Here is a 115,343-nt window from a genome sequence, read left to right as displayed (position 1 = left end):
TGTCCATGGTGGAGATCGTGCTCTCGGAGTCGTTGCAACTCCCCGATGGGCTCAGCGACTTCATGGACGAGGTCGAGGACGGACATCTGGAGGCGCTGGAGGCGGATTTCACCCGGCTGCCGTTTCCGCTCATCGAGGACAGCCGCTGGTACGTCGGCGAGGATGTGCTGGTGCGTGAGGACGGTCGGGCCGTCCTGCACGCCCGTGCTCGTTCGAGTCAGGCCCTTGATCGGCTGCGCGATCGACTTCCCGGGTACTGGATCGAAGACGACCGGGAGGAGTTGGACGACTGAGGGCGTGGGCTAGAGGAGCCGGGAGGCGCCCGAGACCACCGGCAGCATCCCGCGCGCCAGTCTGCCCACCGGGCTGTGCGGGCGCTCCAGCACCATCAGGCCCCCGATCGCCCCGGCGACGTCCTCGTCGGTTGCCGCCGACACCGCCAGCAGCGCGATCAGATGGTCCACCAGCCAGGCCCGCAGCTCATGGGCCGGGGGCTGCTTCCCCTCATCCAGCCAGATCAGCGATGAGGCCTCCACCACCGCGATCCAGGTGCGTACCAGCATCCGCAGTCGGGGCCCGGGGCGATCCGCGCCCAGATGCGACAGGATCTGCTCGGCCGCCGCCCTGCGCACACCATCCACGATGGTGTCCGTACGGGAGGTCTCCACCACACTGCCACCCCGCAGGAGCGCACTGAATCCCGCGTCATTCTGATCGACGAAGACCAGATAGCTGTCAAGGACCCGAGCCAGTCGTTCCGTGGGAGGCCCGGACTGCGGTTCGGTGAAGCACCGCTGCAGCACCTCCGCCGCCGAACGGAGGGCGGTCTCGTACAACTGCGGCTTGCCACCCGGGAAGTAGCGGTAGACCAGGGGCCGGGAGACACCGGCCGCCGCCGCCACATCGTCGAGTGATACCTCGTCCGGCGCCCGATGGGCGAAGAGCCGCAGTGAGGCCGACAGCAGTTGACCGCGTCGTTCCTCAACGCTCAGCCGCCGGTATCCACGGGTCGCCGGCACGGGAGTGGTCATGTCTCGCAGCGTAACCGCACCGGTTGGTGTGTGGGCCTTAGCGGAGAAGGCTCTCATGCAAGCAGGCCCGGAGCGTTGCCGGATCCCGCGGCCGGGGCCTTGAAGCACTCCGCCGGGGGTCGGGCCGTCGTCCCCGGCCGTGGCCGCGGTCGCAGAGCGGCTGGCACGAGATCGCTCGCTGGAACGGTGGAGTGGGCTCTGTCCGGAGTCGATAACGGATGTACGCCCGGGGCTCGTTACGGGACGATGGTGGGCATGTCGGTGACTGAGAACCAAGCCCATGGTGAAGATCGTGAAGCCTCCCGCCGCAGCTTGGAGGGGCTTGCCCTCGGCGACGCATTCGGGGAGCGCTGGTTTCCCCTCTTCCGCGACCGCGAGCAGGCGTTCGCCGATATCCGGGCCCGCCGCGCCCCGCAGGAGCCCGAGTGGCACTGGACCGATGACACCGCGATGGCGTTGGCGATCCACCAGGTCCTGGAGCGGTTCGGCACCATCGACCAGGAGCGGCTCGCCGCCTGCTTCGCGCTGACCTTCGACGCCGACCCGGGCCGTGGCTACGGCAGCGGGATGCACGATCTGCTGCCGCTGCTCCTGGAGACCCCCGAGGAGTGGCGCGTCCAGGCACCGCTGCTCTTCGACGGTGGCAGCCTGGGCAATGGCGCCGCCATGCGGGTGGCACCGCTGGGCGCGTGGTTCGCCGCCGATCTGGCGGAGGCCGCCCGACAGGCCGAGCTCTCGGCGCGGGTGACCCACGCCCATCCGGAGGGCGTCGCCGGAGCGGTGGCGGTGGCGATCGCCTCGGCCCTGTCGGTCCGTGGAGAGCTCACGGTGCGGGCGGTGGCCGACCAGACCCCCCAGAGCACCGTCCGCGACGGTCTGCTTCGGGCGGCCGAGCTCCCCGCGGAGACCGAGCCCTGGAAGGCCGCGGACATTCTCGGCAGCGGCCAGCGCATCCGGGCCGATGACACGGTCCCGTTCGCGGTATGGACCGCCGCCCGGCATCCGGACGACCTGGAGGGCGCCCTCTGGTCGACGGCCGAGGGGTTCGGCGATGTGGATACGACCTGTGCGATCACGGGCGGGATCGTCGCCGCGCACACGGGGACCGGGGGAGTGCCGGCCTCCTGGCTGGCGCGACGGGAGGCCCTTCCCGGAAGGTGAGTCCGAGTCCCCACTGAGGTCCCCCGCGGTCAAGGACGGAGCGTCGCTCACTCGTACGCGAGGGCAGGCATCCCCCACTTCTGGCGGGTGGAGAGGAACGACGGCCTGCCCGTCGTCCATGTCTATGAGCTCGACCGTGCCACCCGCGCCTGCGGGATCACCGGCATTCACCACAAGCAACTGCGGATCGACCGCCCGTTCCCCCTCGATGTGGATCTCACCTCGGTGGGGCAGCGGCGCGGTCGGCCCTCCGCGGACTAGCCACTGATCCGGCGGCCACGCCCCGGATCAGTGGCGTAGTGCCGCCTCCATCACCGCCCGGGCGATGGGGGCCGCGTTGCCGCCGCCGCTGATCTGGCCGCGGTTGGCCGCCGCGTCCTCGACCACCACGGCCACCGCCACCGCGGGCTGGAAGGCGTCGTCCGCCTGGGCCCAGGAGATGAACCAGGCGTACGGGGTGCCGGAGTTGTCCAAGCCGTGCTGGGCCGTCCCCGTCTTGCCGCCCACCCTCGCACCGTCGATGGCCGCGTTGGAGCCGGTGCCGTCCTCGACGACCTGCACCATCAACTGTTGCAGTCGCCGTGCTGTGGACGGCTTCATCGCCCGTTGGTAGAGGCTGGGATGGGTACGGGAGATGGACCGGGTGCCGCGGGCGATGACCCGGTCCACCAGATAGGGGCGCATCAACTCCCCGTTGTGGGCGATCGCCGCGGACACCATCGCCATCTGGAGTGGGGTGGCGGTGGTGTTGAACTGCCCGATCGACGACAGCGCCAACTGGTCCACACTCATCCGGGTGTCGAAGTTCGACGGGGTCACCAGGGAGGGAATCCGTAGATCACGGTCGTTGAAGCCGAAGGCACCCACCGTGCTCAGCATGCCGGGCAGTCCCACCTTCGCCGCGATGTTCGCCATCACGGTGTTGCACGACCACTGGATGGCGTACGCGAGTGAGGCGTTGCCGCAGCCCGGAGCCGCGTTGGGGAGAAGGGTGCGGGTGCCGGGTAGGAGGTAGGGGTCGGGGGTGTCCGTCGGCGCGTCCACATCGGTGACCACCCCCGCGTCCAGCGCCGCTGCCGCCGTCACCATCTTGAAGGCGCTCCCGGGGGGATAGGTCTGGTGGATGGCCCGGTTCACCATCGGCTGGGTGCTGGCGCCGTGGAGCCGGGCCCAGGCGGAGGTGACGGCGGGCCCGGTGCCGGAGAGGACGCCTGGGTCATAGGAGGGGCTGCTCACCAGGGCCAGCACCCTGCCGGTGGACGGTTCGAGCGCGGCGACCGCGCCCCGCTTCCCGCCGAGCCCGTCGTAGGCGGCCCGCTGCATCGACGGGTTGATCGTGGTGATGACGTCCCCACCGGGCGGTCGCCCACGGCTGAAGTCATGCCAGAGCGGAAACGCGCTCAACAGCGGGTCCAGCCCCGAGAGCGCGCGGTCCTGCGCGTCCTCGATCAGGGTGGTGCCGTAGGTCTGTGAGGAGTAGCCGGTCACCGGCGCGTACAACGGGCCCCGGTGGTAGGTGCGTTCAAAACGCAACTGCTGGCCGGTGTCCTTGGAGCCGGTCACCGATCGGCCGTCGACCATGATGTCGCCCCGCGGCTCGGCGTAGCGGGCGATGGCGGGTCTGCGGTTGGCGGGGTTCTTCCCCAGCGCGTCGGATTCGACGATCTGTAGCCGGGCCGCGTTGGCCAGCAGGGCGATGAGCAGTGCGCAGCACAGCCAAGCGGCGCGCCGGATGTAGCGGATCACCGTGTCTCCCGGGGGGTGGGGGGAAGGGCGCCGGCGCCCGGTTCGGTGAGCGGGGCCCGGGCCGAGTCGCTGACGCGGATCAGCAGGGCCACGATCAGCCAGTTGGCGACGACGGATGAACCGCCTTGCGCCAGGAACGGCATCGCCATCCCGGTGAGGGGGATCAGGCCCGTCACCCCGCCGGTGATCACAAAGACCTGGAGGGCGACGATGGACGCCAGTCCGATGGCGAGCAGTCGGCCGAAGGGATCACGCAGCTGGAGCCCGGCGCCGAAGCCTCTGGCCACCAGCAGCCCGTAGAGCAGCAGCAGGCCGGTCAGGCCGACGAGGCCCAGCTCTTCGCCCGCGGTCGCCAGGATGAAGTCCGATTTCACCGCGAAGCCGATCAGCGTGGAGTGCCCAAGGCCCAGGCCCGTGCCCAGGAGACCGCCCTCGCCGAAGGCGAACAGCGACTGTGCCACCTGGCCCGCGCCCCTGCCCGCCTCGATGGTGGCGAACGGGTCGAGCCAGTCCTCGACCCGGCTGTGCACATGTGGCTCGAACATTCCGACCGCGAACGCCCCGGCGGCCGCGAGGGTCAGCCCCACCGCGATCCAGCCGGTTCGGCCGGTCGCCACATAGAGCATGATCACGAAGAGTCCGAAGAAGAGCATCGAGGTGCCGAGGTCGCGTTCCAGGATCAGCACGCCCACGCTGGTCAGCCAGATGGTGACGATCGGCCCGAGCACCCGGCCGGTCGGCAGTTGGAGCCGCCAGATCCGGCGCCCGGTGACCGCGAGCGTCTGGTGGTTGGCGGCGAGGTAGGCGGCGAAGAACACCGCGAGCAGGATCTTGGCGAACTCGCCCGGCTGGAAGGAGAGTCCACCGACCCGGATCCAGATCCGGGCGCCGTTGACCGCGGGGAACAGGATGGGGACCGTCATCAGGACGAGGGCGGCGGCGACCGAAAGATAGGCGTATCGCTGGAGGACGCGGTGGTCTCGGAGCAGCAGGACCGTCGCGGTGAACAGTGCCATCCCCAGTGCCGACCAGATCAGTTGGGCGGGTGCGGCGGGGTGGTCCGGGGTCTCCAGGTCGAGGCGGTAGATCAGGACCAGACCGAGACCGTTGAGGAGCACGGCGATGGGGAGGAGGAGGGGGTCGGCGTAGGGCGCGCGCAGTCGGACGGCGAGATGGGCGACGAGGGCGAGCAGGCCGAGGCCCGCGCCGTAGCGCAGGACGTCATGGGGGACCGCGTGGGTCCGCGCCAGTCCGACGGCCGTGTATCCGTAGACGGAGATGAGGACGGCGCCGACCACGAGGGAGAGTTCGACGCCCCGCCGTCGTGGCTGGTGGGGCGCGGAGGGAGAAGTGCTTGCCGGCGCCCTGGTGGTGGCGGTCATGGCAGGCAACCTAGCAAGCGGTAAGTCTTATGTCCCTTATGTCACGCATGCGGCATCCCATCTGCCGTCATGGGGGGCGAACCGGCGGTCAGGCCAGCGGAGAACGGGGCGTCCGAACCGGGTTCGACGGCAGCGTCAGACTGGCGCTCGCCCCACCTCCCGGAGCATTGCTGAGCCGCAGCCGGGCCCCGATCACCGCGGCCTGACCCACCGCGATCGTCAGCCCCAGCCCGTGCCCCTTGCTGCCACCCTCGGTACGGAATCGGGCCGGGCCGTGCTCCAGCAGATACGCCGGATATCCCGGTCCCCGGTCGGTGACGGTCACCGTCAGCCCCTCCACGGTCACCACCACCGGTGTCCGCCCGTGCCGATGCGCGTTGGCGATCAGATTGCCGAGCACCCGCTCCAACCGGCGCCGATCGGTCTCCACCACGGTGTCGCGCACCACCCGCACCTCGGTCTCGGTGCCCGAGGCCCGTACCACCCGCTCGGCGAGACGGCCCAGCTCATGGAGGTCGAGATCGACCGTCTCGCTCCCCGCGTCCAGCCGGGAGATCTCCAACAGGTCCTCCGTCAGCGAACGCATCGCCCGCACCCGGTCCCGTACCAGCTCCGTCGGACGTCCTTCGGGCAGTAGTTCCGCGGCTGCCGTGAGACCGGTCAGGGGGGTCCGCAGCTCATGGGCCACATCCGCGGTGAACCGCTGCTCACTGAGGAGCTTGTTCTGCAACGAGGAAGCCATGGTGTTCAGCGCGACCGAGACCGTGGCCACCTCGTCCGGGGGGCGGGCGGGATTCCGCGTCCGCGGGTCATTGATCCGCGCGTCGAGATCGCCCGCGCTGATCCGCCGCGCCACCTGGGCCGTCAGATGCAACCTGCGGGTGACCCGGGTGACCGCGAAAGCGCCCACCAGCAGCGTCGCCCCGATGGCCAGCACCGATGAGCCGAGGATGGCCCGGTCGAGACCGGTGATCGTACGGGCGCTGAGGGTGTAGTCGACCCGCACCGCCAGTGCCCGGCCATCGGCGGGACCCGCCGCCCACATGGTGGGTCGACCGTTGTAGGTGTTCACCACCGTGCCCCGCTCCCCGCTCACCGCGAGCGCGCGCAGTGAGCCCGGCAGCTCGGCCGGGTCGACGCTCGCGTACGGGGGCAGCGGCTCCCCCGACTTGTAGGCGTCCGTCACCTCCGCCAGCCGGCCCAGCGCCTTCTCCCGGGCCTGCTCGACGGTCTGGCTGGTCACGGCCGCATGGACCAGGGTGCCCAGCAGCGCGGCCAGGACACAGCACATGCCGACGATGAAGACCGCTGCCTTCCAGGTGAGGCTGACGGCCCAGCGGGGCAGCCGTGGCCACCAGCGCCGTTCCTTCGCCACGGGGGCCGCTGCCCCGGCGGTTTCCGCCCCGGAGACCCATCGGGGGCAGGACCCCTGCCGGGAAGCCTCCGGTGGGGACCCGCTCGGGGGCGAGAGCACCGGGCCGTTCTCCGTCGAAGCCCGTGGCACCGGAGCCTGCACCGCGGCATCCCGCGGCGAACCGGAACGGCCACGGAAGCCGTACGGGGGCGCCCACGACCTCAACCGTTCCCGCCGGGACGAGGGACGTCGCACCCCGGACCGTGGCCTGCTCACCGTGGCTCCGGAACGGGCCGTGACGCCCCGGGCGCGGTCGGCGAAGCGGTCGGCTTGACGCGGATGATCTCGTCCCGCGTCGGCAGCATGGCGCCGTTCCTGGCCTCCCAGGACCAGGCCGTGCGGTACTCGTACCCGGGAATGCCCGCGGAGACCGAGCGCAACACGATGTCCCGGCCCGCCAACTCCACCCGGACCAGTTGATCGGCCGTGGACATGATCCGGGTCAGCGCACCGGACGGCTTGTCCGGTGAGTAGACCCGTACCGCCGTCAGCTGCTCGGGCAGCTTGATCGCGAGGATCAGCTCCTCCGCGCCGTCGCCGGTGAGATCGCGGTAGTAGGGCATGAGCACCGGACAGGTGTCCGAGGCGCTCCCGCAGCGGTCGAACTCCTCGATCGTCTCGCCGAAGAACCCCGCGGGGCCGTTGTACAACTCGGGGTGCTCGATGGCTTCCGCCTTGACCACGGCCACCGGATCGAGCCCGCGGACGCCCGAGCCGGGGACGGTGATCCCCGGAATCCGCGCGGTGTTCGTCTCGCCGTAGTCGTACGGGGGAGCGGTCACCGGCGGTAGCCCGGGCCAGAGCCGCACCGGCCCGGTGGCGGTGGGCGTCGGGCCCGCGCTCAGCATCTCACCCGCGTTTCCGCACCCGGCCGACAGCACGCCGACGACCGCTGTCAGCGCGGCGGCGTACAGCGTGCGGTGGCACGGATGCGGGCGCAAGGTTCTCCTGCTGGGGGCCGAAGTGGTGGTCTTGACCACCTTAAACGCAGCCGTGCCCCCGCCCTGGTGGGGACCCGTGGCAGCAGCTCCAGGGCGATGAGAACCCCTGGGCCGACGCCCCCGCCCCGGGCGCCGGGACCCGCCCGGTGCCGTGTCCCCGCGGCCATGGCCCGCTCCCGGGGGAAATCAGCGCTGGTAGGGATTCTGCCCCTGCTGCCCCTGCTGCCCGTACTGCCCCTGCGGGAGGCCCTGCGACTGCCCGCCGTGCCCACCCTGCGTCCAGTTGTCGCCCTGGGCCAGCAGCTGATCGGCCTGCTCCTTCGACAGCTGCTGTTCCACCCCGCAGAACGTGCACTGCATCGAGTACTTCGTCGAGAACGGGAACAGCGGAACGAAGAACAGCGTGAACTTGTTGACCCGCTTACGGAGTGTGTGCGCGGCCGGGTTGCCGCACGACCCGCAGACGAGGGTCAGTATCGCCAGCTGGTGAAGGTATCCCTTGGTACCGAAAATGATCATGTGGTTGGTCTCTCCCTGTTCAGCGCTTGCCGGCACAGGGCCAGCAGCTTCTCGTCCCTCACGATGTCATGGCTGCCGTACCCGCCGTCTATGGCGTTATGGCGTCGAATCCGGGACAACTCACTCCGCAGCACCTCCTGCGCACCGAGGGCGCCCGCCGCCACCGGCGCCCCACCGATCGGCTCCGCCAGTCGTTCGGCGATCGGCACCCGGGCGAACGGCATCGACTCCCACACCCCCCTGAGCATCGGCCACGCCCTTTCCGGATCGTCCGTCACCCGCCAGAGCGCGAGTGCCGCGTCCACCCGGGTCCAGGGGTCAGGCGCCCGCAGCAGCACACCGAGCTCCGTAGCGGCCTCCTCGGCAGCCCGGCCCATGGCGCCGAGCACCGAGGCAGCCGAGCGCCGGGCCCCGGAATCCCGCGCGGTGAGGACCGCCCGGAGCGTCGGCAGCACCACCGACGCGTCCCCCTCCACCGCCCAGAGCGCCCCGGCGGCCTTCGCCTCGAACGCTCCCGACATCGCCGGCGAACCGACCGCCCGCACCAGCAGCACCCGTAGGTCCGGTATCGACTCCCGAGCCGCCGGGCCGAAGGCCGTCAACGCCCGCAACACCAGCTCGATCACCCACTCCCTGCGGTACTCGGGCGCACCCCTGAGCACCCTCAGCACCTCCGGCAACGTCTCGGTGGCCCGCAGCGCGGTCACCGACGACAGCACCGGCCCCGCCAGGTCGAACAGCCGGTGATCCAACTGCAGTCCGGCCAGCCGCTCCCGTAGCGCCGGTGTCAGCGCCGCCCCCGCCTCGCCCAGATGATCCAGCGCCTGACCGAAGTCCTGCGGGGTCTCCGGCAGCTCCAGCAGCCGTGCCAGGACCGGTACCGCCCGCGGATCACCCGTCCGCGCCCACGCCGTCAGCGCATGGCCCAGCATGCGCGGACCGGTCGCCCATTCCTGCACCCAGCGCCGCGGGTCGGCCGTCACGAACTCCGCCAGCGCGTCCGACGCGGGTGCCGCGAGCGAGAACAGCTCCCCCAGGGCGATCGCGGCGGCATTGGCGAGCCGGGGCTCCTGATCGGCCAGCTGCTCCCCGATCAGGGCCACCAACTCGTCGTACTCCCCGCGCCAGGTGCGCAGCAGCCCGCAGCTCATCCGTACGGCATCGATGCGCTGGCCCCAGTCCGGGCTGCACAGCTGGTCAGCGAGGAGCGCCGTACGGTCGGCCACCCGATCGCCGAGACCGGAGTGGAGCGTGCGCAGGAGATCGCCCGTCCAGGGGGCATGCCGGCCCGCGTCAGAGCCACCCCGTTCGGCCAGCTGCCCCACCCGGGTGGGGGGCGCGGCCCTCGGGGCCGGCGGGGAGAGCGGGCCATCGGTCGCCGTCGAGCCCACCGGGTCGGCCCGTAGCTCGCGCAACATGCCCGACACCCCCGCGACCACATCCGCTGGCAGGGCCTGGGGGGCACACCGGGCGAGCTGGGCGAGGGCCGAGAGCCGCAGGCCCGCGTCGTAGGCACGCGGGGGTGCGGGAACACGATCCGACGCGGCCGGCGGAGCGAGGGCGTGGCGGGCATCGTCGGGTGGCGGTAAGGCGTCGCGTGCCCACTCGGGCAGTCCGGCCAGTTCGATCAGCCACTCCACCACCTCGGAGGCGAGCCACGCGTGCCGCAGGGCGACCCGGCCCGCCGCCTCCACACAGGCGAAGCGCACCTCCGGGTCCTGCTCTATCTTGAGCCGTTCCCGCAGCAGCCCGAGGACCAACTCCGGTTCGCTGTGGAGCGTGGCGAGGGCGAGCGGCGCGGTGAGCCGTACCCCGCGGTCGCTGGAGTCGATCAGCGTGAGAAAGGCGTCGGCGCTGGCGGTCACGGCCGAAGACGCCATGGCGTAGTTCGCCGCGTACTCGAACTCGGCGTCGTTCGGGTCGAGTTCGTCGTCGCCGTCGAGATCGATGCCGCCGATGCTGGTCAGCAACTCCACTATGCCACCGCGATCCTGCACGGCCGGATCGCTGACCAGTTCCAACAGGAACGGTATACAGGCGAGCGTCGAGTCGTAGACGTCTCCCTGGTGGTGCACCGCTCCGTACATTCCATCGAGCGCCGCCTCACGCTCATCCGGGTCATCGGACGCCAACCCGTGCAACAGATCGGGCACATCGTCCGCCGGACCGTAGGCATGTTCCAGTGCGGCCCAGTCGACCTCGTCGATTCCCCCGAACACGCCTGCCCCCTCCCAAGAGCCGAGCGCCACAACTCCGCGGCAGAACTATGCGCTGGAACCGAGCGCTTGGGGAGAGTCTGCACCACACCTCTGGCCGCAAGGGGTTATTGCCCAGAAGGCCCCGGGGCTGTTCCCATGGTTTGCAGGGAGCGGTTCGGGGCGGCGCGGGTTGGAGCGGCGACATGACGTCTTTACGGATCACACCGGCACGCTGGGAGGGGCGCGAGCGGCTCTACGTCAGCTTGCCGAACGGTCGCCATGTGGCCTGGTACGACAGCGCCCGAAGCGAGGTCGGCGCTGGTGGCGGTGGGGGTGATCGGGTTGATCGGCCCGATGGCGCCGAGAGTTGTCCGCTCCCCGCGCTCCTGGAGCGGGCCCCCGAGGACCCGGTGATCCACCCCGGCGTCCCGGCCATGGGGTCTGGCGGTGCGAGCCGGCTCAGGGAACCCGACCAAACTGAAGAACCAGTCCGTTCCGGACATGGCAGCGTCCGGGGCGGTATCGACTGTTCGCCCGTTGCTTCCGCAAGCGGCGGCGGGCGGATCAGCCTGGTCTTCGAAGGCCACCGGGAGGCCGTGCTCACGGTGCTCGCCCCCTATCTCACGGGTGATTGGACCATCGGCCCACCGCCGGTGCCCACCTCGGCCGATCTGGCCAGGCTCGCCCTCCACCCCGATGACGATCTGGCACCCAACCGCCCCGGCGAGGCGCTCCACGCCGAAGCGGACCGCATCCCCCTCCCCACCCGCCGCCTCGCCCGCAACCCCCGCCGCGCCACCTTGGCCCGGTTGGCCGCCCACCAGACGCTGGGCAGTGCGCTGGACGTCCTGGAGGAAACCGGCTGGCGGATTCTGCACGCGGTGCCGCTGGCGGGCGGCGACCGGGTCGACCATCTGGCGATCGGCCCCGGGGGAGTACTGGCCGTGCACACCCTTCCCGCCCGCCGACTACGGCTGCACATCGCGGACCCGCAGGTGCGCACCGGTCGCGGCGGGTCGGTACCCCTGCTACGGCTCACCCGCCGCCGAGCCGACCAGGCCTCCCTCGCCCTGGCGACGGCGGTACGCCCGGTGCTCGTCGTGGTGGGGGCCGGGCGGCTGACGGTGCAACGGGCGCCCACCGACGTGTGGATTCTGCGGGAGGGCGAGGTGACGCGCATCGGCGGTCTCGGCACAGTGCACAAGCCCGCCGATATCGAGGCCCTCTACGCGCTGGCCCGCGATCGCCGCACCTGGCTCAGGAGTTGATCCCCGCCCCACCGCTCACCGCTGTATGGGGTACCGGTCATTCGCCGGGGGCTCTCACCCTTCCGACCGCACCCGGACGAACCGGGCCGTCGGCTCCCTGCGCCCCGACGGCTGACGCACCTCGATCAGCAGGGGCTCGACCAGCAGCCGCAGGCTGCCGTGGTCCGGATGGTCCACCAGATCCCCGAGCCGGTCGCGGATCAACTCGCCCACCTGGAAGGACTGTGCGGCGGTCAGCCGGGGAGACGTCTTGACGACCTGCCCGTCGGGTAGTTCGACCAGCACCGCCTGGGGCCTTTCCGGTCGGCCGAAGACACCGAGCAGAGTGCCGTCCCGGGTATCGGCGTGCCGGATCTTTCGCCACGCCCAGGTGGAGCCCGGCCGGTAGGAGGAGCCCAGCGCCTTGGCCACGATCCCCTCGACACCCACCGCACGCAGGTCACGGAACCAGATGCGGGCGGTCTCCTCGTCCTGAGTGGCCAGGACCCGTTGCAGCGGTGGAACGACGTCGGCCAGCACCGATCCCAGCAGTTCCCAACGGTCCCGGAGCGGTTGGGCCCTGACATCACTGCCGGGGATCGCCAGGATGTCGAACGCGATGTAGGAGACGGGCACCCCGGACTGTCTGCGATCACCGCTGGACTTCAGCAGATCGGTGAAGCTCAACCGGCCGTCCCGGTAAGCGCACAGTTCGCCGTCGAGCACGACCCCGGGCGGTAGCTGCCTGGCCAGTTCATCGGCGATCTCGGGGAACTCGCGTGCCAGGTCCCGCCGTGAGCGCGACTGGAGGAAGACCCGACCGCCCTCCAGCACAAAGGCCAGCGCCCGGAAGCCGTCGAGCTTGAGCGAGTACTGAAAACCCCCCGGCGTACCGCCCTGCGCGGGGATGTCATCGACGGGCCTGGGGCGCATGACCTCGACGGGTGGTCGCAGGGCAGGGGTCGGTGTGGTCTCGTCCATGCCGTCAGGGTCTGCCCGGCCGGCCGTCGGAGCCGCGGGAGGCACGCCGAACGGCCCGGCCGTCACCGAGACAGCCCCCGGACGAAGGCGCTCACCGCCGGGACTGGCTCTGTTCGCCCGAACCCGGCATGGCGAGCGCCCCGGGTGCGGAGCGAACGTCCGCGGTGGCGGTGGCCGTACTAGGGCAACCGCCCCGCCCGGTCCGGATCGGTGAGGGGCGCCAACAGATCTCCATGGCGATCGAGCCTGGGCGCGATGTCCGCCAGGCGGAGGACCAGGTTCTGGCGGGCTTCCACCTCTTCCCAGGTGAGCGGTGCCGAGACGGTGGGCTCGGACCTCGCGCGCAGGGTGTACGGGGCCGCGGTGGTCTTGGCGGCGGCGTTCTGGCTGTGGTCGACGAAGACCTTGCCGGGGCGCAGGCTGCGGTTCATCCGATGGAGCACCAGCCGGGGCAGCGCCGCCTCACCCTCCTTGGCCAGTTCCTTCGCATAGGCGGAGACCCGCGCCGACGGGGTCGGCGCCAGCGGTACCAGGATGTGCAGGCCCTTGGACCCGGAGGTCTTGGCGTATGCCTCAAGGCCATCGGTCGCCAGCCGGTCCCGCAGCCAGAGGGCCACCTCGCAGCACTCTTCGACGGTGGCCGGAGCGCCGGGGTCGAGGTCGAAGACCATCCGGTCGGCGATGGCCTGCCCGTCCACCGTCCACTGCGGCACATGGAACTCGACGACCAGGTTCGCTGCCCAGACGAGTGAGGGGAGGTCCGCGATGACGACCTGACGTGCTCGGGAGTCCTCGGTGCGTGGCACGGGGGTGGTCTGTACCCACGATGGCGTACCGGGCGGCGGATTCTTGGTGAAGAACAGTTGTCCATCGGGCCCGTCCGGGTAGCGCAGGAAGGAGACGGGCCGGTTGCGGACATGGGGGAGCAGCGCCTCGGCCGTGATGGCGTAGTAGTGCAGGATCTCGCCCTTGGTGGTCCCGGTGGCGGGGTGGATGACCTTGTCCAGGTTGCTCAGTGCCAGCCGCCGCCCAGCGACCTCGGTGATCGGCGTCATACGATGAGAATCGCATGAATGCCCCATCTAGGGTTGAGTCGGATGAAAGGGATCTAACGTGCGATCCATATGGAATGGTGCGATCTCCTTTGGGTTGGTCAGTATTCCGATCAAGCTGGTGAACGCCACCGAGAACCACTCCATCTCCTTCCGGCAGATCCACACCGCGGACGGCGGGAGAATTCGCTACCGCAAAGTCTGTGAGCTGGAAGACAAGGAAGTGACGGCGGCGGAGATCGGCAAGGGATATGAGGAGGCGGATGGCTCAATCATTCCCATTACGGATGAGGATCTGGCCGCCCTGCCCCTGCCCACGGCCAAGACGATCGAGATCGTGGCCTTTGTGCCCGCCGCGTCGATCGATCCCCTGCAGATGGACGCCGCCTACTACCTCTCCGCCAACGGGGTCCCGGCTGCCAAGCCCTACACCCTGCTTCGGGAGGCACTCAAACGGAGCCAGAAGGTCGCCCTGGCCAAGTTCGCACTGCGCGGACGGGAGCGGCTGGGGATGCTCCGGGTCGTCGACGATGTGATCGCCATGCACGGACTGCTCTGGCCGGATGAGATCCGTCAGCCCGAGGGGGTGGCCCCGGAGGCCGAGGTGTCGGTCCGGGACGCGGAACTGGATCTTGCGGATGCGCTGATGGACACCCTGGGCGAGGTGGACATGGACTCCCTCCAGGACGACTACCGAACCGCGGTCGAGTCGATGATCGCCGCGAAGCTGGAGGGCGGTGGGGCGCTTCCCGAGGCCGCACCCGCTGAACGCGGTGGAAAGGTCATTGACCTGATGGCCGCGCTGGAGGGCAGTGTCAAGGCGGCGAAGAAGGCCCGTGGCGAGGGTGGTGAGGGCAGGGAAGCGGCCCAGGCGGATTCATCGGTGGCCGAGGTGACCTCGCTCAAGGGCCGGAAGAAGGCCTCGCCGAAGAAGACCGCGGCCAAGAAGTCCGCATCAGCGCGGGAACCGGCGAAGAAGGCCGCCGGGACGGCGAGCGCCGGGAAGAAGAAGGCGGCCGCGAAGAAGACCGCCGCGAAGGCCACGGCCAAGAAGTCCGCGGCGCGGAAGCGTGCTTCCTGAGGGCTGCTCCGCGATCCCCGGCAAACGTGCGGCGACAGCTACGGCTACGGCACTTCCCCTGGCCCCCGCGGCCCGGGCGGCACCCTCGGCGAGCCGCCTCGCAAGGGCGACCCGGACGACCCCGGCCGTGGGCTGATCGGGATACCCGGCCGCGGGCCGATCCGGGACGAGGGGGTTCCCAGGCCTGGCCCCGAGGGGCCTAGCGCTTGAGCGCCACGGCCCCGTACATCGCGATATCGCGGTCATCGAGGGGCGGTTGGTCCGCTGTGGGGCGCCACTTGTGCACTTGCTGAAGGCCGGGCTCAACCAGCTCCAGACCGTCGAAGAACGCCTCGGCCTGTTCCCGGGTACGCAGACACATCGGCATCCCCCGACGCTCGTACTCGGACGCCACCCGCCCGACCTCGGCCGGGGCGAAGTCGGCCGTTCCGATGGACATGGCCAGATAGCTGCCGGACGGCAGCGGGTCCAACAGCTGTTGGACCAGGGTGTGGTCCTCGGGCGGCAGGATGAAGTGCAGGATGCCGATCACCATGAGACCCACGGGCTTGTCCAGATCCAGCAGCTCCTGGAACGCCGGGGAGTCGATGATCGCGTCGGGGTCGCGCATATCCGCGTTGACGTACGCGGTGTGACCGTCGGGTGAGCTGGTGAGCAGAGCCTCCGCATGGGCCAGGACGATCGGGTCGTTGTCGACGTAGATGATCGCCGAGTCCGGGCGTTCGTCCTGGACCACCTCATGCAGATTGGGTGAGGTCGGCAGCCCGGTGCCGATGTCAAGGAACTGCCGGATGCCCGCCTCCCGCGCGAGGTAGCGGCCGGCCCGATGCATGAACGCACGGTTGGCCCGCATGTGTACGGGAAGCGCCGGCCACTCCCTGCACATGGCGTCGCCCGCCTCGACATCCACCTGGTAGTGGTCCTTGCCCCCGATGATGTAGTCGTAGACCCGGGCGGAGTGCGCCTGCCCGGTGTTCACCCCGTCCACGGCCTGCTCCTGGTCTTTCACAAGGTTCCTCCGATAATCCACCCGATGGGGTGGAGTGTAGGGGGACCTGCGGGAGGCGCTGCAACACGCGTGCGGAGCAGGCTGGTTGGGTGAGTGCGGTACCGGCCGGGTGCGCTGGGAATTCACTGGTCAGGGCGGCGGGGGGTTGCCGCCGACGGCAGGAGCCGGAGCGGGGAGGCTCCTCACCACGGCGGGGCCCGAGTGCCCCTCTGCCGTTCTCGCAGAGGCCTGAGTGACCGAGCGCGGGCGGGGTTCGCAGGGCGCTGGGACGCCGGACGGATGTGCGCTCTCCCTGCCGAGTCGCTCCCTGCCGAGTCGCTCTGTGTGTTTCGGCCACGCATCGGGGTCGCGGTGCGGGCGGTTGCCCCTTGATCTCCACCCTCGTGCCTGACTGGCGCCAACCGGCCGGTGCCGGGTCCGCCCGGGGCGCGGGGCTGGGCACCTGGCTCCGGACCGCGCCGCTGTGTCCGCGATGAAGGCCCGCGAGCCTGCCTCCGGGCGCCCCAGCGAGACAGCCCCCTCCCCCGCGTCCTCCTCGCGGAAGCGGATCCGCCCACGGAAGCCCCGTAAAGGGGCAGTTCCGGAGCGGACCCGCTGGGCGGGAACCCGTCGGGACGGTCTGCGGGAACCCGTCGGGACGGTCAGATCGCCGTGACGGGAATCCCTGACCCGCCGGCCGCGCGGCGGAGGTCAAAGAGGCACACTCGCCCCTTCGAGGCCCTGCTGCTCGCCGGTCTTCGGCTTGCCGTCCTGCTTCTTGCCGTCCTTCTTGTCCTTGCGGTCCTCGGTCGATCCGCAGGTCACCGTGAGCCGGTCGCCCTTCTTCTCCTTCGCGCAGCCGTCGGGGAGTTCGAGCAGTGGTTCGCCGTCCTCGACGGCGTCCACATCCGCGTTGACCAGATGCCCCGCGGTCCGGGTGTCGCCCTTGCGCGAGCCCAGGACATAGACCTCATCGCCCTTCCTGGGCGTGGCCTTCTCGGTCCGGTCGGTGTCCTTGGTCAGCTGCCAGGTCCAGGTGGTCCCGTCCCCGCTGCGCACGGTGACCTTCCCCGCGGACGCCGCGGTGACCTTGCCCAACTGCCAGGCCAGTACCTCTGAGCCACCGCCCGCGGCCGGCAGCGACACCTCACCGTGAATGCCCGGTGCCGACTTGTCCGCCCTGGCGCGATCCGACAGCCCCGCGAGATTGGACAGCGCATCGCGTTCGGCCAACTCATACGGGCTCTCCGGTAACACCGACGACGACTGTGTGGAGACGGATTGGGAAGTGTTCTTCGAGTTCACATCCTTGTCATAGATCAATGCGGCGGCGATCAATACCCCAAAGATCAGAAAGAAGCCCATCCATTTCCAGACGGACGACGACCTATGTCGAGATGGTTCGAGTGGTAGTGTCATGTTTTGATCCACTCCCATTGTTTCGGTGGCAACTCATTCATAGCTGAAGGGTGTTAACGCCACCGCTACCGCTCGTGTTATGCCGCTGTAATGCGGTACGCGCATGTCGAAGGAGAGACGGACTATGCGGGTCCTGATCGCCGAGGACGAAGAGGACCTCGTCGAAATCCTGTCCGAGGGGCTGCGACGTGAGGGAATGGCCGTTGACGTGGCCCTCGACGGGGCAGCCGCCTTGGAACTGCTCGCCATCAACGCCTACAAAGTGCTGATCCTGGACCGCTATCTTCCGCTCGTCCACGGCGATGACATCTGCCGCGATCTGGTCGCCGCCGGGTCTCAGACGCGCATTCTGATGCTCACCGCGTCGGGGAGTACACATGATCGGGTCTCTGGATTGACATTGGGTGCGGACGACTATCTGACCAAGCCCTTTGCATTCGCTGAACTGGTCGCACGCATCAGGGCGCTGGCCCGCCGTGCCCAGCCACCGATACCGCCCCTACTCACCCACGCGGATCTCACTCTCGACCCCGCCCGGCGGATCGTCGAGCGCGCCGGGCAGCGCGTATTTCTCACCCCGAAGGAGTTCGCGATCCTGGAGACGCTGCTTTCCGCGCGGGGCGCCGTCGTCAGCAATGGCGACCTACTGGAACAGGCATGGGACGCCCATGCCGATCCCTTCACCAACACCGTCCGGGTCACCATGGTCAGGCTCCGCCGCAAACTCGGCTCACCGCAGCTGATCGAGACCGTCACCGGCGCCGGATACCGCATGGCCGAGGTGATCTGATGAGCCTTCGGCTGCGGCTGACCGCCCTCTACAGCGGTCTGTTCCTCCTCGCCGGCGGCGCCCTCCTCACCATCACCTACCTTCTCGTCGCCAGGGCCCTGCCGCAGCGCTCGCTCCTGGGAGGTGGCCCGGTGGAGTACGGCGGGCTACGGCTCGAACTGCCCGAGTCGTTCCGCCAGACCCTCGACCAGGAGGCCACCGAGCAGCGGTCGGCCGCGCTCGGTGAACTCCTGGCGCAGTCCGCGGTCGCACTGACCCTCACCACGGTGATCGCGGTGGTCCTGGGCTGGCTGATGGCGGGCCGCGTACTGCGCCCACTGCGCCAGGTCATTGACGCCGCCCATGGGCTCTCGCCGGACAATCTGCACGAGCGGATCGAACTGCACCGCCCGGACGACGAGTTCCGTGAGTTGGCCGACACCATGAACGCGATGCTCGCCCGACTGGACGCCGGCTTCGCCTTCCAGCGTCGATTCGCCGCCACCGCCTCGCATGAGCTGCGCACCCCGCTGACCGTGCAGCGTTCGGCGGTCGAGGTCGCCCTCGCCGACCCGAACCCCTCGGTGGAGTCCCTCCGTCGGATGGCCACGAAGGTCATCAAGGCGACCGAACGCCATGAACGGTTGATCGACAGCCTGTTGTTGCTGGCCCGCAGCCAGGAGGGCATCGTGCAGCCGGCTGCCGTGGACCTTGCGACGGTGGCCGCCGCGGTGATCGATGACATCGGACCCGACGGCGAGGGGGTACGGATCACCAGAGAGCTACGGCCCGGTCGCACCCTGGGGGATCAGCCGCTGCTGGAACGGCTGGCCGCCAATCTGGTGGAGAACGCCGTCACGAACAATGTCCCCGGTGGCTGGGTACACATACGGACGGGAACCCACCAGGGATACGCCATGTTGGAGGTCACCAACAGCGGGCCCTATGTGCCACCCGCGGTGGTGGGCACGCTCTTCGAACCGTTCCGTCGGCATGAGGAGAACCGCCCCGGCCCGGTCAGGACGCCGGCCGGCCAGGCGAGCGCCGTGCCCATGAGGTCGGATCGGAAGTCCACCAAGGGCGTCGGCCTGGGCCTTGCGATCGTCTCCGCCATCACCTCGACCCACCGCGGCTGGATCAACGCCCGATCCCGCGCGGACGGCGGCCTACAGATATCGGTGGGTCTGCCGACTCACCCAACGGGCCATTGAGCGGGCGTCGGGGTCCACTGCCGGGCGCAACGCCCCGCACTCCCAAGCGGCGATACCTCCCAGGCGAAGACCCCTCGCACCGAACTAAGCGGGACAGCCCCCTGGTCAGGCAACCCCCGCACCGTCCGAAGTGGGACGGCTCCTGTTCGATCAACCGCTATGCCGGGCGCAACACGAACAGCCCCCACCCCAGACAGCGTCTGCCGTACTCCAGATGCCCTCGCCGGGCATGGTCGAGGAAGTGCCGTACGAGCGGTGCGTCCTCGTCACCGGGGTGAGTCTCCAGCCATTCGGCGAGCGTCCACCACTGCGCTCCGATGTACCGGTCCCAGCTGTTCTCATCGGCGATGACCATCTCCACCAACTGCATCCCCGCTGCCTCGAAACGGTCCATCGTGCCGACCAGCGAGGTGAACTCCCCGGGCTCACAACCAAGGGCCTCATAGGCTTCCGGCGGCGGCTGCTCCTTCCAGAACGGTTCACCGAGCAGCATGAGCCCCCGTGGCCGCAGCGCCGGACGCAGGGTCTTCACCATCCCGCCGATGCCCCCGGCGATCCAGCTGGCTCCGACGCACGAAGACCACGTCATACTCGGCCCCGGCGGGTACGGATGTGGTGTCCCCGACGGTGAATCGCACCCGTTCCGCTACGCCCAGCTCGGCTGCCCGCGCCTGAGCGTCGACGATGAACCCGTCGTTGTTGTCCACACCGACGCCGCCGATGCCGAAGCGCTTGGACCAGCGGGTCAGCATCTCCCCGCGGCCGCAGGCCAGGTCGTACTGGCGTTGGCCCTCCCGTAGCCGGCAGACTTCGCCGAGCTGGGTGAGTTGTGCCTCGGTGTAGGGATTGAGGATGCGTCCGGTCGCCAGGAGTCGGGCGAACTGGTCGCGTTCCATCTTCATCTGCTGCCCCTCCCACGGCGGGAGCGCGTGCCCCGCCTCCATCGATCTGAGGCCTGTGAACTGCGAGCAGAGGTCTGTGAGCTGCGGCTTACCAGCCGCGGCTCGCAGTCCGCGGCTCGTGGCCCCTCTGCGCGGGGTGGTGCGTTCCACGCGCGGTGACGGCTGCCACCGGCACACCGCCCGACCCCGACCTCGACCCCGATCCTGACACCGACCCCGACCCCGACCCCGGCACTGACCCCGACCCCGGCACACCGTCTCGCACTCGCACTCGCACTCGCAGTGGCACCGGCACACGTCTGGCAACAGCTCTCGCGCCCTCACGAGTGCTGTTGTGATAGGGCCCGGTCCGCTGACGGTGGCGAACCGGGTCGTGAGGCGTCGCAGCCACCCCTCACGACCCGGAGCCTGGGTGTGGTGTGCGTGAGGCTCCGCCCCTAGGGGCAGCCATGGAGTTCACGCACGCGCCACGAAGAGCCGCCCGGTCGGGAAGGGCTGCCGGATGCAGACGACATCCGAGAACCCGGCCGCCTGGAACTTGTCCCGCCACTGCGATTCGGTGAGCAGCCCGCGCCCCATGAACTGCTGATGCATGTACGTGACCAGGGCGCTGAACCGCCGCTCCCAGCCCATCGCCGCGTAGGGCACGGCCTCAGTGACGGCGAGGAACCCATCGGCGCCCAGCGCAGCCCGGGAGTTGCGGAGGATTCGGTCAGCGATCTCCTCCTCCTCGGGCATCATGTCGTGGAAGACGAACCCCGCGGTGATCGCCTGGGCGCCCTGGAGTACGGACGGGTCATCGGCGAGCGATTGGATCGGTGCCTCGACCACCGTCATCCGGTCTTCCACACCGGCGAACTTCGCTGCCTCCACTGCCGCAGCGCAGGCGTCATGCGCCATGTCCAGTGCCACGCCGGTGGCTTCCGGGAAGGCTTGGAGCACTTCGATGACCAGCCGTCCGGTGCCTGCCCCGAGGTCCACGATCCTGCTCGGGCGGGCGTCGAAGATGGTGGCGAGCAAGGCCGGATAGAAGGCCTTGGACCCCATCCACTGCGAGCTGACGGCCACCTCGCGCATATCGCGGTGGTGGATGCGCCGGGCTGCCGGAGCGTCCTTCAGAAACTCCCGGGGGTTCTCCACGAACGGCCGGTTCGCGTTGAGTGCCCAGGAGACATAGCCGGCCTGGTAGCACAGCCACTCCAGTTCCGGCACGGCCCGGAAGCCGCCCTCCGTGCCGTGATCGCGCTCGACGATCGCGGCGGCCTGGTACGCCTCCAGGAGATCTGCCACCGCCTTGACGGGCAGGTCGACGTCGGCGGCGAGCTGTTCCGCCGTCACCGTGTCACCCCGCTGGAGATACGGCAGTACCCCAAGCCGGTCGCCGATTTCTAGGAATGCGCCCAGAGCGGCAACGTCCGAAGCGGGACTGAATGCGGCGGGTGGTGATACTGCGTCGACGCTGAGAATTGGTTCATGGATCACTGGATGCCTCCCCGAATGGCTTCCTTGGTTCTGGATTACTTTTTGTGATCGCGGTAGGCCATCAAGGTAAAGCAGTGCTAGATGACTGTCAACGATAGCTATCTTGTGGGATGTGGAATTGCCGATACCGATCCAGAAACCCAGGAAAGAAAAGGGATTGATCTTTCTTTCGCATGTGTCTTGCATATGAACTAGCAGGTCAGAGTCGTGTTGGGCGGTCCGGTATTAACGGAAGTCCGAAAGAGCCTTGACAGCTCATGGTGGCCCTGTTTTATATTCGCTTTACCTGGAACTCGGAGTTGGATCAACAGTAGTAGATCATTTCGAGAGGTCGGGAAGTGGTTCGCTCGGGGGTTGTGGCGGACACACTGCGCCCTGTCTGAATATATGACAAGGCGGGCTGTCGGTCGATTATGGGAATTGATTGGCGGCGATGGTTCCACAGTAAAACCGCAAGAAGCCGACGGGGGTTGGTGATGAAGAACCGACAGTTATCATCGCGTATGCCGTATGGGCGTTATCGTCCCTTCGGCGCCATTCATAGTCCAAGACGGGACTGGCCGGCGAAGACACTTACCAACGCGCCTCGCTGGTGCTCGGTGGATCTGCGCGACGGCAATCAGGCACTTGTCGACCCCATGGACCCTGAGCGCAAGCGACGGATGTTCGACCTGGTCGTCGGCATGGGCTTCAAGGAGATCGAGGTCGGTTTCCCCTCGGCTTCCGGCGCGGACTTCACCTTCGTCCGTGAACTGATCGAAGAGGACGCGATCCCATCGGACGTCACCCTCGCGGTGCTCACCCAGTGCCGTGCGGAGTTGATCGAGCGAACCTTTGAAGCGATCCGGGGCGCCCGGCGTGCGATCGTCCATCTCTACAACTCCACCAGCCCCCTCCAGCGCCGAGTGGTGTTCAAGGAGAGCCGGGCCGGCGTCAAGGCGCTCGCCGTCAGCGGTGCTGAGCTCTGTCTGAAACTCGCCGAGCACTCCGGTGCGGACATCTTCTTCGAGTACTCGCCGGAATCGTTCTCCGGAACCGAACTGCCGTACGCGGCCGAGGTCTGTGAGGCCGTGTGCGAGGTGTGGCAGCCCACCCCCGACCACCAGGCGATCATCAATCTGCCCGCCACGGTGGAGATGTCCACCCCCAACGTCTACGCCGACCAGATCGAGTGGATGCACCGCAATCTGCCGCGTCGCAATGCGCTGGTGCTCAGCGTCCATCCACACAACGACCGCGGCACGGCCGTCGCCGCGGCCGAGTTGGGTCTGATGGCGGGGGCCGACCGGGTCGAGGGCTGCCTCTTCGGCAACGGTGAGCGCACCGGCAATGTCTGCCTGGTCACGCTCGGTCTGAACCTCTTCTCCCAGGGGATCGACCCCCAGCTCGACTTCAGCGGCCTCGATGAGATCCGCAGCACCGTGGAGCACTGCAACCAGCTGCCCGTGCACCCCCGGCATCCCTACGGGGGTGACCTCGTCCACACCGCCTTCAGCGGCTCCCACCAGGACGCCATCCGCAAGGGACTCACCGCGCTGGAGGCCACCGCGGCCACCCGGAACACCCCCGTGGCACAACTCCCCTGGGAGGTTCCCTACCTCCCCGTTGACCCCCGTGACCTGGGGCGCGGCTACCACGCGGTCATTCGGGTCAACTCCCAGTCAGGGAAGGGCGGAGTGGCCCATGTGATGAGCCGTTGGCACGGCTTTGAGCTGCCGAGGCGACTACAGATCGCCTTCGCGTCGGTCATCCAGGAGCGCACCGACCGTAGGGGCGGTGAGGTGACGCCCACCGAGATGCTCGCCGTCTTCGAGCGGGAGTATCTCGACGCCGGCGACCCGGCGCCGATCGCCGCCGGCAGCCAGCACCCCACCCCCGACGACGGCACGGTGTCCCTGCTCAACCATCGCCCGCCACCGAGCTGGGGCGGTGCGGTCCCGCTCGCCGTGGAGCTCCGCAGAGGCGAAACGATCCATCACGCCCAAGGGCGGGGCCCCGGGCCGCTTTCCGCCCTGGTGGACGCGCTGAGCGAACTCGGCCTTGACGTCCGGGTGCTCGATCACACCACGCACCCGCTCGGGATCCCAACGCCCCACCAGAGCGGAGAACCATCCCGCCCAAGCACACCGCCCCCCGACAACACAACACCCCGCGCGACCCCACCACCCACCCCCAACGCCGCCATCGCGCCGGGAACCCTGACCGGCCCCATGGATCGGGCCCAACCCACCACTACCACCGAGCCGGCCACCACCGGCACTCCCACGGTCTGCTACGCCGAGTGCTCCGTCGCCGGCCGCTCCAGCTGGGGTGCCGGTGTGCACCCCGACGCCGTCACCGCTTCCTTCCGGGCCGTCCTATCGGCCGTCAACCGTGCCTCTCGCAGGAGCTAGGTATGTCGCTTGAGACGTCCCTCGAAGACCTCTACCCCTTGTCGCCCCTTCAGCTCGGCCTGCTCTACGAAGCCACGGCCGAGCCCGGAATGTATGTCGAGCACTGCCGCTTCCGCATCGAAGGCACCCTTGATGTGGCCCGCTACCACCGCACCTGGCAGCGCATAGTGGCCCGCCACCCCATTTTGCGCACCTTCATCACCCACGGCGACGACGGACAGCCGCTCCAAGCAGTCCTCAAGTCGGTCGAACTGCCCCTCACCCAGCTCGACTGGCGGGGTATGCCCGCCGACCAGCAGGAGACCCGGCTGGAGCGGTACTGCGAGAACGACCGCCTCCAGGGCTTCGATCTGGAGCGTGCCCCCGTCTCCCGCCTCTCGGTCATCCGCCTCGGCGACGGCGCCTGGGAGTCGATCTGGACCTTCCACCATCTGCTGTTCGACGGGTGGAGCGTCGCCAAGGTCGTCAACGAACTGAGCGCCCTCCACACCCACCCCAGCACCGAACCACCGGTACCACCGCCGTACCGCGACTACATCGCCTGGCTCTCCGGCCGCGATCACAACGCGGCCCGGTCCCACTGGAAGGAGTATCTCGCCGGTTTCACCGCACCCGTTCGGCTCGACCTCCCGCCCGGTGGCCCCAGCGCCCCCCAGCTCGGCGAGTTGATCCAACTGCTCGACATCGAGACCACCGTACGACTCCATGAGACCGCCCGCCGGTTGCGGGTGACCCCCAACGCGATCGCGCAGAGTGCCTGGTCACTGGTGCTGGCCCGCTACACCGGCCGCGATGACATCGTCTTCGGCACCACCGTCTCCGGCCGCCCGCCCGCCCTCCCGCAGGTGGAGGAGATGGTGGGTCTGTTCATCAACACCGTCCCCGTACGGGCCCGGCTCAGCCCCGAACTGTCCGCGGCCGAACTGATCCAGACAGTCCAGGCGGAGCAGTTCAACCGGGAGCCGTTCGAGCACACTCCGCTGAACGAGATCCAGGGGCAGGCCGAAGCGCCGTCCGGAGCTCCGCTGTTCACCACCCTGTGCGTCTACGAGAACTACCCCGATGTCAGAAAGCTCGCCAAGGAGGAGGTGGCGTCCAACCTCCTGGGCCCGCAGAGCCGGGTGGATCTACGGGCGGTCGGGAGCGTCACCAACTACCCGCTCTCGGTCATCCTGGTACCCGGCGAGCGGCTCAAGCTGGACTTCCTCTTCGACGCCCGCGCCATCTCCACCGCCGTCGCCGAACGCATGATCCGCTATCTGGCCCATGTGATGTCGGAGCTGGCCACCGACCCGGACCGCCCGCTGCGCGAGGTGTGGCAGGTCCCCGCCGATCAGCGCGCCCAGCTGCTGTCCCGTGGCGAGGGGCCGGTCCAGAAGCTCCCCGACCTACCCGTCCACACCCTGGTCGAGCAGATCGCGGCGGACGCACCCCACCGCACGGCCGTGATCGCGGACGGCCGCGAGCTGACCTATGGCGAACTGGTCTCCCACGCGGGGGTGTTGGCAAGGGTCCTCATCGACCGCGGGGTGCGCCCCGGCGACCTCGTCGGTGTCTCCCTCAGCAGGGGTACGGAGCTGGTGGTGGCGCTGCTGGCCGTACTGACCGCCGGTGCCGGATACGTACCGCTGGAGCCCGAGTTCCCCAAGGCCCGACTGTCGTTCATGATCGATGACGCTCGGCCCGCGGCCGTCATCGGCGAGGCCGGGGTGGGCGAACTCTTCGACGCCGACTGGGTCGAGTTCATCGAGCTGGACCATCTGGTCCCCGCCGAGGAGGAGGTGCGGCTACCGGAGGTCTCCGCCGAGTCCATCGCGTACTGCCTGTACACCTCCGGTTCCACCGGGCGGCCCAAGGGCGTACTGGTCGGCCATCGGCCCATCGTCCGGCTGGCGTTCGGCATGACCGGGGTACGACTCGGCGCGGAGACCCGGATGCTGCAACTGGCACCCGCGAACTTCGACGCCTCCACCGTCGAGGTGTGGACCACCCTCCTCAACGGAGGCACCATCGTGGTCTATCCACCCGAGACCCCAAGCGTCGCCGAGCTGGGCAGGATCCTGGCGAACCACCAGGTCACCACGGCCGTTCTCGCCACCGCACTCGCCAACAGCATCATCGACACCGATCCCGCGATCCTCGCCCCACTGAGTCAGCTGATGGTCGGTGGCGAAGCGATGTCGGTGGCGCACACCCGTCGGCTCCAGGCCAGTTTGCCCCAACTGGAGGTCTTCAACGGGTACGGCCCCACCGAATCCACCAGTTTCACCTCGATGCACCTGGTCCCCACCCCACTGCCCGCCGCCACCCAGACCGTACCGATCGGCCGACCGATCGGCGGCACCCGGATACGGCTGCTCGACCCCTTGGGCGATCTGGTGCCCGACGGCGCTCCGGGTGAACTCTGCATCGGTGGCGACGGCCTCGCGGTGGGCTATCTCCAGCGGGCCGACCTCACCGCGAGCGTCTTTCGGAAGAATCGTTTCGAGTCGGGCGGGGAGCGGCTCTACCACAGCGGTGACTCCGTACGCTGGCTCCCCGACGGCACCCTGGACTTCGTCGGCCGTATCGACCACCAGGTCAAGGTCCGGGGCTTCCGGGTCGAACCGGGGGAGACCGAGAGCGTTCTGCTCACCCACCCCGATGTGGCCGCCGCCGTCGTCGTACCGCGGCACGACGAGACCCACGCCCGACTGATCGGCTACTACACCACCCAGGACGGCTCGGCGCTGCCGGCAACCGCTCTGCGGGACCACCTCGGCGCGACCCTGCCGGACTATATGGTCCCCTCCACCTTCGTCCATCTGGGGCGGCTGCCACTGACCGCCAACGGCAAGGTCGACCGGGCCGCTCTGCCCGAACCGGAGGTCGCCGCCCCGATCGAGGCGTACGCGGCTCCGCGCACCGCGCTGGAAGAGACCCTGGCCCGGATCTGGGCCCAGGTGCTCGGCGTCCCCCAGGTCGGGGTCCACGACAACTTCCTGGAGCTGGGCGGCGACTCCATCCACGCCATCCAAGTCGTCGCCCGGCTCCGGGAGGAGCACGCGTCGCTCACCCCACGGCAGATCTTCCGCCACCCCACCATCGCGGAACTGGCTCCCGAGGTCTCGTTGATCGAAGCGGCCACCGAGGACCAGGGGCTGATCACCGGCGCACTGCGCTCCGGACCCATCCAGTCCTGGTTCTTCGACCAGGCGCTGGCCAGGCCCGACCACTTCAACCAGTCCCTGGTGCTGCGGGTACCGGCCGACCTCGACATCGCCGCCCTCCAGCAGGCCGTCCAAGGGCTGCTGCTGCACCATGACGCACTGCGCAGCCGGGTCCGACCCGGCGGGGAGCTCCATCTCGCCGGCGCTGAGGCCGCCGACCCCGCCTCCGTGGTCCACCTCACCGAGGCCGCGACCGACGAGGAGTGGGCGGCGATCGCCGACCAGGCGCAGGGCTCGCTCGACCTGACCAAGGGCCCCGTGATCCGGGCGGTCCTGGCCACCCGCGACGGCCGCCCATGGCGACTGCTGCTTGTGGTGCACCACCTCGCCGTGGACGCCGTCTCCTGGCCACTGCTCGTCCAGGATCTGGGCGCCGCCTACCAGCAGAGCGCCGCCGACCAGCCGGTCACCCTGCCCGCCAAGACGGCCGGCTACCGCAAGTGGCTCGACCACATCCGCGAGCACGCCCAGGACCCGGAGGTGGAGGCCAGCCGCACCTACTGGGAGCGCACCCTGGCCGTGGCGCCGCTACCGCCCGTACCCGTGGACACCCACACCGCCGAGCGCGCCACCGTCCACGGCAGTGCGGCCATCCAGACCGTGCTGCCGCCCGACCTCACCCACTCGCTGCTCAAGGACGCCGGGACCGCCTACCGCACCCGCCCCGATGAGCTGGTGCTCACCGCGGTCGCACTCGCCTCCCACGCCCTCAGCGGCAGTGGCGAACTGCTCGTCAGTGTGGAGAACAACGGCCGCCACCCCTTCAGCGACGACATCGACCTCTCCCGGACCGTGGGCTGGTTCACCGCCCTCTACCCGGTACGGATCACCCTGCCGTCGGACACCGCCGACCTCAGCGCCGTCATCAAATCGGTGAAGGAGCAGCTACGGGCCGTCCCCCTGCGCGGACTGAGCTACGGCATGCTGCGCTTCCTCCACCCCGACCCGCTGCCGGCGGGCCCCGGGCCCTCGATGGCGTTCAACTTCCTCGGCTCGCTGATGGCCCCCGGCAGCGGTACCGACCAGCCGTTCACCGCCGCCCCCGAACCGACCGGCGCCACCTGGCACGCCGACAACCACCGGCAGCACCTCCTCGACATCCCGGTGAAGGTGGCCGACGGCCGACTGGAGATCCACCTCGTCTACTCCGCCGTCCACTACCGGCCCGAGACCGTGCAGACGCTCGCCGACGAGATCGACACCCGGCTACGGGCCCTGATCGAGCACTGCCTCAACCCCGCCCACCACGGCGCCACCTCCTCCGACTTCCCGCTGGCGAAAGTCAGCCAGCGCTCACTGGACCGGCTGATCAACCGGCTCGGGAAGTAGGCCCGCGATGCCCCTGGAGGATCTCTATCCGCTCTCCGCAATCCAGCAGGGTCTGCTCTTCGAGACCCTCGCCGATCCCGAAGGGGCGCGGTACGTCCAGCAACTGCGCTGGCGCGCCGAGGGTCCCCTGGACCCCGGGCGCTACCGCGCCGCCTGGCAGCGGATCACCGACCGGCACGCCGTGCTGCGTACCCTCATCGCCGGCGACGACGGCGGAAACCCCCTGCAAGCGGTACTGACCACCGCCGAACTCCCGGTCATCGAGGAGGACTGGCGGGGAACACCCGAGTCGACACGGGAGGCACGGCTCGACGCGTTCTGCCGGGCGGATCGGCTACGAGGGTTCAGCACCGAGCACGCACCACTGTCCCGGCTCGCCCTGGTCAGGCTGGGGAAAACCACCTGGGAGTCGGTGTGGACCTTCCACCATCTGCTGCTGGACGGCTGGAGCATCGGTCGGCTCATCCATGAACTGGGCCCGCTCTACACCGATCCCACCACCACCCTCGCGCGACCGCCGCGGTACCGGGAGTACATCGGCTGGCTCACCGATCGGGACCACCGCGCCGCGCACACCTACTGGGGCGCCTATCTCGCGGGCTTCACCACACCCACCACACTGGACCTGGCGGCCGGTTCACCCGGCGACGAACCCACCGCCGAGCGCACCCACGTCCTCGACCAGGGGACCGAAGAACGGCTGGGTCAGACCGCGCGACGAATACGGGCGACCCCCGGTGTTGTCGCGCAGGCCGCCTGGGCGGTGGTGCTGGGGCGATACACCGACCGTGATGACATCGTCTTCGGCACCACCGTCTCGGGCCGACCACCCGACCTGCCCCGGGTGGAGGAGATGATCGGGCTCTTCATCAACACCCTGCCGGTACGCGCCCGACTCGATCCACAACACACCGCGGCCGAACTGATCCGCACCCTCCACACCGCCCAACTCGACCGCGAACCCCACGAACACACTCCGCTCCATGAGATCCAGGGGCAGACCGCACTCGCCCCGGGCACCCCGCTCTTCGACACCCTCTGCGTCTACGAGAACTACCCGATCTCGGCACCCCTACCGGACCAGCGCATCCTCCCCGGCATCGATCTCGTCCAGGGCCGCAACACCGAAATCACCCACTACGGACTCACCCTCTCCCTGGTCCCCCAGGAGCGGCTGCGCGTCTTCGCCTCCTTTGACCCGCGCACACACGACCCGCGGGCCGTGGAGCGGCTGCTGAGGCAGTACGCCCGGGTGCTCGATCAGATCGCGGCCGACCCGGAGCAGCCACTGCACCGACTCACCCTCGCCGACGACGACGAGAAGGCGCTGCTACGGCGATGGACGCGCGGATGTGAACTGGCCATCCCGGCATCGAGCGTGCAGGCGCTGATCGAGGAGCGGGCGGCGGCCGACCCGGAACGACTCGCCGTCGTCGCGGATGCCACCGGCGAGGGTTTGACCTACGGCCAGTTGGTCGACCGCTCCACCACCCTCGCCCGGGTGCTCATCGCCCAGGGGGTGCGCCCCGGCGATCTGGTCGGGGTCTGTCTGGAACGGAGCCCCGAGCTGATCGTGGCCCTGCTGGCGGTCCTCACCGCGGGCGCGGCCTATGTGCCGCTGGAGCCGGAACTCCCACCGGAGCGGCTGGCATTCCTCGTCGACGACGCCCGTCCGGCCGCCATCATCGGCCGCACCACGGGCCCCCTGGGCACCCCTGGCCGGCTCCCTGCGGTCCGGCCCAGCGCCGATCACCACGGCGGCCGGCACCAACTGGGCCCGATCATCGACATCGAGGCGGCCCTTGAACACCCCGGCCCCGCCGCCGCCCAGGCCACCCTCCCCACCACCACCCCCGACTCCCTCGCCTACTGCCTCTACACCTCAGGCTCCACCGGCCGGCCCAAGGGCGTACTCATCGAGCACCGCGGACTGGTCAACCGCCTCCTGGGCATGCAGGACTCCTATCGACTGCGCCCCACCGACCGGGTCCTCCACAAGACCGCCCTCGGCTTCGACGTGTCCGGCTGGGAGGTCTTCTGGCCACTGATCACCGGGGCCCGGCTGGTCCTGGCCGCCCCCGGCGGCCAGCGCGACCCCGAGTACCTCGCCCGGGTGGTACGGCAACGCCGGATCACCGTCACCCACTTCGTCCCCTCCATGCTGGCCGAGTTCGTCCGCGCCACCCATCCCGGCCAACTGAGCTCGCTCCGGCTGGTGATCTGTAGCGGAGAGGCGCTGCCACCCTCCGTCGCCCGACGGCTGATCGAGCTCTGCCCCACCGCCGAACTCCACAATCTGTACGGTCCCACCGAAGCGTCGATCGATGTCTGCGCCCAGCCGATCCACCCACCCGTGGTGGGCGGCGCCCTGCCGATCGGCCGGCCGGTGCAGAACACCGAACTCCAGATCCTCGATCGCCACCTGCGTCCCCTGCCGATCGGCGCGGTGGGGGAGCTCTGCATCGGCGGCCCACAGCTCGCCCGCGGCTACCATCGACGCCCCGCCCTGACCGAGGAACGCTTCCCACCCCATCCACAGCACCCGGGGCAGCGGCTCTACCGCAGCGGCGACCTCGTCCGCTGGCGCTCGGACGGCAGCCTGGACTTCCTCGGCCGAGCCGATCAGCAGTTCAAGCTCAACGGCATGCGGATGGAGCCGGGCGAGATCGAGCACGCCCTGACCGCACTGGTGGGCATCGACCACGCGGTGGTCTCCCTGCGGGAGGGTCGGCTGCACGCCCATCTGATGGCCGGCGGCAAGCGCTGGGGAACCAGCGAACTGAGAAACGCGCTGGCCCGCACCCTGCCCGACCAGATGATCCCGTCCCACTGGCACTGGCTGGACACCCTGCCCACCCTGCCCAACGGCAAGATCGACCGCGCCCGCATCCTGGCGATGGCCGGTACGGTCGCCGAGCGCTCCACCCCGTACACCCCACCGAGCGGACCGGTAGCCGAGTTGGTCACCCGCGTCTGGGGGGAGGTCCTCGCGGTGGAACACATCGGTGTGGACGACGACTTCCGTGAACTGGGCGGCGGCTCGCTCGATCTCGTACGGGTCGCCTTTCGGCTCCGGGAGGAGCTGGACCGGCCGGTGGAGTTGCGGGAGCTGATCCGTCACTCGACCATCCGCGCCCTGGCAGCCGCGCTGGAGGGCGCGGGTGAAACCGCCCCCACCTGGGGCGAGGCGGACGAACGCCTGGACCTGCCCGCCGTACTGCCGCCCCGGACCACGACCAGGGGGGCCAGCGTCCTGCTCACCGGTGCCACCGGATATCTGGGTGCCTTCCTCCTCACCGAGCTGCTCCAACGCACCACGGGCACGGTCCGCTGCCTCATCCGGGCGTCCACCGAGCCCGAGGCACGGCAACGCCTCGACGAGACCCTGCACCGGTACGGGACGACCGCCCCACCCGGACGCGTCCATGCCCTCCCCGGCGATCTCGGGCGACCCCGGCTAGGCCTGTCCGCGGCGGAGTTCGACCGGCTGGGCGACGAGCTCGACCTGATCATCCACGCCGGGGCCTCGGTCGACATGCTGGCCTCCTTCGACCAACTGGCGCCGGTGAACATCGGCGGAACCCGCGAACTGATCCAGCTGGCCGCCACCGGACGGCTCAAGCCACTGCACTACATCTCCACCGGTGACCCCAAGGACGACCTGGTCCGTTCCCAAGTCGGCTACGCGCTGACCAAATGGCGCGCCGAACGACTGGTGGCAGGGGCCCGCGAGGCCGGCGTCCCGGCCACCGTACTGCGACTGCCGCGGCTGACCGGCGACCGCGCGGCCGGTCGCTGGAACGAGCGCGATATGGCCTTGAGACTGCTGCGACTCGTGGTGGAGTCCGGGGCCGCACCGCCCCTGGGCACCGAGGACTGGGTGCCCGTCGACGAAGCCGCCGCCCTCGCCGTTGCGGAAGCACTCGACGACGGCGACGGCGGGCTCTACACCGTCACCACCGAGCGATCCGTCTCCCTCGACGCCCTGATCGACCTGGTCCGGCAGGAGGGACACCCCATCGAGCGGGTCTCGGGCACCGCCTGGGACGCCCTGCTCGCCGATCGCTTCCCCCTGGAACACGAACTGCTGCGGACCCTGGCCGAAGAGCGGCCCACCGAGGACTCCCCGCGCTCCATCGACGACTGGGGCGTACTGCCGAGCCACGCCTTCACCGCCCTCACCCTGCCCGGAGTCGACCAACCCCTGCTACGGCGCTACGCCCAACGACTGTCGTCGACGACAACACACCAAGGAGAGTCGATATGGCCTTCAGACCATTCCGAATAACCATCGCGCTGCTGACCGTTGTGGTCCTGGGCGCGGGAACCCTCACCGCGCGGGCAAGTCCCCCCACCGCCCCATCGACCCCATCCACCGCCCAGGACAAGCGCGGCACCGCGGAGCCACCCGTACTGAAGTGGACACCCTGCTCCGGCACCTTCCAGTGCGCCGGGGCCCGCGTCCCCGCCGACCACTCGGCCCCGCGGGGACCCACCCTCGGCGTCGGCCTGATCAAGATGCCGGTACGCGATCCCGCCCGGCGCATCGGCACCCTCTTCGTCAGCACCGGAGTGGTCGGCGGGGTCTCCTTCGTCCAAGCCGCCGGCCCTTCCCTGCTCGCCGATCTCAACCAGCGCTTCGACATCGTCGGCATCGACCAACGCGGCACCGGCACCAGCGAACCGGCCATGCGCTGCTCCACCTACGAGCAGGACCGCCAGATCGAGAAGCCCCTGGTCGCCGACCACTCCGGGGCCCGGGAACAGTTCGTCCGCCAGGCCAGGGCCCTCAACGACCTCTGCGTCCAGCGCGGCGGGCCCCTGCTGCGGAAACTCGGCACCACCGAGGCCGCCCACGACCTCGACCTACTGCGACGAGCCGTCGGAGACCGCCAGTTGAACTTCCTCGGCCTCTCCTACGGCACCCTGCTCGGGCAGTACTACGCGGCCCAGTACCCCGGCCGGGTGCGCACCATGGTCCTCGACGGGGTGCAGCCCGCCGACCTCTCCGTACGCGACCCCCTGCGCCTGGACCGAGAGATGTTCGCCGCGGCCGAAGCAGGTCTGAAGAACCTCTTCGACTGGTGCCGCCGCACCCCCGACTCCTGCCGTTTCGGCGATGGCGCCCCGGAGGCCGCCTTCGACACACTCGTACGACGGCTCGACGCCAACCTCACCACCCACCCGGGCCGCCATGATCTGGTGACCGGTGGTGTACTGCTGGGCGAGGCTTTCCAGGCGCTCGCCGAACCAGCGCTCTGGTCCGCCTTCGCCGCCCGGCTCAGCCAGCTGTCGGCCGCGCCCCTGCCCACCAGGGCACTGCCCTCGGGAGAGAACGCGGTACTCGCCGGCTACCTCGGCAACACCTGTGTGGACCAGGAGACCCCGCCCGATCTCACCGTCCATGACCGACATGCCCGCGCCGCTGCCGAAGCGGCCCCACGCATCGGCCGGTTCGGCGCCTACGCCCAGGTCAAATGCGGGCTCTGGCCCGTGGAGTCGGCACACCACCGCGGACCGTGGACCCATCAAGGTGACACCCCCCTCCTGGTGGTGAACAACACCCGTGATCCCTACGCGCCCCGCGCCTGGGCGAAGAAGATCCTCCGTGACACCGGCAACGCCCGTCTGCTGGATGTGCGAGGCCCTGGACATCTCGCTTTCGGCCGCAGCGCCTGCGTCAACAAAGCGGTAATCGGCTATCTGACCGACATTCGACTCCCCGCCCGTGGGTCCAACTGCTCAACTCCACTCCCGAACTAGCCGCCATCCAGAAGAAAGCATTCACAAGACGCACCTTCACCAACACGGGGGAAACTGCCGATATGGGTATGTACTTCGATCACCGATCCGCGAAAAGCTAAGGTCATGGCCAAGTTAGGACGCAGAGCCACCTATGAGGAGCGGTTGCAGGTATGCCGCCTGATCGAGTCAGGGGAATCGCCTGACCATGTGATCGAAACCAGTGGATTCGGACGCTCCACTGTCTTCGGCTGGTGGCAGACCTATCGAAAGTTCGGCTCGGAGGCGCTGCGTACCAAACGCACCCCTGGCCCGCCGTCGAATCTGAGCGATGGGCAACTCAATCACCTGCGCTCAATGATCGTCGAAGATCTGATGCGAGGAGCACCCGCAGGGCCCGTTCTGCGCACCCGTAAGACCGTCGCACGGATCATCGACGACGAGTTCGGCGTTGAACTGTCCCCGGTGAGCGTGGGGCGCGCCCTGGAGCGTATCGGGGTGCCGCTGGTCAGCCCGATCACCCGGATCAAGGAAGCCGAGAGCGAAGGCCTGTGGCCCGCTGGCACCCTGGCCACCGTCCAGTCGGCGACCCGGGAGGGCGCGGTGGTTCACTACGTCTGGAACGAGCCTCTCAGGCCTTTCAGAACCTTCGCCGAGCCCCGCTTCGACGACCGCCGACAGGGCATCCTGATCTCCTCCGTGGGCGATAGCCGAGAAGTCGTCTTTCGCGCGGTCGTCGGCAGTACCGGAGCCGATGCCTTTATCCATCTGTGCCACACCATCGCCGAAAAGAGCGTTTCACCGGGAAACCCCGCCATCGTGGTCGCCGAAAGCAGCAATGCCACCTGTTCGGGCAAGGTGACCCGATTCTTCGCCGCCACCGGCGGTCAGCTCTCCCTCCTTCTCCTTCCGGCCAGAAACCGCCGGGCCGCGAACCGCGCCGACTTCGAGGACGCCATGATCGGCGGTCTGCAATGCGGCAGCGGAACCTCCAGACTCGTCGCCTCCAATGACGACCGTCAGCTCGATGTCGTGGAACTCGAATTGGCCCTGCGCTCGATGCACCGTGGCCGCACCCGACCACACAACCCCGAGCAGGGGACGCCCCACAGCGTGGGAGCGGACCTGTGAACGACGACCGGGACCACCGGGACAGGGAAGGAAGGGAACAACGACCGTGTCCGCCACCACCGACACCCCACTCGATACCCCAGACATCGCATTCCTCACGGAGACCGTCAGGACCCCACTGAGTGCGGCCGAGCGCGCGCAGCGGATGAGCGCACCGGGCTTCGGCCGCGTCCTCACCGAACACATGGTCACCGCGAGCTGGACCAGCGGACGGCAGTGGCACGATCTTGGCCTGTCGCCCTACCGCCCACTGCCCATGGACCCGGCCATGGCCGCGCTCCACTACGGCCAGACCATCTTCGAAGGGCTCAAGGCCTACCGCCAGCACGATGGCTCGGTGGGTATCTTCCGACCCGATGCCCACGCACACCGCTTCGCACGATCCGCACACCGACTGATGATGCCGGAGCTCCCGACCCCGCTCTTCCTCCGCGCCCTGGAAGAGCTGATACGCGCCGACCGCGCCTGGGTCCCCGACCGCCCCAACCACAGCCTGTACCTACGGCCGCTGCTCTACGCCAGAGAAGCGGTACTGGCCCTGCGCCCGGCGCGGGAGTACCAGTTCCTGTTGATCGCCTTCGTCGCGGAAGGGTTCTTCAACAACGACCTCAGCCCGGTCTCGGTCTGGGTCTCCACCGAGTACTCACGGGCCGCACGCGGAGGTACCGGCGATGTGAAGATCCCCGGCAACTACGCGGGCGCCTTCGCCGCCCAGGCCGAGGCCACCGCCCACGGCTGCCACCAGGTGGTGTGGTTGGACTCGGCGGAACGCCGATGGGTGGAGGAGATGGGGGGCATGAACCTCTTCTTCGTCCATGGCCGCGGCTCCCAGGCCCGGGTCACCACACCCCCGCTGACCGGCACCCTGCTCCCCGGCGTCACCCGGGACGCCCTGCTCACCCTGCTGGCCGACGAGGGAATCCCGGTGGCGGAGACTCCGCTGACCGTGGATGACTGGCGCGAACTCGCCGCCCGGGGTGAGATCACCGAGGTCTTCGCCTGCGGCTCGGCAGCGGGCGTCACCCCGGTGGGCACCGTCCGCTCGGCCGACGCCGAATGGACCATCTCGGGCGGCCGTCCCGGCCCGATCACCCGCCGGGCGGCCCATCTCCTCACATCCGCCCAACGCGGCACCCTCCCCGACCCTCATGGATGGGTCCACCAGGTGAGCTGAGCCGCCTCCAGGCAACCGTTTCCCGGATACGGCCGCCAAGGTGCCGTGCTCCGGCCCGGCGCTTCCCCAGCCCCTGAACGTCAGCGGCTTGGCGGGCGGAAAGCCCTCGGCGGGACCGGGACCGTCCCCACGAAGCCCCCGGTCCCGCCTTGGGCCGCCCCTCGGCGAGCCGGCGGCCCACACCGGGTCCTCCCCGGCTGCCCCCGGTTTCACCCGGCGCGTCTCATGAACTGTGGAAGAACTCCAGCAGTTGCTTGTTCACTTCCTCCGGGGATTCCAGATACCCCAGATGCCCGACCCCTTCGATCTCCACATACCGCGCGCCATGAACGCTCCGCGCCACCTCACGGCTCAGATACGCCGGCGACACCATGTCGTTCTCGAACCCGATCACCAGAGTCGGAGCGGTGATGCTTCGATACGCGGCCAGTCGGTTGGGCATGATCTCGATCCGCAGCTGCGGCAGCACCGCCGATGAGCCTCCCGCACGCGCCATCTGGAACGACTCCAACCAGATGGCCACCTGCTCCTCGTCCTGGAAGGTCCGCGGCGACACCAACCGCAGGGTGTCGACGGCGCCGTAGAACTCCTCGCCGACATCGACCCCACGCTCCACCAATCCGATCTCCGCCCGGGTGATGGCCTGGTGGAAGGGATCGGTCCGGCCGCGTGCCGCGATCAGCGCCAGCTGGCGCACCCGCTGGGGATACGCCAGCGCCAGTTCCTGCACCACATACGACCCCAGCGAGAACCCCACGAACCGGCAGGCCCCGAGCCCTAGGTGGTCGATCAGCGCCACCGTGTCGCGGACCATGTCATCGATGGTCCAGTCATCACCGGGCGCCCTGGTCGGAGGTACGCCCCGACTGTCAAAGGTGACGGTGGAGAACCCGGCCGCCACCAGGGCGGGCACCTGACGCAGATGCCAGGTCCGCCCCCGCGCGCCCGTGCCCATCACCAGGACCACCGGCTCACCGTCGCCGTTGGTGTCGTAGTTCATCGAGATGCCGCCGAGCTCGGCGATGGGCATGACGATCCCCCTCCGCGGCCCGGCTGGGCGGGCCGCTCGATCGGTCCGTACGGGAAGGGCCCCGGGCCTACGGTCGGTACCCCCGGGGCGCCGGAGCTCTACGGGACAGCGCGCCGGTAGCTGCGGGCGGCCCAGGTCAGGGTGAGCGCGGTAAGCCCGGCAAGGACCAGGAACCCGGTCACCACATCCGTCGCGCCGCGATCGTCAACGGCCAGCGCCCGCACGGCCTCGACCGCGTGGTGGAGCGGGTTGGCATTGCCAGCGGCCTGCATCCAGCCGGGCGCGAAGGACAGCGGCACCAGCATCCCGGAGAGCAGCAGCAGCGGCAGGGTGAGAAAATTGATGATGGAGCTGAAGGACGCCTCCTCGCGGAGGTTGAGCGCCAGGGCGTACGACAGCGACGCCACCGACAGTCCGAGCAGCACCATCAGCGCCAGGATCAGCAGCACACTCGAAGGATCGGTCCGAAAGCCCATCAGATAGGCCACGGATACGACCAGCAGCGACTGTGCCACCAGCCCGGCCACATCGGCGAGAATCCGCCCCAGCGCCAACGCCAGCCTGCTCACCGGCGTCACCGCCAGCCGCTCGACCACCCCGTCCCGCATCGACCCGAGAAACACATATCCCACCAGCAGGGTGCTCATGATGGCGAGCATCGTCAGCACACCGGGGACAAAGGTCTTGAGGTCGGCGGATTTCGGAGCACCGGTATTCAGTTCTTCGAGCAGCGGCACGAAGAGCAGTAGCCAGAGCACCGGCTGAAGAAGTCCGATGATGACCCAGACCGGATTGCGGACCATGCGCTTCAGTTCGTAACCGAAGATGATCGACGTTTCGCGCATCATTTCCCTACGCTCCCTGAAGTTGCCCGGCGTCGGTCTTCTCGTCGGCCTTGTCCGGCCCCTTGGGTTTCTGCTCCGATGCCCCTTCCGCGGAGAAGGACCGGCCGGTCTTCTGGAGAAAGACATCGTCAAGGCCGGGCGCGCTCAGCGTCACGGACCGCACCTCGATCCCGGCCGCGTCCAGCAGCCTCAGCAGATGCGGTAGCGCCTCCCCGCCGTCGGCGATCGACACCCGTAGGACATCGCCCTCCCACCACACCCGATTCGCCCCGGCCAGCGCTTCGATCTCCGTGCGCGCCCCATCGGCCCTGGCATGCCCGGCGCCCACGGTGACACTGATGACATCGTCCGAGCCGACCTCCCGCTTCAACGCGGCGGGCGAGCCCTGACTGACGATGGTGCCGTTGTCGATGATGGCCAACTCATCGCAGAGCGCATCGGCCTCTTCGAGATAGTGCGTGGTCAGAAAGACCGTGGAGCCATCGGCGCGCAGCGCGCTGATCTCCTGCCAGAGATCGACCCGGGCCCGTGGGTCGAGCCCCAGGGTGGGCTCATCCAGGAACATCACCGACGGCCGATGCACCAACCCCATGGCCAGCGCGAGCCGTCGGTTCTGCCCCCCGGACAGTGTCTTCACCGCCCGGTCCAGCAACTCCCCGAGCCCGAACCGATCGGACAGCTCACCGACCCGGGCCACGGTGTCGGACTTGCTCATCCCCTGAAGCCGAGCCTGAAGCACCAGATTGGCCCGCCCACTCATCCCGCTGTCGACCCCACCGGCCTGCGACACATACCCGATCCGCCGCCGTACCTCCTGCGCCTGAGTGGCCACATCGAAACCCGCGATACGGGCCCGCCCGGCATCGGGACGGGAGAGCGTGGTGAGAATCCGGGTAAGGGTGGTCTTCCCGGCTCCATTGGGCCCAAGAAATCCGAAGATCTTCCCACTCGGCACTACGAGATCCACCCCCGCTAGCGCCTCTACCGGGCCTGCTTTACTGAGGTAGGTCTTCCGGATTCCCTCTGCTTCAATTTCCATAACCTACCCTTTCGGGCCGGGGTCTAGTTTATTAAGAAGCGCCTTCTCGATGACTGTACAGTCAATTGGAGGGATTTCTGATAGGCCATGGATTTCCGGATAGACGCCATGGGTGTGGGTTGTTGCTGAGCAGGGCGGGGGCTTGGAAAAAGTGCCGGACGAGTTCCGGACGGCCAGAGCCATTCTTGATCTTTCATGGGTTTCTGGACTTGACCGCGCTGTTCGCGACCCACCACCGCGGTGCTGGCCCATCAGGCGGTGGGGTTGATCATGGGCCGCCGAACGACAGCACCCCCGCAGCGAGTCAACTCTGCTGCGGGGGAAGTCCCTTACGTAGTCAGAAAGTGGCCGGGTCGGGACGGAAGCGGTCCGGGCGCCGAGGGAGAGGCGGAGCCGTGGGCTTGGGCTCGCGCCTACGGGCGCTGCCGGGGACCACGGCTGAGGTAGTTCGTGCGGCGGGTCCCCAACGGTCAACCGGGGTAGCGGAACGGCTCACACCAGGTGTGTTGTGTGGCGGTTCAGGCCGAATGCCTTGAAGGGGACCGTAGTGGTCTGAGATCGCACGTTCATGGCGTCGAGTGCGGCCGGTGGAGCTGACGGGCTTGACGGGCGCGTTCGTTCAGGAGGGGCCCGGGCCATGGAGCCGCGGTGGCGGATGGCCAGGGACTGCACGGCCTCATGGATCGACGCGTAGGCCTCGGCGTTCAGCGACTCACTCCCCATGGCCCGCGGCTCGTAGGAGAGCGTCTTCTCGCCAGCCCCTTCCTTTGTCTGTGCGCGGATGCCCGGCCCGTACCGGGTGTTACTCGGCCAGTGGCTTGAGGAGCATCTGCGCGGAGAGGTCGACGAGTTCCCGGAGTACGGGACGATAGCTTTCGTCTCCGCCTATGTCGGTGAGGGTCTGAATTGCCTCATTGCGGAATCTTTTGATGTCCTTGTGGTACTGGCTCAGCACGGAGGGTCTGAGCAGTAGGCGGGTGAGTTCTGATCTCGATTGCTCGGAACTCCGGGAGGATTCATACAGGTCGAGAATTGTCTCCCTGCCCCGGGGGGAGGCGTCTTCGATGGAGCAGGCGAGAAGATACGTTACTGTTCCGTTCTGTAGATCTTCGTTACGGCCGGACAGGATGTCATCCTGGTCGTTGAAGATCTGCCAGAGAATGCCGAAGATATTGCCGAACTCGCGCCATTGCTCTATCTTTTCCGGCCTGGCGCCCGACAGTATCGCGGCCATGGCTGTGATCATTCCGAAAGGCGCGCCTGACTTACCGCGGTACGCCGTGATGACCGAGGCCCGTGCCGCCCTGTCGACATCTCCGCGCATGTCGTCGAGTTGCCCTTCCACCGCGGCTATCCAGCCGTTGGTGATCTCGGCCGTCAGCGCACTCCGTATCGGCTCGGGGGCCTGCTGGGACTGTACGACCTGGATGGGCAGCATATGTCCGGTGATCAGGGAGGCGAGGAGCGCCTCGTTCTCGCTGAGTTCAGCGACCTTGGTGCCGCCCTGCCCGTCGGCCAGATCGTCCAGATAGCAGGCCGAGGTCCACCACAGCACATGGATGGCGGAGAGCGGGATCGCCGGTCTAGGGGTACCCGTTTCGATGGCGTGGACGAGGAGTGGGAGTACCGAGAGGGGATGCTTCAGTTTCTGATGCTGCAAGAGTTTGGTGATGGCGCTCTTGACCGCGGTCGACGATGGGCCGAGGCGTTCGAGGGCGGACTCTATCTCTGCTTCGATACTCGGGGAGACTTGCTGGTGCAGTTCCAAGTACGACGTTGAACTCACGTAGCGACCTCCATCTTGCGGATGAATTGAGATTGCCGTTCCGTCTTTGTCCGTCATAGGTGGAGCAGGTGCTTCTTGTTTATGAGACCGCGCCGGCGGGTGCTGCAATCCTCCGCGAGGGCGTGGTTCATGGGCCTCCCGTGTGTTATTCCACGGGATTTGGGTGACCAGCGATGAGCGAGGCGCGAGAGTCTTTGATCGGGCGCTGCGGTACCGATTTGATCATTCTGGCTGAGGGGGAGCTAGAGCGCCTTTCGGCCGTGGCTGGTTTCGCCCAATGCCTGGATCTTGTTTCCGGTGATCCCGGGCGCTGGCCTTCTGGGCCCGGATCAAGGGGGAGTCACCGGGGGGCGTGGTCGGCCTCAGTCGGCGGATCGGTCATCGGGCATGGGTCGGGCGGGCTGAGGCGAACGTCAGACGTCGGAAGGAAGCGCAAGGGAGAATGTCACCGACAGTCACCCAGTCCAGATGTCGTCCCAAGCGTATGTCTATCCCGCGTACGCGCCGCTGAACTGGTGAAAGGGCCCTCTTGGGGGCCACATTGGAGGCATGACATCCCGCGCAACCTATGAACCACAGCTCACCGTACGTGTGTTCAAGCAGAATTTCAGCAGTACCCCTCGTGGTGCCTGGTTCGCTCGGCATCTCGCGGTCCATCAGTTCTGCCTCTGGGGCATCTCGCACCGAAGCGAGCTCTCTGATGACGCGCTGGTCCTCGTGGGTGAATTGGTGGCGAACGCGGTCACCCATGGGCGGGTGCCAGGTCGGGACTTTGAGCTACGGCTGACTCATGTCCCGGGGCGGGTAGTCCTCATCGAGGTGTCGGATGCCCGGGGCGACAAACGGCCCCCGGGGCCCGGTGAGCTCCCCGAGCCAGGGCCGGGCGACGATCATGGGCGAGGGTTGATGATCGTGGAGGCGCTGGCGGATCGGTGGGCCGTGCTGGACCGGGTGCCGCTGGGGAAGACGGTCCGTGCCGAGCTTGACCTACCGCGCTGACGGCTGACGCTGGTCGTTCACGCAGTCGGTGATCCACCGCGTCAGGCGGCCGCCGCATGGGTCGAGCGGCGGACATAGGCGCCGGGCGTCTCGTGGAAGTACCTCCGGAACGCCAGGATGTAGCCGTTCGTACTGACGAACCCCACCCGCGCGGCCACGGTGCTCACCAGATGGCCCTGGGCCAGGAGGTCCAGCGAGTGGTTGAGGCGCAGCCGGGTCCGCCACTCGGAGAAGGACAGGCCGGTCTCGGCGCGGAAGGCGCGGCGCAGGCTCGTCGAGTTCGTGTAGAGGCTCTCGGCCCACTCGGTCGCGGTTCGCGGATCGCTGGGCATCCGGATCAGTTCCTTCGCCACCGTGCAGGCTGTGTGGCTGGTCGGTTGGGGCAGCGGTAGGCAGTCGGGGTGGCCGTTCGACAGGGCCGCGATGACGGATGAGTCATCGTGGTTCGACTCCGAGCAGCGCATTCGTCCCAGCAGCATCCGCCGCTGATCGGCCGTGACATTGACGATCGTCGTCTCGGTGTACGGGAGGTGGTGGCGCTCGGTGGTGAACGTTTCCACGACGAACAGGGAGTCATTGTCGAAGCGGGCGCTGTGCGGGATTCCGGCCGGTATCCACAGGGCCACCGAGGGGGACAGCTCATAGTCCTGGCCCCGGGCCGTGATGACGATCCGGCCGAGGGGGACATAGAGGAACTGGTGGAAGTCGTGCACATGGGTGGGGTGGCCTCCGGCGGCGATGAAGTCATCGTCGATGGAGTCCATGGAGTCGATGGACGCCTCAGTCGAGGTGGATATCCCTACCAAGGCAGGCAGACCGGTGGAAACCGATGTGATGGAAGAGGTCGGTCGGGACTCTTCCGTGGTCCCGGCCTCGGTCAGCACGGCGCTCTCGGCCACGGCAACCTCCAGGTAGTGGGGTCAAGGTGACCCCTGAGTGTGAATGGTCTGCCTCCGGTATTGGACTGTCCGAAAGCTTAGTAAGGGTAACCTTACCTGCCGCTTGTCCAGGTAAGGAGCTCAGAGCAGACCCATGACTGACACGTCCCCGCTGGCGACCTCACCACCGCCACCGGCGAGGACCAAGTCCTCGCGCGGTGTGACGGTGGCGGTGTTCACCATCGCCACCCTGGTCGCCGTACTCGTCGCGAGCATCGGACTCGGCGCCCGCTCCATCGCTCCCACCGAGGTCATCAGCATTCTGCTGAACCCGGATGGCACCGGCTACAACTCCCATGTGCTGTGGACCGAGCGCATTCCGCGGAGCTTCCTCGGCCTGGCCGTGGGCGCCGCGCTCGGCGGGTCCGGTCTGATCATGCAGGCCCTCACCATGAACCCGCTCTCCGATCCGGGCATCCTCGGCATCGAGCAGGGCGCGGCCATGTTCGTGGTGCTGGGCATCGTCCTCTTCGGGCTCTCCGGAGTGAGCGCCTACTTCTGGCTGGCGCTGATCGGAGCCGCCCTCACCTCGGCGCTGGTCTATCTGATCGGTATCCGCACCAACGCCGGCAGCTCGACCATCGGACTCGTCCTCGCGGGGGTCGCCGTCGCCGCCGTGATGTCCTCCTTGATCACCCTGCTGGTGGTGCGCGATCAGGCCGTCTACTCCCATCTGCGGTTCTGGTCGGTCGGCCAACTCACCGGACGCGGCTCGATTCTGGGCGAGATCGCCCCCTTCTTCGTCGTCGGCCTGCTGCTCGCACTCCCGCTGGGCCGCAGTCTCAACATCCTCAGCCTCGGCGAGGAGACCGCCCGTGGCCTCGGGGTGCGGGTCGAACGCTCCCGGCTGATCGGCGCCGCCGTCGCCGTACTGCTCTGCGCCACCGCGACGGCGGCCGTCGGACCGGTCGCCTTCGTCGGTCTGGTGGCCGCGCACTGCGCCCGCATGCTGGTGGGCGCCGACCATCGCTGGTCGCTACCGATATCCATGGCGCTGGGGGCGATCCTGCTCACCGCGGCCGATACCGCAGGACGTCTCGTACTCGACAACGGAGAGGTCCAGGTCGCCGTCATGACCGCGGCGATGGGAACCCCGTTCTTCGTGTGGCTGGCCCGCCGCAAGGACCTGGTACGCATGTGATGACCGTTCTCGACACCCGGACCGTCCCGGACAAGACCGCCCAAGCCGCCGTGCTGGCCCGGCTACGCGCCACCCACCGGGCAACGACCCGACGCACCACCATCGCGGTTTCCGTCCTCAGCACCCTCGTGGTCGCCCTGTTGGTCGCCTCCGTCCTGCTGGGAGGAGTGGGCCGGGTCGACCCCGCCGATGTGCTGCCCGCCGCATTCGGGCTGCGCACCGGGCTCGCCGACTACATGATCTTCCAGATCCGGATGCCACGAGCCCTCGCGGCCATGCTCGCCGGAGCGCTCTTCGGACTCTCGGGCGCCCTCTACCAACGTCTGATCCGCAACCCCCTGGCCACCCCCGACATCGTGGGGATCTCGGCGGGGGCCGGCGCCGGCGCGACCACCGTCTTCCTCTTCGCCCCGGCGCTCGCCTTCGGTGCCCCGGTGGCCGCGATCCTCGGTTCGTTCATCCTCCTCGGTGCGATCTACGCCCTCAGCTCCCGTAGAGGGACGGTCGACACCTACCGGCTGGTACTCGTCGGCATCGGACTGAGCGCGACCTGTGTCGCGTACACCAACTACCTGTTCACCGTCGCCGACAAGCACAGCATCGCCATCGCCATGCGCTGGATGATCGGCAGTGTGAACGGCGTCGACTGGGACGGGGTCACCACCCTCACCGTCGGGGCCGTCGTCTGCGGACTCGGTGCCCTGTTCCTCAACCGCCAGCTCAGCAGCCTGTCGCTCGGTGATGAACTCGCCACCGGACTCGGCACATCCGTCTCCCGTATCCGTGTCGCGGCCCTGATGCTCGGAGCCGCCGCCGCGGCCCTCGCGACCAGCGTCGTGGGGCCGATCGGCTTTGTCTCCCTGGTCAGTGGGCCCATCGCGGTACGGCTGGTGGGCGCCGATCGAGCGGTGGGACTCTCCGTGCTGGTCGGTGCGGCTCTTGTCCTCGGCGCCGACGTCCTCGCACAGAACGCGCCACTGATCAGCCCGGTCCCCACCGGGGTCCTCACCGCGCTGCTGGGCGCGCCCTACTTCGTCTGGCTGATCCTTCGGCACAGGCCGGAGGCCTCCGCATGACCCATCAGATCGAAGCCCGTGCCATCAGCACCGGCTATGGCAAGTCGTTGATCATCGATGAGCTCTCCGTCGCCATCGAAGCCGGCAGGATCACCGCCCTGGTCGGCCCCAACGCCTGCGGCAAGTCCACGCTGCTGAAGTCGATCGCCCGGCTGCTGCCCATCGCCGCCGGCTCGGTCCTCCTCGAAGGCACCGACATCCACTCCCTTCCCACCCGCCAGGTGGCCCGCCGGCTCGGCATCCTGCCGCAGTCACCGATCGCTCCGGAGAGCATCACGGTGGGGGACCTGGTCTGGCGGGGGCGGCATCCGCACCGGCAGTTCGGCCAGCGGCGTACCGAAGCCGATGAGGTGGTCATCGTCGAGGCACTGATGGCCACCGGCACCGCCGAACTCGTCGACCGGCCCGTCGACCAACTCTCCGGTGGACAGCGCCAGCGGGTGTGGATCGCGCTCGCGCTGGCCCAGGACACCCCCACCCTGCTGCTCGACGAGCCCACCACCTATCTGGACATCGCCCACCAGATCGAGGTCATGGATCTGCTCGCCGATCTCAATGAGCAGACCGGCAAGACGATCGTCCTTGTCTCGCACGACCTCAACCAGGCCGCTCTCTACGCCTCTTCGATCATCGCCATGCGCGGCGGTTCCATCGTCCGCCAGGGCACCCCCGACGAAGTACTCACCGAGCAGACCGTCGCCGACGTGTTCGGACTGGAGTGCATCGTCGTCCCTCATCCCCGCACTGCCAGGCCCCAGATCTTTCCCCTGGGCCGGCGCGACCTCACCCAGGAGAAGTAGGAATGAACCGCCCCACCCACCACCGTTCGGTCCGTCGTGGCACGGCACGCGTGCTTCTCGCCTCCGCCGCCTGCCTCAGCCTGGTCACCGCCTGTGGCTCAAGTGACAGCTCCGACAAGGCCGACTCGGCCGGGGACAAGAAGGCCGCCGCCGACTCCGGGCAGTTCCCGGTCGACCTCACCAACGCCTGGGGCACCACCAAGGTCGGGAAGAAGCCGGTCAAGGTGGCCACCGTCTCCGACGGCGACACCGCCATCGCGCTGGCGCTCGGACTCGAACCGGTCATCACCCCGGACACCGAAGACGGCGGCAAGGTCGCCGAGTACAAGCAGCGGGCGCTGGACAAGCTGGGCATCGGCAAGCTGAAGACGTTCGACGACTCCGACGGACTCGACTACGAGGCCATCGCCGCCGAGGCACCGGATGTCATCCTCGGCATGAACACCTGGGACATGGACGCCGCCTACGCCAAGCTGGACCCGATCGCCCCGGTCGTCACCTTCGCCGACAAGAAGGACGCCGACACCCTGACCTGGCAGAACCGCCTCAAGACCGCGGCCAAGGCGCTCGGTCTCACGGCGAAGGCCGACGAGGTGATCGCCGCCAACGAGAAGGCCATCGCCGACGCCGCCGCGGCCAACCCCCAGCTGAAGGGCAAGGAGTACACCTACAGCGTCGTCCACCCCGAGCAGATCACCTTTATGTCCTACGCCGACCAGGACGCGACCATCTTCGAGCAGCTCGGTCTGCGCAAGACCGCGAAGGCGAAGGACTACTCCGCCAAGAAGAACGGTGTGAGCCTGGAGAAGCTCGATGAGCTGGAGGCGGACATCCTGCTGATGACCTACCCGTTCGGTGACGAGGGCCTGCTCAATGCCTCGGAGCTGGAGACCAACAAGCTCTTCCAGTCCCTGAACGTGGTGAAGAAGAAGAACTTCGCGGTGATCCCCTCGGAGAACAACCTGGCGTCTTCCATCGCCTACCCGGACGCCCTCAGTGCCTCCTGGGTGGTGGAGGAGCTGACCCCGATCCTGGTCAAGGCCGCCGCGGGGAAGTAGAGCGCGGCTATACGAAGGGGGCGTCCCGAACCGAGCGGTTCGGGACGCCCCTTGTGCGTACCACCGGGGCACAGCGTGCTCAGGAACGCGGACCGACGATCTCCGTCACCCGGCCCTCCGGCATCGACAGCAGCAGCCGTCCCCGGCCGATGGTGTCCGCACGGTGGGCGATCACTATGAGCGTACGGTCGTCCGCGGCCACCGACAGGGCCTCCTCGATCCGCCCGGCCGTCTGATGGTCGACCCCGGCCGTGGCCTCATCGAGGATCAGCACCGCCGGATCGGCCAGCACCGCCCGAGCGATCGCCACCAGTTGACACTCGCCGGCGGAGAGGGTGTGCGTGCCCACCGGGGTCGCCAGACCATCCGGTAGTGAGGCCACCCACTCCGAGAGCCCCAGCCGTTCGATGGTCTCCTCGATCCGCGGCTGATCCGGTCGGCTGGACACCAGCGCCAGATTCTCGGCCAGCGAACCCTCCACCAACGCCACTTCCTGAGGCACCAGCACAATCCTGGCCCGTAGCCGCTCAGCGCTCAGACAGCTCAGATCGTGCCCGGCAAAGCTGACCGTGCCCTGGTCAGGGTGGTAGAGGCCGGCCAGCAGCTTGCCGAGGGTGGACTTGCCCGAGCCCGTCTCACCGGCGATCACCAGACGTTCACCGCTCTCGATGGCCAACGACAGCCCCTGAACGACCGGTTGGCCCTGGGAGTAGCCGAAGCCGACTCCGGCCAGGGTGAGCACGCCTCGCGCGGGTGGCTGGGGGGAGTCGGTAGCCGGTTGCGGCTGCTCGGTCGCGCGGATCAGATCCAGCAGCCTGGCCAACTGCACATGCGCCTCGCGAGCATCGCCGATCGCCGCCGCAACGCTCTCAAAGCGATGGAAGATGTCCCGGGTGGCCAGTACGAACACCACGGCCGTACCCACAGTCAGCGCATTGCGCCCCACCAACACCGCACTCAGCACCAGCAGACCACCCACACAGCCGGCCTGGAGCAGGGCGAGCCGATCGAGCCTGAGCTCGGTCCGTATCTGTACGGTCTGGGCGTCGAGAAGACGATCGTTGTTCCGGCCGAACCGCTCCAACCAGCGCGGTACAGCTCCGCTGATCCGCAACTGCTCCTGTGCGGGCAACGACTCGGAGAAACTCGCCGCCACCGCCGCCTCGGCCGCCGCCACCTCCGCGTACGCGGGTCCGGCCCGCCGGTGAAAGCCCCGCACGATCACGGTGGCCACCGGGACGAACACCACCAGCAACCCCAGGATCAGCAGCCAGGAGTACACGGCCAGCATCACCACGGTGAAGGCCAGCACCGCGACCGCAGCCACCAGATCGGGCAGGGTCGTACCGACGAAGTACCCCAACCCGTTGATCTCCCCGGTCAGTCTGCGCAGCAGCTCACCGCGGCGATGGGACTCGACAAAACGCAACGGGGCGGCCCCCACCGCGGCCGTTGCCCGCTCCCGCATCCCCGCCAGGACATGCTCGCCGACCCGGATCAGCCAGTAGCGGGACAACCAGGTCAGTACCCCGCTGGCGGCGACCAGCGCGAACAACACCACCACCCACCGGATCAGACCGGCCCGTTCACCGTCGCCCGCCGCATCCACCAGCCGCCCGATGGCCGCCGTCACGGCTACGGCCAGTCCAGCACCGGCGAGCGTCAGCGCGATGGCAGCCGCCAGCGCCGTTCGATGCCCGCTGAGAAAGGGTGCGGCACGGCGGAAGACGGCCCGCTGGTCAGGGAGGTCACCAAGGGCGAAGGGCGCGGGCGGTGCGCCGGTCTTGGACGCGGTGTGACCCTCGGGAACCGCCTTGGACACGTGGTGGGCCCTGGGGTGGGCCGTGTCGGACGCGTTGTGTCCCCCGGGCCCCACAGCAGAGCTGGACGGGCTCCCGGGATACGTATCAGGCGGGCAGGGAGATCCGGGACGGGTTTCGGGTAGGCGGGGAGATCCGGGACGCGTATCGGGTAGGCGGGGAGATCCGGGCTGTGTTTCAGACATGGAGGGACCCCCGGTCCAGGATGCCGTCGGCGAGGACGACTTCGCGGTCGGCCAGTGCACGGACGGCGGGCGAATGAGTGGCGAAGACGACCACGCGATCGGCGGTGGCGCGGCGCAGTCGCTCCAGCACCTGCGCCTCCGTTCCGGCGTCGAGTGCCGAGGTGACATCGTCGAGCAGGAGTACGGGGGCGTCGCGCAGCAGCGCCCGAGCCAAGGTGATCAACTGACGCTGACCGCCCGAAAGCGCCCCACCGCGCTCGCCGACCTGGGTGTCGAGCCCATCGGCCAGCCCGGCCAGCGCCAGATCCAATCCGGCGACGCGCACCGCCGACTCCACCTGAGCCGGAGGGCGGTCCCCGCTGAGCAGCAGATTCTCGGTGATGGTGCCATGGAGCAGCAGCGGCCCCTCCGGGACGAAGCCGATGGTGCGAAAGACCTCGTCCGCAGCCAGTCCATCCAGGCGTACGCCTGCCACCTCGACCGTGCCCGAAGCGGGGACGAGTTGGGCGATCGCCCGTAGCAGAGTGCTTTTGCCGGAGCCGGTGGCCCCGGTGAGGACGACCCACTCACCGGGAGCCGCGGTCACATCCAGTGGCCCCAGGGGAGCGCGTCCTTCTCTGCTCACGGTCAGCGCGGTGACCCGTAGATCCCCTCGGTGGGCGGTGACTCCCTGTTCCGTTCCCCCGGATGACGCGGGTTTCCGCGCGGGCGCCAGTGCCAGGATCTCGGCGATGCGTACGGCCGCGACGCGTGCCTCCGTACGGTCCCCGAGCCGGGCGATCAGCACATTGATGGCGAGGGAGACCGTGCCCATCCACAGGACGAACGTGGTCAGCGCGCCGACGGTGATCCGCCCGTCGACCACCGCATGCCCGCCCGCCAGGAGGCCCGTGGCAACGGCGAGCAGCGGCACGACGGACGCCGTTGCCTCCCAGACCGAGCCCACCGAGGCCAGCCGCATGGTGTGCGCGGTGACCTTGGCGCTGTGCTGGTGGTGACGCTCGACCATCAGCCGGTCCGCGCCCACTCCCCGGAGCGACAGCAGCGCGGACAGCAACTCCTCCGCGGCGGCACTGCGCCTGCCATGAGCCTCGGAGAGTTCCTCGGCCCGGCGACTGAACAGCGGCGGGAACAGCCGGTTGACCACCAGCAGTACGGGTACGGTCAGCGCGGCGACCAGCAACAGCAGCGGATCGAGCGCACCGATCGCCGGCACCAGAACCACCCCGGTCAGCGCGATGACCACCCACGCCGTCAGCCCGTGCACCCACACCACGATGGCGTCGGTGTCTCGGGTGGCGCGGGTGGTGAGATCGCCGAAACTGCCGGCGCGACGCTGCATGACGTCGGTGTCGATGGCCAGGATCGCCCGTAGCAGTCGGGTACGCAGCCAGGCCCCGGTGTGGGCGTCGGCGAGGGTGGTCCACAGCTGCCAACCGCGTATCCCGGCGTACTCGACCGCCGCGATCAGCACGAACACACCGGCGTATCCCGCGGTCCCGGTCGGCGACCCCTGCTTCACTCCCGCATCGATCGCCCGGCCGAGGACCCAGGGCATGGCGAGGAAAGCGCACTGGCGCACGGTGGCCCAGATGACGGACCGCAGGATGAACGCACGGGCCTGGACAACGGATTGCCAGAGCAACCGGGACGCGGGGGAGGAGGAGCGATATCGGTGGAATGAGTTGAATACGCGGGATATCACAGGTGGCTGCTGTCCTCGTCGACTGTTCCGGAGTGGGAGCTCGGGTCCTCGGGGGCAAAGTGGCTCAGCGGCCACGGTAGGAGCGCGTGGCGAGCCGCGGTCCAAGGCAGAGGGCGAGTGATCGAAGCTGTAGGGGCCCTGTCAGTCACCCCTGTCAGTCACCCCTGTCAGTCACCCCTGTCAGTCACCCCTGGCCTCGGGACGTGGGGCCTGCCCGCCCTTTCCGATCTCGCGACCCATGGCGGCATTTCGTACCGGATCAGGTGGGGGAGGGGCCCGGCCCGAGCGGCGGGACAGGGGGCCGAGCGGCGGATGTGTTCGCGCAGTGCTACGCCAGGGTCTGCGGGTTGGATCGGCCGTACCGATCGGCGCCTAGGCTGATCTGGTCCCTCGGTTAAGGAGCAGCAGCGATGTCCCGCAGTCCTCGTTCGGTAGTCACCTTCCCCATCGTGCTCAGGGAACTGACCGTGCTGCGCGTCACTGATGTCACCCCGGGAATGCGACGCGTCACCTTGGGCGGTGAGCAACTCCACGCCTTCCAGAAGAACGGCCTGGAGCTTCCGCAGCTTCGCACCGAGGGCTTTGACGACCATGTGAAGTTCTTCTTCGCCGACGGCGACAACGAACCGGTGCTGCCGGGGCAGAACATCAGCAGCCTGGACTGGCCCGCTGAGGCCCGGCCGATCGCCAAGGACTACACCCCCATTCGATTTGACCCGCAAACGGGTGAGATCGATTTTGACTTCGTACGTCATGAGGGCGGCATCGCCTCGTCCTGGGCCGAGCGGACCAAGCCCGGTGACATCACCTGGATCGCCGGTCCGAAGATGTCGCACAGCCACCCGGCGGGGGTCGACTGGCTGCTCGCCATCGGCGATGAGACGGCGCTGCCGGCGATCGGACGATGGCTGGCGGAGATGCCGGCGGGCACCAGGGCCCGGGTGCTGATCGAAGTCGGCGAGGACAGTCACCGCCAGGAACTGCCGACCGCGGCGGACGCCGAGATCACCTGGCTGTCCCGCCAGGGTGCACCTGCCGGTACCACCAACCTGCTTGAGGACGCTGTCCGCGGCATGGAGTGGCTGCCCGGTACGGTCTTCGTCTGGGCGGCCGGTGAGGCGGGCGCGCTCAAGGGGATTCGCCGTCATCTCTCGGCCGACCGCCAGGTGCCGCGCGACCACACCCACATCACCGGATACTGGCGCTGCACCCCGCACGCACCGGGCGCGGACTCAGCCGCCGATGAGCATGACGAGGAAGACGACGCCCATGACCGGCTGCACGACCTCACCGATCTGGCACCCGGCTACGCGATCAGAACGGCGGTCACCCTCGGTCTGGTCGATCTGATCCACAGCGGTGTCCGCGACCTCGACGAACTGGCGCGCCGCAGTGCGTCCGACCCCTCGACCCTGGCCGCACTGATGTCGTACCTGGTGGCGATCGATGTGTTCGCCCTCGAAGACAACGGCTACCACCTCACCGCGATCAGTGAGGAACTCGTCGAGGACGACCACTCCGCCGAGGAGTACGACCTCTCGGGTGCGCAGGCGGCAATGGACATCGCGCTCGCCGGGCTGCTGCACACGGTCCGCACGGGAGCCGCCGGCTATCGGACCCTCGCCGGGCAGCCCCTGGCCGAGGCGATGCGTGACGATGCCCGGTTGGGGAACTCCGCCCGCGCCGCGATCGAGGAGGAGACCCTCTGGGTCGCGCCCGGAGTGGTCGGCGGCTACGACTGGTCATCGGTGACCACCCTGACCGCGGCCGGCCATGGTGTGGGCTCGGTGGTCAACGCCCTGCTCAAGGCGTTCCCCGAGCTCACCGTGCGGATCGCGGATGTGCCCTCGCAACTGCGGCTGCTCAAGGAGCAGATCCTGGACACCGATGTGCTGCCACGCGTCGATTTGGTGCCGCAGAGCGGGCAGGTGCCGCGCGGTGGTGACACCGTGCTGGTCTCCCACCTGCTGGACCGGCTGCCGGACGACGACGCCGTACAGATGCTCACCGAGGCGGCGGCCGGGCTCTCCAGCGACGGAGAATTGATCATGGTGGAGCAGGTCACGGCCGCCGACACCGATGACATCGACGCGACTCTCCACCACTTGCGCCTCAAGTGTGCCTTTGGCTCCGGGGTGCGCTCGGTCGAGCGGTTGGACGAACTGGTCGAGCGTGCGGGGCTGACCACCCGGGACCGCCGTGACATCGGCTGGGACCACCGCCTCTGGGTGCTCACCGCCGTGACACCGGGTGGGGACTCAGCGGAGGGCTAGGTTCGGCGGGGGCGGGACTGCCGCTCGGCGGACTGGGCGGCCCCTGGGGCCACAACGGAGCACCAGGCCCGCCGGGCCTGGGCAGTCAACGGGAGTCAGGGGAGCGGAACGCCGCCCGGTAGGCCTGGGGGGAGACCCCGGTGTGCCGGGTGAAGTGCTGACGGAAGGTGGAAACCGCGCCGAAACCGGTCTCGATGGCGATGCGCTGTACGGGGAGCGCACCGCTCTCCAGAAGCTGTTGGGCACGGTTCACCCGGGCCCGCAGCAGCCATTGAAGGGGAGTGGTGCCCGTCTGGGCCCGAAAGTGGCGATTGAGACTGCGGATGCTCATGGCGGCATGACGGGCGACATCGTCGAGTGACAGCGGTTCATGGAGTCGGCTCTCCATCCACTCCAGCGTTGGTTGGAGGGTGGAGCGGCGCTCCACCGGATGTGAGTGATCGATGAACTGGCTCTGCCCTCCGTCCCGTTGGAGGGTCATCACAATACGGCGGGCGGTGGCGGCGGCGATGGCCGCGCCGAGGTCCCGATGGACGAGGTGCAGACAGAGATCGAGCGCGGCGGCCACTCCGGCCGAGGTGATGAGCGAACCATTGTCGATGTAGAGGCTGTTGTCGTCCACCTCCACCGCCGGATGGCGGCGGGCGAGTTCAGCGGCGAACATCCAATGGGTGGTGGCCCGGTGTCCATCGAGCAGCCCGGTGGCGGCAAGGGTGAAGGCCCCGACACATACCGAGGCGAGTCGGGCTCCCCGGGCACTCGCCGCTCGGAGTGCTTCGACCACTTCGGCGGGTGGAACGTCCAGCGAGCCCGCATGCCCGGGGATGACGACGGTGTCCGCCTCGGCCAACACCTCCAGCCCCCCGTCGGTACCGAGCCGAAACTCACCCAGACCAGCCGCCGTGCGCACCTCTCTCCTGGGAGCACAGATCCGCACCTCGTAGTGGGGGCGGCCCAGGGCGTCATTGGCCGTACCCAGGACCTGGCCGGGCGCCGACAGCTCAAAGGGGACGACGCCGTCGAGTGCGAGTACCGCTACCAGAGTCATGGCCAGAAGCTAGCGGATAGCTGCATTCAGGCCAGCTCCGGGAGGTGTATCCGGGGTCAGTGGGGTTTCGGTTGATCCCCGTGCGAGGGGCCGACGGATGGAGCGTGGGCTCCCGAGGAGGAGGGGACCAGCGGCTGGGTGACGGTTGCGTGGATCGGGTCAGCCTCCGGTGGTGGAACCCGGCCGGACGATCATCAGAACGGTCACGGTCACCCAGAGGAGATTGAAGACACCGGTCACCATCGCCAGTCGGGCCCCGGCCCGGTGGTCCGTGGCGACGGGAGCGGTCTCGGACGTCGCCTCCGCCACGAGTGCCAGGCCACTCTCCTGCTGGGGCAGCAGCAGTACCACCAACATCACCGCCGCGGCCGCGGTCAGCACCATCGAGGCGATCAGCCAGGCATCGCCGAGCACTCCCAGGCTCTGGGCGGTGAGGAGCCCGAAGACGACCACGGCGACGCCAACGCCCGCGTACACCCGGCAGATGCGATGCAAGACCCGCAGTGTCGCCAAAGTCGCCGTGCTGCCAGGTTCCGCCTGGGCCCGGCGCAGAACCGGTGGGAACATGCTGGCCGCGACGGCGACCGGTCCCACGGCCAGGATCGCGGCCACCACATGCAGGGCGAGGAAGACCTTGGTCACGGTGCGCTCTCTCCGTTGTCGAGCCGGTCGCGGCTCCGTGGGGATGCGCCCGATGGACGCACTCGGATGGTGCAGGCCCGCATCGATGAGATGGTCTTCGCAGGTCAAAGCAGCTGTCCTTACGCTAGGCCGCCACCGAAGCCGCCGAGGAGTGGCAAAAGTGACCTACTGCGCCGGATTCCCAGCGTGAAGTCGGGTGGCGGGCGGGTGCGTAGCCCCCGCGGGTCGACGGCTCGCCGCCCAGCCTCGTCTCACTCCGCGATGCAACGGCAACCCGAGTGGGCGCCTGATGTGCACCCCAAGCCGCGGGCTCCGGACTTGAGCGGAAGAGGCAGTGGCAGTCGGCTGCCGGCGGTGGGAGTGGCTGGGCGCAACGCCTTTTCTACGCAGTCGAGTTAGCGAATGCAATCGGCCAACTTTCCATCACCTAGGTGTGGGTGCAGGGCGCACCTTCTGTCTCGGGTAGGCCGGAGGCATATCCGTCGTCGGTGAGCCCCTGTGGACGCACGTGTCAATTGGCTGACTGGATCTCTCCCAGGTGCCACACCGCCCCGACCTTGGGGATCCGCGACCCCTGCCCCGGAACGGCGGAACGACCGGTTCAACTTCTCCTCCGCTAGGGCCTGGAGGGCCCCTGGGCGGTTGGGGGGAACGAGTATCGGACATTCACACTCGTAACACTGGCCCCATTCGCGCCACGCTATACCTTCCGTAACTCAGGCCCCATTGACGGTTCCTCGTGGGTCCCCAGAACATCAGTCCCGCTCCACTCCGGGCGACCACCGGATAGCGAGTCGTTGCACGGTCCTCGTCCGTGCACCCGTCTGACTCCGTATCGTCAACCCCAAAGGTGTGTTTACATGCGCAAGCCCCTGTCCGTACTCCTCAGCGCCCTAGCGCTCGCCGCCGCTGGTACCGTCGCCGGGGCCGGATCGGCCGCCGCGGCAAGCACCACGCCGAGTGTCGTCGCCAGTGCCAAGAGCGCTGCCGCCGCCTTCGGGAGCATCTGCTACCAGGCGCATGTGCAGAACGTCGGCTGGCAGAACTTCACCGCGTGCAACGGAACCGACGCGGGCACCGTGGGACAGGCGCGCCATATGGAGGCGCTCACCATCGCGACCGCCGGCGTCGGCGGGGTCTGCGCCCGCGCGCATGTGGCCGGTGTGGGCTGGCAGGCATGGCAGTGTCGTCCCGACGGACAGGCGCTGACCGTCGGCACCACGGGACAGAACCGACCGATCGAGGCACTGGAAGTCGCGATCACCAGCAACAGACCGGTCAGAGGCAATGCGCACCTGAGCAACCTCGGCTGGCAGGGGTGGAAGCCGTGGGCTGAGTCCACTCAGGTGGGCACCGTAGGGCAGGCCCGTGCGATGGAAGCCGTCCGGTTCGAGGTGTGACCGAATAGGTCTCCTGCATCGGCACGAGGTGTTCCGGAGTGGTATGCGGTTCCCGCGCCTACATCCGAGCGGTTGGCATCCGCCGCCTCATCCGTGCGCTGAATGACCCCAACGCGCCGAACCCCGGCCAACCGCCACCGGGGGGAAGTGCCCGCGGCCATGGACGAGTTACCCCTCGTTCCGCTCCGGTCAACCGCTCGCGCGCCCGTGGGGCATCCGCACCCCACGGGCACACGGCGCCACGAGCGCGCTTCGCCAACGACCGCTCGACGGGGTCTCCCCACCGTCGAGCGGTTCCGAAGCGGTCTCCTCAGGACTGTCAGGTGGCGAGTAGCAGCAGATGGGCACAGGCCTTGGACTCGCTGGTGTGACGAGCCATCACCTCGTACGCACCGTGCTCATACGCTCCGGTCTCCCACGCCCCGTCCGGGCCCTTCCGTAGGAACAGGAAGTCCGGTGGCGTGGGGACCGGTTCATGAACCCCCTCGATGCGGTAGTAGCCGTCGGCCACTCCTGCCGCACTCAGCGCGGCCCGTACCTCTCGGCGGTTCACGAGGGCGCTAGGAGGCCACGGATGTGAGATAGCCGCGCTCCAGCAGCCACTTCACATTAAGCCGCTGGTCCTGCCCCGGGTTGAGGAACACCGGGTCCAACTTGATCTGCTGACCGCCTCCGGGCTGCTCGAACCACGGTGCGATGCTCCCCTGCCACACCCAGAACGGCTTGGCGACCTTGTAGACGCGGTAGTCGCAGGCCACCGCCGCATCCCGGGTGTTGAGGTTCTGCGGCGGTAGCGCCCGCTCGGAGTACGCGTCACCCGCCGGGGCGAGGTAGCTGCCGAACTCCGAACCGAAACGGTCCAGACGCTGGCCGGGCCGCAGCTTGGTCGGCTCCTTGTCGATCTCACCGTTGACCTCGCCGAAGCCGTCGTTGGGCGGGTACTTCCAGCCGCCGGAGTCCGCCGGTCCCTCCCAGTACTTCTTGAGGAAGGCCGACGGTGCCAGTGCGCCCGTCCGCTTGTACCCCTTCAGTAGCGGGCCCACCGGCGCCTGGTTCTTCTTCGGCAGCCACTTCGGGCCGAGCCGCGCGTCATTGCGGAACTCCCCGGTACAGGGCTCATGCCGGACCTTGGTCGCCTTCGGCTGGTCCGACTGCTGCGGGGCGGCGCTCGCGGTCGGGGCCATCACCAGCCCGGCGGTGATGCCGAGCGTGGCGAATGCGGTGCGTATTCGGTTCATTCAGGAGTCCCCTCACACTGACGATCAATCAGAATCGCCGGCGCAGGCTATCTTTTCGATCTTCAGGAGGGTCTGTGTCAGGGCGACTTCCGGCCTTTTGCGGCGGCTGCCAGAGTGGTATATCCGACGGGGGCGCGGTGTTTGAACGGGCGGTGACCGGAAGCGGCCGTCGCTCTATCGCCGCGTCGGCGCGTGGGACGAACCCAGCCGGATCAGCGTGATGCCGTATGCGGTGATCCAGGCCACCCAGAGCAGCCAACCGGCCAGCCCGAGCAGGCCGAAGAGGCTTTCCTGGCCGATGAACAGCGATGTCAGGGTGGCCGAGAGGAAGAGCAGCGCGGCCGACACCAGGCCCAGTCGGGCGTGCCGCGGGCGGCTGAGACCGGCACGCCGACCGCCCACGGACAGACCGATGAGAGCCAGTGCCAGAAATGTTCCGTTGAGTGCGAAGAGTGCTTCGTACAGTGCCCAGAGCGTGACCACGGCCGCGGTGCCGTCATCAGCGGTCGATGTGAGGGCCAGGCGGATGGCGATGAGTCCGGAGAACGCCGCGTTCTGGAGGATCAGTCCGGCGAAGCCGACCAGTGACCACGCCTCTCTCCGGTGGAGTTCGGCCCGCCACAGGACGGAGACCACGCCTGCGCCAAAGAGTGTGGCGAGCACCCAAGCGGCGGGAGTGAGCGCTGAGGAAGCCCCGACGATCGCGCTCTGCTCGGCGAAGAACGCGGATATCTCATCGAGGTCGGTGTCGGAACCCGCGGCCGGAAGTCCGGCGGGTACCGCGATCACATTGCCCAGCGTGATCAGGCCGGCGAAGCCCAGGGCGGCAAAGCCGGAGATCCGGGGGAAACCCATGGCGGACACCGCATTGAAGGTAGGTAACATGTATTGAATGTAGCTGGCGGCAAATGAATGAGGGGTGCCCAGGGTGGAGGCTTCAGCGGGCCGACGGCAGTACGACTCGCTGCGCCGCGCGGCACAGGCGCGGCAGACCCGGACCGACATCGCCCGTGCCGCGCGCGGGCTCTTCGTCGCCCGGGGCTGGGCTGCGACGACCGTGCGCGAAGTGGCGCGCGAGGCAGGCGTCTCCGTGCCAACGGTCTACTCGGCCTACGGCAACAAGACCGGGCTGGTCCGAGCGCTCGCGGATGCCGCCGATCTGTCAGCCGAAATCGATCGGATGCTGGCCGAGTTGGAGGCGCCAACGGCCACCCCCACCGGTCAACTCGCGGCGATGGTCGGCTATGACCGACGGCTGTTCGAGCGGGCCGGTGATGTGATCACCCTGCTGCGTGAGGCGGGCCGTACCGAGCCGGAGCTTTCCACGGCCTACCGCGATGGACGGGCCCGTGGCGATGAGACCCGGCTCCAGGTGTTCTCTTCCTGGCCGGCCGGGACTCTGCGAGGAGACCTGGATGTGCGGATGGCCATCGACGTCTATGCCGCCCTGTGCAACATCGATGTCTACGCCACGCTCACCGGCGAACGCGGGTGGGACCCGGACCGGGTGGAGCGGTGGTGGGGTGAGGCTCTGGCCCGCGAACTCCTGGCGGACTTCTGAGGGGCGGCCTGGCCACCGGCTGACATGGACGGCGTCCGGGATGGGGCAGGGGAGCGTTCCGGGGGGCGGGGGAATGCCCCGATCGATGCTTCCGCGGTGCGGCTCAGGGCGGTGCGGCAATCTGCCCCGAACCGCGACGCCGGCCTCCGCAACCAACCATGAGGCCGCGGAGGCCGACGCCGGGCCGGTCCCCGGACCGCGCCGCGGTGGTGAGTCTGGGGAGCGTTGTCGTCAGTGGGCGTAGGGGCATCCCCGGGGTGCGGTCGCGCCGTTCGCGGAGGGGTTCGGGGCGGTGGGGACCGCGGGCACGGGGGAGCGGCGGGTGACCTTCATCAAGAGGTTGCCCGCCGGCCGTAGGGTCACCATGGGTTCCATGACCGGGGACGGCCCCGGCACCGAGGTCAGATGCGCCTGGCCGGCGAGGGTGGCCAGGGCGACCTGCCCGCCCAGCAGGGCATGGTGGTTGCCGATGCAGACGCGGTGCCCGGCACCGAACGGCATATAGGCGTGGCGCGGTAGCTCCGCCTCGCGCTCGGACTCGAAACGGTCCGGGTCAAAGCGTTCCGGGTCCGGGAAGTAGTCAGCGCGCCGATGCAGTGCGTAGGGGCTGAAGACGACCGACGCGCCCGCTGGGATGCGATGGCCGCCCACCTCGACATCGGTGGTGGCCTGCCGCGAGAACATATAGACCGGTGGATAGAGCCGCATGGCCTCCTTGAACACCTGAAGTGCGTACGGTAGCCGCTCCAGATCGGCCCCGGTGGCGGGCCTACCGGCCAGGACCCGGTCCGACTCGGCCATGAGTCGCTCATGGCACTCGGGGTGCCGGGACAGCAGATGGAGGCTCCAGGTGAGCGCCGTCGCCGTGGTCTCGTGGCCGGGCATGAACATGTTCAATGCCTCGTCCCGGATCTGCTGGTCGCTCAGCGCCGTGCCGTCGTCATAGGCGCATTCCAGAAGCAGGGTCAGCCAGTCGTCGGGCTTGTCCGCCAGGGCGCGGCGCTCCGCCAGGAAGGCGTGGAAGGTGCTCTCCAAGCGTTCGATGGCCTTGCGGTAGCGCAGATTCGCCGGTGTCGGCCATTCGATGGTCAGGGGGATCAGCGCGCTGGCCTGGGAGTCAAAACCGTGGATGGCGTCGGTCAGGGCGTTGCCGAGGTCATTGGCCTCATCCAGGATGTCTCGGCTGAAGAGGTTCTGGCCGACGACGCCAAGGACGAGCCGGACCATCTCCCGCCGCACGTCGATGACATCGCCGTCCTTCCATCCCGCCACCACGGCCCGGGAGACCTGCGCGGTGATGTCAGCGGAGTGGCGGACCACCGCCGTGCGAAAGCGCGGCTGAATGAGCCTTCGGTTTCGCTTGTGCTCCTCATTGGTGGCGGTCAGCAACCCGTCGCCAAGCAGCGGTCGGGCAAAGGAGCGGAAGCGATCGGTCTTCTCGAACAGGCTCCCGTTCTGGATCAGAATCTCATGGCAGAGTTCGATGGAGTTGACGAGGTAGCAGTCCTGACCGGCGATCGTATAGATCCCGATGTCCCCGCACTCCGCGAAGGTCCGCTGGAAGAGTTCCAGCCGGTCCTTCTTGAAATCAAGCGTGTTTCCGAAGAGCCTGCGGCCTTTGAGTCGTGGAACTGGCAAAACGGGCGTGCTGGTGCTGTTCGGCATTCCCATTCCTTCCCCGTGTAATTCACATCCAAGGCGCGTTGCGAGAGGTGAATATAGTGGGGAGAAGCGACACGATCGGCGATCGGGCAACTGGCTGCCATTCCGGCAGGATGATGATGGCCGATGGCCCCGGATCGGGCGGATCCGCTGCTGTGAACTGTTGGGAAGACTCTTCAGGGGCCGGAGACGGTCGCCATGGGCACCAGGTCTCCCACGCCCTGCTGATGGGGTGTTTCCCGCGGTACGAGCGGGAAACGTCGCCCTCACACGGGCAGCGGTGTTCGTCGCCGAAGGGAGTGTGCCCGCGTACCGCCGGTGCGGGGCGGGGCGGGGCGGGGCGAGGGGCATGGGCCCCTTGCCGCGATCACCCTGTGATCCCCGGAGCGGAGGGATCAGCGAGCGGGGCCGGCGCCCGCTGGCTCAGGGTGACTTGCGGAACGCCACCAGAACCACCACCGCACCCAGCGCCGCGACGACTCCGCCCACGACCGCCGTGACATGCATGGCGTGGAGGAAGCTGTCATCGGCCGCCGCGAGCAGTTCGGGCAGTTTCAGTTCCAGACTGATCTGCCGGGCGGCCTCGGCCGACTCCTTCGCGGTGTCGGCGGCCGGCTCCGGGAGCCCGGCCAACCGCGGTTCGATGTCGGAGCTGTAGGTGCTGGTGAGCAGGGAGCCGAGTACGGCGACGCCCAGTACGCCGCCGATCTGCCGCATGGAGTTGTTCACCGCCGAGCCCGCGCCCGTACGCTCCTCGGGCAGTACCGACATGACCGCTTCGGTGGTGGGTGCCATCGCCGCGCCCATCGCGGCCCCTTGCACCAGCAGGAGCAGCCAGAAGTACGACATCGCCGTGTCCTGGTCGAGCCAGACATAGGCGAGGAAGGTCCCCGCGGCGACCGTCATGGCCAGGCTCACCACCGGACCGAGACCGAATCTGCGGACCAGGGCCGCCGAGACCGGGGCGCCCAGCAGCACCCCGATCGCCACCGGAACCAGGTTGAGGCCTGCCTCGAAGGGGGTCTGGTCCCGTACGCCCTGGAGGTAGAAGGCGGTGTAGAACATCGACCCCGACAGGCTGAAGAAGGTCAGCATCACGGAGATCGTGGCACCGGTGAACCGGGCGTTGCCGAAGAGGCGGACATCCAGGCTCGGAGTGGCCACCCGCAGCTCCACCAGGACGAAGACCGCGAGCACCACAAGGCCGCCGGCGATCGACCCCAGTACGGCCGGACTGGTCCATTCACTGCGGTGGCCGCCCTCGATCAGTCCGTAGACCACCGCGCCCAGGCCCGTGGTGGACAGCAGCACACCGAGTGGGTCCAGTGAGGTGCGGATCGCGTTGCGGGCGGGCGGCAGCAGCAGTACCGCACCGATCACCGTGATCGCCGCCAACGGGACGTTGACCATGAAGACCGAGCCCCACCAGAAGCGCTCCAGCAGAGCGCCGCCCACGAGCGGTCCGGCCGCGATGGCCAGTCCACTGGAGCCGGACCAGATCGCGATGGCCATGGCCCGCTCGCGGGCGTTGAACACGGCGGCGATCAGGGACAGTGTCGCCGGCATGATCAGTGCGCTGCCCACCCCCATCACCCCGCGGGCCGTGATCAGCTCGGCCGGGCTGCTACTCGTACCCGCCCAGAAGGAGGAGGCCGCGAAGATCAGTGTGCCCGCCAGCAGCAGCCTGCGGTGGCCGTAGCGGTCGCCCAGGACCCCACCGCTGAAGAGCATCACCGCGAAGATCAGCGTGTAGGAGCTGATGCTCCACTGCAACTCGTTGGTGGTGGCGCCCAGACCCTCGTCGGGGTCGGCGAGGGTCTTCAGCGCCACATTGAGGATCGTGTTGTCGAGCCAGACGGTCAGCTGGGCCAGGACCAGTACGGCGAGGGCGAACCAACGGCGTCTACTCGGTTCCTCCGCCGCCTGGTCGGGAGCAACCCGATCCGGGTCCTGTCCTGCCATCGACTGAACCACGGGTAGACCTCTCGCTGTGGGGCGCTGCACGCTGTCGTCCGATCGTTGACGGCGTGTCGAAGGGAGGTCAACTTTCCCCGGCACTCTGGCAGTTAGTTGCCAGCGCGGCCGACCGGAATGAGCCCGTCAGGGCTTGGTCCCGCCCTCCGCGAGATCGCGCAGCGTCAGCAGTTGGCGCCGCATCATCAGCAGATCTCCCCAGGCCATCATCTTCATCCGGGGAGCGCCCAGCACTCCGGGACGCCGGCCCACGACCATCTTCACCACCAGTCGGGTGCTGTCCGCGCCCTCGGGCAGCACGGCATAGGTCAGGGCGAAGTCCCCGAAGAGCCGCACCGCCCGAGGAGTGGTGAGCAGCAGCGTCAGATGGCGGTCGGTCTCGAAGGAGACCAGTTCGAAAATGGTCATCACCCGCTGCCCGGCCGCCAGTTCCTCGGCCCCCGGAGAGAGCTTCCGGGGGCTGCGGCGGCCGAGGTTGTCCAGACTGTCGTAGCTGTACGGCGCCACCTTGAGCTGGCAGAGCCAGCGGAAGGTGGTGGCCGCGTCGGCCCGTACGGTGACCGCGCGCATCCATGGCTCGGCGCCGGGGCCCAGCAGGTCGTCGCAGGGGTAGGAGGCGGCCAGCTCATCCGGCCGGGCGCCCCACACCCGTGGTGTTCCCGAGTCCCTCACTCGCCCAGTGCCCGCTTCAGGAAGGCGAGGACCGTGCCCCGGTAGTGCTCGGGGTCCGTCTTGATGCCCTGGAGGTGCTCGGTACCGGGCAGTACCTCGACCTCGGCCAGGGGATAGCGGGCGGCCAGCGCCTTGGCACCCTCGACGGGGATGATCGAGTCATCCTCACCGGCCAGGATCAGCACCGGCGTCCGCAGATAGCCATCGGTGGCCGGTGGCGGCCACTGCGCTTGCAGCATGGCCGTGCCCAGCCGGGAGAAGACCGAGGTCAGCACCGACCAGGAGGGCTGGTGCAGCAGGGGTTTCGGTACCGGGAGGCCCTTGGCCCGCAGAAAGTTCTGGAACAGCGGACGCAGTTCCAGCGCGGGACCGCTGTCGCAGACGATCGCCTCCACCGGACAGCCCGCCCGCTTCAGCAGATAGAGCGAGGGGAAGGTGGAGAAGGAGAACCCGTAGACCGCGTAACGCGCCTGTGCGTACTCGGGCATCGCCCGCAGGCTGTCCACAACGGCGACCACATCATCGGTGTGGCGCTCGCTCAGGCCCCAGAACGCCTTGTCCGAGTCGCTCAGACCGTGGTTTCGATGGTCGAACAGGGCGACCGTGTAACCCGCCTCATGGAGGAAGGCCGCCTGCGCCAGACTGGCCGACTTGCTCAGGCCGATGCCGTGCCCGACGACCACCACCCGGTCGGTCCCGCCCCGGCAGAGCCAGATGTGCAGCTTTCGGCGCCCACCGGGCAACTGCACCCACACCTCCTCCACCGGCAGCCCGAAGTCCTTGGGATGCCGGTGATGGGGGCGCCGGGGCGGGTGGTAGACGAGATAGGAGAGCAGTGCGCCATAGACCGGTGCCGCCGGTAACGCGGGCGTCGCCAGCACCCGGTGCAGCAGCGAGCCGCGGCGAACCCTCGGTCTCGTGACAGAACCCCCCGAGGTCTCCGGGGCCGGTGAGGCCTCTGGGCTCGCCGTGCTCTCTGAGTGCCCTGGCGTTCCGGCCCGCTGATAGGTCGGGTCGTTCTGCACCTGTCTCCCCCTCTGGGTACCGCGGTCCATGCCCGCTCCGCAACATCGGTTTCAGCCGCAGCCGCCGGCGTGTCCCCCGTCGGCCGACCCCATCACCCTACTCGCGAACTGCGGTGCGCCTACGGCCCCTTGATCGTCCACCGGCCCGGCGGGGCGAGTGCTCCCCACCGCTTCGGCGAAGGCCGCGAGTCGGTCCGTACCCCAGAACTTGTCGTACCGGTGAACGAAGAACGGCACCCCGAACACCCCGTCGCGATGGACGTCCAGCAGCGCCGAAACCCCCCGCGCGCGCAGCCCGGCGTCCTGCGCCGCGCCGGCCATCCGGTCCGCCGGCAGTCCGAGTTCGATCGCCAACTCCCCGATGACCACCGGGTCGCAGATATCGCGCCCCTCCTGCCAGCGCGCCCGATACGCCCGGTCCACATACTCCCGTCCGAGCCCCGCGTCCGCCGCGATGAACCAGGCCAGATGCGGAACCTCCCAGACGGGGTCCCGGTCGAGGGGCCAGCTCATCTCCAGCTTCCGCGCGCGGGTCAACCGCCGTACGTCCTGGAGGATGTACAGATGCTTCTCGCGGGACATCGCCACATACGGGAAGTCACCGCCGGCCTCGGTCAGGGCGTCGGCACTGGTCGCGTCCGGTTCCCAGAACGGCCGCCACTCCAGGGCCCCCGCGAGGTCCGGATGGCCGGCCGTGAGATCCCGGTAGGCGATCCAGGAGTAGGGGCTGCGCAGGGAGAAGTAGAACCTGGGCGGCTGCTTCGGCCGCCCGGTCACCCTAGACAACGAGACCTCCGTCGATCTGGAACACGGCACCCGTCACATAGTCGGCGCCGACCAGGTAGGACACCAGGTCGGCGACCTCCTCGGGGCGGCCGAGCCGGCGCAGCGGAATGTCCTTGACCGCCTGTGCCCGGACCTTGTCCGGCAGGGCGGAGGTCATATCGGTGTCGATGAAGCCGGGGGCGACCGCGTTGGCGCGGATGCCGTAGCGGCCCACTTCCTTGGCGAGCGCCTTGGTGAAGCCGATGATGCCGGCCTTGGACGCCGAGTAGTTGGTCTGGGTGGCGTGGCCGTAGACACCGGCGATCGAGGAGATGTTGACGATGCAGCCGCTCTTGCGCTTCATCATCTCGAAGACCACCGAACGGCAGACGTGGTACGTGCCGTCCAGGTTCACCCGCTGGACCCGCTGCCAGTCGTCGTCCGACATCATCAACAGCGGTTGGTCACGGACGATGCCGGCGGAGGTGACCACCGTATCGATCGTGCCGAGCCGTTCCTCGATCTCGGCTACCAGGGCCCGTACCGCATCCGGGTCCGACACATCCGTACGTTGGGCGAAGGCGCGGACGCCGAGTTCGGACACCTCCTTCTCCAACTCCAGCGCGGCATCGGGTCGTGAGGCGTAGCAGAAGGCGACGTCATGGCCGTCTTGGGCCAGCCGGAGCACGGTGGCCCGGCCGATGCCCCGGGTGCCGCCCGTGACCAGGGCGACCTTGCGCACATCCGCCGATGTCTCGTCCATCTCCAACTCCTTCTAGTGGGCACCGGCGCCCACCGGCGCGGGTGCGGCCGGCAGGGCGCCGGTGAGTTCCTCGGCCGGACGCATCGCCATCACGACGCGGCCCACCTCCATCACGGTCTCGCCGTCGGACAAGCACTCGCCTTCGAAGATCACGGTGTCGCTGAGGGCGCGTACCAGCCGCACCCGGTGCTGGAGCACCTCGCCCGGGAGCACGGGCCGGTGCAGCACGACGTCCGAGATGCTGCCGAAGAGCATCACCTGGCCCGACATCACATCCGGGTTGGGCTTGTCCCACGCCGCCAGCACACCGGCCGCCTGGCACCAGGACTCGATGAGCAACGTCTGCGGATAGGCGTGCTCCTCGTCCCCCGCGTCCTCCGCGAGGTCCTGGTACCAGGGTTCGTTGCAGGTGATCGCCTTGACCGCGACCAGCCGCTCGCCCGGGACCAGCTCATCGACCCGGTCCACCAGCAGCATCGGATAGCGGTGCGGCAGCACCTTCTTGATCGCGCTGATCGTCAGCACGGGGCCTTCCTCTCCTGGGTCGACGGCCCGTCCACGGCGACCGGGGCGGTGCCATGGGGTTCGGCGCTGGTCGAGGGCTCCGGCGCGGCCACCAGCCGCAGCCGTACGGTCGCGGCCCGGCCCCGCTCGGTGGCCGCGACCGCCTCACACCGCCAGGCCTCACCCCGTGGTGACCAGGTCAGTTCGACGGTCAGCCGATCCCCGGGGAAGACGGGGGAGAGGAACCGGGTGGACTCGATCGCCCGCACGATCACCTTGCCCGCGTCCGCCGGAACGGTGGCCAGCGCACTGCGGCGCACCTGCTCGACCACACAGACCCCGGGGAAGATCGGGAAACCGGGGTAGTGGCCGGGGAAGACCCGTTCGTCCGCATGGACCTGGACGGTGGTGCGCAGCGGGGCGCCGGGCTCGGATGAGATCTCGGGGAAGGCCCGCACCGGGCCTGCTGCGAGCGGCGCCATCAGGCGGCCTGGAGCTTCGCGTCGAGCAGGTCATACGCCTTCTGCAGGCAGGTGACCTCCTTCAGCTCCGACTCACCGAGCTTGACCTTGTACTTCTTCTCCAGGACGACCATCACCTCAAGGGCCATCAGGGAGTCCACGCCCAGGTCGTTGACGAAGTGGGCCTCGTCGGTGACCTTGACCTCGTCGACGTCGAGGACCTCGGCGATGGTCACACGGAGGTCTTCGCGTTCAAGGGCGACGGTACCGGTGGTGTCAGACATGCGGTCTCTCCTTGGTGAAGGGTGCTACGGGGTTCGCAGCAGTGGGTGGGTGATCAGTTCGGGTGGTCGGTGAGGGCGCTCAGTGCGCGAGTGCGGCGATGGCGGACGCGCTGTTCAGCGCGGTCGCCGACACGCTCCTGTCGATGCGGCGCAGCAGACTGGTCAGGGTGGTGCCGGGCCCGAGTTCCAGCAGCCGCGTGCAGCCGAGCTCGCCGATCAGGACCCGTACGCTCTCCTCCCAGCGCACCGGGGAGGTCAGTTGACGAATCATCAGATCCGGCCAGTCGTCGGCACCTGAGTGCGCGCTGGCGTCCACATTGGCGACGACCGCCGCATGGGCGGCGGCGAAGCGGGCATCCGTCAGCGCCTTGGCGAGGTCATCCGCGGCGGGACTCATCAGCGGGCTGTGGAAGGCGCCGCCGACCGGGATGCTCACCACCTTCACCCCGGGGGCCACCACCAGCTCCGCGAGCCGCTCAAGCCCCTCGGGGGTGCCGGAGCACACGACCTGGCCGGGGCAGTTGATATTGGCGACCCACACTCCCGGGCCGCCCGCACGGACCGTCGAGGCGGCCTCCTCGACGCTCTCCAGGGGAGCGCCCAGCAGTACGGCCATGGTGCCCGACTGGTTCTCGGCCGCCTCCCGCATGCCCCGGCCGCGGGCCACCACCAGACGCACCGCGTCCTCATACGGCAGTGCCCCCGACGCGGTCAGGGCGACATACTCGCCCAGGCTGTGGCCCGCGTAGCAGACCACCTCGCCCAGAACGCCCCGCGCCGACGCCTCTCGGTGGGCCATCAGCGAGGTGGTGAAGATCGCCAGCTGCGCCAGGTCGGTACGGCGCAGCGTCTGCTCATCGGCCGTGAGCAGCAACTCCTCGATGTCGACGCCCGAAATCTCGGAGACCCTCGGGACCAGGTCCCAGGAGGCGCAGTCACGCCATGCCTCGCCCATGCCCGGGCGCTGTGCGCCCTGCCCGGGGAACAGCAGTCCCACCCGGGGTGCTTCGGTGCTCATGTCCCTGCCTTCCTCTCGGCGCTTGGTTCCCGCGGTTCGGTGCGTCGCTCAGCCGAGCCGCAGTACGGCACAGCCCACGACCCCGTCCCGGTCGACGGAGACGACCAGTCCCACCGAGCCGGTCATTCCGCCGGCCGCCTGGGCGGCGGTGAGCAGGGCCGCGATCTGGAAGGTCGCGGAGGCCGCGTGGGTGTCCCCGATCGGTTCGGCGCAGGCGATGCGCTCGGGGCAGTGGCCGCCCAGGACCTCCCGTAGCGCCGCCCGCTCGCCCACCCCGCGTATTCCGTGTGCCTGGGAGTCGGCGGCGAGTGCGATCTCGTCCAGCCGCACCCCGGAGCGGTCGAGGGCCCGTCGGATGCTGGCGGCGAGCACCGGGGCGACCTGGTCGTCCGTGTGGAAGACACCGAACTCCAGGGCGAGCACCTCGGCGAGCCCGGTGCGGCCGTGCTCGCTCGCGTCCTCGGCGGACTCCAGCAGCAGTACGGCGGCGCCCTCGCCCAGGACGCAGTCGGCCTCATCCTCGCGTCGGGTGTGCACCTCCAACCAGGCGCGGGCCGCGGAGAACTCCTCGACCGCCCCGCACAGCACCGTCCTGGCCCGGCCCGACTTCCGCAGCCGTAGCGCGTAGTTGAGGGCGAGCAGACCGGATGCCCTGCCCCCGGCGACGGTGGTGTTGGGGCCCTTGAGCTGGTGCCAGATGGCGCACTGGCCGGCCGCGCAGTTCATCACCGTGTTGGGGAAGCGCATCGGGTCGACGAAGAACGGCTTCTCCTGCACCAGCGAGTCGCGGGTGAAGTCCATCATGCTCTGCGCGCTACCGGTGTTGGTGCCGAGGACCAGGGCGGCGTCATCGCCGACGCCCGCGATGCGCTCGCCGTCGGAGTCCCGCAGCAACTGCCCCACGGCGGTCACCGCGAGACCGGTGACCCGGTCCATGGAGCGGGTGCCCTTGCGGCCGAGTACGGCGGGTGGGCTGAAGTCCGGGACCAGGCAGGCGGTGTCCACAGGGGCGGACCAGATGGCCTGGTCGAGGGGGGCCGCGGTGGTTCTACCGCTGGTCAGACCGGTCGCGAACTGGGCGCTCTCCAGGCCGTAGGGCGAGACGACGGACCAGGCGGTGATGAGCGGTCCTCGGACGGCGGTGGTGGTGGAGGCCATGGGGCGCGGTGCTCCTCTCGGTTGTTCTGATCGGTTGCTTGGATGGGTCCGGTTGTGTCGTTGGGTGCGGTTGCCTGGGCCGGACTCCGGGGTGGGAACCCCGGTCGCGGTCGCCCGACGCCCGGACCCGATGCGTTCCCGCGTACCGCTGACGGGCCTTGGCCCTGTCCGCCGGTGTGCCCGGGCGGGAGCTTCGCCAGGGAGGCAGAGGGACCGCTGGCAGGGGCGGACCAGGGGGCGATGGACCGCGCGGTAGACGCCGGATCACAGGAAGTGGACGCTCAGATAGCCGGCCCAGTCGGGGAAGGTGGCGTCGCTCGCGCGCCGCACGCCCTTCTGCAGCCAATCGGGGCCCGTCTCGAACTCGGCCAGGGCGCTGTCCTGTGCCCATACCCCGGCTCCCTCCGAGACCAGGGTGCGGATGGTCTCCCGGGGGTCGGGAAGGGTGTCGAGTCGCCGCCCGGCGATCCGGAGCGCCGGTACGGGGGCGGGGTGGGCCGCGGCGAAGGTGACCGCGAGGCCGCGCAGCAGGATGTCCATCCCGCCCTGCTGGCGGTTGAGTTCGCGTACGAAATACAGCACATCGGCGAACTGGGTCTCCACCGAGCCCCGATAGGCGCGCTCGATGATCAGCAGACGGCGTCCGGTGTCGGCCATGGTCAGCACACCCCCAGGAAGAACGACTTGTCGGTGGCCTCCAGGTGGTCGGTGAACTTGAACGGGGGCCGCAGCTTGATGCCGGGGACATGGGCGTCCGCCCCGCGCTCCTGGCTGCAGAACCGGCAGGCGAACCAGTGCAAGGTGGTGGGGAACGTCGACAGCAGCTCGGTGGCCAGGGTCGCCGTCGTGGGATAGGCACGGGCCCAGTCCACGAAGTTGCGCGGCTTGTCGTCCCCCAGCGACAGCTGCGTCAGCCGGGTCGCGTTGCCGCAGGTCCACAGGTGGACCGAGGCCCCGCGCTCCAGCAGTGCCTGGGTCAGCCGGAACGCCGAGGTCACCAGGTCTCCGGTGTGGGGCGCCCCCATGATGGCGATGAGCACATCCGCACGCGGCAGTTCCCTGCTCTTTGCGGTATCCATCTCAGTGCCACACTCCCTGCACACCGGGCCGCAGCAGATGCTCCGCGACCTCGTCCATCCCCACCGGACGCACCCCTGGACGCAGGCGCGACGCCAGCACCGCCCGCTGCTCCAGCGAGAAGCCGTCCACCCACACCCGCGCTCCCGCGTCGATCAGCCGCCCCAACGGGTCCGACACCGAGCCGATGCCGTCGGTCACCCCGTTCTCGATCAGCAGCACCGTCACGGTGTGACCGGACTCGACCAGCCGTACGGCGTCACCGAGGAAGTCCTGTGAGCCGGGGCCGGCGTATCGCCCCTGGGACTCGACGAGCAGATACTCAGCCACGATCGAACGCCTCCTTCGACGCGCTCGTCCCGGTGGCCGCGGTGAAGGCGTCGGCCAGGAATCCGAGGACCCGGGTGCGGTACTCATCGGCGTCGAAACGCAGTGCGTTCATATGGAGTGCGTGGGGAGCGGTCCAGCGCTCCGCGCGGGGATAGCGGGCGGCCACCGACAGCACCTGCTCGGCGGGGACCACCGGGTCCTCGCCCCCCGCGATGAACATCAGCCGGGTGGACACACCGTCCAGCCTCGGCGGCCAGTTCCGCACGGCGAGCATGTGCAGACAGAACCAGGCGAAGAAGCGGCGGTAGACCGCGAAGCCCACCCCGTCCCGCAGCCGCGCGGGCAGCGCGCTGCGCCGCAGCCGGGCGAAGTGCCACAGCCCGGCCTTGGTGTTGTCCATCGGACCGCTGTCACAGATCACCGCCGCGACGGGGGTCGAGAGCCGGCCCAGGACATGCAGCGCCACCCAGGTGGAGAAGGAGAAGCTGACCAGGGCCAGTGCGCCCTGATTGAGCTCGGGGTCCGTTTGCACCGCCGCGATCACATCCGCGAGGTCGCTCGTATAGCGGTCGGACATGCTCCCGTACCTCCCCTCCCGTCCGCTCTCCCCGTGGTTGCGCATGTCGTAGGCGACGACGTGGTAACCGGCCTCGTGCAGCAGCTTGATATGGCCCAGCACACTGGAGCGGGTACGCCCCATGCCATGGCAGATCACCACCGTGTGCGGACCGGTGCCAGGCACCACCCAGCCCTTGAGCTCCACCCGGTCGCGGGTGGTGGTGACCCGCAGATCACGTACGGGCATCCCCTTCTCCGCGGGAGTTCGGCCCGGGGGAGCCGCCTTGGGGTGGTAGAGCTCGAATGCGTGGCGGGCGGCCAGCGACACCCCGGCGCAGGCCGACGGCACCGCGCTCAGCATCGTGCGCAGCAGCCGGGTGGCCGCAGGGCCGCCGGCGGCCGGCTCCTTCACCTCCGAATCCATCACGACGTCAGCGCTTCGCCGCCATCGACCCCGATGACATTGCCGGTGATCCAGGAGGAGTCGGAGCGCGCGAGGGTGACGACGGCCTCGGCGACGTCCTCGGGGAGGGTCAGCCGGCCGTGTGGATTGTTGCGGGTGGCCAGTTCGATCAGCGCGCGGTGCTCCGGAATCCGCTCCAGCGACGGGGTCACCGTGACCCCGGCCCGGATCGAGTTGACGGCCACCCCGCGCGGCGCCAACTCCAGTGCCAGCTGCCGTACATGGGATTCGAGCGCGCACTTGGCGGCGGAGACCGCGCCGTAGTTGGCGGTGACCTTCTGGTCACCCGCGCTGGTCATCGCGAAGACCTTGGAGCCGGCGCCGAGGAGCCCGGCCTCGGCGAGGGCCTGGGCCCAGTAGACGAGCGAGTGGGCCATCACATCGAGCGTCATGGTCATCTGGCGTGAGCTCATGGCCGGGGCGCCGTCAACGGGGAGGTACGGCAGCAGGGTGCCGAAGGCCAGCGAGTGCAGCACCACCCGCAGCGGCCTGCCGCCGGTGAGCTCGACGAACTGGGGCACCAGTTCGGCGCGGGTGGTGGCGCTGGCCGCGTTGGCGTTGAAGAAGTGCGCCTGGACCCCGGCCGAACGCAGCTCCTCCACCGCGATCCCGGCCTTCTCCTGCCCCTCGGCGGTATCGAAGTGCACCCCGAGGACATGGACGCCCTCCCGGGCCAGCGCCCGGGCGTTCGCCAGTCCGATGCCGCTGGAGGCCCCGAGGATCAGGCACCAGGTGTCCGTGAGTGGTGTGGTCATGGCAGTCTCGCTTCGTATCCGATGAATGGTGGTCGCGTGGTGTCCCCGAGCGGCCCGAGGCGTCAGGGCGCCGGGGTGAGCAGGGCGAGGGAGAGGTTGCCGCCGGGCGCGGAGGCCACCACCAGCACGGGCGCGGTCAACTCCGTCAGCGCGGCCGCGACCTGGAGCAGCGGTTCCAAGGCGCCCGCCCCGGCCGCCGCTACGGCGGCGCTCGGGCCCACTGCGCTCACCACCGCACGTCCCACCGCCGAGCCGTCGACCACGGCGATCACCCGTGGTGCGCCGGCCTCACCGAGCGCCGCTCCGCCCCAGCCGGCCAGCCCCCGGTCGATCAGCCGACGCGCCCGCTCCGGACCCTCGGCGGACGCCGCCGATGCGGGGGCGAGGAAATGGCTACTGACCTGGCAGCGGCCGTACGCGCGCCCGCCGCGCGCCCGCACCGCGTCGGCCGGCTCCAGCACCAGCGCCACCGCTCCGCGCTCGGAGCTCCCATGACCTGGCTGCTCCTCGGGCAACGCCTCCTCCGTGGCACCCGCGAGCAGCCAGGTCGCCCGCCCCGCGGCCACCGCACGGGCCCCGGTCTCCAGCGACTCAAGCCCGGCGACCCGAGGAGTGGTGAGGGTGAGATTGAACCCCTTCAACCCGTGCTCGGTCGCCAGCCGGCTACCGAAAAGGTTGATCGAGAAGTACGGGGCCGCGACCGGGCTGAGCGCATCGGCGCTCTCCTCCAGCACCGTCCGGTCCATACCGTCGTGCAGGGCCACCGCGGAACTGTTGGTGCCCACCGCGGCACCGCGCTGCTCGGCCGGGTGCCGGGCCGGGTCGTCATCGGCGTCGACCAGCGCGTACTTGGCCGCTGCCAGGAAGAACTGGGAGGCGGGAGGCAGATACTTGTAGCCGCGCGGCCCCAGCCGCGTCCGGTGGTCGAACCACTGCCCCGGCACGGCCGGCCGGTCGCTGACGGCCGCCTTCTCCGGCTGGTCGGTCCACGGGGTCACCACCCCGATGCCCGAGACCACCAATGCGGCACCGCTGGCGGTTGAGCCGTACGGGGCGGTCATACGCCGGCCTCCTTCAGTACGAGGGATACGTTGTTGCCGCCGAACGCGTAGGCGTTGACGAGGGCGAAGCGGCCCTGAAGCGGGGTGGCGACCTCCGGGAGCCATACCTCGCAGGCCGGCTCCAACTCCTCGACCGGGCGGTTCGGCGGCACCGACCGGTGGTGCAGCACCAGGGCCGCGGCGACCGCGCCCAGCGCGGCGGCAGCGCCGCCGGTATGCCCCACCAGGGCTTTGAGGCTGTAGAGCGGGGTTTCGCCGGCCCGGTCGCCGAGCACCGAGTGCAGTGCCCGGCTCTCGACCACGTCGTTCAACTCCGTGCCGGTGCCGTGCGGCACCACACACCCCACCTCGTCGGCGGTGGCACCCGCCTGCTCCAGCGCCGCCCGCATGGCCCGGACGATCTGGGTCCCCGCGGGTTCCGGAGCGGTGGCGTGGTGGGCGTCGCAGCTCCACCCCTCACCGGCGAGTTCGGCGTAGACACGTGGGGCGTTACGGGCCCGAGCGTGTTCGGCCGACTCCAGGATCATGATCCCGGCGCCCTCGCCGAACACCGTGCCCCCGCGCTGGGCGTCGAAGGGGCGGCACCGCTCCGGGTCCACCGCCCCCAGCCGGTTGAAGCAGGCCAACGCCACCCGGGAGTACGCCTCGGCGCCACCGGCGACCACCACGTCCGCGACCCCGGTACGGATCAGATCCGCCGCGGCGGACAGCCCGAACCCACTGGCCGCACAGGCGTTGCTGATGCTGGTGACCGGGCCCTCGGCGCCCAGCCACGCGCCGAGCGCCGACGCCACCGAGAACACCGGCACCCACTGATCGCCCTCGGGGCGCCCTTGTGTACGCCACTGTTCATGCAACCCGGAATCGCCCATCCCGGTCCCGATGACCACCGCCGTCCGGTCGGTGGGCACCTCGCCGAGGCCAGCGTCCGCGAGCGCCTGCCGCGCCCCCTCGATGGCGTACCGAGAGGCGAGCCCCAACGGAACCCGGCTGTCTCCCCCGTCGAGCGGTACGTCCACGACCGGTGGCTCGGGCACGGAGTACATCAGGGGGATGGGCATATGGGCGTGGGGATCGATGACCTTGTTGGGACTGCTCTCGGCACGCTGTAGTCCGTGCCAGAAGGCGTCCGCGCCGCAGCCCAGATGCGAGATCGCACCCAGTCCAGTGATCAGCACTTCGTGCATCGTCGTCTCCGGGGTACACAAGGGAAGGTGAGGCGGGGAGGGTTACCGGGCCCCGGTTCAGCCGGTGGGGCGCTCGCCGCTGAGCGCGCGCAGCACCCGCTCGTCGAAGTTGACCAGGCTCCAGTCGAGCCGGTTCTCGAACACCGCGTAGCCATGGGTGATCCGGCCGGTGGCGGTCTGGACGAGACGACCGTCCCGTACCACGTAGAAGTCGGTGCGTGCCGTGTAGGTGAAGTCCTTGAAGACCTCCTCCACGGTGAAGACCGTGTACAGGTCCTCCTCCATCAGCGCCTCGTCGAGGAGCCGCACCCGCGAGTGCGGGACCACCGGAATCCACTTGCGGTCATCCAGCAGGGTCTTGATGGAGATCCCCCGGTCGGCGAGGAAGAGGTCCACGACCTCCTCCACCTGGCGCAGATAGCCGGAGAGCTGGAGGCGCTCGTTGAAGTGGCAGTACGGGTAGGGGATGCGCCACTTCCAGCCGAAGGCGTTGGCGCCCGCGGTCAGCTGCTCAAGCACCGGGTCGGCGCCGGTGGTCCCCCGACCGTCCGACAGCGCTGTGGCCGGCAGCGCCGAGACCTCGCTGCCGTGGTGCCCGCCGTGCCCGATGAGGCCACCGAGGCGCGGCACCGCGTACGGCTCCAGCTGTGCCGGAAGCCCTTCGGCGGGCAGATAGCTGTCGATCCGCAGGGAGACCTTCACCTTGGAGGTGACCGCCTTGACCTCCTTGCCGTCCCGCTCGACGAAGAGGGTGACCGCCAGTGAGATCCGGGTGTCGCCCTCCTCCGTGGTCGGAGCGACGACCGCGCGGGCCACATCGTCCTGGTGGAAGGCGTGCAGGATACGGGTGTCCAGATCGACCAGGTCAAGGCCGAGCCCCAACTCCTCGAACAGTGCCCGGGAGGGGAGCCCGGCGGTACGGAAGTGGTCCAGTACCGCCTCCTCGACCATGTAGTTGACGTGCTTGAAGCCGATCCACGTGTTGATGTTCGAGCCCTCGTAGCGGGGGCGTACGTGGACGGTGGTCTCGGTCTCCAGGAGGGCCTTGAGGCCCGTTCCGGTCGCCAGGGTCATCAGTGGTGCTCCCTTGTCGGTGTGTCGGCCAGGGCCGCGGGCGGCCGGACGACGGTGTCGATGAACTCCCGGGTGAGGGCGGCGAACTCGGGCGCCTGCTCGGCCATCGCGAAATGGCCGGACTCGGGGAGGATGTGCACGGTCGCGTGCGGCAGTGCGTCGCCCAGGGCGTGGCTGTCGCGCGGGAAGGCCGCGAAGTCACGCCCACCTCCGACGATCAGCACCGGCACGTCCAACCGGTCGCAGCGCAGCTGCGGGGTCCGTAGATAGGTGTCGAAGAAGCTCATCCAGCCGTAGGGCCCGATCCGGTCCCGCACCTTGAGCGCCATGCCCCGGCGCAACTCGTCGGGGAGCCGTCCGCCGGAGCGGACCCGCAGCCCGTCGGCGAGGATGGCGTCGAAGCGGTTGAGGTAGTACGAGATCGAATCCCAGTCGAACGCCTCGGCGTGGGCCCGGTAGAACGGTGAGACCAGCACCACGGCCCGTGGCATCCGCACCCCACGCGGCGGTCCGGCCGGGTCGGCGAGCAGGGAGAGCAGTGCGTTGGCGCCGAAGGAGTGGGCGACAACCACATCGGGCCCGTCGGGCACCTGGTCCAGTGCCCGCCGAATCCAGTGGGCGGGGGAGCGGGCCGTCCAGTCGGGCGATTCCGTGGCCCGCCAGGGCAGTTCCGCGATCCAGTTCTCCTGGTCCGCACCGGCCGTGCGTTCCAGATACGCGTCCCAGACATTGCCGCCCCCGGCCAGACCGTGCAGGAACAACACCCGTGGGGCGCGGCTTTGACGCTCCGCACGCGGGGCTGCTCCCGCACCGCCCTCTGGACGTACGGAGGATTCCGCACCGCCATCGAGTCCTGAGGGGCTTCCCGTACCGCTTCTGCGTACGGAGACCGGGGTGGACGGTGACATCAGGCCGATGCCCCCACAGCGCGCAGCAGCAGTCCGGCGGACGCGTCATCGTGGTCGTTGCCCGAGGTCACCAGGACCGGGGGCTGCTCGATCGCTTCTCCCCCCGCGGCCAGCTGGCGTGCCGCGGTGGCGCACTGGAGCACTCCCAGCGCCCCCGACGCCCTGCCGAAGCGCTCGGTGAGATCGGTGCGCGCCACCCCGGCCAGTGGTGCCGGCGATGCCTCCCGGTGCCCCTCGGGGACGAACCAGGATCCCGGCTGACCGCTGTGGGTGGGCACCAGTCGGCGTACACAGGCCTCGACGCTGGCCTCACGGGCGTAGGAGCCCAGGACCGCGATGGGGGCGCTCCCGCGTTCGGCGGCGGCCGGGGCCGTCTCCAGCAGCAGGGCGACCGCTCCGTCCAGGAGCTCGGCGGCGGGCCGGCCGACGAGCCACTCCACCGGGCCGTTGTGTGTCTCCACCCCGATGACCAGGGCCCGTTCGGCCCGGCCGGCCCGGAGCATGGCGGCGCCCCAGTGCACGGCGTCCAGACCGGAGGTGGCTCCGTTGCACACCATCAGATTGGGTCCCTGAAGGCCGAATCGGATGGCGACGGACGAGGCGATGACATTGCTGGAGGCATTGGGCAGGCCCATGGGGCTGATGCCGTTGACCCCCTCCGTTGTGATGTCGGCGGCCACCTCGCAGACGGTGTCGAGATTGCCGAGGTTGGAGCTGACCACCACGGCCACCGAAGGCCCGGCCACCGTGAGCTGGTCCTTCGCCCACAACCCGGCGTCCGTCAGAGCGGCCAGAGCGGCGCAGAGCGCGAGTTGGGAGGCGCGGTCCTTGTAGCGCAGCCCGCGCTTGCCGATGAGGGCGGCCGGATCGACAGGGGGAGCCGTACCCGCGCGCGGAGTGGCGGTGTCCACCAGGTCCATCGGTCCTTCGACGCCCGGCAGCGCGGTGCCGATCCCGGTGATCAGGATGTCAGTGGTGCTCACAGCGCCGCCCTCTCCACAATGGCGACCGCGTTGACGCCGCCGAACCCGAACGCGTCCACCTGGGCCAAGAGCGGTTCGGCGATCCGCTGCTCGTCCCTGACCAGCCGGAAGCTCTCCGCCTCCGCGACGGGCTCACGTAGCCCCACCACCGGGGGGATCCGTCCGCCTTCGATGGCTTGGAGCGCCACGATCAGGCTGAGGAGTCCGGAGCCGCCCGAGGTGTGCCCGGTCATCGACTTGATGGCCGTCATCAGGGGGCGGGAGACATGGGAGCCGAAGACCTCTCCCACCGCGGTGGCCTCGGCCTCGTCATTGAGCAGGGTGCCGGTGCCGTGGAGCATGACGAGATCGATGTCCTCGGGCTTGACCCCGGCCTCCCGATGCGCCGTGCGTACCGCCTCGGCGATGCCGTTGGGGTCGGGCGCGGTCACATGGTAGGCATCGCAGTTCACCGCGACCGAGCGGAGCCTGCCGCGGACGGGGGCCCCTCCGTTGGAGTCGGCCCGCCGCAGGACGACCGCCGCCGCGCCTTCGCCCATCAGAACGCCCTTGCGCTCCCGGTCGAACGGCCGCAGCTGGTCGGGCGCCTCCATATGAACCCGGTCGAGGAGCCCGTACATACTCTCGGTGAGGGTGTCGACACCGGCCACGATGACGGTCTCGGCCTCGCCCGCGGCCAGCAGATCGCTGCCCAGGGCGAGCGCGTAGAGGGAGGCGGAGCACGCGTTGGAGAAGGTGTAGGTGCGAACCGCCCCGAAGCGCTCGCGCAGCGCGGTGCCGAAGTGCAGCCGCGCCAGGTCGAAGTCGGCGCCGTCCCGCCAGCCCAGCTCGGCCGAACGCAGCTCGCGCAGCCCGGTGCCGATGAGGATCGGGATACCGGCCAGGTCCTCGCCGAGCCCCGCGTCCCGCGCCGCCTCGGCGATGGCATCGAGCAGCCAACGGGTGGCCCGGCCCGGTGCGTCCGCACCCGATTCCGGCCGATCGTCGATCTCATACGCGTGCTGCACCCGGTAGCGACCGCGGTCGAAGGAGCGCAGTTCGGCCAGCCCACTGCGGCCGGCGCACAGGGCTTGGAAGATCTCATCGGCCGAACCGCCGACGCTGGCGACGGCGCCGATACCGGTGAAGACCAGATCCGGTGCGCCATCGGAGGGAGTGGAACGGCTCTGGGCGAATGCCTGGGGTTCAGTGGTCATATCCGGTCCGCCTCGTACTTGCCGAAGATCACGACGGAGTTGTTGCCACCGAAGGCCAGTCCGTTGTTCTGGACGACCCGCAGATCGGCCTCGACGGCCTGGTTGGGCACACAGTCCACATTGCACTCGGGGTCGGTCTCGACGTGGTTGATGGTCGGCGGGATGAAACCCTCGGTGAGGGCCAGAGCACAGCCGATCGAGGCGAGGGCACTGGCGGCCCCCATGCTGTGGCCGATCATCGATTTGATGGAGATCGTCTTCGGGGTGCGATCCCCGAAGACCTGTCGGATCGCGCGGGCCTCGGTCACGTCGTTGGCCTTGGTGCCGGTGCCGTGGGCGGAGATGAAGTCCACCTCTTCCGGCTTGACCCCCGCACTGTCGAGAGCCAGTTGCATGCACTGCGCGATGCTGTCCTGGTTGGGAGCCACCGGGTGGTACGCATCGCAGTTGAGCCCGTACCCGAGCACCTCGGCATGGATGGTCGCGCCCCGGGCGAGGGCGGACTCCAGGCTCTCCAGGAGCAGTACGCCGGCGCCCTCACCGGTGAGGACTCCCTTGCGGTCGATGTCGAACGGCTGGCACAGCTCCGGTGCGATGGTCCCGAGGCGGTAGAAGCCGGTGAAGGTCTTGCGGCACAGCGCGTCGGCGCCACCCACGAGGGCGTAGTCGATCTCACCCGCTCGCACCGCGTCATAGCCGTAGCCGATGGCGTAGTTGCCGGCGGCACAGGCGGTGGGCAGGGTGACCGCTTCCACCTGGGTCATCCCGAACTCATGGGCGATCGCCGCCGACAGTCGGCCGGCCGGCACCCTCGCGGTGACCACGGGGTCCATCCGCTCGGGACCGTGGCGCACCTCGGTCTCGACGAGGTGGTCGAGGTCGCGGGACTCGCCATCGGTGGTGCCGATGGAGATCAGACAGCGGGCGGAGCACAGGTCCGCGTCCGCCAGTGACGCGTCTTCCACCGCCATGCGCGCCGCGGTCACCGAGAACTGGCTGGCGCGGCCGAGGGTCTCGACTTCCAGGTTCTTGATCCATTGCCGGGCGTCGAAGCCTTCGATCTCGCAGGCGTTGGCATGGTCGTAGCCCGTGGTGTCGAACGAGGTGATCGGCTTTGCGGCGCTACGGCCGGATCGCAGCCCGGAGAGGAATTCGCTGGCTCCCAGGCCGATGCTGGAGACCGCGCCGAGACCTGTGATGACAACTCTGTTCGCCGGTATGTCAGACATGTTCATCCCGTTATCTGGCAGGCCGGCGAACCGGCCTTTCCTTGAGGTGCGTGTCCGTGACTGTGGCGCCGCCCGACCTACTTCCAGTCGGCGGCTTCCGCGACGACTTCGTAAACACCGTCGAGGTTGACCATCCGACCGAGTTCACTCTGGTTGATCACGACGTTGAAGGTCTTTTCGAGCGAAGCGAGGATTTCGATGGCGCGCAGCGAGTCCGCATCGTGGTCCTCCTTGAACCGGCTGGTCGACGTCACGTCATCGGGCTCGATCTCCAGAATGTCGCAGACGATTTCCTTGATGGTCTCGCGGCGTTCCGTGATGGTCGTGGACATGTTTCTTCCTGCTTTCGGGAGGGGAGGTTTCGGTCGGGTGGCGAATGCGCAAACCCTTGAACGATCTCGATGCTATTCACCTGGGAGAAAGTGACTCAAGGCCGTGTCCGTTAGCTGCCAGTCGGCCCCGCGCACGACGGCAGCGGACTGCCACTCCTGACACTTTCCGGACGCTCAGAGCCCGCTCGGAGCCTCCGCGGCGAATGGTTCAGGCGATTCGCTGCCAACTCGAAGGCGAGAGGTACGAGAGATATCCGAGCTGCCGGTGCGCGAGCCCGCGGGGGACGATCCGCAGAACCTCCGCCGAGCTCGGCTCGGCGGCCGATCCGGTGCGGGAGAGCAGCACCGCGGTCAGCGCCGCGAGTTCCTCGGGGGTGGGTGCGCCGCTCACGACGCGGAACAGGGGCTCCTCGGTGGGTTCGTTCACTTCTGGTCCTCTCCTGTTGGTGTTGGTGTTGGTGTTGGTTGCTCGTGCCTTCGGCTCCGGGCCGGGTACGGCTCCGGGTACGGGCGTGGGTTTTGGGCACGGCGTCGGTACGGTTCTGCGCATCCGGGTCCGGCCCTCACATGGGCGGGTTGCCGTGCTTGCGGTTCGGTAGATCGGCGTGCTTGGTGCGGAGCATGGCGAGTGAGGCGGCGAGCACCGATCTGGTCTCAGCCGGGTCGATCACGTCATCCACCAACCCGCGTTCCGCCGCGTAGTAGGGGTGCATCAGCTCCGACTGGTACTCCTTGATGCGCTGGGCGCGCATCGCCTCGGGGTCCTCGGCGTTCTGGATGTCTCGCCGGAAGACCACGTTCGCCGCGCCCTCCGCGCCCATGACCGCGATCTCGTTGCTCGGCCAGGCGAAGGAGAGGTCGGCCCCGATGGAACGGGAGTCCATGACGATGTACGCCCCGCCGTATGCCTTGCGCAGGATCAGTTGGATACGCGGGACGGTGGCGGCGCAGTAGGCGTAGAGCAGCTTTGCCCCGTGTCGGATGATGCCGTGGTGTTCCTGGTCGACTCCGGGCAGAAAGCCGGGCACATCCAGCAGGGTCACCAAGGGAATGTTGAACGCGTCGCACATCTGGACGAAGCGGGCGGCCTTGTCGCTGGCATCGATGTCGAGAACACCGGCCAGGGACTGCGGCTGGTTGGCGATGATGCCGATCACATGGCCGTCCACCCGCGCCAGTACGCACAGCACATTCATGGCCCAGCGCTCGTGGACCTCCAGGTATTCGCCGTGGTCAACGACCGCCTCAATCACCTTCCGCATGTCGTACGGCTGGTTGGCGTCCGCCGGGACCAGTTCGAGGAGTTCGGGCGAAAGGCGGTCGATCGGGTCGTCGCAGGGGATCGCGGGTGAGGTCGCGTGGTTGTTCTGGGGTAGGAGCGAAAGCAGATAGCGGACTTCTTCGATACAGGTCTGCTCGTCGTCATAGGCGAAGTGGGCCACGCCGGAGACCGCGGAGTGCACATCGGCGCCACCGAGGCCGTTCTGGGTGATTCGCTCTCCGGTGACGGCGTGTACCACGTCCGGTCCTGTGATGAACATCTGGGACGTTTCACGGACCATGAAGACGAAATCCGTGAGCGCCGGAGAGTATGCCGCCCCGCCCGCGCAGGGGCCGAGCATCACACTGATCTGCGGAATGACCCCGGAGGCAAGGCTATTGCGCTGGAATATCCCGCCGTATCCGGCGAGCGCAATGACACCCTCCTGAATGCGGGCGCCCGCACCGTCGTTGAGCGAGACCAAAGGAGCCCCCGCGGCCAGGGCCATGTCCATTACCTTGTGGATCTTCTGCGCATGCGCTTCGCCCAGTGCCCCGCCGAAGATCCGGAAATCATGGGCGTAGGTGAAAACGGTACTTCCGTTCACCGTGCCCCAACCGGTCACCACACCATCCGTGTGGGGCCTGCGGGATTCCAGACCGAAACCCGTGGCACGGTGTCGACGCAGCGGCTCGATCTCATGGAAGGAACCCTCGTCGAGAAGTAGGTCGATCCGCTCCCGTGCGGTCAACTTACCCTTGGCGTGCTGGGCTTTGGTCGATTCCTCGCTCGGCCCTCGACGTATCCGCTCCCGTAGCTCCTTGAATTCTGTGAGCCGGTCCGCAGCGCCAGCTTTCGGTAATCCGCTCATATGCGTTCTCCTGGCGGTCGGTGAAGTACCTGCGCCGGGATGGCCGGCCGCATCGGCGGCCCTGCTTCCGCAATGTGAACGGCCACCCGAAGGGAATCTAGATTCCTTCGGGCAGCCGTGCCATGTTCTTTCTGGGAGCTGTCAATAACCTGTCGGATCACCGGGCGATGAGCGGCCGGGAACGCGGTTCAGCCGACCGTCATTGGCACGAAGCTGCCCCGGGTGCCAGTCGGTTGAACCCACCGCGCGCGCCCCCTTTCACGGTACGGCGCACCGCGTCCTTCGCGGTGCGGTGCGCCAACTGGAGCAGCCCGGTGTCGGACGGGGACTGGGGGCAGTGGGGCGCTGCGAGTTCGACGCCGCCGGTGGGCGCCAGACGATGGGACGGCAGCAACTGGGGCTCGTTCACGGACCTGCGGTGCGGAGGCTGGAGCAGCCCGGCCTCAGCCGCACGCACCCCTGCCTGGAAACGGGACTTCGTGCCCAGAGCGTCCATGATCCCCGCCACATAGCGTCGGTAGGTCCGCACCGAGACGCCCAGTTCACGCGCCGCGGCCTGATCGGTCCCGCCGGCGTTCAACCGCTCCAGGATGGCCGCGGCCAGATCGGTACGGTCGGCGTTGCCCAGGTCGATCCGGCCGCACGGCACCGTGCCATGGCGCCAGGCACTCAGAAACAGGCCGTGCAGCGCCTCCAAAAGGGGCTGGGCCTGCACCAGTGAGGCGTGGGAGCCGGGCTCGGTGCGCACCAGCACCATCCTCCCGTCCACGATCACCGTCTCCAGATAGGGCACCCGCGCCACCCGGATCTGCAGCTTGTCGCCCTGGTCGAGGAACTCACGGAACGCGTCCTGTTCAAGCGCCGCGTGGGTACACACCACCCTGGCGCGGACCCGGCTGTCCTCGGCTTCCAACAGACTCCGCAGCGCGGCCAGCAGTTGAACCGTCTGCTCGGTCTCGGACGCGATCACCACGTCTATGGTGTGCCGGGCGCTGCCGATCAGCTGCGCTATCGCCTGCCGGACGACATTGGCGTCGGGGCCGACCGGCACCACCAATCGGCTGCGTAGTGCCCATTCGTGGTACTTGGACACCGCGGTGTCGATAAGGTCGCGGACCTCTCCGAGTGCCGCATCGAACTCTTCCCCCATGTTTTCTTCCCCCATGTCACTCGCGCCGGCCGACGGCGTGGCCGGACCGGGCCCCCGTGTGGGAGGCCCTGTGATTCCTTCTGTCACTCCCCTTGGGGGAGCAGACCAAGCTGCACGGCTCGCGCACCGGCCTGGAAGCGGGAACTCGCATCGATCTCCCGCATGATCTCGGCGACATAGCGCCGGTATGTCCTCAGCGGAATGGATAGTTCCCGTGCCGCGGCTTCATCGGTGCGGCCGTCTCTGAGGGACTCCAGGATGCGCCGACCCGTCTCGCTGCGCGCCCGGCCGGCCTCGGCTCCGGGCTTTGCGGGCGCGGCGCTCATCCATCGGGTGGCAAACAGCGAGGAGAGCGCGCCGGCGGAGGCCGGGTCGGAGATAAACGATGCCTGCCGCCCGCCACCTGGGCGATCCGACCAGAGCACCGCCGCGCGGGAGTCCACCACCACGGTCTCGCTCAGATAGGAGTCGGCGACGCGGACCGTGTACGAGAGGGCCGACTGGGTGAGGGCGGCACGGAACGCCCCTGAGTGCACCACAGGGGCGGCACACAACAGCCGCATATGCGCGTGGTGCCCCGGTCGGCTCAGCAGCTCCAGCGCGATGGCCGCCACCTCGGAGCCGGGCGCCTGGACGATGATGCCCACATCGGACCGGGCTGCGTCGATCAGTTGACCGCAGACGTCGACCGCGCTCTCCCCGGACTTCAGGATACGGACGGTGCCAGAAGCAGAAGCTTCTTCTCCATCGCACTGGGTGGTCTTGATGAGCTCTTGTAACTGTAATAACGCCCGGCCGACTTCATCGGCCACCGGGTTTCTTTCCGGAGGTCCCGGCAGTGACTTGGACTCCCGATTAACCACTGTCTCCCGCCCGCTGTTTCGAACGTTTGAACGTCGGACTAAGGCTATATCCACGGTAGCGATTCGGTCAACGAGGTTTATTTGGTGAAGTGTCAACGAAATGTTCTGCTATTGACTATCCAACCTTGTTTCATAAAGGCTGTCCGTGTCGGTGATGGTGCGTCGCTGGTGACTGGAACACATCGTGTGAGGCTTTTGTGCCGCAGGTGAAAAGGTGCGAAGCGTTGCTAGTTGGGTGCACTGATAGAGCACATGGCAGTCGCCTTCGGATAGCAGGGCAACCATCAATTTATGGGCCTGTCGTGCTGAGTATGAACATTTCGCAGGAAACTGCCGCTACTTCCCCTCATCGTCTGCGGTGCGCAGTGTGGTCATCACTTATGGTCACGAACCGGATCCCGGTTCGGTTCACCATGAAGCGTCATTGGCAGGCAGGTGCCACGCGCTTTGTGTGCTAGTCCTGGCTCGCTACGCTTGTCGCGCATCTTCCCGGCCCCTCGCGGGCGGCAACAGAACTGGCTGGCATGCCCACAACAAGTTCATCGGTCGCAGGGCTCGCCGCGGACCCCAACAGACCCGCCGTCGTCGACATCTGGTGGTGGATCACCTCCGGATCCGCCCCCGTCGACGCCCCCTCGGTCCTCAGCCCCGCGGAGCTCGCGGCCGCCGCCCGGCTCCCGCGGCAGCGCTCACAGGAGTACGTCGTCTACCGCGCCGCTGTGCGCCGCACCCTGGGCCGACTGCTCGACGTGCCGGCCGCGAGCCTGGTCTTCGGCAGGCGCCCCTGCCCCGAGTGCGGGGACCTGGAACACGGCCCACCTCGGGTGATCCACCCGGTCAACCCCTGGTGGATCAGCATCTCCCACACCAACGGCTGCGCGATGCTCGCGATCGCCCCGCACGAGATCGGCGTGGACGTGGAGAGGCAGCGCCCCATCTGGTCCGCCGACCTCGCGGCCAAGGTCCTCACCGCCGCGGAATGTGCCGAACTCTCCACCATCGGCGATCCGGTGCGGCGCGACCGTGGCTTCCTCGCCTGCTGGACCCGTAAGGAAGCCACCCTCAAGGCGGTCGGCACCGGCATCGTCACCGATCTCAGCGCCCTGGAGTCCCACCCCGCCACCCGAGGCCCGGTCCACCTCACCACCACCGTGCCGGGCGCCCCGACCAACTGGCAGGTCCATGACCTGGCCCTACCCGACCCCTATCTCGGCTCCCTGGCCTTCCCGGCTGCGGCGGGGAGCCGGATACGGTTTCGGGAGGTGACTACCGGACCCGATGGAGAGTTGGGGCGGTAGGCGCAACCAGGACCCGTGGCGCATCCTTTCGGGGAAGGCCCGGGGGAGTGGGAGTGGTCGACGACCTCACCGGCGGGGGTGCGGCACTGCAGAGTCGCGCCGTGCTGATCCCTGGGGTTGTTCGACCGGGCGGCCGTTAGGGTGAGGGCCGTTGAACGGAGCCCGAGTCACATCGGAGTGCGGAGGGTTGTGGGCAGTCTTACGGAAGCGAAGCTGAGGGCGCTGGCCGGGGAGCGTTCGTTCGAACGCGGACTCGCTTACGTCGACGCGGTGTCCGGGGTCGAGGTCGATGACGGCTGGATCAGGGCGTCGGTACGCGGCACGGAGCGGTATGAGGTGGAGCTGCGCCTGGGCGGGCGCCGAAAGCCGACAGGCGTGTGCGACTGCCCGTACGGCCAGGAGGGCAACTTCTGCAAGCATCTGGTCGCGCTCGGCCTGACCGTGATCGGCCAGGAGACAGACCTCTCCCAGCAGCGTGCGTCGGGCCGGGGCAGGGCACGTGGCCTCGACGCCTGGTTGACGGCCCTGTCTCGGGAGGACCTGGTCGCGCTCGTGCGGGAGGAGATGGCCGAGGACCGGCAGCTGCGACGCCGTCTGGAACTGAGAGCGGCGAGCGCTCGCGGAGATCTGGCCGAGGTCCGCTCCCGCATCCGTGAGCTGCTCGACATCGGACGCTTCGCCCAGTACGGATACGTCGAGTACGCCGACGCCCGTGCCTACGCCGACCAGGCAGGGCAGGCGGTCATCGTGATCCGGTCACTGACGACCTCCGGCCGGGCGGCCGACGCGATGGCTCTGGCCCGGGAGGCGATCGGGTTCCTGGCAGCCGTGGTCGAGAACGTCGACGACTCCGACGGATGGCTCGGGCGGATCGGTGGCGACCTCGCCGACGCCCACCACGACGCCTGCCGCGCGGCCCGCCCCGACCCGGAGGAACTCGCGCACTGGCTGGTGACGCACGCGCTCGACGACGCGGCCGATCTGACGGACATCGACCCCCTCGACTACGAGGGCCTGCTTGACGAGCAGGGAACGGCCGCCCTGCGCCGGTACGCGATGGAAGCATGGAAGGCGAACCGCACCGGCTGGGCCGAGAAGCACCTCATGCAGCGCCTCGCGAAGTCGGGGCGGGACATCGACACGGTGATCGCCGTACACGCCGCCGACCTCGCGCCGAACGGTCATACCCATCTGCTCATCGCCCGAGAACTCGACACCGCCGGCCGGACCGCCGAAGCCCTGGAATGGGCGGAACGCGGCATCCGCGAGACAGCGGACCTCGCCACCGTCGACACTGGCCTGGTCGACCACCTCGCGGACCGCTACACACGAACCCACCGCCTCGACGACGCCCTCACCCTGCGCCGCGAGCACTTCACGGCCCGCCGCACCCTGCTCACCTACCAGCAGCTACGTGCCGCTGCCAGGGCCGCCGCATGCTGGCCGACCGACCGCGACAGGGCACTGACACTTCTCCGCGCCGATGCCGAACGGGCGGGTGCGCACGGTGCCAGCGTCCTCGTGGACATCCTCCTCGACGACCAGGACCTCGATGCCGCCTGGCAGACAGCCGGCGAGTTCGGCGCTTACGACGGCCAGTGGCTCACCCTCGCCGACCAGTCCCGCCCTACCGATGCCCTCCCCGTCTACCTCCGCCTGGCCGCCCGTCTCACCCGTGAGACCGGCAATCGCGCCTACGAACAGCTCGTCAGCCTGCTCCTGAGCATCCGTGACTGCCATCACCGCCTCGGCACACCGGACGACTTCGCCGCGTACATCACCGACCTGCGCACCACCCAGAAACGCAAGCGGAACCTGATGCGATTGATGGACGACCACGGCCTGTCAGGCTCGTGACGACGACCGTCACGCGGCGGTACAGGGCGATGGAGGACCTGCATAGACTGCCTCCCGGTCCGGGTAGGTCCACCGCGCGGGATCGTGGGGTGCGGACCGCAAGGGGGAGGCGTGACACCGTGGAACCACTGAGGGACGACGACCCGAAGGAGATCGGGGGCTTCACGCTCGTGTGCCGGATCGGTTCCGGCGGCATGGGCCAGGTGTTCCTGGGCGAGTCCGCGGCCGGCCACCAGGCCGCTGTGAAGGTCATCAAGCCCTCCGTGCTCGACGAGGACACCCGGGCACGCTTCCTGTCCGAAGTGGAGAGCCTGCGCACCGTCTACGGCCCCTTCGTCGCGGCCTTCGTCGGCGCCGACGCGAGCGCCGATCAGCCCTGGCTCGCGGTCGAGTACGTCCCCGGACCCGACCTGCGCACCCTGGTCGCCGGGCAGGGGCCGCTGCCGCTCGTCGAGACCGCCAGCCTCGGAGCGCTGCTCGCCGAGGGCCTCGGCACGGTCCACGACGCGGGACTGCTCCACCGCGACCTGAAGCCGCAGAACATCCTGCTCTCCCCCTACGGCCCCAAGGTGATCGACTTCGGTCTCGCTGTGCTCGCGGAACGCCGCACCACCCTGACAGCCACCGGCTTCGTCGTCGGCAGCGTGCTCTGTATGCCGCCCGAGCAGGCCCGGGGCGAGCACCAGTTGGACCGGTCCGCCGACGTGTACGCGCTGGGCGCGGTGCTGCTCTTCGCCGCGACCGGGCGCTACCCGTACGAGGGGCCGACGTGGCAGGCCGTCGCCCTGAAGATCGAGGACCTGGCGACCCCTCCCGATCTGACGAACGCCCCACCAGAGCTGGTGCCGCTGATCACGGACATGCTGGCGCTCGATCCGGGCGCACGGCCGCTGCTGCCCGAGGTCACTGAGCGGCTGGTGCGCGTCATCCGGGAACAGGGTCTGAACGCCCTCCAGGCCAAGCGCCGCCTCACCGATCTGACGCCCGAGATCAGCGTGCCCCAGCTTCCCGCGCCGGCTCCCGAACCCCCGGCGGGAGCCGGCGCACCCGCCTACACGCCCGCCGTCATCGACCAGGCGGCGGTCGAGGACGACGAGCGGGGGCGCGCGCCAGTGACCCCGCTCGCGGACCAGGACCCCGACCAAGACCTCGACGGAGACGGCTCGGAGTCCGATGCCGCCGCCCGGCAGGAGACCACGTCCTCGCGCCCGGACACCCGTCCGCGCCCACGCGGCGGGGGGCCTGCCGTCCGGCCCTCCGCGCCCTTGAGGATCGCCGAGCAGATTCGCGCCGGGTACGCCCGCGAGGCCCGCTTCTGAGTAGGCGCGGCACCGCGCCCGACCCCGTACACCCGCCTTCCTCCCCGTGACAGACTTGCGGTGGCGAGAGCGACAACACACGGGAAGACGAAGGGGCCGCGAGTGACCGACCAGGGGGCGACGCAGGAGGGGACCCGGTTCCCGCCGGGCGCGCAGATCCTCGTACGGGACGAGGAGTGGCTGGTCCGCAACACCAGCACGACCGACTATGACGAGGAGAGGATCGAGGCGGTCGGCGTCTCCGAGTTCGTCCGGGACGAGGAGGCCGTCTTCTTCAGCGGGATCGACACGGTGGAACTCCTGGACCCGGAGAAGACCCGCCTCGTGCCCGACACCTCCTCGTACTTCCGGCGCAGCCGCCTGTTCCTCGAAGCGGCCCTGCGCAAGACGCCGCTGCCCCAGTCGGAGCGGGGCCTCGCCCTCGCCGACCGCTTCCTCCTTGACCCGCTCGTCTACCAGCAGCGCCCCGCCGAGCTCGCCCTGTCCATGCGCAACCTCCGCCCGCGGGTCCTGATCGCCGACGTCGTCGGCCTCGGCAAGACCCTGGAGATCGGCCTGACCCTCGCGGAGCTCATCCGCCGAGGCCGCGGCGAGCGCATCCTCGTCGTGACCCCGCAGAGCATCCTGGAGCAGTTCCAGCACGAGCTGTGGACCCGTTTCTCCATCCCGCTCGTACGGCTCGACTCGCTCGGTATCCAGCGCGTCCAGCGCGAACTTCCCGCGGGGCGGAACCCGTTCACGCACTACAAGCGCGTGATCATCTCCGTGGACACCCTCAAGAACATCGGCCAGTACCGGCACCACCTGGAGCGCATCCGCTGGGACGCCGTCGTCATCGACGAGTCCCACAACCTGATCAACCCGGGCAGCCAGCGCCGCGCCCTCGCCGAGACCCTCGCACCGCGTACGGACGCCCTGCTGCTCGCCAGCGCCACCCCGCACAACGGCGACAAGCGGTCCTTCGCGGACCTGATCTCCCTCCTCGACCCGGCCGCCATCGCCGACCGCGACCACTACGACCCGGCCCGGGACCTCGGGCACCTCTACATCCGGCGCACCAAGATCAGCCCCGAGGTCCGGGCCGAGATGGGCACCGAATGGCCGGACCGGGGCCCCACCGTCTCCCTCCACTGCGCCGCCACCGAGGCGGAGGAACGGGTCTTCGCCGAACTGGCCGAGCACTGGATTCCCGCCCCGCCGACGGACACGGAGTTCGGCACGGCCGGCCAGGACCCCGTCTCGGTCGCCGTCGAACCGGTCTTCGCCTACAACCTGCTCAAGACCTTCCTGTCCTCGCACATGGCCCTGGGCGAGACGGTCACCAACCGCGTCGCCTCCCTCGCCGACCGGGTCCGCAAGGCCGAGGAGAAGGGAGTACGCCCCGATCCGGCCATCGCCACCGAGCAGGCCGCGCTCGCCCGGCTCCGGAAGATCGTCGCCGGCATGGGTGACGGCACCGCTCCCGGTGACTCCGCCAAGCTCGACGCACTCCTCGCCCAGCTCAAGGAGATCGGCGTCGGCCCCAAGTCCCCCACGCGGGCCGTCGTCTTCTCCGAACGCGTCCGTACGCTGACCTGGCTCGCCGAGGTCATTCCCGCCCGCCTCGGCTTCCCCGTCGGACCCGAGGGCACATCAAAAGCCGTGGCCGTGATGCACGGCGGTCTCAGCGACGAGGAGCAGGGCAAGGTCCTGGAGTCGTTCGGCCTCGCCGACACCCCCGTCCGGCTGCTGCTCACGGGGGATGTGGCCTCCGAGGGCGTCAACCTGCACCGCCAGTGCCACCACCTCATCCACTACGACATCCCGTGGTCCCTGATCCGCATCGAACAGCGCAACGGCCGTATCGACCGTTACGGGCAGAAGCACGAGCCCCGGTTCCACGCGCTGATCCTCACCTCGGCCGCCCACGGCGCCAAGGACGACCGAACGGTCGCCGAGAAGCTGCTGCGCCGGGAGGAGGAGGCACACAAGCTGGACGGCACGGCCGAGGCCGTGTCCGGGCTCTACCGGGCCGAGGAGGAGGAGCGCCGACTGATCAAGGAACTGGTCCGGGGCGCCACCGTCGAGGAGTTCTTGGACTCGGCCCCCGCCGAGGACACCGCGCTCGCCGACCTGTTCGGCCAGGTGGACACGATCACTGAACAGGAGCTGCCCGCCCGCGCCGAGCTGATCTCCCTCTTCGACGGTGACACGGCCGACTTCGTCGCCACCGCCCTCGACGAGGTGTACCAGGAGCGCGCCGAGGCCCTGATCGGTCTGGCGTCGGGCACCGACGCCGAGGGCGGCGCCTACTTTTCCCTCTCCCCGGCCCTGGCACCCGACCTGCTGCACCGCCTCAAGGCCCTGCCGCCCTCCTACCTCAGGGAGCAGCGCGTCGCCGAGCGGATGCTGGTCACCTTCGACCGCACCCTCGCGCAGCGCAAGCTCAACGAGGCCAGGGACAGCAGCACCACGATGTGGCCCGACGTCTCCTTCCTCACCGACATCCACCCGGTGGTGGAGTGGCTGACGGACAAGGTCCTGGTCGAGTTCGGCCGGCAGGAGGCCCCGGTCATCACCACGCCCCACGTCGAAGGACCGGTCTTCCTCGTCCAGGGCATCCACTCCAACGCCCTCGGCCGCCCGACCGTGGTCCGCTGGATGGCCGTCACCGGGCTCGGCGCCGACGGCACCGGCACACCCGAGGTACGCCCCATGGCCGACGCACTGCGCGACGCGAAGGTCGGCCCGAGGCTGGCCCGTACCGGCGGCCCGCAGGACCCGGACCGGCTCCAGGCCCTCGTCCCGGCCGCCGTCGCCGCCGCCCGGCACCACCTGGACGCTGGCAGGGCGCAGTGGGAGGAGCAGATCAGCGGCCCCCTCGCCGCCTATCGCGACCATGTCGCCCAGTGGCGTGCCGATTCCCTGCTGCCCGGTGTCACCGGTCGCCGTGAGCGCACCGTCGAGGAGACCGCCGACGAACTGGCCCGTCTCCTGGACCAGTTGCACACCACCGGCCGGCCGCTCCTGCGAGTCCTCGCCGTCCTCGACCGCCCCGGCGCCCCGGACACGGCCGCCACCACCGACGCCGCCCACCCGTCCGACGCCCAGGCGGAGAACTGACGTGACGTACGACTCGCTGGTCAACCACGGCGACTACCTTTCGCCGCACTACCTCGCCGAGGTCCTCCCCAAGGACCTCAAGGCGAAAGACGGTCTCCTCACCCGCTGGGCGGCCTTCGAGGAGACCGAACGCCGCCGCCACGCCGACGCCGTCGCCGAAGCCGCCCGCCAGGGCCTCGACCCCGACTCCGTACCACCGCGCGTCCGCACCCCCCGCGAGGGCCTGCGCGCCCTGCACGGCCCCTACTTCGCCGGCCGCGCCGTACTCGCCCAGGACGCCGCCGCGCTCTCCGAACCCGACGCGCCCGAACCCGAGGGCTGGCGCAAGCGGTACACCGAGAGCCACCTGGACACCCTGCGCGCCCTCGGCTACGCCGACGCCCACGAGCAGACCGCGACAGTCCACCGCGCCGACCGCGCGTACGACGTCCAGGTCGTCCACGCCGAACCCGGCCTGTACGCGGTCGCTTGCGGCTGGACCACCGAATCCGACGCCGCTCTCGACCCGGACGGCGCCGGCCGGCTGCTCCACCCGGTGGAGATGGAGAGCTCCGCGCCAGATCTCGAAGACGCCAAGGCCCTCACCGACTTCCTCTTCAGCTGCGACGCGCCCCCGCGCCACGTCCTCCTGCTCGTCGGCGGTGTCGTCGTCCTCGCCGACCGCCTCGCCTGGCCCGAGGGCCGCTATCTCGCCGCCGACCTCGACGCTGCCCTGCACCGCCGCGACGACCGCCACGGCGGCGAACTCGACACCCTGGCGGCCCTCTTCGGTTCGGACTCGCTCCGCGTCCCCACCGAGGGCGGCACCGCACCGCTCGCCGCCTTCCTCGACCGCTCGGGCAAGCACGCCGTCGGCGTCTCCACCGAACTCCGCGAAGGCCTGCGCCTGAGCGTCGAGTGGATCGCCAACGAGGTCCTGGACCGCCTGCGTCAACCGGAGAACGGCGTCGCCCCCGCCGCACTGGACGACCCGGCCCGCCTCGCCAAGGAACTCAGCCGCGAGTCGCTGCGCTACCTGTACCGCATCCTGTTCCTCCTCTACGCCGAAGCCAGCCCGGCCCTCGGCATCCTGCCCTCCGACTACCCCGAGTACGAGCAGGGCTACGGACTCCAGCGCCTCGGCGACCTCGTCCTGCGCGACCTCGTCGGCGAGCGCTCCCGGCGCGGCTTCCACCTGTACGAGTCGCTCGACCTGCTCTTCGAGAAGGTCGAGAAGGGCCACCGCCGCTACGGCACCGAGCCCGAGGACCTCGCGGCGGAGGCGGCGTCCCGCGAGGCGACGGAGGCCGAGAACGAGGCGGCGGGGCTGCTCGCCGCCGGCACGATCACCCAGGCCGAGTACACCGAACGCGTCCGCGAGGCCGACCGCGCCCGCCGCGCAGCCGCCCGCAGCACCAGCGCGGGCCTGCGCTTCGAGGCCCTGCACTCCGAGCTGTTCACCAAGGGGGCCGTCCGGCTCATCTCGGACGACCAGATCGAGAACCCGGCCTACCAGGGCGGGGAGGGGGAGAAGCGCCGCCCCTTCCTGGACACCCGGCTGCGCAACGAGACCCTGCACAAGGTGCTGCGCCGCCTGATGCTCACCAAGGGCAGGGGGCGGGAGCGCGGCGGCTTCATCTCCTACGCCCAGCTCGGCATCAACCAGCTCGGCGCGGTGTACGAGGGCCTGATGTCCTACACCGGGTTCATCGCCGAGGAGGAGCTGTACGAGGTCGCCAAGGGCGGCGACCCGGCGGGCGGCAGCTGGATGGTCCCCGCCTCCCGCGCCCAGGACTACGACGATTCCGTCTTCGTCAAGCGGACCAACGAGGAGACCGGCCGCCCGGAGCGGGTGCCCCACCCCAAGGATTCCTTCGTCTACCGGCTGGCAGGCCGCGACCGTCAGACCTCCGCCTCCTACTACACCCCGAAGTCCCTCACCGAGGTCACCGTCGAGCTGGCCCTCAAGTACCGGCTCGACCAGGACGGCGCGACCACCCCGGCCAGGGAACTGCTGGGGTGGAAGATCTGCGAACCGGCCCTCGGCTCGGGCGCGTTCCTCAACGAGGCCATCGACCAGGTGGCCGCCGAGTACCTGCGCCGCCGCGAACGCGAGCTGGGCCGCCGGGTGGACCCCGAACTGCGGCAGATCGAACTCCAGAAGGCCAAGGCGTACATCGCCCTGCACAACGCCTACGGTGTGGACCTCAACGCCACAGCGGTGGAGCTGGCCGAGGTCTCCCTCTGGCTCAACTCCATGCACCCCGGCATGCGGGCCCCCTGGTTCGGCCTCCACCTGCGGCGCGGCAACTCGCTCATCGGCGCGAGCCGCAAGGTGTACGGGGCCGACGACCTGGCCGGAGGCGGCTGGCTGGCCAAGAAGGGCACCCTCCCGCCGACGGACCTGCCGTTCCGTGACGGTGAGCTGCCCGAGGGCGCGGTGCACCAGTTCCTGCTGCCCGCGATCGGCTGGGGCGCGGTCGCCGGCGAGCCGGAGGCCAAGAAGCTCGCCGAGGACGAGGCGAAGACGCTGGGGCAGTGGCGCAGGGGCGTCCAGAAGGCCCCGAAGGGGCCGAAGCCGTTCCAGGAGCGCGGAGATGAGACCGACGAGGCCCGGCGCAAGCGCTACGACCGCTGGCGCAAGACGGCGGACACGACCGAACTGGTCCGCCTCCAGGGTGTGGCCCGGCGTACCGAGTTCCTCTGGTCGCTGGTCGCGACCCGCCTCGAACTCTCCGAGCGGGCGGTGGCCCGCCGCATCGACGTCTGGGGCGCGGACTGGCTGGAGCAATCGTCGGAGGCGGAGGACAAGCAGAAGGTCCTCGACGACCTGACCCGCCACGGCACCCCGTACTGGCGGCTGAAGACCGTCATGGACGCCTGGTGCGCGCTGTGGTTCTGGCCACTGGACCGGGTCGACCTGCTGGACGGCACGCACCCGGACTACGCGAAGGGCGGCACGCTCGTCGACGAGTCGTCGATGGCCGGGCTGCTGCGAGAGACGGTGGAGCCGGCGCCCGGGGACCAGTTGTGGCGCGCGAGCGGACTGTTCCCTGACCCGGACGGGGAGCAGGCGGAACTGGACGGGGGAACGGACTCGGACGCGGGCCTGGCGACAGCCGCGAGGCGGGGCCCGTCGGGGCGTAGAAGCCAGATCAAGGATGAGGAGCGGAAGACCATTCCACTCCAGAACTTCGGCGACTGGCTGGACTTCCTGGAGAAGGTCCTCGGCACGGCCGACATGCCCGAGGAGTCGTTGCTCTCGGGCATCGACGAGCTCGGTCCCGATGAGGCGCTGGAGCTGCTGGCCGGCGTGGAGGACCGCCTGGAGGGCTTCCTCGGCACGTGGCCCGCCGCGCTGCTTCCTTTCCGCTACCCGTGGCTGAGCACTGTCGAGGACATCGCGGGCACGACGGAGAAGGACATAAAGGCGGAGGACGGCCACGGCTTCTTCCACTGGGAACTGCACTTCGCGCATGTGTTCCGGGGACCGGGGGGCGGGTTCGACCTCCAGGTGGGGAACCCGCCGTGGGTGCGGCCAGAGTGGCTAGAAAGCCAGGTGCTGGCGGAGCTTGACCCGTGGTTCATGCTCGTCGAACAGCCTTCGGCAGCGGAGCGGCGGGAAAAGAAGGAGTCGTTGCTGGGAGACGAGGGGGCACGCCGGTACTACCTGCGTGAGCTCGCGGCGATCAGCGGGGTATCGGGGATGCTGGGGTCACCCGCCGCATACTCGGTGCTCGCCGGGACTCGCCCAGACCTGTATCGAGCCTTCATGAGCCGGGTCTGGAGCAATCTTGGTCAGGACGGCATGGCGGGCCTGATCCATCCGGACACTCACTTCGGAGGGGTGAAAGATGGGCGGCTTCGCGGCGCGGCCTATCGACACTTGCGGCTACACGCAGGATTCATCAACGTCGGAAACTGGGCCTTTGAAGCAAGTAGAAACACCGAATTTGGTGTGCATATCTACGGCACCCGTCAAGAAGCGATCCGTTTCGACAACCTAAGCCGCTTGTATGGTGTTGAACCGCTGGTGGCGTCGCTGCTCCACGATGGCGAGGGTGAGGTACCCGGTATGAGGCACGCCGGTACCTGGGACCTGCGTCCGCATCGGGCACGAGTGATTGAGATCAACGACTCCATTTTGGCGGAATGGCGACGGCTGACAGGAGACATGGATGTTCCTGAGTCTCAGGCTGCTCTGCTCCAGCCGACCACCACGCAGGAACAGGGAGCGATTGAGGCTCTTTCAGCTGTTGGCGCGCGCCTTGGGCAGCAGAAGCCGTCTGTAAGTCCTGGCTACAACGAAACGAACGGCAAAAAGGATGGGTTCATCGCTTGGTCCACGTCTCAGCCAGCCTCGCTGGCTGATCTGGTTCTCCAAGGGCCACATTTCGGCATTGCTACGCCGATCAGCAAACAGCCCAAGTTGCCGTGCCGGGGTAATCATGACTGGACCAGCTTCGACCTGACAGCTCTTCCGGCGGATGCCGTACCACGGACGAACTACATCCGTCCTGAGACATGCTCGCTTAAGGAATACGAACGGGAGCAGGACCGCTGGCGGGACCGATCGCGCTCGGAGACCGACTGGCAGCCGAGCGGCGAGGAGTGGGCGACTCGCGGCGACGTGCTGACAGCAGACGAGCTGAAGTTGGATGAGGGCGAACAGCGGGAACTGCTGCGACTGAGGTTGTGGTTCTTCCAGCCCTACACCCGGTTCTATCGGCTGGCGTGGCGCCGAATGATCCCGTTCAACACCGAGCGGAGCCTCTTCGCGTGTGTCGTACCGCCTGGTCCAGCGCATGTGGATGCCGTCCATTCCGTGGCTTTGGCGAACAACAGAGCCACGTCACTGAATGCTGGGTTCTGGGCATCGCTTCCGATCGACTATCTGCTTCGCATCACTGGAAGAGCGGATCTCCGAGTAGCCGAGGCGTACAAGATGCCCTACGCCGACCCCACCCATCCACTGTCCGGCCCTCTCCTCCTCCGGACACTCCGGCTCAACTGCCTCACAGACGCGTACGCACCGCTCTGGGCCGAGCTGTACGACATGACGTGGCCGGCCTATGAGGATTGGGTGGTGTCCTGGCCTGACCTGGCACCGCTCGCAGGCAGGCTCCAGAAGACCTGGGAGTACGGCACCCCGCTCCGTACCGAGTACGAGCGTCGCGCCGCCCTCGTGGAGATCGATGCCCTAGTGGCGGTGTGGCTCGGGATGAGTGCGGACGAGCTCATCGCCATCCACAAGGCGCGGTACGCGATCCTTGCGGACCGTGAGTCAAACATGTGGTTCGACGTCAATGGGCGCCGTCTGGCTCGGGACCCGTACGCCCATGGCCATGGCCAGACCAAAGAACACTACGAGCACTTCCTCGCCTACCAGCAGAAGGAGCGGCCCGAGCCTCCCGAGGGCTACACCGCTCCCTTCTACAAGGCCGACCGTGAGGCGGAGATGCGCGCTGCGCACGCGCACTTCTCCGCCTGTCTCCAGGACGCCATCGACCAGGGGAAGTGGACGCCTCCCACAGCGTGAACGACAGTGCCCCGCGCCGGAAAGCTCCGGTGCGGGGCACTGCGTGAGGTCAGCCCTGGGTCGCGTAGGTGATGAAGTCGTGCCACGCGGTGGGGGAGAGGGCGAGTTCGGGGCTGCGCTGGTCCTTGGAGTCCCGGACGTGGACCGCCTGCGTGTCCGTCGCCACCTCGACGCAGGCGTCACCGTCGGAACCGCTGTAGCTGCTCTTGAACCAAGCCCGTTCGTCGATGCTGCTCATTGCGCTCCTCGCAGTTGCTTCAGCAGGCTCCTGGAATCCTCGGAGTTGAGAGCCTGTGAGCGCAGTCTCGCATACCGCTGAAGCATGATGCTGACCTCCTTCGGGTCCGAGATCAGCATGCCGCCACGTTGGCCTTCCGCGTAGCTGAACCACTTGTTGTCCCGAGACTCCAGAAGCATCAACGGCCCATCGAACCCAGCGTGATCCGGCTGGTATCGCGGCATGATCTGCAACTCGACGTTGAACTGCGAAGACCGCTCCAAGAGGCTGTCGAGCAGCTCCCGAGTCACATCGGGTCCTCCCGTACCGCGCTCGATAAGCGCCTGCTCGATGATGAAGCTGAAAGTGATCGGTGGTTTGCGCTCGAACAGTTGCTGCCGTTCCAGCCGAGCCGTGACCTGCTTGGCCACCTGCTCCTCGTCCTTCACGGGCGGCACGCTCTCGGTCACGGCTCGCGCGTACCGCTCGGTCTGGAGCAAGCCGGGAATCACTCGGCACTCGTAGGTCCACAAGGTCACCGCTTGCGCCTCAAGCCGTGCCCACTGCCGGAACCAACTCGCCAGCCCCGCCTGCCGGGAGAGGTGCGGTGCCGCCGCCCGCAGCGCGCCCGTGTTGCCGAGATGCAGCTCCGCTCCCTCCACGAAGTCGGGGTCCGGCATCCGGCGGCCCTGTTCGATCGAGGCGACCGTGTGTTTCGAGTAGCCGACGAGGGCGCCGAGCTCCTGCCGGGTCAGGCCCGCGTGCTCGCGTAATGCCTGGACGACCGCGCCGAAGGTGCGCAGACTGTCCGACGTCCCCGGTTCCGCGCCCGTTGCCCGCGCGCACGTCTCCCTGACATCGTCGTCCGAGTTCTCGTAGGCCACCGAAGGCCACCTCCCGCACACACCCGCCCTGCCGCACTGCTTCTGACGTGGCGATATCGTGATGCCGCGCGATGCGGACAGTCCATCGAACAGGCGCGTACGCCAATACCCCGTACGCGGGGCACCACTGGTGGACGGCCCGACCCCGCCCCCCGGTCCGGGCGCGCCGTCCCGGACGTCGCTGACAGGCCCCGGCGCCGTCTATAGGCTGAGCCGGGCACCGCATCGGACGGTGGCCGGGCGACGGAGGGCGACGGGCGGCATGGCGGAGGCCGAGGACGACGGAGGCGGCCGGGGCGTCGGCGGGAGCCGTCCGGCCGAGAGCCGGGGGTACGCCGTGGCCGAGGACATCGACCAACCGGACTCGCTCCTCCTACCGCTGGGACCACCGCTCGAAATCGGGTCCGACGGCCGACCGACCGGTGTCGAGCTGGAACTCCCCTCCGACGACGACGAGGACGAGGGGAGCGGCGAATACCGGGACGCGGACGGCATCTCCGCCCCGTTCCGTCCCGAGAGCATCAGGATTCACACCGAGACCACCACCGTGGACCTGCTGCTGTCGCGGCTGCGGGAGGGCATGATCGACCTCGCGCCGGACTTCCAGCGCCGCTCCGGCATCTGGAGCGTGCGGGCGCAGAGCCGTCTGATCGAGTCGCTGCTGCTGCGCATCCCGATCTCCAACTTCCACATGGCGCAGGGCGACGAGGACAGGTGGGCCGTCGTGGACGGTGTCCAGCGGCTCACCGCGATCGCCCGGTTCATGGAGCCGGGGCTCACCGGCCTAGGGCCGCTCGCCCTCCGGGGCATGGACTACCTCTGGCAGCTCGACGGCAAGACGTACGAGGACCTCACCGGCCGTCTGAAGATCCGGCTGCGTGAGACCCAGCTGACCGCCCACATCATGCGGCAGGGCACCCCGGAGAATGTCAAGTACAACGTCTTCACCCGGATCAACACCGGCGGTATGCCGCTCACCCCGCAGGAACTCCGACACGCCCTGGTGGGAGGGACGGCCCGGACGTTCCTCGCCGACCTGGCCGAGGAACCGTCGTTCGGCGCGGCCACCCGGTGGAGCGTCTCCAACGCGCGGATGGCCGACCGCGAGATGGTGCTGCGCTTCCTCGCCTTCCGCGAGACCAATCCGGCCGAGCACTCCGAGAAGGACTTCAACAAGTTCCTCATCGACGCCATGTACCGGCTCAACACCCTCACCGGGGACCGGCGGGAGCAACTGGTACGGGAGTTCCGGGTCGCCATGCGGTGCGCGCTGGAGCTGTTCGGTGAGCACGCCTTCCGCAAGTGGCACGGCGGGGAACGCAGTTCCCCCGCCATCAACAAGGCCCTGTTCGAGACGATTTCCGTCCATCTCGCGCTTCTCGACGATCACGAGCGGAACCGGCTGGTAGCGTCGCGGGCGAAGGTGCATGACAGGTTCTTCGAGCTCATGAACGACTGGGACTTCGACCGGTCGATCTCCGTGGCCACCGGGGACCCGGCGAAGATCCGCACCCGATTCCAGGAAGTGGCACGACTGTTCCGAGGGGTGGCCGAACAGTGATCGACCGTCTGACTCTGCACAACTACAAGGCGTTCCAGCACGCCGAGCTCCAGCTCGGGCCGCTGACCCTCCTCACCGGGCTCAACTCCTCCGGCAAGAGCAGTGTCCTCCAGGCCCTCGCGCTGCTCCGCCAGTCGTACGAGTCCGGATACCTGACGGTCTCCGCGATGCTGCCCGAAGCGCGGAGGGCCGGACTGCGCACGAGCGTCGTCAACCAGGGCTTCCTGCTCAACGGCGAACTCGTCGGCCTCGGCACCGGAGAAGATGTCCTGCACGAGGACTTCACGGAGGACGAGCCCCGGATCGCGCTCGCCGTGGACGAGGGGCCCTATCACTACGGGTGGACCGCCGACTACGAGCCCGAGCAGAACCTCCTGCCGCTGTTCGACGTCGACCTTCCCGACACGTCCGAGGGCGGACGGGAGCGGCCGACCGGGCCCGAGGCCGTGACCCCCGCGTTCTTCACCGGTCCCTTCCAGTACCTGCACGCCGACCGCATCTCGCCCGCCGAGTTCTACCCGCGCGACCACCGGGCGGCCGTCGGCCGGGGCTTTCTCGGCGTGCGCGGCGAACACGCCGTCAACTTCCTGCGCCACCACCGCGAGGACCCGGTTCCCGCAGGTCCGCTGCGCCACCCGAAGGCAGCCTCCGACCTCCTGATCGACCAGACCGCCGCCTGGATGGGTGATCTCTGCCCCGGGGTGGACATCCAGGCCGACGCCATCAAGGGCGCGGACGCCGTGAGCCTCTCCTACGGCTTCCCTGGCACGCTCGGTCCCACCAAACGCCGTCGCCCCGGCAACGTCGGCTTCGGCCTCACCTACGTCCTGCCCATCGTCGTCGCCTGCCTGAGTGCCCGCCCCGGCACCCTGATCCTCCTGGAGAACCCGGAGGCGCACCTGCACCCGCAGGGCCAGACGCAGATGGCCACGCTCGCCGCCTCGGCCGCCGCGCAGGGCACTCAGGTGATCATGGAGACGCACAGCGACCACGTCATCAACGGGGTGCGACTGGCCGTCAAGCAAGGGCGGATCACTCCCGGTCAGGCGGTCTTCCACTACTTCCGGGGCGACGGCACCAGCGTGGACTTCGTCAGTCCTCAGGTCGACGCGGACGGCATGCTCGACCAGTGGCCCTCGGGCTTCTTCGACGAACTGGAGAACACGCTCGACCAGCTCATCGGCTGACACGCCCGCCTGGGGAGGCGGGGCAAGGCGCACACCATCGCGGAGGGGGAGACGTGCCGCAGCTGTTCCTGAATGAGAAGTCCTGCGAGACGACGGCGGACCCGGATCGGGTCAACCGCGCCATGACGGAGTTGGTGAAGGCCATCGTCGCGGTCGCGAGGGTGGACCGGCCCGGCACGGTACTGGTCGCCCGGGAGCCCGTGAACGCCTTACGGCTGGCGAAGGACCATCCCATCGCCAAGTGGGTCGGAAGCCCCGGGGCCAAGGAGCTGTGGCAGCGGCTGCTGCTCATGCAGACCAAGTACCCGCACGAGGACGCGTACCCCGGCGGGGAGACCTTCTCCGACGTCGCCTACAGCCACGAGGGCGTACCGGTGACCGGATTCGGTGCCGCGCATCTGATGGGCGGTGCCGGCGTGTCCCTGGGCCTGGAACCCCGTTGGAACGCGGACCGGATCACTCTCCAACGGGAGGAACTGCTCGACGAGGAGGACGGCGGATCGGCGCTCACCGACGTCGAGGTCCCGCACGCCGCCACCCGCGAGCACATCGACACGCACCTGCCTTGGATCCGCGAGGAGGCGCAGGCCGCCCTGCGCGACAACCTGAGCGGCATCCGCACCGGAGCCGAGCTGTGGGAGGAGTGCCCGGACCTCTTCCCGCACCTGCGCTTCCTGCCACACGTCGAAGCGCAGATGCGCGAACTGGAGCAGTACTGGGTCCACCCGGTCCGCAAGCGGCTCGCGGAGATGGACCGCGCGGTCCTGCTCTGGGACGCCGTGAGCGAGCTCGACGGGCCGCAGTGGGCCTCCGCCGTGACACCGGAACACTCGGTCCGCAAGCGTGACCTCTGCAAGTTCACCGACCTCGACGGCACGGAGCAGTACTTCGACACCCACCTGCGCTTCACGCCCGGCGCGGGACGGCTGCACTTCCGGTTCCTGAAGGGCACCCGCAGGGTCCACATCGCCCACATCGGACGCAAGCTCGGCAGCTGAGGTGCCCGGAGCCCCGCACGGCCGCCCCGGCTAACGTAGCCCAGTGACCGGCCGCTCACCGGCCCACCAGCACCAAGGAGGAACCGCGCGTGCGTCCCACCCTCGCCGCCGACCAGGTACGGGCCAGCCTGAGCCAGTACCTCGCGACGACGTACGCGCTGGCTGACGAGTCGACCCGCCGCGCCCTGGAGGGCTTCCTCGGCGACGCCGATGACGGCATCTTCCGCGGCCCCTACCTCCGCGTCCGCACCCCCTTCCGGAGCGCCGATGGCGACGCCTGGCAGCGGCACCTCGGCTGGTGGCCCCGCGACTTCACCCCGCACCGGCACCAGGAGCGCGCCTGGGAGCGGCTGTCCACCCTCCACGGCCCGGCGCGGCCCACCCTCGTCACCACCGGCACCGGATCGGGCAAGACCGAGTCGTTCCTCATCCCGATCCTCGACCACTGCCGCCGCGAGCGCGAAGCCGGCCGGGAGGGCGTCAAAGCGATCCTGCTCTACCCCATGAACGCCCTCGCCACCGACCAGGCCCACCGGATCGGCGAGCGGCTCGGCGATCCGTCGGACACCCGACTGCGCGAGGCGGGCGTGCGGGCCGGGCTCTACATCGGCGACAAGCCGTCCCAGGAGTTCAAGCAGGCCAACCCCGCGATCGCCGTCGACCGGGACGAGATCCGCCGCACCCGGCCCGACATCCTGATCACCAACTACAAGATGCTCGACCTGCTCCTCCAGCGGCCCGAGGACCAACGGCTGTGGCAGGACTCCCCGCTCGCGTACATCGTGCTCGACGAGTTCCACACCTACGACGGGGCGCAGGGCACCGACGTCGCCATGCTGCTGCGCCGCCTCGGCTCGGTCACCCGGCTCGCCGAACCCGGGCGGCCCCTGGGGCCCGTCTGCCCTGTCGCCACCTCGGCCACCCTCGGTGAGAGCAAGCCCGGCGGAAGCCGTTCAGCGGGCGCCGGGCGGGGCGAGGCCGGGCGGCCCGACATGCTGGAAGTCGCCGAACAGGTCTTCGGCGTGCCCTTCCCGGCCGACGCGGTCGTCGGCGAGGACCGGCGCTCGGCGAAGGACTTCACCGGCGAGAGCGACTTCACCCTGCCCTTCCCCTCCCCCGAGGAGGTCGACGCCCTCGGCGACCCCACCCGCGAACCGGGCGCCATGGGCGACCTCGTCGCCGCGTTCACCGGCCTGGCCGGACCCACCCCCGAGGAACTCGGGGCCGTCCTGCGCCGCCACCGGCTCACCTCCGCCGTGCTGGAGATCCTCGACGGCACCCCCAGGACCCTCGCCGAGATCACCGAGGTCCTCCCCCGCTACGCCTACCACTGGGGTGTAGCCGTGCAGCAGCGGCCCGGCCTCGCGGCCAGAGCCCTCGCCCGCTACCTCGCCCTCCTGTCGTACGCCCGAGACCCGGAGCACCCCGGACGGCCCCTGCTGTCCATCGAGATCCACCACTGGGTGCGCTCGGTCTCCCGGGTGCTGCGCGGCATCAGCGCGGCACGCGCCGAGTTCCGCTGGGATGACGAACGGGTCACCTCGGGCGGTGCGCTGGCCCGCGCGGGCCGGGCCCCCGGCGACAGGCCGTCACCGTACGACGGGGAGGAACCCGCCGTACCGCGCGACGCCGCCGAGCGGGACGCCGTCCCGGCCGACGACAGCGCACCGCCACCCGCCCAGGTCTTCCTGCCCGCCGTGTTCTGCCGCGAATGCGGACGCTCCGGCTGGGCCGCCTACTCGCCGGAGGTCGACCCCGCCCACCTCGACCTGAACGCCACGAAGATCCGCCGCGCCTCCGTCAGCCGCGACAAGCGCCGGGTGCGCAACATGATCGCCGCGACACCGCGGGAGGTGCACGAGGCCGCCTTCGGCGCCGGCCCGGACCGCAGGCGCGGCGGACCCGCCGTCATGGTCCTGGAAGGCATGGGTGGACGGCTTCGGCCGCTGGCGCCCGAAACCGACTTCACCGCCCGGCAGGACGGCGAGGGACCGAGCAGTCCCAAGCCACCGCAGAACGCCGCCTTCGTCCACACCGACCTCGACGGCGACCGGGCGGCCGAACGCGACCAGTGCCCGGCCTGCCGCACCTTCAACTCCATCCGCTACCTCGGCACCGGCCTCGCCGCACTCGCCGCCGCGGCCGTCACCCAGCTCTTCACCGGCGGCGAACTGGACAAGGACCTGGGAGAGGACAAAACCCTCCTCTTCAACGACTCCGTCCAAGACGCCGCCCACCGCGCCGGATACGTCGCCAGCCGCTCGTACACGTTCTCCCTGCGCGCCCTGCTCGCCAGCCGCATCCGCGAGGACGAACCGGTCACCCTGAACGACCTCGCCGCCGACCTCATCGCGGACGTCGTCGACAGCAAGGCCGTCCAGGCCGCCGTCATCCCGCCGGACCTGCACCTGGTCCGCGGAGTGGACACGCTGCTCTCCGGGCGCAGCCGCGGCTCGCGTCCCACCTGGGAACTGATCGCGCAGCGCCTGTCGTTCGCCACCGTCATGGAGTTCGGCCTCCGCTCCCGGCAGGGCCGCACCCTGGAACTCACCCGCACCATCGCCGCCGACGTACCCCTGACGGACCCCGACGCCGTGGCCGACCTCGTACGGGAGGTCCTCCTCACCACCCCGGGAGAGATCGCCCTGCCCGACGGATCGACGCCCGGACCCGACCGGTACACCGGCTTCGTCCGGGGCCTGCTGGAACGGATGCGCATCCGGGGCGCCGTCCGGCACGCCTGGCTGGACCCCTGGCTTGACCAGGCCGGGGTACGCCGGTGGGCGATCTGGGGCGGACGCGAGCCCGGGATGCCCGCCTTCCCCCGAGGCGTCTCCGCCCCCGCCTTCCTGCTCGGCACCCCCAAACAGGGGAGCGAGGACTTCGACGTCCTCACCGGTCGGCTCGGCTGGTACCAGGACTGGGCCGTACGCTCCCTCGGTCTGCGCCCCGAGGCGGCCGGTGTCTTCCTGACCCGACTGCTGCCCGCGCTCGTCGACGCGGGCGTGCTCTCCGTACGCACAGCGCTCGACGGCGCCACCCGTGTCTACGGACTCCAGCCCGGCCACATCCAGGTCCGTGCCCTCGCCGACGACACGCTGCCCGACGCCACCGCGCACTGCCCCCGGTGCTTCTGGGAACAGACCATCCACCCCGATCTCGCCGACCAGTGGCACGGGCAGCCGTGTCCCCGCTACCGGTGCGGCGGCACCCTCGGCACCGGCCGAGACCTGGACAGCGGACTGCGGCAACGGGACTTCACGGACGACTTCTACCGCCGCATGTACCGCGAGGCCGGCGTCTTCACCATCAACACCGCCGAACACACCGGCACCCTCAGCCGCGCCAAGAGGGAAGCGGTGGAGAAGGCGTTCCGCGACGGCACCCGCGTCCACTACGCCAACCCGCAGGTACTGTCCTGCACCCCCACCCTCGAACTCGGCATCGACATCGGCGACCTGTCGGCCGTCGTCCTCGCCTCGCTGCCGAAGGGACCGGCCAACTACATCCAGCGCGTGGGCCGCGCCGGGCGCTCCACCGGCAACGCCTACCTGCTCACCATGGTCGACCGCGGCCCCCGCGACCGCTACTACCTCGAAGAACCCCGGCTCATGATCGCCGGAGAGGTCCTGCCGCCCGGCTGCTACCTGTCCGCCGTCGAGATCCTGCGCCGCCAGTACCTGGCCCACCTCCTCGACCTCGCGGGCGCCGGACGGCTGACCGCGCCGCACGGGACGACCCTGCGGCCACTGCCGGGACGCGCCACCGATCTCTTCGGGACCTCCGCCTGGCAGGCCGAGTTCGCCGAAGCCGCGCTCGCCGCGGGCCCCCAGCTGGTGCGGGGCTTCCTGGACCTGTTCCCCCCCTACGACGCGAGCCGTGGCACCGGAGTCAGCCCACCGGCCCGTGCCGCCCTCATCACCTACGCGACCGACCTCGGCGAGGACGGTCTGGGCGGCGCCCTCGACACCGCGCGCAGACGCTGGGAGGACCGCCGGGCCGAACTCCAGCGCCGCACCGAGGCCATCGACCGCGCCCACGGACTGCTCGTCGCCGGCGACCCCGACCACCAGCGGCAGGGACGCGAACTGCGAGCCGAACGCCGGGACGTGGCACGCGTCTCCCGCGAGATCAGCCGCACCACCGCCCACGGAGCCCTGGTCGACCTCGGCCTGCTGCCGAACTACAGCCTGATCGACTCGACCACCGAACTGGAGGCGACCCTCACCTGGACGGAGAAGGCCACCGGCGACGCCCGTACGAACCACAGCAAGACCCTGCGGCACAGCCGTCCTGCCCGCCTCGCGCTCTCCGAGTTCGCCCCCGGCAACCACTACTACGTCCAGGGCTACAAGCACCGCGTCACCGGACTGGACATCGGCAGCCCCGGGCGTCCGGCCTGGCTCTGGTGGCGCGTCTGCCCGGACTGCGGCCACGTCCGCACCCATCGTGCCGAACAAGACCCCTCCCCCTGCCCCCGCTGCCGATCAGCCGCCATCGGAGACATCGGCTGCCTGCACAAGGTCCTCGTACCGCGCCGCGTGACCTCCCGCGACGAACGCGACGATGTCCGGGTACGCGACGACAGCGACGAGCGGGAGAGGCGGCACTACACCGTCGTCCCCGCCGTGGACATCGACGCACACGACATCGAAGAGGCCTGGAAGCACGAACACGCCACCTTCGGATGGGAGTTCACCCGCCAGGCGCACATCCGCCACATCAACGTCGGAGCCACCCGGGTGGACGGCGGCACCGACTCGAACTTCGCGGGACAGGAAGTCCGCCTCAACCCGTTCTGGGTCTGCGACGCGTGCGGCTTCGCCGACCCGGACGGCGGCCCCGCCGGCCATGACTCCGGCGACGCCTCGGCCCACGCCAAGTACCACCGGCCCTGGTGCCCCCGGCGGCGAGCGGCGGCCGACGCCGCAAGGCGCGGAGAACGGCTGCTGCTCGCCCACGAACTGCGCACCGACGCCCTGCGCCTCCTCATCCCCGCCGTCACCGTGTACACCCGGGAACGGCTCGCGTCCTTCAAAGCCCTGCTCCTGGCCGGAATCGCCCGCAGCTACGGCGGCGACCCCGACCACCTCGCCGTCGTCATCGACTCCATGCCGGAGGAGGGCGGCGAGAGCCCGCTCCGCCGCCACTTCCTCGTCCTGTACGACACCCTGCCCGGTGGCACTGGGTACCTGCACCGCCTGGCCGGCCGTGACGGCCTCCGGGGCGTCCTTGACGCAGCACGGCAGGTGATCGAGAACTGCGTGTGCGTGAGCGAGGGACGGCCCGCCTGCCACCGCTGCCTGCTCCGGCACGTCACCAACGCCGAGTACGAGCTCGTGAGCCGCGAGCACGCCCTCGACATGCTCGGCGAACTGTTCGGCCGCACCACGGACCGCTGGAGCATCGGGCCGGTGGCCACCACCCGCGACATCACCCTCGTGCACCAGGTGGAGAGCGAACTGGAGGCCCTCTTCCGGCGCGGACTGCTGGAATGGGCCGACCGCGTGGACGACGTCAGCGTCCGCAGTGCGCTCACCGCCGACGGCAGCAGGGACACCACTCTGCGCTTCACCGCACCCGACGGAACCGTCCGTGGCTGGCAGATGGAGACCCAGACCCCACTCGGCTTCACCCGGCCCGACGTGGTCTTCCGCAGCACCGACGACGACCGCAGGGTGGCCGTCTACCTCGACGGCTACCGCTACCACGCGGGCCCCGGGCACCTCACCGCCGAGTCCGACGCGGTCAAGCGCACCCGGCTGCGAACCGAGGGCTGGCAGGTCTTCCAGCTCACCTGGGACGACGTACAGGTGTGGACGGGGCGTTCCGGGCCGGGGACCGACCCCGTGTGGAAGCCCTACCCGAACACCGCGCAGAAGACCGCCATGGACGTCCACCGGCGCATGCACGCGGGAGACACCCGTGACCTGACGCGCCTGGTGTGGGCCAATCCCGTCGAGACGCTGATCGGATACCTCACCGACCCGGACCCGGACGCCTGGCGGCGCCGCGTCCAGAGCGCCCTCGCGGGCTTCGCGGCCGTGTCCTCGACCAGCAGGGCGCTGGCCGACGGCGCGGAGACCGGACGCAGAATCCACGAAGCGCTGCATGGGCGACGGCTGGCGGCAGGGCAGGGCGCCGTCCAGGTCATGGCGACCCGGGACACCTCGGGATGCCCGCTCACCATCGCGCTCGATCTGCGCAAGGGGCAGAGCGGAGCGGCCTGGACGGCCCTGACCATCCTCGACGACAGCCCCGACGCGGTCACGGCGGACGAGGCCGCCCACCGCAGACGCTGGCAGGCGTGGCTCTACTGGAGCAACCTGCTCCAGTTCCTCGACGCGGGGGAGGGGGACGGGGTCCAGCTCACGACCGGCATGCTGCCCGGATTCGACCCGTCCGAGCTGGCGGTCACCGGCGGAGCCGGATGGCTCACCTCCCAGCGGCGCGCGCACGAGCCCGCACCGGAAGGACACGAGCCGTCGGCGGTCCGGCGGGAGCCGGCTTCCGCCGCGTCCGTCCACGATCCCGCCTGGGACAAGGTCAACGAGTTCCTCATTGACGATCCAGGGCTGGACGCGCTCGTACGCGCCCTCGCCGACCTGGGCGTTCCCGCTCCTGAGGCGGGCTACGAGCTGGGAGCGGCCGCTTGGCCGGCCGAACTCGCCTGGCCCGAACTGCGCGTGGGCGTCGTCCTCGCCCACCGTCCGGACCCCGGGAGCAACCGGGACATCGATGCCGAACAACGGGACGCGGCCTACCGCGACGCGGGCTGGCGGGTCCGTACCGCGACCGAATGGAACGCCGACGAACTCGCCGCACTGGTGCGGGGCGACGCGGACGGAACGACGAACGACCACGGGGAGAACGAGCGATGACGGTCACCAGCACGCCGCGGACGGGCGTGACCCTGCGCCTGCTCGACAAGGCGGACAAGGAGATCATCAAGCTGGATCGCGCGGTCCTCGGGGCGTTCTACAAATTCCAGCACGACTTCCGCCGCAACCCCGATGCCGGCGGGTTCGACCTCAAACAGTTGGAGGGCCACCACCGCCTCTGGTCGGCGCGAGTCAACCGGGAGTGGCGGGCCCTGATGATCCGCCTCGGCGGTGACGACTGGCTGCTTGTCTCGGTCAAACACCGCGGCCATGTCCACCAGAACCTGGACCGGTTCAACTACGGCATCAACCACATCACCGGCGCCATCGAGTACGTCGATCTCCAGGTCGTCGAGGAAAGCCTGCTGCGCCGCGGCCTCACACCGTCCGCCGCTCCCGCAACCGCTTCGGCGCCGCCCTCCGCTCCTCCCCGCGAACCGGTCGAGCCGCAGCCGACAGAGCAGCCTCTCTTCGGCGCGTACACCGACCAGCAGCTCGCGGATCTCGGCGTCACCGAGCCCCTCATCCCGATCGTCCGGAAACTCACCACGGACGACGAACTGCTCGGCCTGGCGGAGTACGCGCCCCGCCACACGGGGGAGGTCCTCCTGCGGCTGCGCGACGGCGTTCCGTACGACGAGGTGATGGAACAGGTGACCGCGCCCGTCGCGGTGGCCGAACCGGAGCGGAACCTCGACTCCGACGACTGGCAGGCAGCCGTCGACCGCTCCCAGACGGTAGTGATCACCGACGACGAATCCCTGCAGAGCATCCTGGAGGAGGGCGACTTCGGCCGCTGGAAGGTCTTCCTCCACCCCACCCAGGAAAAGCTGGTCCACCGGCGCTACTCCGGCCCCGCCCGGGTCGGCGGCGGGCCGGGAACGGGCAAGACGATCGTCGCGCTCCACCGCGTCCGCCATCTGGTGCGGCAACTCCCCCCAGGCCACACCAAGCCCGTACTGTTCACCACCTTCAACCGGAACCTCGCCGCCGACCTGAGGGCCAGGCTGCTCTCCCTCGGGGGCCCCGATGCCCTGGCCCGGGTCGACATCACCCATGTCGACCAACTTGCCACCCGCATCGTCAGCGAGGCCGACCCGGGCAACGCGAAGCGGCGGATCGATGACGCGGCGGCACTCCGCGAATGGCGGGAACTACTCGTGGAGACGGGGGAGAACCGCTGGAACGCCGAGTTCCTCAGCGACGAGTGGAACCAGGTCATCCTCGGCCAAGCCGTGTCCACCCGGAGCGACTACTTCACGGCGCGTCGTGCGGGTCGGGGCCGCAGCGTCACCCGCTCCGAACGCGCTGGCATCTGGCAGCTGGCCGAACGCTTCGCCCAACGCCTGGAGACCAAGGGCTTGGAGACCCACCGTCAGATCGCGGAGCGGGCCGCACGGCTGGAGACGTCCCGCAAGGCCCGGATCGACCGGCGCGCGGAGGAACGCGAGGAGCGTGGCGGCCTGTACAACCTCCACGTCGAGGCCGGCTCCGGCGCCTGGCTGCGCTACCGGTACCGGCACATCGTGGTCGACGAGGCGCAGGACCTCAGCGCCGCCCACTGGAAGATGCTGCGGGCCATGGTGCCGTCCGAGCCCGACGACATCTTCCTCGTCGGTGACACCCATCAACGGATCTACGACAACCAGGTCACGCTCGGCAGCCTCGGCGTCCACATCCGCGGCAGGTCCTCCCGGCTGACCCTCAGCTACCGCACGACCCGGGAGATCCTCCGCGACGCCATCCGGGTCCTGGGCGGGGCCGACTACGACGACCTCGACGGCGACACCGACACGCTCGCCGGCTACCGCTCGGTCCTCCACGGCACCAAACCGTCGTTCCGCGGCGCACGGAGCTGGGACGAGGAGATGGACCTCGTCGTGGAGCAGCTGCGGGCCTGGCACGACGTGCCCCGGGAAGCCATGGCGATCTGCGTCCCGACCAACGACATGGTCACCCAGCTCGCCTACCGTCTCGCCCGAAGCGGCATCACCCCGTCGGAGATCACTCAGGACGGACCGCGCGGCGACCAGGGCGTCCACATCGGCACCATGTACCGCTTCAAAGGGCTGGAGTACCGCTGCCTGATCATCGCCGGAGCGGCTGAGGGGCTCGTTCCGCGGGCCTCCGTGGATGACTGGGAACACACGGATCCGAGCCGCCACCGGCGAGAACTGCATCGCGCACGGTCGCTGCTCTTCGTCGCGGCGACCCGTGCCCGTGACGCGCTCGCCATCACCTGGCACGGCGAGCCGAGCCGCTTCCTGGTACCTCTCCTCCCACCGAAGTGAGAAGAGGCCCTCTTCCACCATCACCGGTCGTCGTGCTGGCGTACTCGCTCGATGCGCTGCGCGAGCTCGCTACCGCGTCGAAGAGGGGCCCCCGACGGGCGGCCACCGGTCCCCACGATGTGGCGCCGGCCGTGACCCCCGGGTAGGAGATGACCTTGGTGCGGGCCACGACGCGGTTTCCGGGAAGTGCCCCGCCACCCGCCTGACGAGGAGCGGACTGGCGGCCCCACGCGTTCCCCGTGGGGCCGCCCGAGCATGCCGGGAAAGGCGTCAGACGGCCGGGTCGTGATCCACGAGCTTGAGGAGTTTGAGCAACCCGCCGGTAGCGGCCAGAGCCGCGGCATCCTCGGCAGGCGCGTCCACCGCCCAGTGGGCAAGGTCATTGCGGTAGTCCCGCACGATGGCCAGCCGCCGGCTGATGTCCTGTTGCTCGAAGGGCCACCGCAGCTTGTCCCAGCAGTGGGCGTCCTCCACCAGGAAGACGTACTGGCCGAGGCTGAGATGCTGACCGCGCGCCATCGTCCTGCGGGATCTCCTTCGGTACCTCGTCGGGGGAGAAGCGCCTGGTCAGTCGGCATAGCCGCCGTTCCAGCTCCTCCAGGAGGATGAACGGCTCGATGCGCTGCTTCAGTTGTCCCGCAAGGTCGGTCGAGGTCAGAATCCCGATCACCGCGTTCTCGCCATCTACTACGAGTGGGCGCGATGGGTGATCGCGGATACGTCCGACTGGCGTGTGGCCCACACACCCCTCACGCGGGATCCGCGCATGACAACGACAAAGGCCCGGACTCAGTGGGACTGGGTCCGGGCCTTCATGCTTGGCACTTCAGCCGGTCAGCGTTTTGATCGCGTGGTCCCGGCTGGAGTGCCCCCGGCAGGATTCGAACCTGCGCACACGGCTCCGGAGGCCGTTGCTCTATCCCCTGAGCTACGGGGGCTTACTACCCCGCCCGGCTGTGCCGTTCGGCGGTGACGGGTAGAACACTACCAGCTCTCACCGGGTCCCCATGAACAGGTATTTCTGCTGTCCCTCGCACCCCTCACAGCCACCCCCGCACCCCCGTCCACCTCGTACGAACCGGCTTGGCAGCGGCAGTTCCGGTGCGCCGTCGCGTCGCCCGCGCGGGGTGGAAGTGGGGAAAACCCGGACGCGGCCCTGGTAGTCGACCTACTCTCGAGTTGTGTCAGGCGCGTCCGGCCGTGTGCTCGTTGTCGATGACAATCGGGTGATCCGGCAGTTGATCAGGGTCAACCTTGAGCTGGAGGGCTTCGAGGTCGTGACCGCGGCTGATGGTGCCGAGTGTCTGGAGGTCGTCCAGCACGTTCGGCCCGATGTTGTCACGCTCGATGTCGTGATGCCGAGGCTCGATGGGCTCCGTACCGCCGCTCGGTTGCGTGCCGATCCCGCGACCAGTCATCTGCCTGTCGCGATCATCAGTGCCTGTACGCAGTACGAGGTGGAGAGCGGCATCGCCGCCGGTGTCGACGCGTTCCTCGCCAAGCCCTTCGAGCCCACCGAGCTGATCCGTCTGGTGGGGCGGTTGATGCGTCGGGAGGGCCCGCCGGCCGTGGAGGACAGGCATGGTGCCGGGCGCGCAGGTAGTGCCCGTGGCTGACCGCATGGCGAAACACGTTCGCTAAGCGCCCCCCTCCCTCCCCTACGCTTGTCCCGTGACCCCCGCTGAGCTCTCGCGAACCGTGCTGCACGCTGTGCGCCGCGCGGTGCGGGACGGTGCGCTGAACGCGCCCGTCCCCGAGCGGGTCAGTGTGGAGCGGCCCCGGCCCGGGGGGTGCGGTGACTACGCCACCAATGTCGCCCTACGGCTCGCCGGGCCCGCCGGGCAGACACCGAGTGCCGTCGCCGAGACCCTGCGGGTTCGGATCGAGGACGATCCCCGGATCGCCGCCATCGAGATCACCGGGCCCGGGTTCCTCAACATCACCCTCCAGCAGGGGGCGCAGCAGGACCTGGTGCGGCGGGTGCTGGCGCAGGGAGTGCGGTACGGGCATCTAGGCGCGAAGGCCCCCGGTCGGCTCGGGGGCGGTGAGGGTGGAGTGCCTCCTACCGGCACACCCGGTGGGGCGGGCGCGGCGTCCGGGGCCGCGGCGCCGCGGTCGACGGAGCCCCGTGCCCTGCTCTGGGAACGGGCCGTGCAGCGGCTCCGTCGTTCTCAGGGGCTGCTCCCCGATCACATCCCGCTCGCCGTCGTTCCCGTAGCGGAGGAATCCGCGGGAGCGGTGCCGCGAGGGGATGCCAGCCGCTGGGCGATGCTCTCCGCCGCCGCCCATGATCGGCCCCGGCGTTCTGAGCAGTTCCTCCGTCAGCGCGAGGGCAACCCCCTCTTCCAGGTCCGGTACGCGCACTCCCGCGCCCGCGCCCTCACCCGTGGCGCCGCCGAGCTCGGCTTCACCAGCGATGCCCAGGAGCCGGTCGAGACCGCTCTCGTACAGCTCATCGAGGACTATCCCAGCGTCCTTGTCTCCGCCGCACGGCTCCGTGCGCCCGATCGGCTCGCCCGGCATCTGGAGGCCACCGCCGAAGCGCTGCTGGACTTCCAGCACGGCGTTCTGCCCGTCGGTGACGAGAAACCCACGGCCGCCCACCGCTCCCGGCTCGCGCTCGCCGAGGCCGCCGGGACGGTGCTCGCCGGTGGCCTGTCCCTGCTCGGTATCAGCGCACCCGTACATCTGTGAGAGAGACACCATGAGCCGTTCCGCACACCCCGCTGGGCCCCGTCACGCCGATGTGTACCCCGAGGGGCACTACTCCGCGCCGCCCGCCGACCTGAACGCCCTCGACGAGAAGGTGTGGGCCCGTACGGTCAGCCGCGGAAGCGACGGCGTTGTCACCGTCGGCGGCATGGAAGTCACCCGGCTGGCCGAGGAGTTCGGCACCCCCGCCTACATCCTCGACGAAGCCGACTTCCGCGCCCGTTGCCGTGCGTGGGCCGAGGCGTTCGGCAAGGACGCCGATGTGTTCTACGCCGGCAAGGCGTTCCTCAGCCGGGCCATTGTGCGCTGGCTCCATGAGGAGGGGCTCAACCTCGATGTCTGCTCCGGTGGCGAGCTGATCACCGCACTCGACGCCGGAATGCCCGCCGACCGCATCGCCTTCCACGGGAACAACAAGTCGCCCGAGGAGATCGAGCGCGCCATTCGCGCGGGAGTGGGGCGGATCGTCCTCGACTCGTTCCAGGAGATCGTGCGCGTCGCCCACATCGCCACCGGTCTCGGTGTGCGCCAACGGGTCCAGATCAGGGTCACCGTCGGTGTGGAGGCCCATACCCACGAGTTCATCGCCACCGCGCACGAGGACCAGAAGTTCGGCATTCCGCTCGCCGGGGGACAGGCCGCCGAAGCGGTGCGGCGGGTGCTGAAGCTCGACGGTCTGGAACTGATCGGCATCCACTCCCACATCGGTTCCCAGATCTTCGACACCTCCGGCTTCGAGGTCGCGGCGCACCGCGTCGTCGGGCTGCTGCGCGAGATCCGTGATGAGCACGGCGTCGAACTGCCCGAGATCGACCTGGGCGGCGGCCTGGGGATCGCGTATGTCTCCG

At 69.1% G+C, this 115,343-nt stretch carries 91 protein-coding genes and 1 tRNA gene (1 of these 92 running past the window's edge); 34 read left to right on the top strand and 58 right to left on the bottom strand.

Features of this window, described 5'->3' with window-relative positions; genetic code table 11:
• On the top strand, positions 1-293 hold the 3' portion of the coding sequence (locus NBG84_RS06630) for an SMI1/KNR4 family protein (RefSeq protein ID WP_250918338.1). 436 nt of this gene lie to the left of the window's left edge; the window shows 293 of its 729 coding nt (coding positions 437-729); its start codon lies off the left edge, out of view; it ends in the stop codon at positions 291-293.
• 9 nt (positions 294-302) lie between these two features.
• On the opposite strand, the gene NBG84_RS06625 is transcribed toward NBG84_RS06630, so the two are convergent.
• On the bottom strand, positions 303-1,031 hold the full coding sequence (locus NBG84_RS06625) for a TetR/AcrR family transcriptional regulator (protein WP_250918337.1): 729 nt from the start codon (positions 1,029-1,031) through the stop codon (positions 303-305).
• 255 nt (positions 1,032-1,286) lie between these two features.
• Here NBG84_RS06625 and NBG84_RS06620 point away from each other — a divergent pair, with 255 nt between their 5' ends.
• Complete coding sequence (locus NBG84_RS06620) at positions 1,287-2,192, top strand: ADP-ribosylglycohydrolase family protein (RefSeq protein ID WP_250918336.1); 906 nt, start codon at positions 1,287-1,289, stop codon at positions 2,190-2,192.
• 87 nt (positions 2,193-2,279) lie between these two features.
• Positions 2,280-2,453, top strand: coding sequence for a hypothetical protein (locus tag NBG84_RS06615; protein ID WP_250918335.1), 174 nt, complete (start codon positions 2,280-2,282; stop codon positions 2,451-2,453).
• 27 nt (positions 2,454-2,480) lie between these two features.
• Here NBG84_RS06615 and NBG84_RS06610 read toward each other — a convergent pair whose 3' ends face one another.
• From NBG84_RS06610 to NBG84_RS06585, 6 genes are all read right to left on the bottom strand, one after another.
• Positions 2,481-3,938 (bottom strand): penicillin-binding transpeptidase domain-containing protein, encoded by a 1,458-nt coding sequence (locus tag NBG84_RS06610; protein WP_250918334.1) that lies wholly within the window; start codon positions 3,936-3,938, stop codon positions 2,481-2,483.
• Positions 3,935-5,320 carry an FtsW/RodA/SpoVE family cell cycle protein gene (locus NBG84_RS06605; RefSeq protein WP_250918333.1) on the bottom strand — a complete coding sequence of 462 codons (1,386 nt, stop codon included), beginning with the start codon at positions 5,318-5,320 and terminating at the stop codon, positions 3,935-3,937. Before NBG84_RS06605 ends, NBG84_RS06610 begins: the two co-directional genes overlap by 4 nt.
• A gap of 88 nt (positions 5,321-5,408) precedes the next feature.
• Entirely contained in the window at positions 5,409-6,611 is a 1,203-nt protein-coding gene (locus NBG84_RS06600; protein WP_425608584.1) for an ATP-binding protein, read from the bottom strand.
• Positions 6,612-6,946: 335 nt separating this feature from the next.
• Entirely contained in the window at positions 6,947-7,675 is a 729-nt protein-coding gene (locus NBG84_RS06595; protein WP_250918331.1) for a hypothetical protein, read from the bottom strand.
• Positions 7,676-7,861: 186 nt separating this feature from the next.
• On the bottom strand, positions 7,862-8,194 hold the full coding sequence (locus tag NBG84_RS06590) for a zinc-ribbon domain-containing protein (RefSeq protein WP_250918330.1): 333 nt from the start codon (positions 8,192-8,194) through the stop codon (positions 7,862-7,864).
• Positions 8,191-10,413, bottom strand: coding sequence for a PBS lyase (locus tag NBG84_RS06585; RefSeq protein WP_250918329.1), 2,223 nt, complete (start codon positions 10,411-10,413; stop codon positions 8,191-8,193). Before NBG84_RS06585 ends, NBG84_RS06590 begins: the two co-directional genes overlap by 4 nt.
• Before the next feature lie 182 nt (positions 10,414-10,595).
• Between NBG84_RS06585 and NBG84_RS06580 the strand changes: the two genes are divergently transcribed.
• Positions 10,596-11,660, top strand: a complete 1,065-nt coding sequence (locus NBG84_RS06580) for a nuclease-related domain-containing protein (protein ID WP_250918328.1) — start codon at positions 10,596-10,598, stop codon at positions 11,658-11,660.
• Positions 11,661-11,714: 54 nt separating this feature from the next.
• Here NBG84_RS06580 and NBG84_RS06575 read toward each other — a convergent pair whose 3' ends face one another.
• On the bottom strand, positions 11,715-12,620 hold the full coding sequence (locus NBG84_RS06575; protein WP_250918327.1) for an ATP-dependent DNA ligase: 906 nt from the start codon (positions 12,618-12,620) through the stop codon (positions 11,715-11,717).
• Positions 12,621-12,799: 179 nt separating this feature from the next.
• Positions 12,800-13,675 (bottom strand): non-homologous end-joining DNA ligase, encoded by an 876-nt coding sequence (gene ligD, locus NBG84_RS06570; RefSeq protein ID WP_250918326.1) that lies wholly within the window; start codon positions 13,673-13,675, stop codon positions 12,800-12,802.
• Between the two features lie 58 nt (positions 13,676-13,733).
• Here ligD and ku point away from each other — a divergent pair, with 58 nt between their 5' ends.
• The gene (gene ku, locus NBG84_RS06565) at positions 13,734-14,753 is read left to right on the top strand and encodes a non-homologous end joining protein Ku (RefSeq protein ID WP_250918325.1); all 1,020 of its coding nucleotides are present in this window, start codon (positions 13,734-13,736) and stop codon (positions 14,751-14,753) included.
• A 199-nt stretch (positions 14,754-14,952) separates the two neighbouring features.
• On the opposite strand, the gene NBG84_RS06560 is transcribed toward ku, so the two are convergent.
• Both NBG84_RS06560 and NBG84_RS06555 read right to left on the bottom strand, forming a co-directional pair.
• Positions 14,953-15,762: an SAM-dependent methyltransferase gene (locus NBG84_RS06560; protein ID WP_250918324.1), complete on the bottom strand. Its 810-nt coding sequence runs from the start codon at positions 15,760-15,762 to the stop codon at positions 14,953-14,955.
• Between the two features lie 690 nt (positions 15,763-16,452).
• Positions 16,453-17,106: a hypothetical protein gene (locus tag NBG84_RS06555; RefSeq protein ID WP_250918323.1), complete on the bottom strand. Its 654-nt coding sequence runs from the start codon at positions 17,104-17,106 to the stop codon at positions 16,453-16,455.
• 178 nt (positions 17,107-17,284) lie between these two features.
• On the opposite strand from NBG84_RS06555, the gene NBG84_RS06550 reads away from it, so the two are divergent.
• Together NBG84_RS06550 and NBG84_RS06545 are read left to right on the top strand one after the other, a co-directional pair.
• Positions 17,285-17,950, top strand: a complete 666-nt coding sequence (locus NBG84_RS06550) for a response regulator transcription factor (RefSeq protein WP_250918322.1) — start codon at positions 17,285-17,287, stop codon at positions 17,948-17,950.
• Positions 17,950-19,140, top strand: a complete 1,191-nt coding sequence (locus NBG84_RS06545; RefSeq protein WP_250918321.1) for a sensor histidine kinase — start codon at positions 17,950-17,952, stop codon at positions 19,138-19,140. Before NBG84_RS06550 ends, NBG84_RS06545 begins: the two co-directional genes overlap by 1 nt.
• Positions 19,141-19,297: 157 nt before the next feature.
• Here the strand turns inward: NBG84_RS06545 and NBG84_RS06540 are convergent, their stop codons facing one another.
• From NBG84_RS06540 to NBG84_RS41015, 3 genes are all read right to left on the bottom strand, one after another.
• Positions 19,298-19,633, bottom strand: a complete 336-nt coding sequence (locus NBG84_RS06540) for a hypothetical protein (RefSeq protein ID WP_250918320.1) — start codon at positions 19,631-19,633, stop codon at positions 19,298-19,300.
• The gene (locus NBG84_RS06535) at positions 19,620-20,042 is read right to left on the bottom strand and encodes an SAM-dependent methyltransferase (RefSeq protein WP_250918319.1); all 423 of its coding nucleotides are present in this window, start codon (positions 20,040-20,042) and stop codon (positions 19,620-19,622) included. The genes NBG84_RS06540 and NBG84_RS06535 overlap by 14 nt, the downstream gene beginning before the upstream one ends.
• A gap of 456 nt (positions 20,043-20,498) precedes the next feature.
• Positions 20,499-21,524, bottom strand: a complete 1,026-nt coding sequence (locus NBG84_RS41015) for a methyltransferase (RefSeq protein ID WP_250918318.1) — start codon at positions 21,522-21,524, stop codon at positions 20,499-20,501.
• 476 nt (positions 21,525-22,000) lie between these two features.
• Between NBG84_RS41015 and leuA the strand changes: the two genes are divergently transcribed.
• From leuA to NBG84_RS06500, 6 genes are all read left to right on the top strand, one after another.
• Positions 22,001-23,917: a 2-isopropylmalate synthase gene (gene leuA / locus NBG84_RS06525; RefSeq protein WP_250918317.1), complete on the top strand. Its 1,917-nt coding sequence runs from the start codon at positions 22,001-22,003 to the stop codon at positions 23,915-23,917.
• 2 nt (positions 23,918-23,919) lie between these two features.
• On the top strand, positions 23,920-28,455 hold the full coding sequence (locus tag NBG84_RS06520; protein WP_250918316.1) for a non-ribosomal peptide synthetase: 4,536 nt from the start codon (positions 23,920-23,922) through the stop codon (positions 28,453-28,455).
• A gap of 7 nt (positions 28,456-28,462) precedes the next feature.
• A complete protein-coding gene (locus NBG84_RS06515; protein ID WP_250918315.1) occupies positions 28,463-32,743 on the top strand; it encodes an amino acid adenylation domain-containing protein in 4,281 nt (1,426 codons plus the stop codon).
• Positions 32,719-34,218: an alpha/beta hydrolase gene (locus NBG84_RS06510; RefSeq protein ID WP_250918314.1), complete on the top strand. Its 1,500-nt coding sequence runs from the start codon at positions 32,719-32,721 to the stop codon at positions 34,216-34,218. Before NBG84_RS06515 ends, NBG84_RS06510 begins: the two co-directional genes overlap by 25 nt.
• Before the next feature lie 105 nt (positions 34,219-34,323).
• Positions 34,324-35,328 (top strand): helix-turn-helix domain-containing protein, encoded by a 1,005-nt coding sequence (locus NBG84_RS06505; RefSeq protein ID WP_250918313.1) that lies wholly within the window; start codon positions 34,324-34,326, stop codon positions 35,326-35,328.
• Between the two features lie 46 nt (positions 35,329-35,374).
• Positions 35,375-36,502, top strand: coding sequence for a branched-chain amino acid aminotransferase (locus tag NBG84_RS06500; RefSeq protein WP_308312017.1), 1,128 nt, complete (start codon positions 35,375-35,377; stop codon positions 36,500-36,502).
• Between the two features lie 223 nt (positions 36,503-36,725).
• On the opposite strand, the gene NBG84_RS06495 is transcribed toward NBG84_RS06500, so the two are convergent.
• From NBG84_RS06495 to NBG84_RS06480, 4 genes are all read right to left on the bottom strand, one after another.
• Complete coding sequence (locus tag NBG84_RS06495) at positions 36,726-37,532, bottom strand: alpha/beta fold hydrolase (RefSeq protein ID WP_250918312.1); 807 nt, start codon at positions 37,530-37,532, stop codon at positions 36,726-36,728.
• 98 nt (positions 37,533-37,630) lie between these two features.
• Positions 37,631-38,380 (bottom strand): ABC transporter permease, encoded by a 750-nt coding sequence (locus tag NBG84_RS06490; protein ID WP_250918311.1) that lies wholly within the window; start codon positions 38,378-38,380, stop codon positions 37,631-37,633.
• A gap of 4 nt (positions 38,381-38,384) precedes the next feature.
• Positions 38,385-39,416 carry an ATP-binding cassette domain-containing protein gene (locus NBG84_RS06485; protein ID WP_250918310.1) on the bottom strand — a complete coding sequence of 344 codons (1,032 nt, stop codon included), beginning with the start codon at positions 39,414-39,416 and terminating at the stop codon, positions 38,385-38,387.
• Positions 39,417-40,218: 802 nt separating this feature from the next.
• A complete protein-coding gene (locus NBG84_RS06480; protein ID WP_250918309.1) occupies positions 40,219-41,202 on the bottom strand; it encodes a polyprenyl synthetase family protein in 984 nt (327 codons plus the stop codon).
• Positions 41,203-41,751: 549 nt separating this feature from the next.
• Between NBG84_RS06480 and NBG84_RS06475 the strand changes: the two genes are divergently transcribed.
• On the top strand, positions 41,752-42,201 hold the full coding sequence (locus tag NBG84_RS06475) for an ATP-binding protein (RefSeq protein WP_250918308.1): 450 nt from the start codon (positions 41,752-41,754) through the stop codon (positions 42,199-42,201).
• Positions 42,202-42,242: 41 nt separating this feature from the next.
• Here the strand turns inward: NBG84_RS06475 and NBG84_RS06470 are convergent, their stop codons facing one another.
• Positions 42,243-43,100, bottom strand: coding sequence for a helix-turn-helix transcriptional regulator (locus NBG84_RS06470; RefSeq protein WP_250918307.1), 858 nt, complete (start codon positions 43,098-43,100; stop codon positions 42,243-42,245).
• 133 nt (positions 43,101-43,233) lie between these two features.
• Here NBG84_RS06470 and NBG84_RS06465 point away from each other — a divergent pair, with 133 nt between their 5' ends.
• Genes NBG84_RS06465 through NBG84_RS06450 form a run of 4 tightly spaced genes read left to right on the top strand, consistent with a single transcriptional unit; the run spans position 43,234 to position 47,214 of the window.
• A complete protein-coding gene (locus tag NBG84_RS06465) occupies positions 43,234-44,280 on the top strand; it encodes a FecCD family ABC transporter permease (protein ID WP_250918306.1) in 1,047 nt (348 codons plus the stop codon).
• Entirely contained in the window at positions 44,280-45,356 is a 1,077-nt protein-coding gene (locus NBG84_RS06460; RefSeq protein ID WP_250918305.1) for a FecCD family ABC transporter permease, read from the top strand. Before NBG84_RS06465 ends, NBG84_RS06460 begins: the two co-directional genes overlap by 1 nt.
• The gene (locus NBG84_RS06455) at positions 45,353-46,156 is read left to right on the top strand and encodes an ABC transporter ATP-binding protein (RefSeq protein ID WP_250918304.1); all 804 of its coding nucleotides are present in this window, start codon (positions 45,353-45,355) and stop codon (positions 46,154-46,156) included. The genes NBG84_RS06460 and NBG84_RS06455 overlap by 4 nt, the downstream gene beginning before the upstream one ends.
• 2 nt (positions 46,157-46,158) lie before the next feature.
• Positions 46,159-47,214 (top strand): ABC transporter substrate-binding protein, encoded by a 1,056-nt coding sequence (locus NBG84_RS06450; RefSeq protein ID WP_250918303.1) that lies wholly within the window; start codon positions 46,159-46,161, stop codon positions 47,212-47,214.
• A gap of 79 nt (positions 47,215-47,293) precedes the next feature.
• Here the strand turns inward: NBG84_RS06450 and NBG84_RS06445 are convergent, their stop codons facing one another.
• Together NBG84_RS06445 and NBG84_RS06440 are read right to left on the bottom strand one after the other, a co-directional pair.
• Positions 47,294-49,036 (bottom strand): ABC transporter ATP-binding protein, encoded by a 1,743-nt coding sequence (locus NBG84_RS06445; protein ID WP_250918302.1) that lies wholly within the window; start codon positions 49,034-49,036, stop codon positions 47,294-47,296.
• 175 nt (positions 49,037-49,211) lie between these two features.
• On the bottom strand, positions 49,212-50,924 hold the full coding sequence (locus NBG84_RS06440; RefSeq protein ID WP_250918301.1) for an ABC transporter ATP-binding protein: 1,713 nt from the start codon (positions 50,922-50,924) through the stop codon (positions 49,212-49,214).
• Between the two features lie 410 nt (positions 50,925-51,334).
• On the opposite strand from NBG84_RS06440, the gene NBG84_RS06435 reads away from it, so the two are divergent.
• The gene (locus tag NBG84_RS06435; protein WP_250918300.1) at positions 51,335-53,197 is read left to right on the top strand and encodes an SIP domain-containing protein; all 1,863 of its coding nucleotides are present in this window, start codon (positions 51,335-51,337) and stop codon (positions 53,195-53,197) included.
• Positions 53,198-53,282: 85 nt separating this feature from the next.
• On the opposite strand, the gene NBG84_RS06430 is transcribed toward NBG84_RS06435, so the two are convergent.
• A complete protein-coding gene (locus NBG84_RS06430; RefSeq protein ID WP_250918299.1) occupies positions 53,283-54,245 on the bottom strand; it encodes a GlxA family transcriptional regulator in 963 nt (320 codons plus the stop codon).
• A gap of 159 nt (positions 54,246-54,404) precedes the next feature.
• Positions 54,405-54,887, bottom strand: a complete 483-nt coding sequence (locus NBG84_RS06425) for a DUF2269 family protein (protein WP_250918298.1) — start codon at positions 54,885-54,887, stop codon at positions 54,405-54,407.
• A gap of 860 nt (positions 54,888-55,747) precedes the next feature.
• On the opposite strand from NBG84_RS06425, the gene NBG84_RS06420 reads away from it, so the two are divergent.
• Positions 55,748-56,287, top strand: coding sequence for a hypothetical protein (locus NBG84_RS06420; RefSeq protein ID WP_250918297.1), 540 nt, complete (start codon positions 55,748-55,750; stop codon positions 56,285-56,287).
• Between the two features lie 319 nt (positions 56,288-56,606).
• Here the strand turns inward: NBG84_RS06420 and NBG84_RS06415 are convergent, their stop codons facing one another.
• From NBG84_RS06415 to NBG84_RS06405, 3 genes are all read right to left on the bottom strand, one after another.
• Entirely contained in the window at positions 56,607-56,840 is a 234-nt protein-coding gene (locus NBG84_RS06415) for a hypothetical protein (protein ID WP_250918296.1), read from the bottom strand.
• 7 nt (positions 56,841-56,847) lie between these two features.
• Positions 56,848-57,525: a glycohydrolase toxin TNT-related protein gene (locus NBG84_RS06410; protein WP_250918295.1), complete on the bottom strand. Its 678-nt coding sequence runs from the start codon at positions 57,523-57,525 to the stop codon at positions 56,848-56,850.
• 174 nt (positions 57,526-57,699) lie between these two features.
• Positions 57,700-58,389: a 2-oxoglutarate/malate transporter gene (locus NBG84_RS06405; RefSeq protein ID WP_250918294.1), complete on the bottom strand. Its 690-nt coding sequence runs from the start codon at positions 58,387-58,389 to the stop codon at positions 57,700-57,702.
• A gap of 64 nt (positions 58,390-58,453) precedes the next feature.
• On the opposite strand from NBG84_RS06405, the gene NBG84_RS06400 reads away from it, so the two are divergent.
• Positions 58,454-59,086: a TetR/AcrR family transcriptional regulator gene (locus NBG84_RS06400; RefSeq protein ID WP_250918293.1), complete on the top strand. Its 633-nt coding sequence runs from the start codon at positions 58,454-58,456 to the stop codon at positions 59,084-59,086.
• A gap of 231 nt (positions 59,087-59,317) precedes the next feature.
• Here the strand turns inward: NBG84_RS06400 and NBG84_RS06395 are convergent, their stop codons facing one another.
• The 28 genes from NBG84_RS06395 to NBG84_RS06260 form a co-directional block, all read right to left on the bottom strand.
• Positions 59,318-60,751 carry a cytochrome P450 gene (locus NBG84_RS06395; protein ID WP_250918292.1) on the bottom strand — a complete coding sequence of 478 codons (1,434 nt, stop codon included), beginning with the start codon at positions 60,749-60,751 and terminating at the stop codon, positions 59,318-59,320.
• A gap of 420 nt (positions 60,752-61,171) precedes the next feature.
• Entirely contained in the window at positions 61,172-62,710 is a 1,539-nt protein-coding gene (locus NBG84_RS06390; protein WP_250918291.1) for an MFS transporter, read from the bottom strand.
• A 138-nt stretch (positions 62,711-62,848) separates the two neighbouring features.
• Positions 62,849-63,394, bottom strand: a complete 546-nt coding sequence (locus tag NBG84_RS06385) for a hypothetical protein (protein WP_250918290.1) — start codon at positions 63,392-63,394, stop codon at positions 62,849-62,851.
• A complete protein-coding gene (locus NBG84_RS06380; protein WP_250918289.1) occupies positions 63,391-64,275 on the bottom strand; it encodes an alpha/beta hydrolase in 885 nt (294 codons plus the stop codon). The genes NBG84_RS06385 and NBG84_RS06380 overlap by 4 nt, the downstream gene beginning before the upstream one ends.
• Before the next feature lie 195 nt (positions 64,276-64,470).
• Positions 64,471-65,196, bottom strand: coding sequence for a 2-hydroxychromene-2-carboxylate isomerase (locus tag NBG84_RS06375; RefSeq protein ID WP_250918433.1), 726 nt, complete (start codon positions 65,194-65,196; stop codon positions 64,471-64,473).
• Position 65,197: 1 nt separating this feature from the next.
• Complete coding sequence (gene fabG, locus NBG84_RS06370) at positions 65,198-65,947, bottom strand: 3-oxoacyl-[acyl-carrier-protein] reductase (protein ID WP_250918288.1); 750 nt, start codon at positions 65,945-65,947, stop codon at positions 65,198-65,200.
• Positions 65,948-65,959: 12 nt separating this feature from the next.
• Positions 65,960-66,472: a 3-hydroxyacyl-ACP dehydratase FabZ family protein gene (locus NBG84_RS06365; RefSeq protein WP_250918287.1), complete on the bottom strand. Its 513-nt coding sequence runs from the start codon at positions 66,470-66,472 to the stop codon at positions 65,960-65,962.
• Positions 66,466-66,933 carry a 3-hydroxyacyl-ACP dehydratase FabZ family protein gene (locus tag NBG84_RS06360; RefSeq protein ID WP_250918286.1) on the bottom strand — a complete coding sequence of 156 codons (468 nt, stop codon included), beginning with the start codon at positions 66,931-66,933 and terminating at the stop codon, positions 66,466-66,468. The genes NBG84_RS06365 and NBG84_RS06360 overlap by 7 nt, the downstream gene beginning before the upstream one ends.
• Complete coding sequence (locus tag NBG84_RS06355) at positions 66,933-67,196, bottom strand: acyl carrier protein (RefSeq protein WP_250918285.1); 264 nt, start codon at positions 67,194-67,196, stop codon at positions 66,933-66,935. Before NBG84_RS06355 ends, NBG84_RS06360 begins: the two co-directional genes overlap by 1 nt.
• Before the next feature lie 79 nt (positions 67,197-67,275).
• Positions 67,276-68,214, bottom strand: coding sequence for an ACP S-malonyltransferase (locus NBG84_RS06350; RefSeq protein WP_250918284.1), 939 nt, complete (start codon positions 68,212-68,214; stop codon positions 67,276-67,278).
• A 48-nt stretch (positions 68,215-68,262) separates the two neighbouring features.
• A complete protein-coding gene (locus tag NBG84_RS06345; protein ID WP_250918283.1) occupies positions 68,263-69,372 on the bottom strand; it encodes a beta-ketoacyl synthase N-terminal-like domain-containing protein in 1,110 nt (369 codons plus the stop codon).
• A gap of 264 nt (positions 69,373-69,636) precedes the next feature.
• Entirely contained in the window at positions 69,637-70,029 is a 393-nt protein-coding gene (locus NBG84_RS06340; RefSeq protein WP_250918282.1) for a hypothetical protein, read from the bottom strand.
• 2 nt (positions 70,030-70,031) lie between these two features.
• Positions 70,032-70,451, bottom strand: coding sequence for a hypothetical protein (locus tag NBG84_RS06335; RefSeq protein ID WP_250918281.1), 420 nt, complete (start codon positions 70,449-70,451; stop codon positions 70,032-70,034).
• A 1-nt stretch (position 70,452) separates the two neighbouring features.
• Entirely contained in the window at positions 70,453-70,779 is a 327-nt protein-coding gene (locus tag NBG84_RS06330) for a hypothetical protein (protein ID WP_250918280.1), read from the bottom strand.
• Positions 70,772-71,749 (bottom strand): alpha/beta hydrolase, encoded by a 978-nt coding sequence (locus tag NBG84_RS06325; RefSeq protein ID WP_250918279.1) that lies wholly within the window; start codon positions 71,747-71,749, stop codon positions 70,772-70,774. Before NBG84_RS06325 ends, NBG84_RS06330 begins: the two co-directional genes overlap by 8 nt.
• Positions 71,750-71,760: 11 nt before the next feature.
• Positions 71,761-72,555, bottom strand: coding sequence for an SDR family oxidoreductase (locus NBG84_RS06320; RefSeq protein WP_250918278.1), 795 nt, complete (start codon positions 72,553-72,555; stop codon positions 71,761-71,763).
• Positions 72,556-72,617: 62 nt separating this feature from the next.
• A complete protein-coding gene (locus NBG84_RS06315; protein WP_250918277.1) occupies positions 72,618-73,616 on the bottom strand; it encodes a beta-ketoacyl synthase N-terminal-like domain-containing protein in 999 nt (332 codons plus the stop codon).
• Positions 73,613-74,803: a beta-ketoacyl-[acyl-carrier-protein] synthase family protein gene (locus NBG84_RS06310; RefSeq protein ID WP_250918276.1), complete on the bottom strand. Its 1,191-nt coding sequence runs from the start codon at positions 74,801-74,803 to the stop codon at positions 73,613-73,615. The genes NBG84_RS06315 and NBG84_RS06310 overlap by 4 nt, the downstream gene beginning before the upstream one ends.
• A 57-nt stretch (positions 74,804-74,860) precedes the next feature.
• Positions 74,861-75,877 (bottom strand): thioesterase family protein, encoded by a 1,017-nt coding sequence (locus tag NBG84_RS06305; RefSeq protein ID WP_250918275.1) that lies wholly within the window; start codon positions 75,875-75,877, stop codon positions 74,861-74,863.
• Positions 75,877-76,785, bottom strand: a complete 909-nt coding sequence (locus NBG84_RS06300) for an alpha/beta fold hydrolase (protein WP_250918274.1) — start codon at positions 76,783-76,785, stop codon at positions 75,877-75,879. Before NBG84_RS06300 ends, NBG84_RS06305 begins: the two co-directional genes overlap by 1 nt.
• A complete protein-coding gene (locus NBG84_RS06295) occupies positions 76,785-77,768 on the bottom strand; it encodes a beta-ketoacyl synthase N-terminal-like domain-containing protein (RefSeq protein WP_250918273.1) in 984 nt (327 codons plus the stop codon). The genes NBG84_RS06300 and NBG84_RS06295 overlap by 1 nt, the downstream gene beginning before the upstream one ends.
• On the bottom strand, positions 77,765-78,964 hold the full coding sequence (locus NBG84_RS06290) for a beta-ketoacyl synthase N-terminal-like domain-containing protein (protein WP_250918272.1): 1,200 nt from the start codon (positions 78,962-78,964) through the stop codon (positions 77,765-77,767). The genes NBG84_RS06295 and NBG84_RS06290 overlap by 4 nt, the downstream gene beginning before the upstream one ends.
• Positions 78,961-80,193: a beta-ketoacyl-[acyl-carrier-protein] synthase family protein gene (locus NBG84_RS06285; RefSeq protein ID WP_250918271.1), complete on the bottom strand. Its 1,233-nt coding sequence runs from the start codon at positions 80,191-80,193 to the stop codon at positions 78,961-78,963. Before NBG84_RS06285 ends, NBG84_RS06290 begins: the two co-directional genes overlap by 4 nt.
• 77 nt (positions 80,194-80,270) lie before the next feature.
• Complete coding sequence (locus NBG84_RS06280; protein ID WP_250918270.1) at positions 80,271-80,525, bottom strand: acyl carrier protein; 255 nt, start codon at positions 80,523-80,525, stop codon at positions 80,271-80,273.
• A 208-nt stretch (positions 80,526-80,733) separates the two neighbouring features.
• On the bottom strand, positions 80,734-80,952 hold the full coding sequence (locus tag NBG84_RS06275; protein WP_250918269.1) for an acyl-CoA carboxylase subunit epsilon: 219 nt from the start codon (positions 80,950-80,952) through the stop codon (positions 80,734-80,736).
• A gap of 136 nt (positions 80,953-81,088) precedes the next feature.
• Positions 81,089-82,657, bottom strand: a complete 1,569-nt coding sequence (locus NBG84_RS06270) for an acyl-CoA carboxylase subunit beta (protein ID WP_250918268.1) — start codon at positions 82,655-82,657, stop codon at positions 81,089-81,091.
• A 199-nt stretch (positions 82,658-82,856) separates the two neighbouring features.
• Complete coding sequence (locus NBG84_RS06265) at positions 82,857-83,807, bottom strand: TrmB family transcriptional regulator sugar-binding domain-containing protein (RefSeq protein WP_250918267.1); 951 nt, start codon at positions 83,805-83,807, stop codon at positions 82,857-82,859.
• Between the two features lie 83 nt (positions 83,808-83,890).
• Complete coding sequence (locus NBG84_RS06260) at positions 83,891-84,619, bottom strand: DNA-binding response regulator (RefSeq protein WP_250918266.1); 729 nt, start codon at positions 84,617-84,619, stop codon at positions 83,891-83,893.
• A gap of 575 nt (positions 84,620-85,194) precedes the next feature.
• Here NBG84_RS06260 and NBG84_RS06255 point away from each other — a divergent pair.
• From NBG84_RS06255 to NBG84_RS06235, 5 genes are all read left to right on the top strand, one after another.
• A complete protein-coding gene (locus NBG84_RS06255; RefSeq protein ID WP_250918265.1) occupies positions 85,195-85,968 on the top strand; it encodes a 4'-phosphopantetheinyl transferase family protein in 774 nt (257 codons plus the stop codon).
• Positions 85,969-86,157: 189 nt separating this feature from the next.
• Positions 86,158-87,825, top strand: coding sequence for an SWIM zinc finger family protein (locus tag NBG84_RS06250; protein ID WP_250918264.1), 1,668 nt, complete (start codon positions 86,158-86,160; stop codon positions 87,823-87,825).
• A 119-nt stretch (positions 87,826-87,944) separates the two neighbouring features.
• Complete coding sequence (locus NBG84_RS06245; protein WP_250918263.1) at positions 87,945-89,144, top strand: serine/threonine-protein kinase; 1,200 nt, start codon at positions 87,945-87,947, stop codon at positions 89,142-89,144.
• A 102-nt stretch (positions 89,145-89,246) separates the two neighbouring features.
• Complete coding sequence (locus NBG84_RS06240) at positions 89,247-92,246, top strand: SNF2-related protein (RefSeq protein ID WP_250918262.1); 3,000 nt, start codon at positions 89,247-89,249, stop codon at positions 92,244-92,246.
• 1 nt (position 92,247) lies between these two features.
• The gene (locus tag NBG84_RS06235; RefSeq protein ID WP_250918261.1) at positions 92,248-97,764 is read left to right on the top strand and encodes a DNA methyltransferase family protein; all 5,517 of its coding nucleotides are present in this window, start codon (positions 92,248-92,250) and stop codon (positions 97,762-97,764) included.
• Between the two features lie 49 nt (positions 97,765-97,813).
• On the opposite strand, the gene NBG84_RS06230 is transcribed toward NBG84_RS06235, so the two are convergent.
• Complete coding sequence (locus NBG84_RS06230) at positions 97,814-98,002, bottom strand: DUF397 domain-containing protein (protein WP_250918260.1); 189 nt, start codon at positions 98,000-98,002, stop codon at positions 97,814-97,816.
• Complete coding sequence (locus NBG84_RS06225) at positions 97,999-98,865, bottom strand: helix-turn-helix domain-containing protein (protein WP_250918259.1); 867 nt, start codon at positions 98,863-98,865, stop codon at positions 97,999-98,001. The genes NBG84_RS06230 and NBG84_RS06225 overlap by 4 nt, the downstream gene beginning before the upstream one ends.
• Before the next feature lie 262 nt (positions 98,866-99,127).
• Here NBG84_RS06225 and NBG84_RS06220 point away from each other — a divergent pair, with 262 nt between their 5' ends.
• The 5 genes from NBG84_RS06220 to NBG84_RS06200 all read left to right on the top strand — a co-directional run bounded on the left by NBG84_RS06220 (position 99,128) and on the right by NBG84_RS06200 (position 111,783).
• The gene (locus NBG84_RS06220; RefSeq protein WP_250918258.1) at positions 99,128-100,426 is read left to right on the top strand and encodes a DUF262 domain-containing protein; all 1,299 of its coding nucleotides are present in this window, start codon (positions 99,128-99,130) and stop codon (positions 100,424-100,426) included.
• Positions 100,423-101,613 (top strand): AAA family ATPase, encoded by a 1,191-nt coding sequence (locus tag NBG84_RS06215; protein ID WP_250918257.1) that lies wholly within the window; start codon positions 100,423-100,425, stop codon positions 101,611-101,613. The genes NBG84_RS06220 and NBG84_RS06215 overlap by 4 nt, the downstream gene beginning before the upstream one ends.
• Before the next feature lie 53 nt (positions 101,614-101,666).
• A complete protein-coding gene (locus NBG84_RS06210) occupies positions 101,667-102,611 on the top strand; it encodes a hypothetical protein (RefSeq protein ID WP_250918256.1) in 945 nt (314 codons plus the stop codon).
• 89 nt (positions 102,612-102,700) lie between these two features.
• Complete coding sequence (locus tag NBG84_RS06205; RefSeq protein ID WP_250918255.1) at positions 102,701-109,492, top strand: DEAD/DEAH box helicase; 6,792 nt, start codon at positions 102,701-102,703, stop codon at positions 109,490-109,492.
• Complete coding sequence (locus NBG84_RS06200; protein WP_250918254.1) at positions 109,489-111,783, top strand: UvrD-helicase domain-containing protein; 2,295 nt, start codon at positions 109,489-109,491, stop codon at positions 111,781-111,783. Before NBG84_RS06205 ends, NBG84_RS06200 begins: the two co-directional genes overlap by 4 nt.
• Before the next feature lie 270 nt (positions 111,784-112,053).
• On the opposite strand, the gene NBG84_RS06195 is transcribed toward NBG84_RS06200, so the two are convergent.
• Both NBG84_RS06195 and NBG84_RS06190 read right to left on the bottom strand, forming a co-directional pair.
• Entirely contained in the window at positions 112,054-112,302 is a 249-nt protein-coding gene (locus NBG84_RS06195) for a hypothetical protein (protein ID WP_250918253.1), read from the bottom strand.
• Between the two features lie 347 nt (positions 112,303-112,649).
• Positions 112,650-112,721: transfer RNA gene (locus NBG84_RS06190), tRNA-Arg, on the bottom strand.
• Between the two features lie 243 nt (positions 112,722-112,964).
• On the opposite strand from NBG84_RS06190, the gene NBG84_RS06185 reads away from it, so the two are divergent.
• From NBG84_RS06185 to NBG84_RS06175, 3 genes are all read left to right on the top strand, one after another.
• Positions 112,965-113,399: a response regulator gene (locus NBG84_RS06185; protein WP_250918252.1), complete on the top strand. Its 435-nt coding sequence runs from the start codon at positions 112,965-112,967 to the stop codon at positions 113,397-113,399.
• 55 nt (positions 113,400-113,454) lie between these two features.
• On the top strand, positions 113,455-114,477 hold the full coding sequence (gene nrtL / locus NBG84_RS06180; protein WP_250918251.1) for an ArgS-related anticodon-binding protein NrtL: 1,023 nt from the start codon (positions 113,455-113,457) through the stop codon (positions 114,475-114,477).
• Between the two features lie 10 nt (positions 114,478-114,487).
• A partial coding sequence (locus tag NBG84_RS06175) for a diaminopimelate decarboxylase family protein (RefSeq protein WP_425608579.1) occupies positions 114,488-115,343 on the top strand: 856 nt, incomplete at its 3' end.

This window comes from Streptomyces albipurpureus (assembly GCF_023701525.1).
GTDB lineage: Bacteria > Actinomycetota > Actinomycetes > Streptomycetales > Streptomycetaceae > Streptomyces > Streptomyces albipurpureus.
This window is presented reverse-complemented; position numbering and strand designations above follow the sequence as displayed.

Coding starts and splice junctions, on each gene's coding strand:
- NBG84_RS06625 (WP_250918337.1), bottom strand. CDS start 1,031: ATGACCACTCCCGTGCCGGCGACCCGTGGATACCGGCGGCTGAGCGTT.
- NBG84_RS06620 (WP_250918336.1), top strand. CDS start 1,287: ATGTCGGTGACTGAGAACCAAGCCCATGGTGAAGATCGTGAAGCCTCC.
- NBG84_RS06605 (WP_250918333.1), bottom strand. CDS start 5,320: ATGACCGCCACCACCAGGGCGCCGGCAAGCACTTCTCCCTCCGCGCCC.
- NBG84_RS06600 (WP_425608584.1), bottom strand. CDS start 6,611: ATGTGCTGTGTCCTGGCCGCGCTGCTGGGCACCCTGGTCCATGCGGCC.
- NBG84_RS06590 (WP_250918330.1), bottom strand. CDS start 8,194: ATGATCATTTTCGGTACCAAGGGATACCTTCACCAGCTGGCGATACTG.
- NBG84_RS06580 (WP_250918328.1), top strand. CDS start 10,596: ATGACGTCTTTACGGATCACACCGGCACGCTGGGAGGGGCGCGAGCGG.
- NBG84_RS06575 (WP_250918327.1), bottom strand. CDS start 12,620: ATGGACGAGACCACACCGACCCCTGCCCTGCGACCACCCGTCGAGGTC.
- ligD (WP_250918326.1), bottom strand. CDS start 13,675: ATGACGCCGATCACCGAGGTCGCTGGGCGGCGGCTGGCACTGAGCAAC.
- NBG84_RS06555 (WP_250918323.1), bottom strand. CDS start 17,106: ATGGGCTTCTTTCTGATCTTTGGGGTATTGATCGCCGCCGCATTGATC.
- NBG84_RS06550 (WP_250918322.1), top strand. CDS start 17,285: ATGCGGGTCCTGATCGCCGAGGACGAAGAGGACCTCGTCGAAATCCTG.
- NBG84_RS06545 (WP_250918321.1), top strand. CDS start 17,950: ATGAGCCTTCGGCTGCGGCTGACCGCCCTCTACAGCGGTCTGTTCCTC.
- NBG84_RS06540 (WP_250918320.1), bottom strand. CDS start 19,633: ATGCTGCTCGGTGAACCGTTCTGGAAGGAGCAGCCGCCGCCGGAAGCC.
- NBG84_RS06535 (WP_250918319.1), bottom strand. CDS start 20,042: ATGAAGATGGAACGCGACCAGTTCGCCCGACTCCTGGCGACCGGACGC.
- leuA (WP_250918317.1), top strand. CDS start 22,001: ATGAAGAACCGACAGTTATCATCGCGTATGCCGTATGGGCGTTATCGT.
- NBG84_RS06520 (WP_250918316.1), top strand. CDS start 23,920: ATGTCGCTTGAGACGTCCCTCGAAGACCTCTACCCCTTGTCGCCCCTT.
- NBG84_RS06515 (WP_250918315.1), top strand. CDS start 28,463: ATGCCCCTGGAGGATCTCTATCCGCTCTCCGCAATCCAGCAGGGTCTG.
- NBG84_RS06510 (WP_250918314.1), top strand. CDS start 32,719: ATGGCCTTCAGACCATTCCGAATAACCATCGCGCTGCTGACCGTTGTG.
- NBG84_RS06505 (WP_250918313.1), top strand. CDS start 34,324: ATGGCCAAGTTAGGACGCAGAGCCACCTATGAGGAGCGGTTGCAGGTA.
- NBG84_RS06495 (WP_250918312.1), bottom strand. CDS start 37,532: ATGCCCATCGCCGAGCTCGGCGGCATCTCGATGAACTACGACACCAAC.
- NBG84_RS06490 (WP_250918311.1), bottom strand. CDS start 38,380: ATGATGCGCGAAACGTCGATCATCTTCGGTTACGAACTGAAGCGCATG.
- NBG84_RS06485 (WP_250918310.1), bottom strand. CDS start 39,416: ATGGAAATTGAAGCAGAGGGAATCCGGAAGACCTACCTCAGTAAAGCA.
- NBG84_RS06475 (WP_250918308.1), top strand. CDS start 41,752: ATGACATCCCGCGCAACCTATGAACCACAGCTCACCGTACGTGTGTTC.
- NBG84_RS06465 (WP_250918306.1), top strand. CDS start 43,234: ATGACTGACACGTCCCCGCTGGCGACCTCACCACCGCCACCGGCGAGG.
- NBG84_RS06460 (WP_250918305.1), top strand. CDS start 44,280: ATGACCGTTCTCGACACCCGGACCGTCCCGGACAAGACCGCCCAAGCC.
- NBG84_RS06455 (WP_250918304.1), top strand. CDS start 45,353: ATGACCCATCAGATCGAAGCCCGTGCCATCAGCACCGGCTATGGCAAG.
- NBG84_RS06450 (WP_250918303.1), top strand. CDS start 46,159: ATGAACCGCCCCACCCACCACCGTTCGGTCCGTCGTGGCACGGCACGC.
- NBG84_RS06435 (WP_250918300.1), top strand. CDS start 51,335: ATGTCCCGCAGTCCTCGTTCGGTAGTCACCTTCCCCATCGTGCTCAGG.
- NBG84_RS06430 (WP_250918299.1), bottom strand. CDS start 54,245: ATGACTCTGGTAGCGGTACTCGCACTCGACGGCGTCGTCCCCTTTGAG.
- NBG84_RS06420 (WP_250918297.1), top strand. CDS start 55,748: ATGCGCAAGCCCCTGTCCGTACTCCTCAGCGCCCTAGCGCTCGCCGCC.
- NBG84_RS06410 (WP_250918295.1), bottom strand. CDS start 57,525: ATGAACCGAATACGCACCGCATTCGCCACGCTCGGCATCACCGCCGGG.
- NBG84_RS06395 (WP_250918292.1), bottom strand. CDS start 60,751: ATGCCGAACAGCACCAGCACGCCCGTTTTGCCAGTTCCACGACTCAAA.
- NBG84_RS06390 (WP_250918291.1), bottom strand. CDS start 62,710: ATGGCAGGACAGGACCCGGATCGGGTTGCTCCCGACCAGGCGGCGGAG.
- fabG (WP_250918288.1), bottom strand. CDS start 65,947: ATGGACGAGACATCGGCGGATGTGCGCAAGGTCGCCCTGGTCACGGGC.
- NBG84_RS06360 (WP_250918286.1), bottom strand. CDS start 66,933: ATGGCGCCGCTCGCAGCAGGCCCGGTGCGGGCCTTCCCCGAGATCTCA.
- NBG84_RS06355 (WP_250918285.1), bottom strand. CDS start 67,196: ATGTCTGACACCACCGGTACCGTCGCCCTTGAACGCGAAGACCTCCGT.
- NBG84_RS06350 (WP_250918284.1), bottom strand. CDS start 68,214: ATGAGCACCGAAGCACCCCGGGTGGGACTGCTGTTCCCCGGGCAGGGC.
- NBG84_RS06345 (WP_250918283.1), bottom strand. CDS start 69,372: ATGGCCTCCACCACCACCGCCGTCCGAGGACCGCTCATCACCGCCTGG.
- NBG84_RS06340 (WP_250918282.1), bottom strand. CDS start 70,029: ATGGCCGACACCGGACGCCGTCTGCTGATCATCGAGCGCGCCTATCGG.
- NBG84_RS06335 (WP_250918281.1), bottom strand. CDS start 70,451: ATGGATACCGCAAAGAGCAGGGAACTGCCGCGTGCGGATGTGCTCATC.
- NBG84_RS06320 (WP_250918278.1), bottom strand. CDS start 72,555: ATGACCACACCACTCACGGACACCTGGTGCCTGATCCTCGGGGCCTCC.
- NBG84_RS06315 (WP_250918277.1), bottom strand. CDS start 73,616: ATGACCGCCCCGTACGGCTCAACCGCCAGCGGTGCCGCATTGGTGGTC.
- NBG84_RS06310 (WP_250918276.1), bottom strand. CDS start 74,803: ATGCACGAAGTGCTGATCACTGGACTGGGTGCGATCTCGCATCTGGGC.
- NBG84_RS06305 (WP_250918275.1), bottom strand. CDS start 75,877: ATGACCCTGGCGACCGGAACGGGCCTCAAGGCCCTCCTGGAGACCGAG.
- NBG84_RS06300 (WP_250918274.1), bottom strand. CDS start 76,785: ATGTCACCGTCCACCCCGGTCTCCGTACGCAGAAGCGGTACGGGAAGC.
- NBG84_RS06290 (WP_250918272.1), bottom strand. CDS start 78,964: ATGACCACTGAACCCCAGGCATTCGCCCAGAGCCGTTCCACTCCCTCC.
- NBG84_RS06285 (WP_250918271.1), bottom strand. CDS start 80,193: ATGTCTGACATACCGGCGAACAGAGTTGTCATCACAGGTCTCGGCGCG.
- NBG84_RS06280 (WP_250918270.1), bottom strand. CDS start 80,525: ATGTCCACGACCATCACGGAACGCCGCGAGACCATCAAGGAAATCGTC.
- NBG84_RS06270 (WP_250918268.1), bottom strand. CDS start 82,657: ATGAGCGGATTACCGAAAGCTGGCGCTGCGGACCGGCTCACAGAATTC.
- NBG84_RS06265 (WP_250918267.1), bottom strand. CDS start 83,807: ATGGGGGAAGAGTTCGATGCGGCACTCGGAGAGGTCCGCGACCTTATC.
- NBG84_RS06255 (WP_250918265.1), top strand. CDS start 85,195: ATGCCCACAACAAGTTCATCGGTCGCAGGGCTCGCCGCGGACCCCAAC.
- NBG84_RS06230 (WP_250918260.1), bottom strand. CDS start 98,002: ATGAGCAGCATCGACGAACGGGCTTGGTTCAAGAGCAGCTACAGCGGT.
- NBG84_RS06220 (WP_250918258.1), top strand. CDS start 99,128: ATGGCGGAGGCCGAGGACGACGGAGGCGGCCGGGGCGTCGGCGGGAGC.
- NBG84_RS06200 (WP_250918254.1), top strand. CDS start 109,489: ATGACGGTCACCAGCACGCCGCGGACGGGCGTGACCCTGCGCCTGCTC.
- NBG84_RS06195 (WP_250918253.1), bottom strand. CDS start 112,302: ATGGCGCGCGGTCAGCATCTCAGCCTCGGCCAGTACGTCTTCCTGGTG.